Source organism: Mesorhizobium sp. WSM4808 (genome assembly GCF_055811675.1).
This window is the reverse complement of record NZ_JBVVQX010000004.1, coordinates 285,051-382,422: the sequence shown is the minus strand read 5'-3', so window position 1 is coordinate 382,422 and position 97,372 is coordinate 285,051. Positions and strand designations below refer to the sequence as shown.

The following is a 97,372-nucleotide window of genomic DNA, read 5'->3' as shown; positions in this document are numbered from 1 at the left end:
TTTATTAATCCAGGCCCCAAAATTGGGGCCCTTTTTGGGGCTAGCTACATCAATCCAAAAAACCCCTTACGTGCGGCGGGTCAAACCACAAACCCGCCCCGCACTTCAGAACTTTTCCCGAAAAGTGGTTTCCCTTTACCGGGGCATGCGGTAGACCGCGCTCCCCAGCCAAATGGCAGACACAAACAATTCGGTTCGGCAGCGCAGCCCGTCCCCGGGCAGCGCGCGATTTCTCGGCGCCTGTCGGCTCGCCGACGACAAATACAGGAACTTGTCATGCGACCAGCCTTCGGCGGCATCGACTTCGGCACTTCGAACTCCACCGTTGGCGTGGTCCGCAACGGGCAGCCGCGCCTCGTCGCCTTGGAGGACGGCCAGGTGACACTGCCCAGTGCCGTGTTCTTCAACTTCGAGGACAACCGCACCTGCTTTGGCCGTCACGCCATCGCCAACTACACCGACAGCATCGAAGGCCGGCTGATGCGTTCGCTGAAGAGCGTGCTCGGCAGTTCGCTGGCCCATGAAAAGACCCGCATCAAATCGCGGTCGATCGGCTTCATGGACATCGTCGGCATGTTCCTCGGACATCTCAAGATGAGGCTGGAAGCAGATGCCGGCGATACGGTCGAGACCGTCGTTCTTGGCCGGCCGGTGCAATTCGTCGACGACGATGCCGAGGCCGACGCGAAGGCGCAAAGCGAACTCGAGAACGCCGCCCGTGGCCAGGGCTTCAAGCACATCGCTTTCCAGTTCGAGCCGATCGCGGCGGCGCTCGACTACGAACAAAAGGTGACATGCGAGGAACTGGCGCTGATCATCGATATGGGCGGCGGCACGTCGGACTTCTCGATCGTGCGCGTCTCGCCGCAGCGCTCCCGCTCGCTCGACCGCAAGGACGACATCCTGGCCAGCCGAGGCGTCCATATCGGCGGTACGGATTTCGACCGGCTGCTGAGCATCGCCCATGTGATGCCGCAACTCGGCTATTTGACGCCGACCAAGGACGGCAAGCGCAATCTGCCGGCAAGCTACTTCATCGACCTCGCGACATGGCAGCGCATCAACCTGGTCTACACCGCCAAGGCGATGACGCATCTGCGCCAGATCCGCTACGAGGCCGAGCGCGCCGACCTGGTCGACCGTTTCATCCACATCGTCGAACACCGCTATGGACACGCGCTGGCCGCACTTGTCGAAAAAGCCAAGATAGAGCTGACCGACAGGTCATCCGCAGAGGTCGTGGTGAAGCTGCCGGGTGCGGAGTTCGCCGCCGAAATCACGCGCAACGGGCTGGATGCCACGATCGCCAGGGACATCGAGCGGGTCACGGCGACGGTAGCGCAGACCATCCGGGACGCTGAGGTGAAGCCATCCGATATCACCGCGGTGTTCCTGACCGGCGGATCGACCGCGATCCCGCTGGCAAGGCGAGAAATCCTGTCGCTGGTGCCGCAGGCATCCGTCATCGAAGGCGACATGTTCGGCTCGGTCGGACTTGGCCTGGCGCTGGATGCGCAGCGAAAGTTCGGTTGACCGGGTCCATTGATATTCAGGATGCCGGCCTGCAAGTGGCTGATACCTGCGCTTCCGGTGCTCACGTACTTTAAGTACGCTCCGCTCCGGTTCTCGGCATCAGCCATTTTCGACTCGGCCTGACCTGAATCTCAGCGAACCCTCACCGTTGATCCGACGTACCCAGATGCGCCTTGAGCGCCATCTGGGCCAGGCTTGCCTGGCGATCGCGATGGGTGATCATGGCGAAGTCGCGTTTCGGCAAGTCGAGCGGCACCGATTTGAGACTGCCTTCGGCGACGGCGCGCGCCACGACAAGTTCGGAAATGATGGTGGCGCCGGCCCCCGCCTCGACGGCCTGGCGAATAGCTTCATTGCTCGGCAGCACCAGGAATATCTGGAGGTCGGCGAGCGAAATCCCTTCGTGGCGCGCCAGATCCTCCAGCACCTCGCGCGTACCCGAACCACCCTCGCGGATGATCCAGCGCAGGCCCGTGATGTCAGGGCGGCCGGGCGCGATTTCGGGGATCTCCGGATGCGCGCTGGCAACCACCAGCATCAGCCTGTCGACGTCGACCTTGGTGCGGCGCAATATGTCGGACTCGGTGCGCCCCTCCACCAGGCCGAGATCCGCCGCGCCATCGAGGACATTGGCCTCGACCTGCCTGGTGTTGCCGATGGAGACGCTCAGCCTGACGGCCGGATAGGCTTCGTGGAAGGAAGCCAGCCGGCGCGGCAGCCAGTAGCTGGCGATGGTCTGGCTGGCGGCGATCGAGAGGCTGCCGGTGACGGTCTGCGAGACATGCTCCAGCACATTGCGCGCGGCGGCGGCCCGCTCGAGCACGGCCTTGGCCTCCGGCAGGAACCGGTGGCCGGTCTGGGCAAGCTCGATGTTGCGGCCGACGCGGTTGAACAGATGGACGCCGTGCTGTTCTTCAAGCGCCCGGATGGCGGCCGATGCGGCCGACTGCGAAATGCCCAGCAATTCCGCCGCCTTGGTCATATGGCCGCGCTCGGCGACGGCGACGAAAATGCGCAACTGGTCCAGGGTCATGTCTGTATTAAGAATCAATATCGATCGAATTTACAAGAACAACTGATTAGACGGATCGATAGCTTTATTCTAAGTTTCCTCGTGAAGTTAGAAAAAATTCGCCGAGAGATCGCAGAGAGCAGAATGATCGGGCGGTTCAGATCCCTGCTTGCGCATTGGACCCGCGGCATAAGACGGCGGCTGGCCGGTGATCGCTACCACCCGGAAGAGCATTACATGCGCGGCCCCGGACCGAAGACGCGGGCCAAATCCATGGGCCGTACAGGCGCCACCGGATCATGATGCAGGGACCGCCGCGCGGCGCGAATTCGGCACCATCGCAACGCCCGCTTGCCGACACGCGGGCGCCTGACGAAGGCGACGGCGTCGACACCTCGCCTGATGTTTCCGACAGCATCGCCAAGACGACCTGCTACATGTGCGCCTGCCGCTGCGGCATCGACGTGCACATCAAGGATGGCAAGGTCCGCTACATCAACGGCAACAAGGACCATCCGGTCAATCGCGGCGTGATCTGCGGCAAGGGCAGCTCCGGCATCATGCAGCACTACAGCCCGGCAAGGCTGAAGAAGCCCTTGCTGCGCAGCGGGCCGCGCGGCTCCGGCGAGTTCCGCGAGATCGAGTGGGAAGAGGCGTTTTCGATCGCGACGGAACGGCTCTCGGCCATCCACCGGACCGATCCCAGGAAGCTGGCCTTCTTCACCGGCCGCGATCAATCCCAATCCTTGACCGGCTGGTGGGCGAGCCAGTTCGGCACGCCGAACTTTGCCGCCCATGGCGGCTTCTGTTCGGTCAACATGGCGGCCGGTGGTCTCTATACGATCGGCGGTTCGTTCTGGGAGTTCGGTGAGCCCGACTGGGACAACACCCGGTATTTCATGCTGTTCGGCGTCGCCGAGGATCACGATTCCAACCCGATCAAGATCGGCCTCGGCAAACTCAAGGCGCGCGGCGCCAAGGTCGTCTCGATCAACCCGTGCCGCACCGGCTACAATGCCATTGCAGACGACTGGATCAGCATTCGGCCCGGCACCGATGGGCTGTTCGTGTTCGCGCTCATCCACGAATTGCTCAAGGCGGGCCGCGTCGATCTCGATTATCTGCTGCGCTACACCAATGCCCATGTTCTCGTCGTGCAGGAGCCGGGTGCCGCCGATGACGGGCTGTTCGTGCGCGACGCCGACGGAAATCCGCTGGCGTGGGACAGGGTTGCGAAGACGCCTGTCGGCGCCACCGATGCCGGTGCGAAGCCGGCACTGACGGGCAGCTTCACGATCGGCGGGCGCCACAGCGTCCCGGTGTTCCAGCTCATCGCCGACCGCTACCTCGATGAGAGCTATGCGCCGGACGCGGTCGCCGAGCGCTGCGGCATTGCCGCCGATACGATCCGCAGGATCGCCGCCGAACTTGCGCATGTCGCCTTCGAACAGACGATCGAGTTGCCGATCGCGTGGACCGATTGGGCCGGGCGCCGGCACGAGACGATCAAGGGGCGGCCTGTCTCGATGCACGCCATGCGCGGCATCTCGGCCCATTCGAACGGCTTTCACACCTGCCGCGCCATCCATCTCCTCCAGGTGTTGCTGGGCACGGTGGATGTCCCTGGCGGCTTCCGTTTCAAGCCGCCCTACCCCCGCTCCGCTCCGCCCGGTCCCAAGCCAGCCGGCAAGACCGTCAAGCCGATGACGCCGCTTGACGGCATGCCGCTCGGTTTCGTCTGTGGGCCGGACGATCTTTTGGTCGATGAGGCCGGCACGCCGCTTCGCATCGACAAGGCCTATTCCTGGGACGCACCGCTGGCGGCACACGGCCTGATGCACACCGTCATCCGCAATGCCTGGGACGGCGACCCGTACCCGATCGATACACTGATGATGTATATGTCGAACATGGCGTGGAATTCCTCGATGAACACCGTCGAGACAATCGCCATGCTGACCGACCATGACGATGCGGGCAACTACAAGATCCCCTTCATCATCTATTCCGATGCCTATTATTCCGAGACCGTGCCGTTCGCCGACCTCGTGCTGCCCGACACCACCTATCTTGAGCGGCATGACTGCATCAGCCTGCTCGACCGGCCGATCAGCCATGCCGACGGACCCGGCGACGCCATCCGCCATCCCGTCGTCGAACCTGATCGCGACGTCCGGCCGTTCCAGTCGGTGCTGATCGAACTCGGCGCGCGGCTCGGCCTGCCCGGTTTCATCAATGAGGACGGCGCGGCCCAGTACCGCGATTATGCCGACTACATCGTCAACCATGAGCGCACGCCCGGCATCGGCCCGCTCGCCGGCTGGCGCGGCAAGGATGGGACCTCGACCGGCAGGGGCGAGGCCAACCCGGACCAGCTGCAGCGCTACATCGACAATGGCGGCTTCTGGCACCACGATTTCGCCGACGACCAGCGCTACTACAAGATGGCCAACCGCTCTTATCTCGATTTTGCGGTGCAGATGGGCTTTATCCCCAAGGCCGAGCCGATCGTCTTCCAGCTCTATTCCGAGCCGCTGCAGCGTTTCCGTCTGGCCGCGCGTGGGCACGGTCGCGTCTTGCCGCCGGCGGCTGATCGCCAGCGCATCGAGACCTATATGGACCCGCTGCCGTTCTGGTACATGCCCTTCGAGGAAGCGGTCGTCGACCTTGGAAAATATCCGCTGCATGCGCTGACGCAGCGGCCGATGCATATGTACCATTCCTGGGGATCGCAGAATGCGTGGCTGCGGCAAATCACCAGCCAGAATCGGCTGTTCGTGCATCACCGGACGGCAGCTGGCCTCGGCCTGGTCGATGACGACTGGGTGTGGATCGAGAGCATCAACGGCAAAGTGAAGGGGCAGATCAAGCTGATCGACGGGGTGAACGAAAGCACGGTCTGGACCTGGAACGCCATCGGCAAAAGGCGCGGCAGCTGGGGGCTGAAGGACGATGCGGCGGAATCCAACCGCGGCTTCCTGCTCAACCACATCATCGGCGACCAGACCTCGGCCGACGCTCAGGGCAAACGCTATTCGAATTCCGATCCGGTCACCGGCCAGGCGGCGTGGTTCGATTTACGCGTGCGCATCGTCAAATGCGCAGCGGAAGAAGCCGGCTTCACCGAGCCGCAGTTCGAACGTTTCCAGCAGCCGCCGCATTTCGAACCCTCGCCCGACAGACTGACTTCCGGCGCTGAATTCCGCCGGGCAAGAGAGGCGGCAAAATGACATGTCTGCCAAGTCAAAGCGGCAAGAAGCTCGGCCTCGTCATCGATCTCGATACCTGCGTCGGCTGCCAGGCCTGTGTCACCGCCTGCAAGGAATGGAACACCGGCGGCCACATGGCGCCGCTGACCGACATCGACCCCTATGGCGGCCATGTCGACGGCGTCTGGTTCAACCGCGTGCACGCTTACGAGCACACCACCGAGATGGGCGGACGGACGGTGAACTTCCCGCGCTCCTGCCTGCATTGCGAGACGCCGGCCTGCGTCACCGTCTGCCCGACCGGCGCCTCCTACAAGCGGGCCTCGGACGGCATCGTGCTGATCGACGAGGACAAGTGCATCGGCTGCAAATTGTGCAGCTGGGCCTGTCCTTACGGTGCACGCGAATTCGACACCGATGTCAGGGTGATGAAGAAGTGCACGCTGTGCGTCGACCGCATCTACAATGACAATCTGGCCGAGGAAGACCGCGTGCCGGCCTGCGTCGCCGCTTGCCCGACCAGCGCCCGGCATTTCGGCGACCTAGGCGATCCCCTGTCGGCTGTCTCGCAACTGGTGGCGGAGCGTGGCGGCGTCGACCTGATGCCTGAGCTCGGCTATCGCCCAACCAACAAATATCTGCCGCCGCGCGCCCACAGCAAGCGCGCCGCATCGGTGGCCGCGCCGGCATTGGAACCGGTGCGGGCCGAAGGCGGTTTCCTCGGCTGGGTCGACCGCATGCTTTCGAACTAGCCCATGCATCCGGCCTTCTCCGTCGTGTTCTTCACCACCGCCACCGGTGCGGGCTACGGCCTGCTCGCGCTGCTGGGCGTGCTCGGAGGCTTCCAGTTCATCCCCCCCGATTTCTGGCTGGGCTTCATCGGCATGGGGCTGGCACTCGGCCTGATCGTGGCCGGCCTGTTGTCCTCAACGGGTCATCTCGGCCGCCCCGAACGCGCCTGGCGGGCGTTCTCGCAGTGGCGCAGCTCATGGCTGTCGCGCGAAGGCGTCGCCTCGGTCATCACTTTCATTCCGGCGGGACTGTTCGGCATCGGTTGGATATTCTTCGGCAAGACCGATGGCTGGGCCGGCATCGCCGGATCTCTGGCCGCCATCGGCGCAATCATCACCGTCTGCACCACCGGCATGATCTATGCGTCGCTGAAGCCGATCGCCCAATGGCACAGCCACTTCACCCTGCCCGGCTACCTCATCTTTTCGGCGATGACCGGCAGCGTGCTGCTGAACGCGCTGCTGCAGGGCTTTGCGCTTGGTTCGAAGGTGCAGCTGGCGGCTTGCCTGCTGCTGACCTTGTTCGGCTGGGGCTGGAAGCTGGCGACCTGGCGCCACAACGACCAACTGGAAATCCCGACCACCGCCAACACCGCGACGGGGCTGGTCGGCGGCACGGTGCGGTCGCTGGAATGGCCGCATACCGAGGAGAATTATCTGCTCAAGGAAATGGGCTTTCGCATCGCGCGCAAGCACGGCGCGCGGCTGCGCCAGATCACGCAGCTTCTGGCCTTCGCGTTGCCCTTGGGGGTGCTCGCCATTGTGTTCGCCCTGCCATGGCCGCTGGCAGCGTTGCTGTCGGTACTTGCTGCTGCAATCCAGTTCGCCGGCATGCTGGTCGAACGTTGGCTGTTCTTCGCCGAGGCGAAGCACACGGTTACGCTCTACTATGGCAGGTAAGGCTGTTTAGCCCGGCCGCAGCATCGAGCCGGAAATGGCAAAGATGCGTTGGGCGCCCAGCATATAAGCCATCAGCGTGTCCAGCCGGAACAGCCCGGCATAGGCGCGGTCGAGCACGTTGAGCGAACCGGTATAGGCGCCGAAGGCCGGCATGATCATGCGGCCGCCATCGCCGGCAAAGCAGCGCCGCCTCACCGAGCGTCCCTGCTGGACTATGCGGGCGCAGGGATGCAGATGGCCCGCTATTTCGCCTTCGACACGCTGCTTCGACGGCTCATGCCGGAACAGCAGCGAGCCTATAGCAAGTTCACGCACCGTTTCGCCGGGGAGATCGGCTGGCGCTTCCGGGTCATGGTTGCCGGCGACCCAGAACCAGTCTCGGCCTGATATCAGCGCTTCCAGCCGCTCGCGGAAGCTTGCATGCATACGCTGGGCGCCGCCGCCATCGTGAAAGCTGTCGCCCAGGCTGATGACGATCGACGGCTGGTAGTCTGATATCACGGCCTGAAGCCGCAACAAGGTCGCGCCGGTGTCGTAGGGCGGGATCAGCGTGCCGCGGCGTGCCAGCGACGAACCCTTTTCCAGATGCAGGTCGGACACGGCCAGAAGCCGCAGATCCGGAAAATAAAGCACGCCGCGCGGGTCGCAGACGGCGCGCTCGCCTGATATGCCGACAAGGTCGGCCTCGGCAATCAGCGATGTGCGCGCCAGCGAAAAATTCATTCCTCAGCCATTTCCGGCCCCATGGCCTCCTCGACCAAAGTCGCCGCATCCATCAAAAGCGTTTCATCGGCTTCGCCATGGACCGGCATCTTGCCGATCTCGAGCATGATCGGCACGGCGAGCGGCGATATCTGTTCGAGTGCCTTATGCACGATTCGACCCTGGATGCGCGAGAGCATGTCGGCAAGTCTGCTGACATCGAGCAGGCCGGTGGCCGCATCGGCACGTGTCGCCTGAAGCAGGATGTGGTCCGGTTCATGGCTGCGCAGCACGTCGTAGATCAGGTCGGTCGAGACCGTGACCTGGCGACCACTCTTTTCCTGGCCCGGATGGCGTTTCTCGATCAACCCCGAAATCAGCGCGCAATTGCGGAAGGTGCGTTTGAGAAGCCAGCTGTCGGCCAGCCAGGCTTCGAGGTCATCGCCCAGCATATCCTGGTCGAAAAGGGCGCCAAGCGAGGGCTTCCTTGCTTTGAACATCGCGCCCATGTCGCCCAATGACCATATCGCCAGCGCATAGTCGGTGGCGACAAAGCCGAGCGGCCTGGCTCCTGCCCTGTCGAGACGGCGGGTGAGCAGCATGCCGAGCGTCTGGTGCGCCAGCCTGCCCTCGAACGGATAAGCCACCAGATAATGGCGGTTGCCTCGTGGAAAGGTCTCGATCAGCAGGTCATCGCGTTTGGGCAGCACCGATTTGTCGGCCTGGAATCGCAGCCAGTCGGCGACCTGCTCGGGCAGCTTCTTCCATCGCTGCGGGTCGTCCAGCATGATGCGGACCTGTTCGGCGAGATAGGTCGAAAGCGGGAACTTGCCGCCACCATAGTAAGGCACCTTGGCATCGCTGCCGGGCGCGTTCGAGACGAAGCATTCATTCTCGCGGATGCCTTCGAAGCGGAGAACCTTGCCGGCGAACATGAAGGTGTCGCCATGCGTTAGCGTTTCGAGGAAGGCCTCCTCGATCTTGCCGAGAACCCTGCCGCCGCGCGACGCCGCGCCCTTGCTGCCCGCTTGCACATAGCGCACGTTAAGCGCCGGCACCTCGATGATGGTGCCGACATTCAGCCGGTATTGCTGGGCGATACGAGGATTGGACACCCGCCAGAACCCATCCTTGTTCAGGCGTATGCGGGCGTAGCGCTCGTAATTCTTGAGCGCATAGCCGCCGGTGGCGACGAAATCGATGACGCGGTCGAATGTCGTCCGGTCGAGGCTGACATAGGGCGCAGCCGTACGCACTTCCTCGAACAGGTCATCGGCACGGAATGGCGCGCCGCAGGCGCAGCCGAGCACATGCTGGGCCAGCACATCGAGCCCGCCATCGATCAAGGGAGGCGTGTCCTGCGCGCCGAGATAGTTGGCGTCGAGGGCGGCCCGGCATTCCAGCACCTCGAAGCGATTGGCGGGAATGAGGATCGCCTTGGACGGCTCGTCCATGCGGTGGTTGGCGCGGCCGATGCGCTGCGCCAGCCGGCTCGCCCCCTTCGGCGCACCGACATGCACAACCAGATCGACATCGCCCCAGTCGATGCCGAGGTCGAGCGTCGAGGTGGCGACGATGGCGCGCAGTGCGTTTTCCCCCATCGCCTTTTCGACGCGCCGGCGCTGGGCGACGTCGAGCGAACCGTGGTGCAGCGCGATCGGCAAAGTGTCCTCGTTGACCCGCCACAATTCCTGGAACAGCAACTCCGCCTGGCTGCGCGTGTTCACGAACAGCAGGGTCGTCTTGTGGCGCTTGATCTCGCGATAGATTTCCGGCGTGGCGTAGCGCGCGGAATGTCCCGCCCAAGGCACGCGCTCTTCGGAATCGAGGATGGAAATCTCCGGTTTAGCTCCCCCGGTGACGACGATCAGTTCGGCCATGCTATGGCCGGTCGGACCCTTGGGCGGATTCTGGCTGACCAGCCAGCGCCGCAACTCGTCCGGTTCGGCCACCGTCGCTGACAGGCCGATCGTCTGCAGGCCGGGGACAAAGCTGCGCAGCCGCGCCAGGCCGAGCGCCAGCAGATGCCCGCGTTTCGACGTCACCAGCGAGTGCAACTCGTCGAGCACGACGTAGCGCAGATCCTCGAAGAAGCGTCTTGCATCGCCTGCCGCAATCAGCAGCGCCAGTTGCTCGGGCGTGGTCAGCAGGATGTCGGGCGGCACCAGCTTCTGGCGCTGGCGCTTGTGGGCGGGAGTGTCGCCGGTGCGCGTCTCGATGGTGACGGGAAGGCCGATTTCCTCCACCGGCTTGCCGAGATTGCGCTCAATATCGACGGCAAGCGCCTTCAGCGGCGAGATGTAGAGCGTGTGGATACCGCGACGCGCCTGGCCCGGCTTTCTCTTGGGCCGGTTGGCCAGTTCAGTGAGCGAAGGCAGGAACCCGGCCAGCGTCTTGCCGGCACCGGTCGGCGCAATCAGCAGGACTGATTGCCCGGCCTGGGCTTTCGCCAGAAGTTCGATCTGATGGGCGCGCGGCGACCAGCCTTTCTCGCCAAACCATCTGAGGAATGGTTCGGGCAGGGCCACGGCGGCATTCTGTTCGGCAAGGCGCGGCTGCTCTGTCACCCGCCAGAGGTAGCGCGACGGCACGCGAACGCCAAGGAAAATCGGAACAAAAGGTGATCGAGGTGAGCTTTCCTCGCCCCGTTTACGGGGAGAGGATGCCGGCAGGCAGGTGAGGGGCAGCGCGAACCTTCAAATGCTGGCACTGCCCCTCATCCGCCCTTCGGGCACCTTCTCCCCGTGAACGGGGCGAAGGAAGAAAGGCTACGGCCTCCTGAACCCGGTCGGACCGCCGTAAAGATATCCGATGCGGGCGACGGCGTCCTTCAGTCCTTCGCGCGACACCAGCATGGTGTGGCCGTTGGCGTGGATCATCGTGTCGGCGTCGGTCATGACGGCGACATGGCCCTTCCAGAACACCAGATCGCCGCGTCGCAACCCGGAGAAATCAGGTCCCGGTTCGAGCGGCTCGCCAAGTGTCGCCGCCTGCATGTCGGAATCGCGCAGCACGTCTCTGCCGGCCATGCACATCGCCAATTGCACCAGACCCGAACAGTCGATGCCGAAACCGGAAGTGCCACCCCAGAGATAGGGCGTGCCGAGAAACGCTTCGGCAACTGCGACATAGTCGGAGGCAGCTTCACTGAGCGGCCGCAGATGACCTGCAATCAGCGTCTCCCCGGAAGGCAGGACCGCATAGTGCGTACCGCGTGTCTCGGCGGCCTCCGTCACCGTCACCGTCGATCCCATCGACAATTGTCCGGCGATTGGAAAGCGCAGATCCGGCCCGGGGTAGAGGAAGGTGCGCGGCACGCAGACGATGTGCGTCGGCGCATGGTCCCGTTTGCCCAGCATCGTGTCGGCGACGTAGCCGACATAGCCGTCGCGTTCGGCCTGGACCCACGCCCAGCCCTCAGCGACATCGAAGACCAGGACATCGTCGCCGAACAGCGCTTGCGTGTTGACGCCGGCGTCCGGCCGCGGCGCCTTGCGCATATCGGCCACTGACGCGGTGACCCGCGCCGGCCGGCCGGCGACGAAGCGCTCGGCGGTGACCTCGCCCTTCAGCCTTGCATCGGCGAGGTCGGAGCGAAAAGCGTGAAGGCGGGCATCCCTGGCAGTCAAATCGAACACTCTGTTGAAAAGGTAATGCGCTCACATCGGCAGTTCGAGCGCCTTGGCGATGATACCATCGCCGAAGCGCTCGACAAAGAGCGCGCCCTCGACCGTGCGCCTGATCAGAACATTGCGCTTGTCGAGTTCGTCGCGATGGCGCGACACAAGTTTCAAAGCGCCCATCGTGTCGAGGGCGCGGGTGATCACCGGCTTGGTGACATTGAGGCGCGCGGCGAGCCCGCGCACGGTGTGTGGCGGCGGATCGAGATAGATGGTGAACAGGATTGCCGTCTGGCGCATGGTCAGATCGGGCGCGTCGTCGCGCACCTGTGACAGCATCACTTGCTGCCACAGTCGCAAGGCCTGGCTCGGGCGCATAGCAATCGACATCGCGCCAGCATGACGGCAAATTGTTTCGGTTCCGTTTCAGTCGAGGCAATTTTGCCGGCTCCGCCTGCAACCGTCAGCCGTAGCGTTTCGCGATGATCCGCTCCAAGGCGCGGATGCCTTGTGCCTCGCCGCCGGCGGGGCCATGCGGACGATCGGCCGGGTTCCAGGCGAAGATGTCGAAATGCGCCCAGCCCTCGGTCTTTTCGACGAAGCGTTTCAGGAACAGCGCCGCCGTGATCGAGCCGGCGAAACCGTCTGATGTGACATTGTTGATGTCGGCAATTTTCGACGACAGTTTTGCATCATAGGGCCGCCACAGCGGCATGCGCCACAGAGGGTCCTCGGCCGCGACGGAAGCCGCCGCAAGATCGGATGCCAGCGCTTCGTCACTTGTGTAGAACGGCGGCAGATCGGGGCCGAGCGCGACGCGGGCAGCCCCGGTCAGCGTCGCCATGTCGACCAGAAGCTGCGGCTCCTCCTCGTCGGCCAGCGCCAGCGCATCGGCCAGCACCAGCCGCCCCTCGGCATCCGTATTGCCGATCTCGACAGTGATGCCCTTGCGGCTCGCAAGCACATCTCCGGGCCGGAAGGCGTTGCCGGCAATCGAATTCTCAACCGCGGGAATGAGCACGCGCAGCCGCACATTCAGCCCGGCAGCCATGATCATCGAGGCAAGGCCAAGGACATTGGCAGCACCGCCCATGTCCTTTTTCATCAACAGCATGCCGGACGATGGCTTGATGTCGAGACCGCCCGTGTCGAAGCAGACGCCCTTGCCGACCAGGGTCACCTTCGGCGCCCCTTGCTGCCCCCATCGCATATCGATCAGGCGCGGCGCGCCGGCCGACGCACGGCCGACAGCATGGATCATCGGGAAATTCCGTTCGAGGAGATCGTCACCCTTGACCACCGAGACTTCGGCCTTGTGCCTGGCGGCCAGGGCCCGCACCGCCTGCTCCAAATCTTCCGGACCCATATCGCTGGTCGGCGTGTTGACCAGATCGCGTGTCAGGAAGACGCCATCCGCAATGCGGCGAACGCGCCCGGCATCGACGCCTGCCGGCAGGCCGAAGCGCAGCGCCCTGCCTGACTTCTTGCCGTAACGGGTGAAGACATAGCCGCCGAGCAGCAGCGCGGTCGCCGCGAGGTCCGGCTCGGCCGGCGCCGAGGCGAAATGCCAGTCGCCTTCCGGCAAGGCTTTCGACAGCGCGCCAAAGGCGAGCGCGCCTTCGCCATCGCCGATACCAAACAAGGCGCCGCCGAGCGCCCCGTTTTCGCCGGGCACGACCAGCGTCCTGCCTGCCTCGCCGGAAAAGCCGTTGGCCCTGGCCCAGACGACAGCGGCCGGCGCAAGGCCGGCCGCGTCCAGACCGTCCCTGGCGACCAGATGGACCGGCAGCGCGCCCGGCAATGTCTTCCCGACGAGTTCGACAGGCATGCGATGTTCTCCGTGTGAGTCGCCGTTCTTAACCGTCCGTTAGGGTTAACAGAATATTTCTGCGGGAGGGAAGACGGCCACGCAATGGCCGCGCATGAATGGAGGCTTAGGTGGCCATGCCGACCAACCGCAGGATCAACGCCAGGGGAAAACGGCTCATCACCACGGCCCTTGTGCTGGCGCTGGCGGCGGGCGTCGCCGGCTGCGGAACCGACAAGATCTCCACCGGCTCTATCGCACGCACCAGCGGCAAACCGCTGGAAAGCATGTCGGCCGGGGAACTGCACAATGCCACCGGCGCACTCGGCCAATCCTACGCGAAGAACCCCAACGACAAGCGGATCGCGACGAATTATGCGGCGGCATTGCAGATGGATGGCGACGCCGATCAGTCGCTGGCCGTGATGCGCAAGCTCGCCATCGCTTTGCCCAAGGATCGTGACGTTCTTGCCTCCTACGGCAAGGCGCTGGCCGCCAATGGCCAGTTCGAGGCGGCACTCGACGCCGTGCGCCGCGCTCAAACACCGGAATATCCCGACTGGAAGCTGGTGTCGGCCGAAGCGGCCATCCTCGACCAGACCGGCCAGAAGGACGATGCGCGCCAGCTTTACCGCAAGGCGCTCGACCTCAAGCCGAACGAGCCTTCCGTGCTCTCCAATCTTGGCATGTCGTATGTGCTGGAAGGTGACCTGCGCACCGCCGAAACCTATATGCGCTCGGCCGCGCAGCAGCCGAATGCGGACAGCCGCGTCCGCCAGAACCTGGCACTGGTCGTCGGCCTGCAAGGCCGTTTCGACGAGGCCGAGAAGATCGCCTCGCAGGAACTGTCGCCCGAACAGGCGCAGGCAAATGTCGCCTATCTCAGGCAGATGCTGGCCCAGCAGAATGCCTGGAGCCAGCTCAAGGACCAGGACAAGCCGAAATCCGCGACCAACTGAGACCACAATCCCACCAACCTCAAACGAAGAAGCCGCGCTGCATGCGCGGCTTCTTCGTTTGAGGGAATGCAGGAATTTGCCTTACCGCTACTGGGCGTTTGTTGCCGGCGCCGCATGATCGCCGAAGATACCGCGCTGGCTGACCTGAATGCCGGCGGGACCCAGGATGATGGCGAAGAGCACCGGCAGGAAAAACAGGATCATCGGCACTGTGAGCTTTGGCGGCAGGGCGGCCGCCTTCTTCTCGGCCGCATTCATGCGCATGTCGCGGCTTTCGGCGGCAAGCACGCGCAGTGCATGCGCCACCGGCGTGCCGTAACGCTCGGCCTGGACGAGCGCCTGCGACACCGACTTGACCGAATCCAGCCCGGTGCGGCTTGCCAGGTTCTCGTAGGCCTGCTTGCGCTCCGGCAGATAGGAAAGCTCGGCGTTGGTGAGGATGAACTCTTCCGCCAGCGCCACCGATTGCGCGCCGATCTCGTCGGCGACCTTGCGCAGTGCCGCTTCCACCGACATGCCCGATTCGACGCAGATCAGCATCAGATCGAGCCCATCCGGCCATGCCATCTGGATCGACTGCTTGCGCTTGGTGGCGCGGTTGTTGACGTAGATGACCGGTGCGTAGAAGCCGCCGTAAGCAACGAGGACGCAGACGAACAGCCTGATGACCAATGGCTTGTCGGGCAGTCCTCCGAGCGCGAAGATGTAGATTGCGGCCAGCGCGAAACCGACGAAAGGAAGTACGAGACGGAAGAAAAGAAACCGCGTCAGCGGATTCTGTCCACGAAAGCCGGCCACCTTGAGTTTCTGCAAGGTGCCTTCATCGGCGAGCGCGCGTCTCAGATCCAGCCGGTCGACAATGTTGCGCATGCCGACCGACTGTTCCTCGCGCAAGCCCTTGCGACGGCGGTCGGCCTCGACCGCAAGCCGGGCGCGCTGTTGCGCACGCAGTTCGTCGCGTTCCAGCGCAACGGATTTCATGCGTGATTTGAGCTGGTTTCCGCCAAACGCCGGAAGCAAGGTGAAGACGGTCGCAAACACCGCTATCGCGACCAGCATCGCGATCAGGAAGCTCGGATCCGTCAGGGTCTTGATGACTTGCTCGGTCATGCCAGCATCCTAGACTTCGAAGTTCATCATCTTGCGCATCACCAGGATGCCGATCGACATCCAGACCGCAGAGCAACCAAGGATCAGGTTTCCGACGCTGGTGTTGAAGAGCGGCATCAGGTAGGCCGGGCTCGACAGGTAGACGAGAAAGGCGACGATGAAGGGCAGCGCACCGATGATCGCGGCGGACGCCTTCGCTTCCATCGACAGCGCCGCGACCTTGGCTTTCATCTTCTTGCGATCGCGAAGCACGCGCGAAAGATTGCCCAGCGCCTCGGAGAGATTGCCGCCGGCCTGCGACTGTATCTGGATAACGATGCCGAAGAAGCTTGCCTCGGTGCAAGGCATGGTTTCAGGCATGCGCAAGGTCGCGTCGGGGATAGAGAGGCCCATCTGCTGTGAATCGACGATGCGGCGAAACTCGGTCTTCACGGGTTCGGGCGATTCGTTGGCGATCAGGCGCACGGCGTCGTTCAGCGGCAGGCCGGATTTGACCGCGCGCACGATGATGTCGAGCGCGTTTGGAAATTCGTTGAGGAATGCCTTGACCCGGCGGGCGCGACGAAACGTGACGAACCAGCGCGGCAGGCCCAGCCCCCCGGCCAACAGCACGCCCGGCAAGGCGATCAGCGGGGCTCCGGCCACAAAGGCGACAATCGTCAAAACGATGCCGCATACGGCGGAGTATATATAGAAACGCTCGATGGTGGTCTTGAGGCCGGCTTGGCGAAGCTGGGCTTTCAGCGGCGGTTTCTTGACGCGGCTGTCCTTGGTTTTCTGCTTGGCGTCGAGTTCGTTGAGCGAATCCTGAACCGATTTGCGCCGCTTGACGGCTTCCGCCACGCGGTCACGCGAGGCCTTGACGACGGAGCGATCCGTCTCGGCGGTCCTGATCGTTTCGAGCCGCTTGCCGACCTGTTTTTCATTGCTGATCCGGGTGAACAGACATGCATAGGCGACGGCGCCGGCGCTGAAGCCGGCGAGCACGACAAACGCCAGTACTGTGCCGTCAATTCCAAACATTGGCCCGAACCCTTACACCCCAGCATGCGTCAGTCAGCGCGTTTCTCCATCGCCTCGAGCGCAATGGCGAGACGCTGCTCCTCGCCGTAATAGCGTGCGCGCTCCCAGAAATGCGGACGGCCGATGCCCGTCGATACGTGCTCACCCAACAGCCTGCCGTTGGCGTCCTCACCCTTGATGTTGTAAAGGACGATATCCTGCGTGATGATGACGTCGCCTTCCATCCCGATCACCTCGGTGATGTGGGTGATGCGGCGCGATCCGTCGCGCAGGCGCGCCGCCTGGATGATCACGTCGATGGAACCGACGACGATTTCGCGCACTGTCTTCTGCGGCAGCGAATAGCCGCCCATGGCAATCATGGATTCGATACGGTTCAGGCATTCGCGCGGGCTGTTCGAGTGGATCGTGCCCATCGAGCCGTCATGGCCGGTGTTCATCGCCTGCAGAAGATCGAACACCTCGGGTCCGCGCACTTCGCCGACGATGATGCGCTCTGGCCGCATGCGCAGACAGTTCTTGACCAGGTCGCGCATCGTCACCTCACCCTCGCCCTCCAGATTGGGCGGGCGGGTTTCGAGGCGCACCACATGCGGCTGCTGCAATTGCAGCTCGGCCGAGTCTTCGCAGGTGATGACGCGCTCCTCGCGGTCGATATAGTTGGTCAGGCAATTGAGCAGCGTGGTCTTGCCCGAACCGGTGCCGCCCGAGATCACGATGTTGCAGCGAACACGACTGATGATCTTGAGAACTTCGGCGCCCTGCGGCGAGATGGCGCCGAACTTGACCAGCTGATCGAGCGTCAGCTTGTCCTTCTTGAATTTGCGGATGGTGAGCGTGGCGCCATCGATGGAGAGTGGCGGCGCGATGACGTTGACGCGGGAGCCGTCGGGAAGGCGCGCGTCGCAGATCGGGCTGGATTCGTCGACGCGGCGGCCAACCTGGCTGACGATACGCTGGCAGATGTTGAGGAGCTGCTGATTGTCACGAAAGCGGATACCGGTCTGTTCGACCTTGCCGTTGACTTCGATGTAGACGTTCCTGGAGCCGTTGACCATGATGTCGGCGATGTCGTCACGGGCGAGCAGCGGCTCGAGCGGCCCATAGCCGAGCACGTCGTTGCAGATGTCCTCGAGCAGCTCTTCCTGCTCGGCGATCGTCATTGCGAAGTTCTTGATCGCGATGATGTCGTTGACGATATCGCGGATTTCCTCGCGCGCACTTTCAGGATCAAGCTTGGAAAGCTGCGACAGATCGATGGTGTCGATGAGCGCGGAGAAGACCTGACTCTTGGTATCGTAATAAGTTTCGCTCTTTTCGCGCTGTGCCCGCTTCGGCTCAGGCGCCAATGGCGGTGCCTCGACGGCACGGCGCGCCGGCGGCGCGACAGGCGCGCTTGGCGCCGCCGCGGGCCGGGTCAGAACCGCCGTGTCCATGGAACTTGCAGCCGGCGGCGCAACCGGCGCCGGTGCTGGCTGGCGAAATTCCGGCGTGAACCGGTTGCCGTCGTCGCTGCCTCTTTTACCAAACATGATCGACTACCGGTTCCACTGCTGAAGCGTCACTTCTTGTTGCGCGAGAGCTTGCCGAGCAGGCTGCCGAGCCCGGCCTTCTTCTTGGCCTTGATTTCGCTGCGCCCGGTCAGCACATGCGCCATTTCGTTGATCATCGCGACAACCGGGTTTTTGGCATCCATTTCGCCAAGCATGCGACCGTTGTTGGCGGCATTGCCGAACAGCAACGGATCAAAAGCAATGATCGACATCGGTGACAGGCCGAGCGGCTCGGCGAAATCTGACGGCGAAATCTCCGGGCGCTTCGGCACGCCGGCCTGGTTGATGATCAGCTTGGGCGGCGGATCATTGGGACGAAGCCGCTTGAGCATATCGACCAGGTTCTTGGTGTTGCGCAGATTGGCGAGTTCCGGTGTCGCGGTGATGACGATCTCATCGGCCTTGACCAGGGTGTTCTTGGTCCAGCCCGTCCAGGCATGGGGGACGTCGAGCACCAGAAGCGGCACGCTGCGCTGGGCGGTGTCGATCAGCTGAACGAAGGCCTCGGGATCGAAATCATAGACCCGTTCGAGCGTCGAAGGCGCTGCCAACAGCGACAGATGCTCGGCGCACTGGGTCAGCAGCCGGTCGAGATAGACTTCATCGATGCGTTCCGGAGAAAACACCGCCTCGGCGATGCCTTGCGCCGGATCCTGGTCGAAATTGATGTTGGCGGTGCCGAAAGCCAGATCGAGATCGGCGACGACCACTTCGGATTTGAACAGCGAGGACATCGCCCAAGCCACATTGTGGGCGATCGTCGAGGAGCCGACACCGCCCTTGGCGCCGACAAAGGCGATCGAGCGGCCGAGCGGCTCGGCTTCCGGATCGATGAAAATCGACGACACCACGCTGACGATGTCGGCCATCGAGACCGGAGCGATCACATATTCGGAAATGCCGTTGCGGATGAGCTCGCGGTAGAGGCCGACATCATTGTAGTGGCCGATCACCACCACCTTCGACGTCGGATCGCAATATTCCGAGAGCTGGGCGAGTTGTTCCAGCAATTGCTTGGGCTCGCTGCGCGATTCCAGCAGGATCAGGTTGGGCGTCGGCGCCGATTGGTAGAATTCGATGGCGGTGGGAACGCCGCCCATATGGACCTTGAGATGCGCCTTTGTCATACGGCGGTCCTCGCCGGCGCGCTCGACCGGATTGGCAACACCCTCGGTCTCGCAGAATGCCTGGATCGAGATGCGCGGGATCGGCCGCAACGCCTGCATCGCGGCGATGTCCTGCTGCGAGGTATCGCTGCCGTCTACAGGAGTGTCATAGGCCAGATTGTTCATGTTCGTGTACTCCGAACTGCGATCGTTAGTAGCTAACTTCGCCTTCTGCTTCCCAATCAAAGAAGGGTTGATTTCGGTACCCATCGATGACTTTCCCACGCTGCTCGGCGTCGATAGGTGCCTGCTTGCGCGGTCCGAGCAGGTCGGCCGGATTGGCCATCTGGGCGGCGAGGTTGTTCTGATACGAGCAGCCGAAATCGGCGTAGTGCTTGTTTTCCGAGGTCTCCACCAGATCTTCGGGCCAACGCCCGCATTTGTCGGTCTGAGCTTTCACCGAGATATAGGCGACGCGAATCGGGGCCGAGGCTTCGGCGGAAGCGGACTGATAAGAGGTCATGACAATCCGGTTGCGCTTGATGCCGCTGGCAACCGCCAGCCTGACAAAATCGCGGCTGGCAGCGGCCGCCGCGATCTCGTTGGCCGAGCCGACAGGGATAGCGATCGTCACCGCCGGAGCGGCGCTCCTGTCGTAGCCGTCGAGAAAGCCCGAAAGCGTGTCACGCTGAGAGCCCGTCATGCCACGGTCACCGGCGCCCACCGGCAGGTCTATCTTCTGGTTCTTCTCCGCGATCACGATCGGATGGTTGGTGCGATAATCGTCCGGGATGGCGCCGACCGTGATGCTGTCGCGCTGGGCGCAGCCGGTGAGCAGCGCCGCCACCGCAACCGCCAGGACAGGAACGAACCGCCGGCAGACCTGCGAGCGGCCAAAGCGCATCGGTGCGGCGATGGTGCTTGCCTTCAATGCTGACTGAGACATGTCCGCTTCCCCGCTCACTTGTAGATGAAGCCGACGACGCCGTGGTAGCGGCCGTTGGGCTTGTCGGTCTGCATGGTGCCGTAGACGCGATTGACTCGGCCAAGGAACATGGCAGCGCCATCGCTGGCGGCGTTGAAATTGTCGTCCGGCTTGGCAAGGTCGTTGCGCGCCACCGGCTTCACCAGATAGGGCGTGATGATGATGACGAGTTCGGTCTCGTTGCGCACGAAATCTCTGCTGCGGAAGAGCGCGCCGAGCACCGGGATCTTTGTCAGCCCGGGCAACCCGTTGACGGCTTGCCTGACATCGTCGCGAACCAGGCCGGCGATCATCATGGAGCCGCCCGAGGGGAGTTCAACGGTCGTATCGGCAAGACGTTTGCGCAGCGACAGGGCATTCATGCCGGGGCTCGTCACGCCTGAGGAGAGCGATACGGACCCCTCGGTTGTCGGCTCGGAAACCGACGTCCTAACTTTCAGGCTTATGCGACCGGGAGACAACACCACCGGCTGGAATTCCAGGCCGATGCCGTACTCGATCTTTTCGATGGTGTAGGTCTTCAGGCCGGTCTGGTTGTCCTGCGATACGTTTGCTGAGACACCTGAAACCATATTGTATTCACCGCCGACCTTGAAGGTCGCCTTCTCCCCGGATACGGCGGTCAAGGTCGGCTCGGCCAGGGTTTTCATGACCCCGGACTGCTCCATGGCGTTGACATAGGCCTGCAGCGCCGACGAGCCGATCTGAAAGCCTGAATTCGACAGCTGCTTGCCGAGACCGGTGAAATTGTCGCTGAGCGCACCGTAGCTGATGCCGTTGCTGCCGCCGCTGCCGACCATGTTGACGCCGAGCTGCTTCATCACGGAGCGGCTGACTTCGGCGACCGTGACCTTCAGCGTGACCTGGTCGTCGCCAATGATCTGCAGCAGGTTGACGATCTTGCTGGTGCGGCGCTCCTGGTCCGGGTTGTCGATGTCGACACCGCTCTGGGCCGAACCGCCGGCTGCGGTCTGCGAATATTGTCCTGTCGTCGCTTCACCACCCGAAACGAAGATCGTCGCCAGGTCGACCGCGCGCTTTGCGTCCAGCGGCGTGTCGACCGTTCCAGTCAGGACGACGTTGTCATTCAGAAGTTCCACCTTGATGGCCGACGTCGGCAGGAAGCGTCTGATATAATCCTCAAGACCGGCAACGTCGCGTTCGACCGCCAGGTCCAGGCTGACGATCTGCTCGCCATTCGGGCCGAAGACAAAGATGTTCGTCTCGCCGACCGACTTGCCGAACAGATAGATGCGCCTTGCAGTGCGGGTCACCGCATCGGCAACCGCCGGGTTGGCCACGAGAATGTCGTAGGCATCGCTCGGCAGGTCGATGACCACCGACTTGTTGAGGCCGAGTTTGACACGCTGGGTGGCCGTCGATGCCGTGACCTGCGCGTTCTTTGCCTCGACAACGCTGCCTTGCACATTCGTTCCGACGAGCAGCAGGCCGAATGCCGCGGCTACGATTGCCGGCAGTTTGCCACCTAGCTTCATTTCCTTGCTCCCACTTCGGAAACTTCACCCGATTTGATCAGCCTCACCGTTCCTCTGCGGCCATTGCCGGAAACGAGATAGTCCGCCTCACCCAGATTTTTTTCCTGCGTGTCCGCGACCGCCCGCAACGCCAGGGTCAGGCGATCCGCCATCTGCTGGGCGACGGTGATGATCTCCGCCTGCTTGGGCGTCAGTTCCAGCGTGGCGGTCTGGCCTACCCTGGTCTTCTTGCCTTCCTCGTCCTCCTGAATGGTCTGGTCGATGGCCAGGACACGGATGTTCTTGAGGATGGTCTCGGTGTTGAAGCCGGCGGCGCCGCCGGCGGCATCGGCCCTGCGGGTCATGATGACGTCGACGAAATCGTTGGGAAGAATGAAGCCCCCGGCCGACGTATCGGCCGAGATGGCCGTGGCGACCGCCCGCATACCGGAAGGCAGGATCGACGACATGAAGCTCTGGCCCTCGCCGATCAGCTTGGACCGCCGCAGCGGTTCTCCGGCATACATCGCCACACGGGCAACGGAACTCTTCAGCTTGTCCAGTGCCTCGGGCTCGGCGGTGCGGGTGATGAAATTCGCGTTGACGCCGTCGGCGGGCCAGGATTGCCAGGCGATGTTGTTTTGGATCGGGCTGCCCATCGGAACGTCGCCTGAAAGCACAAGCACATCCTGGAGTGCCACCGCCGGGGCCTGAGGGCCGGAATCGACGACGACCTGGGGCGGCGGTGCCACCATGTTCTTCGCGACATATCCAGCGCCACCCGCCGCGGCCACCGCCACGCTCAGAATTATCAATCGCGATGCTGGCATTTGTCCGAACCCTTGCCCTGGCAAACCACGTAGCCAGGCCGGACTTTGCAGCGGCAATCGTCAAAACAAGGTTAATGTAATGCTTACGATCGTGATTAATTTAAGGTTTACATAAATTAGCCGGAATGTGGCCTGACCGGCCAAAATGGCCGGGCCAGCCCTGTTCAGAACGGGGTTTCGGCAATGCTGACAGACAATAAAATAAAATAAGATCGCGCTCAGGCCGCCAGCCTGGCAACCGCCCATGCCATCAAGGGCGAATCCGGATAGGTCAGCAAGCCGCCAAGGCCGAGCGCGACACCGTATGGAACACCTTTTGCCTCGTCGGCGAAATGGCGCAGAAACGGATTTTGGCCGGTAACGGCCGCAAGCAGCGACTTCCGGTAGAGGATGATCGCCAGCGTCAGCAGGCCGCCGATGATTGTCGAGGCGACAAGATACTCCACGAGATTGACATTGAGGCCCATCCACATCGCGGTGGCGGCCAGAAGCTTGGCGTCGCCGCCGCCCATGCCGCCCATCGCAAACAGGCCGAACGTCACGGCCAGGACCAGGGCGCCGGCGGCGAAATGTCCGCCATAGGCCGCCCAGTCCATGCCTGTCAGGGGCGCGACCAGCGCAAAAACGGCGACAAGCAGCACCGGCACGCGATTGGCGATCGTCATCGACAGCATGTCGGAGATCGCGGCAAACAGCATGCAGAACGGAAAAACGACGAAGATCAGGGCTTCAAGCATCGGCGCCACGCCTATTGTCCGATTTCATGGGGCTCAATCTAAGCATGTTCGATTAACGATTGATGAGGCTAGGAACGAAAGACGACCTATATCGCCAGCGGCATAGAAAAAGGGCCGCCACGCGGCGGCCCTTTTCCAGAACGCAATCTAAATGCTCGGCGATAAGCCGATCAGCTGCCGCTCGGCGTGCCGTTCAGGGTGCTGCCGATGTTGGTGAACTTGGCGTTCAGCGCATTGCCGAGCGTGCCGGCGCCAGTGATGATGGCGAGCGCGATGAGAGCGGCGATCAGACCATATTCGATCGCGGTCGCGCCGGATTCGTCCTTCACAAAACGTGCGATGAGATTAGACATTCGAGAGCTCCTACTCCACGTGTTACAGCACTTCCGTCAACTTCTGTGATGGTTGATCGGATGCTGCCAATCTAGGGAGAAGCTCTTTCGATCGGCTTAAGAAACAGCCTTACCGATTCCTTTCCCGGTTCGAACATATTGCGTGGTTAACCTCGGGCTAATGTATCGCTGAGCCTTCCAGACCGGATTTGGTAGGCTTGCGACCCGACCGGACCGCGCGTCGCGGGCGCCCTTGGCGGCCATTGCACGATTGGCAACATCGCATGCTTAACCGTTGGTTCACCAATCTCGTTCATGTTCCGTTGATCAGTCCGCCTGCGTGGAGCGCCTCAATGGCCCAGCCGAGATCGTCAATCCTGATTGCCGCGCTTCTTGCCGTCTCGAGCTTCGTCGCGCCCGCCATGGCCGGCGCCGGCATCGAGGTCACGATGAACCAGGCCAAGATCGTCAAACTGTCGCGTCCCGCAGACACCATCGTGGTCGGCAACCCGGCAATCGCCGACGCTTCGGTGCAGGACGCTTCGACGATCGTGCTCACCGGCAAAGGCTTCGGGGTCACCAATCTGGTCGTGCTCGATACGGACGGCAGCCCCATCGTGGACGAGCAGGTTACCGTGGTGCGGCAAGCCGCCTCGTCCGTGCGCATTTACCGGCGCGCCGAAATCCAGACGATGTCGTGCACACCCTATTGCGAAAGCTCATACAAGAGCGAGGCGGAAAAGTCTTCGGAAGCGGAGATGAGCGTCAGCCGATAGGTGGCGTTGCCGACTGCCGTTCCGGTTATTGTCTGGTTAAGAGGCCTGCGCCGACTTTAACGATCATCCAAACCGGACCTCAATCGGTTTGCGCTAGTGCTCCTTCCGAGACCGCATAGAGATCGGCAGGATCGGACATGAGCAAGGAATTCGGCCGCGCAGGCGACCACAGGGTGAGACGCCCAAGGTTTTTCGCCCGCTTCCTTCGTGACCGGCGCGGCGCCACGGCAATCGAATTCGCGATCCTTTCAGTCCCCTTCGCGCTGCTTGTCTTTGCCATTCTGGAAAGCTGCATCTCGTTTGCCGGCCAGGAGGTGATGGCCAACGTCACCGACGATGTAGCGCGCAAACTGCGCACCGGCCAGTTGAGGGCGGCTGACGTTGCCGGAACCAATTTGCGGGACATGATCTGCACGAAACTGCAGATCATCGTCTCCCAGGATTGTCCCAATCAACTGCTGGTGGATCTTCGCCAATATACATCGTTCGCCGATGCGGCCACGGCAGGCTTCAAGATCCAGAACGGCGATGTCGTACTGACGAAAGGCACCGCAACCCAATCGTTCTCAGTGACAGCGGGTGCGGCGGAGTCGAGGAACATGCTGCGGGTCTTCTACAAGTGGCCGATCATGACCGACCTCATGGCGCAGTCGATGGGCGGCAACAAGACGCTGCATTTCGCATCGGTGACCTGGCAGAACGAGCCGTTCGACAACTGAGCGGAATGCACGAGCAGTATAAGAAAAGGGTAATGGGCATGATGCGTGCGGGGGCACATCTTATGATTACGGGAGTTTGGCGGAAAGCAAGTCGATTCTGGTCCGATCGGCGTGGCATCGCGGCGGTTGAATTCGCGTTGATCATGCCGATTCTGCTGATCATGTACTTCCTCACGATGGAAGCGTCGCAAGCCATCGAGACCAGCAAGAAGGTCAGCCGTATCGGCAGCATGGTGGCCGATCTCGTCACCCAGCAGACGAACGTCGCCAAGGCGGATGTCGACGCCATCATGCAGATCGGCAGCGTCACCCTTCAGCCCTACAACCGCTCAGACCCGACCATTACCATCACGGCAATCCAGGTCTCGGCCGATGCGACGCAGGCACTGGTGGTCTGGTCTCGCAAATTGGTCGCTGGTGTCGCCAGCGCGGGCGCCGCCGCGACCACCGAGACAACGGTCCCAGCGTCGCTCAAGGTCGCCAACACGTTTCTCATTCGCGTCGAAAGCAACCTCGGCTACACGCCGGTCATCGCGTGGAGCGCGAGCAGTCAACAGAAGCTTGGGCTGACCTCGGCTTTCAGCAACATAACCATGGGCGAAACCTATTACCTGCGCCCCCGCAGAAGCATGGCGATCCCTTGCAGCGACTGTTGAACACAGAAGCAGCCAGGCGCTGGGCAGGCCGCTCCAGCTACTGCTGCGGCCCACGGTCCGAAACGAAGCGCACGATAGCAGCGGCCATCTCGTAATCTTTTGGCGCCACGCGAGCGAAGCCGCCGGAATGTCTCGATTCCAGGAGGTCGTAGATATCGGGCGTGGTCGACTTGAGGTTGGTGAGGAACACGGCAAGCCGGCGCTTGGCTTCCGGGTCGAGATCACTGCGGACCGCATGGGGGCCGTATCTCAACAGGCCCGACGTCCATACGATCCGAAGCGCCGTCACTGAGACCCCTGCCGCCTCCAACCTCGCCTGCGTGCCCGACGGTTCTCGCAGGCCGTCGGCAGCGGCCGTCACCCAGCCGAACAGGCCATCGGCCTTGCCGTCGACCAGCATCGTCTCGGCCGCCGCGGCCGAATCGGCATGGACCAGAAACGGTGCATCTTCCGCGATCTTGCGGCCCTCCGCGGCCAACGCCGCCAATGGCAGGAGAGAACCGCCGACGCTGTCCGAAGGCGCCATGGCGATACGATGGCGGTCCATCGCCCCCAGGGCAGGCAGCTTGCCGTCTCGCGTCAGCAGAACGGAGCGGATGCCGATCGCGCCGTCTGAATCGACCGGAGCGACAAGCGGCTCGATACATAAGCAGCGCTGCGAAGCCGTCGCATAGGCGGTGGCCGAATAGATTGCATATTCGATGCGGGCATTGGCCTGCGCCTCGATCAGCGCGGCATAGTTGCGGGCAACGACAAACTCGACCTTCATGCCCAAGGCCTTGGTGTAGGCGTCGGTCAACAGTGCCAGCCCCGGAACGGAGTTGCCGGCGCCTGGCTCGGCAACGATGCCGATGCGAAACGTGCCGATATCATCGCGCCAGTCGGCATGCGCCGGATTGGACCAGAGCCCGACCTGCGCCAGCATGAGAGCGGCATAAATCTTCAGCGCAACCCTCATGACAGGAACCACGGGTCTGTTGTCCTCGATCCATGCCCATGCCTGGGGGCATTTGTGCATGCCGTTGCCCGAAACCGCTGCGCACCTTTGGGCGACATGCAACTCTGCTTGTGCATGTCGTTGTCCCAAAACCGCTACGCACTTTTGGGCGACATGCATCTCTGCTTGTGCATGTCGTTGTCCCAAAACCGCTACGCACTTTTGGGCGACATGCACCAGACTATCACGCCAAGCCGTTGCCGTTTGGTTTCCGAATTGCCAATGAAGTCGCGGAACCCTATGTCTGGTCGGTCAAACTGGCAACAACTCGATGGCGCGAGCCTTTCTCTTCGTCCTGGACTCATTCGGCATCGGTGGAGCGGCCGACGCCGACCGCTACGGCGACGCCGGCGCCAACACATTCGCGCACATCGCAGAAGCCTGTGCAGAGGGCCGCGCGGATCGCGAAGGGCTTCGCAGTGGACCGCTGTTTGTCCCCCACATGGCCTCGCTCGGGCTTGGCAAGGCTGCCGAAACCGCGACGGGGCTAGGCTTTGCCAGCAGCGGGGCGGATCTGCTCGCCACGGCCTTCCACGGCGCCGCGCAGGAGGTTTCGAGCGGCAAGGATACACCATCGGGCCATTGGGAAATCGCCGGCCTGCCGGTGCGTCTCGACTGGGGATATTTCCCGGATACGGTTCCCGCCTTTCCGGCCGAACTGACCGAGGCTATCATTCGCGAAGGCCAGGTGCCGGGCATTCTCGGCAATTGCCATGCGCCGGGCACCGAGATCATCGAGCGCTTCGGCGAGGAGCACATCCGGACCGGCAAGCCGATCTGCTACACGTCGGTCGACTCGGTCCTGCAAATCGCCGCGCATGAAGTCCATTTCGGCCTCGACCGGCTTTATGAATTCTGCCAGGTGGTGCGCAGGCTGGTTGACCCGCTGAGGATCGGACGGGTGATCGCGCGGCCATTCGTCGGCGAAACCACCGCCACTTTCGAACGGACATACAACCGTCATGACTACGCCGTGCCCCCGCCGGAACCGACCCTGCTCGACCGGCTGACGGCGCGTGGCAGCCGTGTCATCGCCGTTGGCAAGATCGGCGACATCTTCGCCCATCGCGGAATTTCGCAAGTGCGCAAGGCGGCAGGCAACATGGCGATGTTCGACGAGGCTCTGGGTGCGATGGATAATGCCGGCGACGGTGACCTCGTCTTCGCCAATTTCGTCGACTTCGACACCGAATTCGGTCACCGCCGCGATGTCGCGGGCTATGCTGCCGCGCTCGAGGCCTTCGACCTGCGGCTGCCGGAGGCATTTGCGAGGCTGCGGCAGGGCGATCTTCTCATCCTGACGGCCGACCACGGCAACGACCCGACCTGGGGCGGGACCGATCACACGCGCGAGCGCATTCCGGTGATCGGCACTGGACCGGGTCTCAAGGGCGGCGACATCGGACTGAGAACGACATTCGCCGACATTGGCGAGACCGTGGCCGAGCATCTCGGGCTGGCGCCCGGACGCTACGGCACGTCTTTCTATACGGCGATCGGCGGTCATGCCTGAATTGCCGGAGGTCGAAACCGTCCGGCGCGGGCTGCAGCCGGTTCTGGAAGGCGCTACCATCGCCCGCGTCGAGGCGCGCCGACCGGATCTGCGCTTTCCATTTCCCGAGAAATTCGCGCAGCGGCTGACCGGCAAGACGATCACGGCACTCGGCCGCCGGGCCAAGTATCTGACGATGGACCTGGAAGGCGGCCCCATGCTGATCTGCCATCTCGGCATGTCGGGCTCATTCCGCATAGAGACGGCCGATGGCAGCGACATGCCCGGCATCTTCCGGCACGACCGCTCGAAGAGCTCCAATCACGACCACGTCGTCTTCCATATCGTGTCTCCGGCCGGTGCCCGGTCCCGCGTGATCTTCAATGATCCGCGCCGCTTCGGCTTCATGCTGTTTGCGGAAGGGCTGCCGGACGTTCATCCGATGCTGGCTGGACTTGGCGTCGAGCCAACCGGCAACACATTGGACGGTGCGCTGCTCGCCTCATTGATGAAGGGGCGGCGATCACCACTGAAGGCAGCGCTTCTCGACCAGAGGCTGATCGCCGGGCTCGGCAACATCTATGTGTCGGAGGCGTTGTGGCGTGCCGGCCTGTCGCCGCTGCGCGAGGCGGGCACGATCGCCAGGCCCGGAAAGAAAGCCCAGGCCCAAAGCGAACACCTCGCGCAAGCCATTCGTTCGGTGATATCGGATGCGATCGCAGCCGGCGGCTCCTCACTGCGGGACTATATGCAGACCGATGGGTCGCTGGGCTATTTCCAGCACGCCTTCGCCGTCTACGACCGCGAGGGGGAGGCCTGTTCCAAACCCGGCTGCGGCGGCCACATCGAACGTGTCGTGCAGAGCGGCCGATCGACCTTTTATTGCCGGACATGTCAGCGATGAGTCAGAGTAATTCCAGGAAAAGTGGGAACGGTTTCCCGTTCGGAATTGCGTCAAGACAGAGAGATGGAGCGGTTCTGCGTTTCCGTGAAACGATGAACCGCTCTAGGCGAGCGTGAGCAAGGAGAAGCAGCCATGGCCTATGAGACGATCATCACCGAGACGCACGGCAAGGTCGGGCTGATCACGCTGAACAGGCCGCAGGCGCTCAACGCGCTGAATTCGCAGATTCTGACCGAGGTGGTGGCGGCCGTGAACGGGTTCAGCGCCGATCCCGGTGTCGGCGCCATGGTCATCACCGGTTCCGAAAAGGCTTTCGCCGCCGGCGCCGATATCAAGGAGATGCAGTCCATCTCCTACGCGGACGCCTACGCCCAAGACTTCTTCGTCGGCTGGGAGGAACTGACGCGGGCGCGAAAGCCTATTATCGCGGCGGTGGCGGGCTATGCACTCGGCGGCGGCTGCGAGTTGGCGATGATGTGCGATTTCATTATCGCCGCCGACACGGCCAAATTCGGCCAACCCGAGATCACCCTCGGCGTCATTCCAGGCATGGGCGGGTCACAAAGGCTGACCCGCTTCGTCGGCAAGTCGAAAGCGATGGACATGTGCCTGACCGGGCGGATGATGGATGCCGCCGAGGCCGAGCGGTCTGGCCTGGTGTCGCGGGTCGTGCCTGCCGGCGAGCTTGTCGAGGAGGCGCTGAAGGCCGCGGCCAAGATCGCCGCTTTCTCGCTACCATCGGTGATGATGGCGAAGGAGGCTGTCAACCGCGCCTTCGAGACGACGCTTGCCGAGGGATTGCGGTTCGAGCGCCGGCTGTTTCACTCGCTGTTTGCACTGGACGATCAGAAGGAAGGCATGGCGGCCTTTGCCGAGAAGCGGAAGCCGAATTTCACCGACCGCTGACGCCAATCCCTTGGCCGCGAAGAAGATGGCTGCTGGCCGCCAAAAAGAAGGCCGGGCAGCGTTGACGCGCCGGAAAAGCTGAACTATAAGCCGCACCAACCGAGGCGGCCCCGTGGCTGCCCGTTTGTTTTTTGCGCCCTGCGGCATCCCGCATGCGCCGACCAGATCAGAAGAGAGGCATCATGGCCAATACATCCTCGGCCAAAAAGGCAACGCGCAAGATCGTCCGCCGCGCAGCGATCAACAAGAACCGCCGCTCGCGCGTCCGCACCTATATCCGCCAGGTCGAAGAGGCCCTTGCCTCCGGTGACAAGGCTGCCGCACAGGCTGCCTTCAAGATCGCGGAGCCGGAATTGATGCGTGCCGCGACCAAGGGCGTGATCCACAAGAACACGGCGTCCCGCAAGGTGTCGCGACTGGCTCAGCGGGTCAAGGTACTGTCGGCCTGACATTACTTGCCTAGACTGACGTTCTTCGAACCCGGCCGTTTGTGCCGGGTTTTTTCGTTTGCCGGCAAGCACTTAAAAAGAATGTCCGGAAACGGCGTCTTATGCGGCATTTCACAATTAGGAATAGTTTGCCGGCATATGCATGCCTGCTGGTGATCGGCATGCTTGAAACGGCCGACCTAAAGATTCTTAACTGTCAGAAATAGCTTATACCTTTCAGTGACTTACAGATGGTGATCCACAGCTTGTCCACACCGGACCGGCCCGATCGGGGAGAAGTCGCTGTCAAGCGAATTATTTCAGAATATTTCTGTCAGCGCCCGGTTTTTCATATTCGCCGGAAAAGGGTTTGAATCACAATGGCTTTGTTAAAATGTGCCGTCGCGGCACGCCACTCGAACCCGCCTCCACTAACCAGATTCCTTAAAAATCCGTTAGACGTGGCCTTGCCCTATCCACAGCGATTTCGGTAGTGTCGATCTATCGAAAGGGACGGGCTCTGGCTCTTAGCCTAAGCCTGAATCGGCCAGCTTAAATTGGCGGGATTTGCAACGCGGATTAAGTCCGCGGACGGCTTTGGTTTGTCGATACGGTAGGGGACTGGCGTAACTAGACATGGCAGGTAGACGGCGCGCCGGCGCTCTTTTCGCCGGGCGGTGTTGTATTGCCCTGACATACCCAACGCGGACTGGCTTCCATGGGCCGGCACCGGTTCCCACGGATAATGGGCGACGTTCATCTGCCGGCGGCGGCAGCGGACATCGTAGCAAAGACTTAGGTCGCCGGAACCGGATGCAGGAGGCGCATCCCCGGTGGAAAACAGGTACGGAAGGACAAGGAAAAGATCATGCAGAGCGGCATTGAAAGGGAACTTACGGGCGACCTCCCATTTCCTGGAACTTTGATCGGAGCAAACGACATGGCGGTGTCCAGCGACGCGGAACAGAAATTCGACCGGGTCAAGACCCAGTTGAAGGCGCGCCTGGGAACCGAAGTCTATTCGAGCTGGTTTGGCCGCATGAAGGTCGCCGAGGCTTCCAAGGGCATCGTCCGCATCTCCGTGCCTACCGCCTTCCTACGTTCATGGATCAACGGCCACTATCTCGACCTCATTTCCGAGCTGTGGAAGCAGGAGGATGCCGATCTCCTCAAGATCGACATCGTCGTGCGCACGGCAACCCGTCAGGGACGCAGCCAGGCCGAGCCAGAGGTAACGCCAGCACGCAGCAAGATGACACGGCAGACGCAGACGGCACTTGCCGCCGGCACAGTCAGCCCCAGCCGGGTGGAGCGCGCACCGGCTCCGCGTCCGGGCACACCGATCGAGAGCGAATTTCGCCACAACGTGCTGGGGTCGCCGCTCGATCCGCGTTACACGTTCGGCTCCTTCATCGAGGGACCGTCGAACCGGGTGGCCTTCGCCGCCGCCAAGGCGGTAGCGGAATCGCAATCGAGCGCAGTGCGCTTCAATCCGCTTTTCCTTCACGCAACCGTCGGGCTCGGCAAGACACATTTGCTGCAGGCCATCGCTGCGGAATCGCTGAAGCAAAACCCCAAGTCGCGCGTCGTCTATCTCACGGCCGAGTATTTCATGTGGCGCTTTGCCACCGCGATCCGCGACAACAACGCGCTGACGCTCAAGGAACAGCTGCGCGACATCGACCTGCTCATCATCGACGACATGCAGTTTCTGCAGGGCAAGTCGATCCAGCATGAATTCTGCCACCTCATCAACATGCTGCTCGACAGCGCCAAGCAGGTCGTCGTCGCCGCCGACCGGCCGCCATCGGAACTGGAATCGCTCGAACCGCGGGTCCGTTCGCGCCTCAATGGCGGTGTCGCGCTTGAAATGTCGGCGCCCGATTTCGCCATGCGCCTCGGCATGCTCAAATTGCGCCTTGCCACGGCCAGGAGCGACGACGCATCGCTCGACATTTCGGAGGAGATCCTCAATCACGTCGCCCGCACCGTGACCGGCAGCGGACGCGAGCTGGAAGGCGCCTTCAATCAGCTTTTGTTCCGTCAATCCTTCGAGCCGCAGATCACCATCGACCGGATCGACGAAATCCTCGGCCACATCTATCGCACCGGCGAGCCGAAGCGTGTCCGTATCGAGGACATCCAGCGCATCGTGGCGCGTCACTACAATGTGTCGAAGACCGAATTGCTGTCCAACCGGCGCACGCGCACCATCGTCAAGCCGCGGCAGGTCGCCATGTACCTGTCGAAGGTGATGACGCCGCGCTCGCTACCCGAGATCGGACGGCGTTTCGGCGGCCGCGATCACACCACGGTGCTGCATGCCGTGCGCAAGATCGAGGACCTTTCCGGCAACGACAACACGCTGGCGCAGGAACTTGAGCTTCTGAGGCGGTTGATCAACGACCAGGCCTGATCCTCCGGGGATGGCCGAGCCGGAACAATACCGGAATTCAATGGCTTGCCAGTGCGGCGCTGGGCCTGGATCGGGCTCGTGGCGCCGCCTGGAAGCGATCTGGATTTCGGTTTTACGACACTGGCTCGCGGACTTCGGGCGCGTTATCCCCAGAAAGCCCGCGTAGCCGGCCTGAACCGGTGGCGCGGGCTTGCGTTTGCTGGTTTTTTCCTGTCAGTTTACGCAGATTCTGAACCTGTTCAGACCTTTCGCGGGACGCCGCTCACTGGTGACCCGTCATTCATTCAAGCGAGCCTGTTTCGTCATGCGTGTTATCCTGGAACGGTCAAATCTCCTGAAGTCGCTCAACCACGTCCATCGTGTGGTCGAGCGGCGAAACACCATACCGATCCTGTCCAACGTGCTGCTCAGCGCCGAAGGCGCCAGCCTTGAAATGAAGGCGACCGATCTCGACCTCGAGGTGACCGAAGCCACGCCCGCCAAGGTGGAGCGCGGCGGGGCGACGACAGTCCCGGCACATCTGCTCTACGACATCGTGCGCAAGCTTGCCGATGGCGCCGAGGTGATGCTGAAGACGGACGAGGACGGCAACGCCATGACGGTGACGTCTGGCCGCTCGAGCTTCCGCCTTCAGTGCCTGCCGCAATCCGACTTCCCGGAGCTCTCGGCCGGATCGTTCTCGCATATCTTCCGTCTCGACTCGGTTGCCCTGAAAGGCCTGATCGAGAAGACCCAATTCGCCATCTCCACCGAGGAGACGCGTTATTACCTGAACGGCATCTATCTGCACACGCATGAGGTCGGCGGCAAGTTGAAGCTGCGCTCGGTAGCGACCGACGGCCACCGCCTGGCGCGCGCCGAGATCGATGCGCCAGCGGGTTCCGAAGGCATGCCGGGCATCATCATTCCGCGCAAGACGGTGAGCGAGTTGCAGAAGCTCGTCGACGATCCGGATGTCGCGGTCACCACCGAACTGTCGGACACCAAGATCCGCTTCACGATCGGCAGCGTGGTTTTGACCTCGAAGCTGATCGACGGCACCTTCCCCGACTATCAGCGGGTCATTCCGACCGGCAACGACAAGAAGCTGATCATCGACCGCCAGAGTTTTGCCGCCGCTGTCGATCGCGTCTCGACCATCTCTTCCGAACGCGGCCGCGCGGTGAAGCTGTCGATCAGCGAGGGTCAGGTGACGCTTGCGGTCAACAATCCCGATTCAGGCAGCGCCACCGAAGAGCTGTCCGCCGACTATTCATCCGATCCGATCGAGATCGGCTTCAACGCCAAGTACCTGCTCGACGTTGCCGCGCAACTGACCGGCACGGAAGCCAAGTTCATGCTGGCCGACGCCGGCTCGCCGACGCTGATCCACGACATGGCCGACGAGACCGCACTCTATGTGCTGATGCCGATGCGGGTGTAGCGGCGCGGTGTCAGCACTTCGGTCCTGTTGTGGACCGGCAAGCGCGATATTTACGGCAACTTCTAGAGCAATTCCAGGAAAAGTGTGAAGCGGTTTTCCCGGGAAAGGCGCATAGCGCTTTCCCTTGGGAATTGCGTTAAAACAAAGAGATAGATTGGTTTTGCGTTTCCGTGAAACGATGGAACGCTCTATAGGCGGATAGCGGTTGCCGGCACAGAACCACATAAGTAAGCTTACACTTACCAATTTCCGAAACTACGCGGCGCTGACGATCGATCTGGCGCCAGGTGCCGTGGTTTTTTCCGGCGACAACGGCGCCGGCAAGACCAATCTCCTCGAAGCAATCTCCCTTTTGACACCGGGGCGTGGTTTGCGCCGCGCCCCTTACGTGGATGTCGCACGCGAGGGCGGCGACGGCGGCTTTGCATTGCATGCCCGGCTCGACGGACCTGACGGCCAGGTCGAGATCGGAACAGGCATTTCCGGCGGCGACACCGCCGGCGAAGGCGGCAGGCGGGTGCGCATCAACGGAGCGTCGGCGCGTTCGGCCGAAGACATGCTGGAATGGCTGCGCGTGGTGTGGCTGACGCCAGCCATGGACGCGTTGTTCACCGGACCGGCCGCGGATCGCCGGCGATTTCTCGATCGGCTCGTGCTGGCGATCGATCCCGGGCACGGGCAACGTGCGATCGACTACGAGAAGGCTATGCGCGGTCGTAACCGGCTGCTTACCGAAAACTCCCGGGACGACCGCTGGTTCGACGCTATCGAGACGCAGATGGCCGAAACCGGTGTGGCGATAGCCGCGGCGCGGGCCGAAATGGTGCGGCTGCTCGCCACCATGATCGACAGGCTGCCCGACACGGGACCATTTCCGCGGGCCGATATCGGCCTTTCGGGCGATCTGGAAGCCGAAATCGCCGCCGCGCCGGCGGTCGATGTCGAGGAGCGCTTCCGTCGGACGCTTGCCGGGGGCCGTGAGCGCGATCGCGCCGCCGGGCGCACCCTCGACGGCCCGCACCGTTCGGATCTGGTGGTTCGACACCGCCCCAAGGCGATGCCGGCCGAACTCTGCTCGACCGGCGAGCAGAAGGCACTGCTGGTCGGCATCGTGCTGTCGCACGCAAGGCTGACCGGCGAAATGTCGGGCATGACGCCGATCCTGTTGCTCGACGAGATCGCCGCGCATCTCGACAGCCGGCGGCGCGCGGCGCTGTTCTCCATCCTGGAGGAACTGAACTGCCAGGCGTTCATGACAGGAACCGATGCAGCGCTGTTTTCCAGTCTCCAGGGGCGCGCGCAATTCCTGACTGTCGACCATGGGACGGTTGGGCCAACGATCTAGACCATTGTGCCTCGTGTTCCTGGGCGACATCAACAGGTGCGTTGGCCCCTGACAAGGTTTTTCAGTCCCTGTATGATCAGGCAATGACCACTGCCGCCCTGACCGCAGACGAGATCGAACGCTATGCCCGCCACATCGTGCTGCCGGAGATCGGCGGCGCCGGCCAGCAAAGGCTGAAACAGGCCCGGGTGCTGGTCATCGGCGCTGGCGGACTGGGCGCGCCGGTGCTTGAATATCTTGCCGCCGCCGGCGTCGGCACACTCGGCGTGATCGATGACGACACCGTTTCGCTGTCCAACCTGCAGCGCCAGGTCATTCACGGTACCGACACTGTCGGCCTGCTGAAGACCGATAGCGCCAAGCCGGCAATCGCTCGCATCAATCCCAACACCACAGTCGAACCGCATACGTTCCGGCTGACCACGGACAATGCGCCCGCCCTCGTCGCCCGCTATGACATCGTCGTCGACGGTTCCGACAATTTCGAAACGCGCTATGCCGTGGCCGATGCCTGCGCGAGCGAAGGCAAGCCGCTGGTGCATGCCGCCGTCGGACGCTTCGATGGTTCGGTAACGGTGCTGAAGCCATTCGAAGACGGCAAGGACGGCAAGCCCAACCCAAGCTATCGCGATCTGTTTCCCGAGGCGCCACCGCCGGGCCTGGTGCCGTCCTGTGCCGAAGCCGGCGTGCTTGGCGCGCTGACCGGCGTCGTCGGTACGCTGCAGGCGATGGAGGCGATCAAGCTGATCACCGGCATTGGCGAGCCGCTGGTCGGCCGGCTGCTGCTCTATGATGCGCTGGCGGCGCGCTTCGACACCATCCGCTACAAGAGAAGCTGAATTCTTGGACCGGAACGAAGCTGTCTCCATCACGCGGATCCCGACCGATTTCGACCGTTGGGACGATGTGCTCGCATTGATCATGCGCGCTTTCGCTTCGATGGACGGCGTTGTCGACCCGCCCTCCTCGGCCCACCATCTGACCGCCGACACCCTGAGCGACAAGGCGCGGCTGGAGACCGGCTTCGTGGCGGTGCAGGGCGACAGGATCGTCGGCTGCGTCTTTGCCCTTGAGAGGGCGGCGGACCTTTATGTCGGCAAGTTCGCGGTCGCGCCGGACCGCCAGGGACAAGGCATTGGCCGGCGGCTGATGCAGGCAGTCGAAGACCTTGCCCGTAGCCGCGGCAAGGCCGCCGTCGCGCTTCAGACGCGGATCGAGCTGACCGGGAATCATGAGGCCTTTGCTCGCCTCGGCTTTCGCGAAACTGAACGGACGGCGCATGAGGGCTATGCCAGGCCGACCTCGATCACCATGCGCAAAGCTATCTAGTAAGGTTTATCTTAGGGTTTGTGGGCCGCGACAGCGTCAGGTCCTGAGCGGCAGCACCCGATCCGGCGGGCGGTGGCCGTCGACGAAGGCACGGATATTGATGATGACCTTCTCGCCCATATCGATGCGGCCCTCGAGCGTCGCCGAGCCCATATGCGGCAAAAGCACGACCTTGTTCTTGGCGGCGAGCTTCAGCAGCTTGCTGTTCAAAGCCGGCTCATGCTCGTAGACGTCGAGGCCGGCCCCGGCGATCTTGCCGTCCTGAATCAGCTTGACCAGCGCTTCCTCGTCGATGATGTCGCCGCGCGCGGTGTTGACGACATATGCGGTGGGCTGCAGCAGCGCCAGCCGCCGCGCTGAAAGCAGATGGAAGGTTGCCGGCGTCGAGGGACAGTTGACCGAGATGATATCCATGCGGGCCAGCATCTGGTCGAGGCTTTCCCAATACGTCGCCTCCAGCCCGTCCTCCACGGCCGGCAGCACGCGGTGGCGGTTGTGATAGTGGATCGACAGGCCGAAGGCCTTGGCCCGTCTGGCGACGGCGGTGCCGATTCGCCCCATGCCGACAATGCCGAGCCGCTTGCCCCAGATGCGCCGGCCCAGCATCCAGGTCGGAGACCAGCCGGCCCATTTCTTGTCACCGGTGAGCACATTAGCGCCTTCCGCCAGCCGCCGCGGCACCGCCAGCATCAGCGCCATGGTCATGTCGGCGGTGTCCTCGGTCAGGACATTCGGCGTGTTGGTGACGGTGATGCCCCTCTTGGCCGCGGCCGCGACATCGATCTTGTCGACGCCATTGCCAAAATTCGCGATCAGTTTGAGGTTGTCGCCGGCCTGGGCGATCAGTGCGGCGTCGATATGGTCGGTTACCGTCGGCACCAGCACGTCGGCCTCCTTGACCGCCGCGACCAGTTCCGGCTGCGTCATCGGCCTGTCCTCGACATTCAGCCTGGCGTCGAACAACTCGCGCATGCGGGTCTCGACCGGGTCGGGCAGCTTTCGCGTGATGACCACGAGAGGCTTCTTTTTGCCTGCCATTGTTTCCCTCGTTGAGACCTCTTTAACCAAGACCGGCGAAACTGAAAGCCGGTCGCGGTGCCGATTACTCCCTGTAACAAGCGGTGCCGCCGAAGACAAAGAAAAAGGGGCGCCGAGGCCGATGGGCAAGCGCCGAAAGGAATGAAAGTGTCTGGTTTCGCGTCGCTTCGCCTGACCCTCAGCGCAGCATTTCTCGGCGCTCTGCTTTATTCTCCGCTTGCCGTGGCGCAGAGTGCCGCTGCACCTGCCCAGGGCGTCGTCACGCTTGGTCCGAGTGGCCTGCCGCTGCCGCGCTTCGTCAGCCTGAAATCCGGCCGTGTCAACTCGCGCGTCGGTCCCGGGGCCAACTACTCGGTCGACTGGATGTATATGAAGGCCGGCCTGCCGATGGAGATCATCCAGGAATTCGACACATGGCGCCGCGTGCGCGATGCCGATGGTTCGGAAGGCTGGATCAACCAGTCGCTGCTTTCCGGCCGGCGCACTGCAATCGTTGCCCCGTGGCAGCGCGGCAAGGGTGCCCAGATCAACCTTCTCAACAGCCCCAACAAGGACGCAAGGGTGGTCGCGATGGTCGAGCCGGGCGTCATGGGCACGATCAAATCCTGCGACGGCCAGTGGTGCGAAATGACATTCGATGGCCACACAGGCTGGCTTGCCCAGTCGATCGTCTGGGGCGCCTATCCCGGCGAACGGGTCAAGGACTGATTCTTGACCCAGAATCTTAACCCCGATCCCTCACGGCCCGGTTTGGGTGTGTTGAAATTCAGGTCAGCCTAGCGCCCGATACGGCCGAGATGGGTGTCCTGAAAGCCGGTTGGCAGCTTCAGGCCATGGGCCAGCGCACGGTCGATGGCGATGTGCGCGATCCAGATCAGCGCAACCGCCATCGCGGCCGCATTGCCCCACATGTGCCCGCCGAGCAGCAACAGCACGGGCACGGTAAGGGGGCCTCGCCGGTCATTCTCGGCGTTTGGGGCGCAGCCTCACCACGATATCGACATTGGCGATCTCCATCCCTTCCGGCGGCTCCGGCAGGTTGGCGACCGTCACCGGACCACTGTCGATGTCGAATATGCGGTTTTCGCCTTCGATGTAGAAATGGTGGTGGTCGGAGGTGTTGGTGTCGAAATAGGTTTTCGCGCCCTCGACGGCGAGGATGCGCAAAAGTCCCGCCTGGGTGAACTGGTGAAGGGCATTGTAGACGGTGGCCAGCGACACCGGCACGCCGGCGGCAACCGCCTCCTCGTGCAGTTCCTCGGCCGACAGATGCCGGTCGCCCTTGGCGAAAAGCAGATCGGCCAGCGCAATGCGCTGACGCGTCGGCCTCAGGCCAGCTTCACGGACCCGCTTGTCCACAGCGACATTTTCCTTCCGGCCGTCCAGGTCCATCTTCTCGTCGAACCCCACAGTTCCGCCCCAAGACACGCCCAGAATGGCAAAAAAATGAACGTCTGCCGAAACCGGACCTCTCAGGACATATATTCTGTCGTCCGAATGCGATCAATAGCGCGCATTGACCCAGGCAGACGAGCAGGTTAAGCGCAAACGCCGGTTTCCGGCCTGAAACAGATTGTGTTAGGAAACCAACGACAAGGGCACCCGATAGCCCGGAACGATATGGGGATGAGATTGATGGCGGGTAAATCCAGCTACGAGTACGACGAATTGCTGGCCTGCGCCCGCGGCGAACTGTTCGGACCGGGCAACGCCCAGCTTCCCTATCCGCCGATGCTGATGTTCGACCGCATCACCGAGATCAGCGAGACGGGCGGCGCCTTCGAGAAGGGTTTCATCCGCGCGGAGTTCGACATCAAGCCGGACCTGTGGTTCTTTGCCTGCCATTTCATCGGCAATCCGATCATGCCGGGGTGCCTCGGCCTCGACGCCATGTGGCAATTGACGGGCTTCTATCTTGGCTGGCTGGGCGAACCCGGCAAGGGGATGGCGCTGTCGACCGGTGAAGTGAAATTCAAGGGCATGGTCACGCCCTCGGTGAAGAAGGTCGAATATGGCATCGACTTCAAGCGCGTGATGCGGGGCCGGCTGGTGCTCGGCATCGCCGATGGCTGGCTGAAGGCGGATGGCGAACCCATATACGCGGCAACGGATTTGAAAGTCGGTCTGTCCAAGCAGTCGGCGGTTGGCTGACCGGCATCCCTGGCCAGCTCTCTGGCCAGCACCCCTGGAAGGAGTTGCGAATGAGACGTGTCGTAGTCACAGGCATCGGCATTGTGTCGTCGATCGGCAACAATGCCAACGAGGTGCAGACCTCTCTGCATGACGCCAGATCCGGCATCAGCTTCTCCGATTCCTTCGCCGAACACGGCTTCCGCTGCCAGGTCTGGGGAGCGCCGACGCTCGATCCATCGGCCATGATCGACCGCCGTGCGATGCGCTTCCTGAGCCAGGGGGCTGCCTGGAACCATGTCGCCATGGATCAGGCGATCGCGGATGCGGGCCTCGGCGAGAGCGACATCACCAATGAGCGCACCGGCATCGTCATGGGATCGGGCGGGCCATCCACCCGCACCATCGTCGAAGCTGCCGAAACGACGCTGAAGAACGGCAGTCCCAAGCGCATCGGTCCGTTCGCGGTGCCGAAGGCAATGTCGTCGACTGCATCGGCGACGCTTGCCACCTGGTTCAAGATCCACGGCGTCAACTACTCGATCTCGTCGGCCTGTTCGACCTCGGCGCATTGCATCGGCAATGGCTATGAATTGATCCAGTGGGGCAAGCAGGACATCATCTTTGCCGGCGGCCACGAGGATCTCGACTGGACGATGTCGGACCTGTTCGACGCCATGGGCGCGATGTCGTCGAAATTCAACGACAAGGCATCGACCGCTTCCCGCGCCTATGACGCCAATCGGGACGGCTTCGTCATCGCCGGGGGCGCCGGGGTGCTGGTGCTGGAAGAGCTTGAGCATGCCAAAGCGCGCGGCGCGAAAATCTATGCCGAGATCGTTGGCTATGGCGCGACGTCGGATGGTCACGACATGGTTGCCCCTTCAGGCGAGGGCGCGGTCCGCTGCATGCGCCAGGCGCTGGCCACGGTTTCCACACCGGTCGACTACATCAACACCCATGGTACCTCGACGCCGGTGGGAGATTCCAAGGAAATGGGCGCGATCCGCGAGGTGTTCGGCTCAGAGATGCCGTATATCACCTCGACGAAGTCGCTGACCGGCCATTCGCTGGGCGCGGCTGGCGTGCAGGAATCCATCTATTCGATCCTGATGATGCAGGGCGGCTTCATCGGCGAAAGCGCCCATATCGAGACCCTCGACCCCGAATTCGAGGGCATGCCGATCGTGCGAAAGCGCATCGACGACGCCAGGATCGACACTGTCTTGTCCAATTCGTTCGGCTTCGGCGGCACCAACGCCACGCTCGTTTTCCAGCGCTATTCCGCATAAGGATTTGCCGGCCATGGACGGATTGATGAAGGGCAAGCGCGGGCTTGTCATGGGTGTCGCCAACGATCATTCGATCGCCTGGGGCATCGCCCGGAAATTATCCGAACATGGGGCGGAACTCGCCTTCACCTATCAGGGTGATGCCTTCGGACGCCGGGTCAGGCCGCTGGCCGACAAGCTCGGCGCCTCGCTGGTCGTGCCGTGCGACGTCGAGGACAGCGATTCTGTCGCGGCCACGTTCGAGACTCTGGGCAAGGAATGGGGCGGGCTGGATTTCGTCGTCCACGCCATTGGCTTTTCCGACAAGAACGAGCTGAAAGGCCTCTACGCCGACACCAGCCGGGACAATTTCGTCCGCACCATGGTGATCTCCTGCTACTCCTTCACCGAGGTCGCCCGCCATGCGGCCACCTTGATGAAGGACGGCGGATCGATGATCACGCTGACCTATGCGGGGTCGGTCCGCGTCATGCCGAACTACAATGTCATGGGCGTCGCCAAGGCAGGGCTTGAGGCGAGTGTCCGGTATCTTGCGAACGACTACGGTCCGCGCGCCATCAGGGTGAACGGCATATCGGCTGGACCGGTGCGCACGCTTGCCGGCGCCGGCATTTCCGATGCGCGCCACATGTTTTCCTACCAGCAGCGAAACTCGCCGCTGCGCCGCACGGTGACCATCGACGAGGTCGGCGGCTCGGCGCTTTATCTGTTGTCGGATCTGTCTTCCGGGGTTACCGGCGAAATCCACTATGTCGATTCCGGCTATCATATCGTTTCCATGCCGACGCTCGACGAATTGAAGCAGACCGACGGCGGACGAGACTAACGCCTTCCGCCAAAGGTGCGCGACGGTTTTGAAATGGCGGACATTTGAAGACACGAAGCTTAAAGCGCGCCAACTGAATCGTTTCAGCGCCAGGCGCATTGATCCGCTCAAGAAATACTTTCGGTCCAATAAAATTGGATTCATTCGCGGAAACTCATTTTAAGGAGATATCCGCTAGAAAGCCCCGTACTCAGGGGAACTTTCAATGCTCGCCGTCAGCAACCCGAAGCGAACACCGGTGTTCCGACTGCTCACCATAGCGAGTTCGGGTCTCGGCAGTTTCGTCCTCGGGCTCTGGGGCCTGAAGCTCGGTCTCGGCGATGGTTTTGCCGGCATCTCCGCGGACTTGATGGTCCCGGTGATGGCCGCTCTTTGCGCACTGGCGGCGTCGGTCGCCGCGATGTCCTTCTTCGCCGGCGTCGATGAATCGGCGGATTTCGTCTTCACGGAAACCCATTTCGACAAGCTGACCGGCCTGGTGGCACGCCCGGCGATGGTCGGCAAGATTGCCGAGGCGGCATGCGCGACCAGCCGGACCGGCGAGCCGATGTTCCTCATCGATATCGACATCGACCGCTTCAAGCAGATCAATGACGCCATCGGCTACAGCCAGGGCGACGAGTTGATCCGCGCCTTCACCAAGCGCTTGAAGACGTGCGTGCCACCGCGCGCGCTGATCGGACGCATCGGCGCCGGTGAATTCGCGATCCTGCTGCCCGACAATCAAGTCTCAGGGTCCTTGGAAAGCACCATAGAGAGACTCATCGACGAGATGATGGAGCCCTATGATCTCGGTACGCACCTGCAATCGGTCAGCCTGTCGGTCGGCATCGTGGCGATGCCAAAGGACGGCGTCGATCCGGTCCTCATCCTGCGCCGCTCCAATCTGGCGCTGCAGAACGCGCGCGCCAGCGGCGTCGGCAACTGGTCGGTCTTCCATGCCGAAATGGGCAGGGTCGCCGACCATCGCCAATGGATCGAATCCGAACTGCACATAGCCTTCGAGCGTGGTGACTTCGACCTTCATTACCAGCCGCAGCTCGATCTCCCGACCGGCCGCATCGTCGGGTATGAAGCGCTTATCCGCTGGCGGCATCCGGAACGCGGCATGATCCCGCCGATGGAGTTCATTCCGATCGCCGAGGAAACCGGCATGATCGGCCCGATCGGCGAATGGGTGCTGCGCAAAGCCTGCAGCGACGCCCGGCATCTGCCCGACGATTGCTTCGTCGCCGTCAACATCTCGCCCGTGCAGTTCATGACCAAGGACTTCGTCGGCATCGTGCGCGACGCCATGACGAGCACCGGCATCAAGCCGTCGCGGCTGGAGCTGGAAGTGACCGAGACGGCGATGATGCAGGACCGCGACCGCGCCGCCGCCATCCTGAAGGAGCTTGCGGATATGGGCATCTCGGTCGCCGTCGACGATTTCGGTACCGGCTATTCCAATTTGAGCTACCTGATCGATTTCTCGTTCGGCAAGCTGAAGATCGACCGGTCCTTCGTCAGCCGCCTCGACACCGATTCCAGCTCGGGTGCGGTCGTCTCGACCATCGTCGGGCTGTCGCGCGCGCTCGGCGTCAGCATCATTGCCGAAGGTGTCGAGACCGAAAGCCAGGCGACGCTGCTCAGGGCGGCCGGCTGCGAGGTGGTGCAAGGCTATCTTTACGGCAGGCCGGCCCCCCTCAAGATCAGGGTCGGCGACGTGCATGTCACCGATGAGGTCCGACGCGTCGCCAATCTGCATTGAACGCGGTGCATTGTATCAACGACGAGCGACAAGCACCTTGAACATGCCATCGCGGGCGAGTTCGGCATGGCTCGAAAAGGCGGCCGCCAGGATCGGCTCATAGGGAAGCTGGCGGTTGGCGACCATGAACAGCCGCCCACCCGGCTTCAAGGCCTTGGCCGCCGCGCGGATCATGCCGGCGCCGATCTCCGGCTCGGCCGCCCGACTACGGTGAAAGGGCGGGTTCATGGCAATCGCGTCGTAGCGCTTCTCGACAGGTTCCTTCAGCAGATCGATCCAGAAGAAGTTTCTGGCGATCGACTGGGTGACCCCTGCCAGATTGAGCTTCGCGGCTTCGAGCGAGGCGAAATCGGCCTCATAGAGGTCGAGCGCCGAAATGCCCGGTGAGCGGACGGCGATCTCGGCAGCCAGATACCCCCAGCCGGCGCAGAAATCGGCAATGTTGCCACGCAGATCATTGGGCAGGTTCTCGACCAGCAATTTGGAGCCGGTATCGATCCGGTCGAAGGAAAACATGCCGGGCCCGGTGGGGAACCGGTTTTCAACCAGCAGAGCGGGATTGGCGGCGCGCAGTTCTTCCGCGGCGGCGAGGTCCGCGGGACGGCGTAACCAGAAGGCGATGCCGTGATATTTTGGCAGATGGCCCTCCAGCGGCACAAGTTCGCCGACGCGCTTGCGCAGGCTGGCAATGCCATCATCCTTGCCGCCGCCAACGACGACCAAGCCGCCCGGCGCCACACGCTCAAGCGCCTGCGCGAGGTGCACTTCGTTCAGACCCCGATGTCGCCCGGCCAGCACAAGTGCCATATCGAAGCCATCGCCTTCCACTTGCGCGGTGACGACGCAGCCAGACGCCTGCAGCGCGCTAAAATGCGGCCGAAAGCCCTGCACGAGGTGAAGCGTCGCCTCGAAGCCTTCAGGCAGGCGAAAACCCGGCTCAGCGCCGAGAAACAGCACGCGCTCGCCCTTTCCCGGCAAAGCAACAGCCTCGGCCTCGAAGGGATGGAAAAGCGTCTTCAACGGCTCGGCGGACATTGTTCGATCTCGACTTGTCTGGGCGATTTGAGAGTGCAAACCGGGGCTGAAATGAAACGGGCGCGACATAAGCCGCGCCCGCTTCAATTCATGAACTCAAGACGTTCAGGCGGCGTTTTCTTCGCCTTCGGTCTTCTTGTCGCGGGCGAGTTCCTTGCCGGTGGCCTGGTCGACGACCTTCATCGACAGGCGGACCTTGCCGCGCTCGTCGAAGCCCATCAGCTTGACCCAGACCTTGTCGCCTTCCTTGACCACGTCCGAGGTCTTGGCGACCCGGTCGTTGGCAAGCTGCGAGATGTGGACGAGGCCGTCACGCGGACCGAAGAAGTTGACGAAAGCGCCGAAGTCGGCGGTCTTGACGACCGTGCCTTCGTAGATCTCGCCGACTTCCGGCTCAGCGACGATGGTGTGGATCCACTTCTTCGCCGCCTCGATCTCCTTGGCGTTGGACGAAGCGATCTTGACCGTGCCGTCGTCCTCGATGTTGATCTTGGCGCCGGTCTTTTCGACGATCTCGCGGATCACCTTGCCGCCCGAGCCGATCACGTCACGGATCTTGTCGGTCGGGATGTGCATCACTTCGATGCGCGGTGCGAACTCACCCAGTTCCGAACGCGCGCCGGTCAGAGCATGCGCCATTTCGCCGAGGATGTGCTGGCGGCCATCCTTGGCCTGGTCCAGCGCGATCTTCATGATCTCCTCGGTGATGCCTTCGATCTTGATATCCATCTGCAGCGAGGTGATGCCGTTCGCGGTGCCGGCGACCTTGAAGTCCATGTCGCCGAGGTGATCCTCATCACCAAGGATGTCGGACAGAACGGCGAAACGCTCGCCTTCCTTGATCAGGCCCATGGCGATACCGGCGACCGGCTTTGCCAGCGGCACGCCGGCATCCATCAGCGCCAGCGAGGTGCCGCAGACGGTGGCCATCGACGACGAACCGTTGGACTCGGTGATCTCCGAGACGACGCGCAGAGTGTAGGGGAACTGGTCGGCACTCGGCAGCATCGGGCGAATGGCGCGCCAGGCGAGCTTGCCATGGCCGATTTCGCGGCGGCCCGGCGAACCCATGCGGCCGGTCTCTCCGACGGAGTAGGGAGGGAAGTTGTAGTGAAGAAGGAACTTCTCCTTGTACATGCCGGTCAGCGAATCGACATACTGCTCGTCCTCGCCGGTGCCGAGCGTGGCAACGACCAGCGCCTGGGTCTCGCCGCGGGTGAACAGCGCCGAACCGTGGGTGCGTGGCAGGACGCCGACTTCAGAGACGATCTTGCGGACTGTCTTCAGGTCACGGCCATCGATGCGCGAACCGGTGTCGAGGATGTTCCAGCGCACGACCTTGGCCTGGAGTTCCTTGAATACCGAACCGATCTGCTCGGAGGTGTACTTGGCATCTTCGCCTTCGGCCGGGGCAAACGCTGCCTTGACCTTCGCCTTGACGGCATCGACGGCGGCGTAACGCTTCTGCTTGTCGACGTTCTTGTAGGCATTGCTGAGTTCGTCACCGACGATCTTCAGCATCTCGGCTTCAAGGGCGGAATAATCCGGCGCGGTGAAGTCGCGCGGCTCCTTGGCGGCGACTTCGGCCAGCTTGATGATGGCGTCGATGACCGGCTGGAAGCCCTTGTGGCCGAACATGACGGCGCCGAGCATCAGCTCTTCGCCCAATTCCTTGGCCTCGGACTCAACCATCAGCACGGCGTCGGTGGTGCCGGCGACGATCAGGTCGAGCTTCGATTCCTGCATCGCGTCGACATGCGGGTTGAGCACGTATTCGCCGTTGATATAGCCGACGCGGGCGCCGCCGATCGGGCCCATGAAGGGCACGCCCGAGAGCGTCAGGGCAGCCGAGGTGGCCACGATCGACAGGATGTCGGGATCGTTCTCGAGGTCATGCTGGACGACGGTGACGACGATCTGCGTGTCGTTCTTGTAGCCGGAGGCGAAGAGCGGGCGGATCGGGCGGTCGATGAGGCGGGAAACCAGCGTTTCCTTCTCGCTCGGACGGCCTTCACGCTTGAAATAGCCACCCGGGATCTTGCCGGCGGCGTAGGTCTTTTCCTGGTAGTTGACGGTCAGCGGGAAGAAATCGAGGCCGGGCTTCGGCTCCTTCATCGAAACGACGGTGGCGAGAACCTTGGTCTCGCCGTAGGTGGCGAGCACCGCGCCGTCAGCCTGGCGTGCGATCTTGCCGGTTTCGAGGATGAGCGGACGGCCGCCCCATTCGATTTCCACTTTGTGGTGATTGAACATGTCTTGTCCTTAATATGAGGAAAGGGCCGCGCCGTTTCACGGTGCGCGGATGCCCTTTCCCTGGCTTCCTTTCTCGGGCAGCCACGGGCAAGACAACGGGAAGCTCGGGTGATTTCGGCGCACTGCGCGCGCGAGCGTCCTGCAATCCTGCCCCATGACCGTCCATGGGCGGTTTCGAGTGCCCTCTGCACGATCGAAACCGGGTCTGGCCAGTCGATACGACTGGCAGAATGCGCGACCGGCGGGCTCTCCTTCGAAAGCCCGCCGGTCAATTCGTCAACGACGCAGACCGAGCTTCTCGATCAGCGTCTGGTAGCGCGCGTCGTCCTTGCGCTTGAGATAATCAAGCAGGCTGCGGCGCTGGGAGACGAGAGCAAGCAGACCACGGCGGGAATGGTTATCCTTCTTGTGGTCCTTGAAATGGTCGGTCAGGTTCTTGATGCGCTCGGAAAGGATGGCCACCTGGACTTCCGGAGACCCGGTATCGCCCTTGGCGGTTGCGAATTCACCCATCAATTCCTGTTTGCGCTCGGCAGTAATCGACATCGTGTTTTTCCTTATCTGTTTGAGGAAACGGGTCGCCCTCAGCCGGGATGTCGTCCAGCAGGGGCCGGTGCAAGCAAAGCGTCACAGCGCTATGCTGCGGCGCATATAGTGCAATTCCCCGGAAAACACCAGCCCAATTCACCAGCCGGCTTTTCAGGCCCAAAATGGCAGGTTTATCCTTGTCAAAGCCATTTCTTCCATTTGAAGAAGGCGATCAGCCCGAACGCGACAAGCGCCATGAACAGCAGCGACAAGGGATAGCCATAATAGGCCTTCAGTTCCGGCATGTTCCAGGGCGAAGACTCCGGGTCGAAATTCATGCCCCAGATGCCGACCAGGAAGGTGAGCGGCATGAAGATGACCGATACGATGGTGAGATAGCTGATGACGTCGTTGGTGCGCGCCTGGCTCAGCGACAGGTGCATTTCGATCAGGCCGGTCAGCATGTCGCGCTGGGTTTCGACCAGTTCGATCAGCCGCAGCGCATGGTCGAGCGTGTCGTTGAGGAAGATCTTGGTCTCGGCCTTCACATAGGGCACATCGTTGCGGATCAGCGTCGCCAGCGCATCGCGCATCGGCCAAAGCACGCCTTTCAGCACGTTGGCGTCGCGCCGCAATTCATGCAGTTGCCGCATCTGATGCTTGTGCGGCGAATGCAGCATCTCGTCCTCGATGCTGTCGACCGTATCGCCGGCGGCCTCGATCGGCGGAAAGTAGCTATCGACGATGGCATCGATCAGCGCATAGGCGAGGTAATCGGCACCGCGGGCGCGCAGCCGGTTGGGCGCCGAACTTTCGATGCGCTTGCGCACCGGATCGAACGGATCGCCTTCCCGCTCCTGGAAGGTGACGACGAAGTTGCTGCCGAAGAAGACGGCGATCTGCTCATAGCGATGCGAGGTGACGTCGTCGATCATCCTGACGACGACGAAGGCATGGTCCTCGAAGAAGTCGACCTTCGGCCGCTGGCCGGTGTTGACGACGTCCTCCAGCGCCAGCGGATGCAGGCTGAAAATGCGGCCGATTTCCTCGATCAGCGGGATGTTGGCGAGGCCGGTGCAGTCGAGCCAGAGGACCGGCCATTTGTCGCAATGGGTGTTGAGGTCGTCGATGCTGGCATTTTCGATGGTCTTGAATTTTTCGGGCGAGATCAGCGTCAGCCTGAGTTCGCTGCGACGCGCCGAGGGGTCGGCGATCAGCGTGCCAGGCGACGCACCGACCGGCGGCCGGCGCGTTTTCACCGGCGCCCGTTTGTTCACCGCTTCGGCCTTTGCCATGTACCCCTCGAGCGTAGAGTCGAACTGAAGTTAGACGAGAGCCGTCACCCGGCAAAGACCCGCTTGGGCTTGAACATGCCTTGCTCGATGGCACCGATGGCGACCAGCTTGCCGCGCGCCGTGGCGCAGGCTTCCTCGGCTTCCACCGGTGCATCGCGGCCGCGGATGATGACTGGGTTGCCAAGGCGGATCTTGGTCGCCGCATCGTCGCTGATGGCGATCTGCGGCAGGCAATCGAGGGCAGCCGATGTGTCGACCAGGAGCGCATCGATGGCATCGAAGTCGATTGGCACTTCCACCTTGTCGGCAGCCTCTGCCGTGTCGGCGGCTACCGTAGCGTCGGCGATATCAGTCGCGTCCGCGTTTCCCTCCACCACGCCGAAACGGGCAGCTTCCAACTCGGCGATGGTAACGAAGTCCTCCGAGGTGAACGGTTCGACCTCGACCCGGCGCAATTCGCTGATATGGCCGAAACAGCCCATGTCGCGGCCCATGTCGCGGGCCAGCGAGCGCACATAGGTGCCCTTGCCGCATTCGACCTCGAAAACAGTGTGGTCGGCGCCATGCTCGACAACGTCCAGACGGCCGATCTCGATCTCTCGCGCGGGTATGTCGACCGTCGCACCGTCGCGGGCCAGATCATAGGCGCGCTCGCCGGCGATCTTGATGGCCGAGAATTGCGGCGGCGTCTGCATGATGACGCCGGTGTATTTCGGCAGCAGGGCGAGCACCTCGGCTTCCGACGGACGCAGATCGGACTCCTTCGTCACCGGACCTTCGAGGTCATCGGTGGAGCGCTCCTGCCCCCATGCGACGGTGAAGCGATAGATCTTGGCGCCGTCCTGCACGTAGGGAACGGTCTTGGTGGCCTCGCCAAGCGCGATCGGCAGCATGCCGGACGCCAGCGGGTCGAGCGTGCCGGCATGGCCGGCCTTTTCGGCCTGGAACAGCCATTTGATCTTGGAGACGGCTTCGGTCGAGCCCATGCCGACCGGCTTGTCCAGGATCAGCCAGCCCGAGATCGGCCGGCCCTTCTTCTTGCCGCGGCGCGCCACTATTCGGTGTCCTTGTTGTCGTCTTTGTCCTGGTCCGCGTTTTGCTGGTCCTCAGGATCCAGATCGCGCGCCACTTCCGGCGATTTCAAGAGGTCGTTGATCCTGGCGAAATTGTCGAAGGAGGTGTCGAGCTTGAAGCGAAACTCCGGCATGAATTTCATCTGCCGCAGCGCGCCGGAGACACGGCCACGGATGAATTTCGCATGCTTGTTCAGCGCCTCGACCACCGCATCGGTATCCTTGGCGCCGAGTGGCGAAACGAAAGCGGTAGCGACCTTCAAATCGGGCGACATGCGCACTTCCGAGACCGACACCACGGTGTTCTCGATCAGCGGATCGATGATCTCGCCGCGCTGCAGGGTTTCGGACAGCGCATGGCGCACCTGTTCGGCGACGCGCAGCATGCGCTGGGATGGGCTGGATGTGGTTGGACGGGGCATTTTTCTCTATCCTGAAGCGTGAGGCGCGGGATGGGACCGTGCCGCATGTCTCATATGGGTCGTTCTCAATAGACCTCGGGCGGCGGCCTTTCGGCCACCGCCCGGTATGGACAAGTCACTCGAACTCAGAGTGTCCGGGTCACCATCTCGACGCGGAAGCACTCGATGACGTCGCCGACGCGCATGTCTTCGTAGTTCTGGAAGGCCATGCCGCACTCCTGGCCGCCGGGGACTTCCGAAACTTCGTCCTTGAAGCGCTTCAGGGTCTTCAGCGTCCCTTCGTGGATGACGACGTTGTCACGGATCAGGCGCACACCCGCGCCACGCTCGACCTTGCCTTCGGTGACACGGCAGCCGGCGATCTTGCCGACCTTGGTGATGTCGAAGATCTCGAGGATCTGCGCGTTGCCGATGAAGGTCTCGCGACGCTCCGGCGACAGCAGGCCCGACAGAGCCGCCTTCACGTCATCCACGAGGTTGTAGATGATCGAGTAGTAGCGGATCTCGATGCCAGCCGCCGCTGCGGCGGCACGCGCCTGGACGTTGGCGCGGACGTTGAAGCCGATGATCGCGGCACCCGAAGTCTCCGCCAGCGACACGTCGCTTTCGGTGATGGCGCCGGCGCCGGCATGGACGATGCGCGCACGCACTTCGTCGGTGCCGAGTTTGTCGAGTGCGGCGTTGATCGCCTCGATCGAGCCCTGCACGTCGCCCTTGATGACCAGCGGAAATTCCTTCAGCCCGCTTGTCTGCAATTGCGACATCATCTGCTCGAGCGAACCGCGCTGGCCGGCATGCTTGGCAACCGCCTTCTCGCGCGCCAGCCGCTGGCGGTATTCGGTGATCTCGCGGGCACGGGCCTCGTTGTTGACCACGGCGAAGCGGTCGCCGGCCTGCGGTGTGCCCTGCAAGCCAAGCACTTCCACCGGCATCGCCGGCGGCGCTTCCTTGATCTGCACACCACGATCGTTGACCAGCGCACGCACCCGGCCCCATTCGTTGCCGGCAACGAGGATGTCGCCCGGCATCAGCGTGCCGGTCTGCACCAGCACGGTGGCGACGGGGCCACGGCCCTTGTCGAGCTGGGCTTCAATGACGACGCCTTCGGCGGTACGATCCGGATTGGCCTTCAGGTCGAGAATTTCGGCCTGCAGCAGGATCGCCTCGAGCAGCTTGTCGAGGTTGGTGCCCTTGGTCGCCGACACTTCGACGTCCAGAACTTCACCGCCCATGGATTCGACGAAAACCTCGTGGCGCAGCAGTTCGGAGCGCACTTTCTGCGGATCGGCATCATGCTTGTCGATCTTGTTGATCGCTACGATGATCGGAACGCCGGCCGCCTTGGCATGGCTGATCGATTCGATCGTCTGCGGCATGACGCTGTCGTCGGCGGCAACCACCAGGATGGCAATGTCGGTCGCCTGGGCGCCACGAGCACGCATCGCCGTGAAGGCGGCGTGGCCGGGCGTGTCGATGAAGGTGATCTTGTGACCGTTCTTCTCGACCTGGTAGGCGCCGATATGCTGGGTGATGCCGCCGGCTTCGCCGGAGACGACATTGGCGTTGCGGATCGCGTCGAGCAGCGAGGTCTTGCCATGATCGACGTGACCCATGATCGTCACGACCGGCGGACGCGAAACCAGGTCCTCGGCATTGTCGGCGATGTTGAACAGGCCTTCCTCGATGTCGGACTCGGCGACGCGGCGGACCGTGTGGCCGAATTCGGTAGCAACCAGCTCGGCCGTGTCGGCGTCGATGACGTCGCCCGGCTTCAGGATCTGGCCCTGCTTCATGAAGAACTTGACCAGGTCGACCGCGCGCTCGGACATGCGTTGCGCCAGTTCCTGGATGGTGATGGTCTCTGGCAGGATCACTTCGCGCATGACTTTCTCGCGCGGCTCATTGTGCATCGCGCGCTTGAATTTTTCCTGGCGGCGACGCATCGACGACAGCGAACGGGCTCGCGCGTCTTCGTCGGACAATGCTGAATTCAGCGTCAGCTTGCCGCGGCGGCGGTCTTCCTCGGCCTTGGTCGGCTTGGCCGGACGCGCCACTTCGGGCGTGACCGGACGGCGCACCGGTGCGCCGGCACCAACACGCTTCGGCTTGGCCACTTCCTCGTCATCGACCGTTGCCAGTTCGGCAGCCAATGGCGCGCGTCGACGGGCCTCTTCCTCAGCCCGACGGCGGGATTCGGCCTCGGTCTGCAACCGCGCCTCTTCCTCGGCCTGGCGGCGTGCGGATTCATCGCGTTCGCGCTTGCGGCGCTCTTCGTCCTCAGCGCGACGCTTGGCATCCTCGGCGGCGCGCTGGCGGTCCTCGACCTCGCGAACCTTCGAGCCCTCGAGCGCCCTGCGGCGCGCTTCCATTTCACTGCGCGACAGTTCGTTCAGCACCATGCCGCTGCGTTCGACCGGGGCCGGCGGCGGTGGTGGCGCCTTCGGTGCTTCCGGCACGACGACGGGTGCGGCCACGACCGCCGGCTTCGGTGTGAAGACCGGGGCGGCAACAGGCTCCGGCTTGTCGCCGGGCATCGAGAACTTGCGCTTCTTGGTTTCGACGACGACCTGCTTGGTGCGGCCGTGCGAGAAGTTCTGGCGCACAGTGCCCTGTTCCATACCGGGGCGCTTCAGCGTCAAGGTCTTCTTCGGCGTCACACTCAGCGTATTGTCGTCACCCGATTTCGTATCGCTCATTCCATATCCTCTGCGGCATCATCTTCGTCAGCAACAGCCGCAAGCATTGCCAGATCGTCCGGGGAACCGCCCCGATACCGGTCGAGCGCAACCATGCGCTTCTGGACCGCCCTGCCCGCGTCTCCCGCGAGAACGGCAGCATGTATCACATTTGTACCCCCCAATGCCAAGCTCAACTCGGCCTCGGAGAAAAGTTTGTAGGCAAGGATAGCGGGCCCGCCGAGATGGACTGTCGCCCGCCGCGCCTGGCTGATCTTGCGCACGCCGTCATCGGACGCCTCGGTCGCGTGGAGCACGAAAAGCGCCAATCCGCCGCGAACAGCACTTTCGACCTTGGTAGCACCAAGCGAAATTGCGCCTGCCTTACGGGCAAGACCAAGCATGCCCAGAGCGTGCCTGGAAAGCAGCCCGTCGATCATGCCGCCAAGATCGGGCGGCACGACCACCTGTGCCTTGAAGGCGCGGGCAAAGAGGTTCTTCGCCGCAGCCTTGTCGATATGTAGGCGGTCGGCGCTCACCCAGCAACCGCGGCCGGGCAGATTTCTCTTGATGTCGGGAACGACGGCCGAATCCGGGCCGACGACGAACCGGATCAGTTCATCCGGTTCGGCTTGTTTGCGCGTAACGATGCAGGTGCGATCGTTCATCTCGTCCAGGGGCGGGTTCGGTGCGATGCGGTTTCACCTCACGCACCAACGGCTTCGTCAGCCGAGACTTCTTCGGCTGCAAGCTCGTCTTCGGTGATCCAGCCGGCCTTGAGGCGGGCGGCCAGAACCATCTGTTCGGCGTCCGCGCGGGTCACGCCATGATTGGCCAGCACGCCCGGATAGACCTTTGTCTCGCCGTCCTTGCGTTCCTTCCAGCCGGTCAGGTCGTCGGCGGCATAGCCGGCGAAATCCTCGATCGTCTTCACGCCGTCCTCGCCAAGCGTCACCATCATGGCGGTGGTGACGCCGGGAATTTCGCGCAACTCGTCCGAAACACCGAGCGCCTTGCGCTTGTCATCGTGCTCGGCCTCGATCTTCTCCAGATATTCGCGGGCGCGGGTCTGGATTTCCGAAGCGGTGTCCTCGTCGAAACCGTCGATCGAGGCGATCTCGCCGGAATCGACATACGCGACTTCCTCGACGCTGGTGAAGCCTTCGGAGGCCAGCACCTGGCCGACCATCTCGTCGACGTCGAGGGCTTCCATGAACAGCGACGAACGCTCTACGAATTCCTTCTGGCGACGCTCGGATTCTTCGGCCTCGGTGAGGATGTCGATATCCCAACCGGTCAGCTGCGAAGCCAGACGCACGTTCTGGCCGCGGCGGCCGATGGCCAGCGACAGCTGGTCGTCGGGAACCACGACTTCGATGCGTTCGGCATCCTCGTCGAGCACGACTTTGGCGACTTCCGCCGGCTGCAGCGCGTTGACGATGAAGGACGCCGCCGAAGGCGACCACGGAATGATGTCGATCTTCTCGCCCTGCAATTCGCCGACGACGGCCTGGACGCGGCTGCCGCGCATGCCGACGCAGGCGCCGACCGGATCGATCGAGCTGTCGCGCGAGATGACGGCGATCTTGGCGCGCGAACCTGGGTCGCGGGCGACCGATTTTATCTCGATGATGCCGTCATAGATTTCCGGCACTTCCATGGTGAACAGCTTGGCCATGAACTGCGGGTGGGTACGCGACAGGAATATCTGCGGGCCGCGCTGCTCGCGGCGCACATCGTAGACATAGGCGCGGACGCGGTCGCCATATTTGTAGTTCTCGCGCGGGATCAGCTCATCGCGACGGATGATCGCTTCGCCACGGCCGAGATCGACGATGACGTTGCCGTATTCGACGCGCTTGACGGTACCGTTGACGATCTCGCCGATGCGGTCCTTGTACTCGTCATACTGGCGGTCGCGTTCGGCCTCGCGGACCTTCTGCACGATGACCTGCTTGGCCGACTGGGCAGCGATGCGGCCGAAATCCATGGGCGGCAGCTGTTCGGCGATGAAGTCGCCGAGCTGGGCGTCGGGATTGCGCTCGCGAGCCGAGGAAATGGCGATCTGCGTGGCGTAGTCATCGACCTTCTCGACCACTTCCATCAGCCGCTGCAGCTTCATCTCACCGGTGTTCGGGTTGATGTCGGCGCGGATGTTGGTCTCCTGACCGTAACGCGAGCGCGCCGCCTTCTGGATCGCATCGGCCATGGCGGCGATGACGATCGACTTGTCGATCGACTTTTCACGCGCGACCGCGTCGGCGATCTGCAGCAATTCAAGTCTGTTGGCGCTTACAACCATCGTTTTTCTCCGGAGCTTGTTTGCCGGGCCTTTGCGCCCGGCAGCTCAATCATAGTTCCTGTTCGTGGTCTTCCGTGGCGTCCGCTTCCGCACCCGACTCGTCGTCGTCCGGTTCGCCGCGGCGCTTCTTGGCTTCCTTGCGCGCCCTGTTGTCCTTCGACAGGGCATCGCGGATGAGATCGTCGGTCAGGATCAGGCGCACGTCGGCAATCGCATCGTAGGGGACACGCACCGTCGGCTCCTCGCCATAGGCTGCCTTGTCGCGCTCGATCAGCACATCGTCTTCGCCGGCTTCGGCGATCTTACCCTTGAAGCGCTTGCGGTCGGCGACGACCATCGATGTTTCCATCTTCACCAGATGACCCGTCCAGGTCGTGAAATCCGATTTACGGACCAGTGGCCGGTCGATGCCGGGCGACGAGACTTCGAGGTGATAGGCCTTTTCGATCGGATCATCGACGTCGAGCGCCGGCGACACAGCGCGGCTGACCTCTTCGCAATCTTCGACGGTCATGGTGCCGTCCTCGCGTTCGGCCATGATCTGCAGCGTCAGCCCGTTCTGGCCCGACAGATGCACCCGCACGAGGCGGAAGCCGATGCCGCGCAGAACCGGCTGGACGATCAGCGCGATGCGCGCATCGATGCCGCTTTCGCGGATGATGCGATCGTCGCCCTCGCTTGCCGTTGCAGTCATTGAAGCCCTGTCGTTCTCTACCAAGTTATCGGCAGGTAATAAAAAAGAGCGGGACCGGGTGGACCCACTCTTCGTCATACCGACCAAGAATTTGAGGCTGATATAGACGATGACGGCCTGTGTTTCAAGCCCTGTGCTGGTCGGGCAACGCCGCCATCGAGGCGGCCCGCGCCAGCGTTGCATGGGGCGCATGGCGCCTATGCGGCGATACCCATGGGATTGGCGCTGAAACGCACCTATTTATGTTGCGCTGCACAAATGTGGCCGTGCGCCATACGTGCGCGAAAGGACATGATCATGAGCAATCGCAAGATATTTTCTGCAATAGGCGACTTCTTCACCGTATTCGGCAGCGCCGTGGCCGCTTCGCGGGCCGTGGAAGCCGGCCGCAGGCCACGCGCCAACGACCTGCGCAATCTCGGCGTCGAGCCTGCCGCCTTCGATCGCATCGGCCGCCGCTTCTAGCTCTGACGCAATTCCGGACGGAAAACCGTTTCACACTTTTCCTGGAATTTCTCTAAGACCGCGAGCTTATTTCCGAATGAAGGTCAGATAGGCCGGCCGCCGGCCCTCACGAATGGCCTTGGCCTCGTAACGGGTGCCCGGCCAACCTTCATAGGAAAGGTGCCAGTCCGCCGCCTCGCAAGCCTGCCATGCGAACGCGCCATGCGCGCGGCAATGCAGCAGGGTCCAGTTGACATAGGTGTCGATGTCGGACGCGAAGCGGAATTTTGAACCAGGCTTCAGCACACGCGCGAACCGCTCGAGATTGACCGGGCTGACGAAGCGCCGCTTCCAGTGTTTCTTCTTCGGCCAAGGGTCGGGATAGAGCAGATCGATGCCGTCGAGCGAGGCTTGCGGCAGCCAGTCGAGCAGCCTTGTGGCGTCGTCGTCATAGACCCGCAGATTGGCGAGTGGTTTCTCGCGCACCGCCATCATCATCTTGGCCATGCCGTTGACGAAGGGCTCGACGCCGATAAAGCCGATCGAAGGCGCCTCGATCGCACGATGCAGGAGATGCTCGCCACCGCCGAAGCCAATCTCGAGGCGAACCGCGCTGACATCCGTCTCAAACAGAGCGCTGAGCTCGGTCGGCGGTTCAGCCGTCAGATCGAGCCGATATGTACCGAAGCCGCTTTCCAGTGCGGCCGCCTGCTGCGGACGCATGGTTTTGCCGCGCCGGCGACCGAAAAAGGCTTCGGCCGCGCGGCTTGGTCTGTCCTTCGGATCCATGGTGGGACTTTGCGGCGCCGCTGTCAGGCGGCGACCGCGTCCTTGAGCGCCTTGGCGAGATCGGTCTTTTCCCAGGAGAAAGACCCATCACGGCCGGCCTTGCGGCCGAAATGGCCGTAGGACGACGTCTTGGCGTAGATCGGTTTGTTGAGATCGAGGTGACGGCGGATACCCGACGGCGACAGATCCATCACCGTGCGCAGCGCGTCCTCGAGCTTTGCCTCGTCGACCTTGCCGGTACCGTGCAAGTCGACATAGACCGACAGCGGCTGAGCAACGCCGATGGCGTAGGAAAGCTGGATGGTGCAGCGGTCGGCGAGTTTCGCCGCCACGACGTTCTTGGCCAGGTAGCGCGCCGCATAGGCCGCCGAACGATCCACCTTGGTGGTGTCCTTGCCGGAGAAGGCACCGCCGCCATGGGGTGCGGCACCGCCATAGGTGTCGACGATGATCTTGCGGCCGGTCAGCCCGGCGTCGCCGTCCGGCCCGCCGATGACGAACTTGCCGGTCGGATTGATGTACCACATGCAGTTGTCGGCGATCTTCAGCTCGCCCAGCGCCTCCCGGATATAGGGTTCGACGACCTTGCGGACCTTCTTCGAATCCCAGCTCGCATCGAGATGCTGCGTGGACAGCACGATCTGCGTCGCCTCGGCGGCCTTGCCGTCGACATAGCGAACGGTGACCTGGCTCTTGGCATCCGGTCCGAGCCTGCCGGCTTCACCGCTGCCCTCGTGGCGGGCGGCCGCCAGCAATTCGAGTATCTTGTGGCTGTAGTAGATCGGCGCCGGCATCAGATCCGGCGTCTCGCGGCAGGCGTAGCCGAACATGATGCCCTGGTCGCCGGCACCCTCTTCGCCCTGACGGTCGGAGGCATTGTCGACGCCCTGGCCGATGTCAGGCGACTGGCCGTGCAGCAGAACCTCGATCTTCGCGGTTTTCCAGTGAAAGCCGGCCTGCTCGTAGCCGATTTCGCGGATCGCCTTGCGGGCGACCGACTTGAACTTGGCCGGATTGACGACCGAATGCCCAGCGGCATCCTTGAGAATATTGCCCGCCTTGTCCCTCTTGAGCAGCGTGTCGGGAACACGCACTTCGCCGGCGATGACGACACGGTTGGTGGTGGCCAGCGTCTCGCAGGCGACACGGACTTTCCACGGGTCCATGCCGGTCTTCTTGGCTTCGCGATACACCAGATCGACGATCTCGTCGGAAATCCGGTCACAGACTTTGTCGGGATGGCCCTCGGCAACGGATTCCGAGGTAAAGAAGTAGTTCTGCCGCGTCACGGGTGTCCCCTCTTGAAAAACGATCGGCAGGCTGCCGATTTTGGCGCGCCACGTGTTAGCGGGGCGAAGCGCCGCTCGTCAAGCGGTGCTTCGGCTCTGGCATGAATGTCGATGCAGTTATCTTGTGCCACCAGCGGCAAGACGCCGCCGGTGCTGGCGTGGTTGAGGATCAGTCGGGATCGTCGGCGGAGAGGGACTTGACCAGGTCTATAATCCTGCGGCGCACCTTGGCATCAGCGATCTTGACAAAGGCCCGGTTGAGCTGAAGGCCTTCAGGGCTGCCGCAGAATTCGACAGCGAAAGCCATCGACGCGTCCTCGGCAAATCCACGGCCCGCCACGGGCTCCTGGCCGGGCGCATCCTCGAAAAAGAAGGCGACCGGCACGCCGAGTATGGACGCTATCGCCTGCAATCGGCTGGCGCCGACGCGGTTGGTGCCTTTTTCATATTTCTGAATCTGTTGAAATGTGATGCCGAGGTTTTCTCCCAGCTTTTCCTGGCTCATTCCCAGCATGTTGCGGCGAAGCCGGATGCGACTGCCAACATGGATGTCGATCGGATTCGGTTTCTTCTTGTTGTCTTCTGTCATTTTTTCCTCGCCGAATTTTTTCGGCTTTCTCTATTTTTTCTTGCCCAAACAAAGCCGGAGGCAACTGCCCCAACAGAACGATCCACCGGCTTCGAGAAATTTTCAGGCACTTACAGTATGAGTTTCTAATGTGTTGGCTGTCAATTCACCCGTAGCCTTTGCCTTACGTTCAACAGCGCTGCCCCAACGGCAAACAGCAACATGATCAGCATTCCGTTAATGCGCCGTTGGCCGGGAGATATGAGCGCCTGTCCGGAAATCGGTATGTGGGCATCGATGGCGCCGCGTGCGTCGATCGCAAGCGCATCGACGATGCGCCCGCGCGGATCGACGACGGCCGAGATGCCGTTGTTGGCAGCACGTACCAATGGCAATCCATTTTCCACCGCGCGGATCTGGGCCTGCCTGAAATGCTGATACGGACCCGGCGTGTCGCCGAACCACGCATCGTTGGTAACGTTCACAATAAGCTGCGCTGACGCAGCGTCAACTGCCACAAGATCGGGAAAGATCACCTCATAACAGATAAATGGCAGCGCACGGATGCCATCGGGCAGCGTGATGGCGTGCCGCTCATTGCCGGCCGCGAAACTCATCGGCCCGGCAACCAGTTGCTCGATGCCGAAACGCTGGAGCAGATCGGCGAAAGGCAGGTATTCGCCGAACGGCACCAGGTGAACCTTGTCGACGGCGTCAGCGATTTCACCCTTGTCGTCGATCGCCACCACGGAGTTGTAGTAACGGCTGTCGGCATTCGCGGCCGAACCGCCTTCCTCGCGAACGACGCCGGCAATCAGCATCTGGCCGGATCCGAGCATGTCTCCCAGCGCCGTCAATGCGTCCGGACGCTCGGTGAAGAGGAAAGGCACCGAGGTTTCGGGCCACAGGATCAGCTGCGGCTTTTGATGGCCTGGGTCCGGCGCCTTGGCCGAGAGCCCCATCAGGACCGCGAAGATGCGGTCGCGCACCGAGGCATCCCATTTTTCCGACAGGTCCACGGCCGGCTGAACGATGCGGACATCCAGGCTGCGTGAAGCTGGCGGTTCGGGAGCGCCAAGCCTGACATAGCCGAAGCCGACATGGGCGGCGGCGAGCATGACAAACAGTGCCGCGCCGAGGCGCAGGTGCCCACGTGCCGCCAGCAGGGCCGGCAGTGCGAAGACGAACACGGCGAGCGCGTTCATGCCGATCATGCCCGTCACCGAGACGCTCTGCATCAGCAGCGGCACGGGCATGGCCGCGTAGCCGACGGCATTCCAGGGAAAACCGGTGAACAGGAAATCGCGCAGCCATTCCGCCAACCCGAAGCCGAAGGCAAGGGCGGCGATGCGGCCAATGTCGTTGCTCCACAGCAGCCGGGCTACGATTGCAGCAAAGCCGTAGAAAAAGGCGAGCATGAAAGGAATGCCGACCACCGCGAAGGGGAGCGCCCAGGCAAAACTGTCGGCCTCGACCAGCAGCGCCGAGCCGATCCACCAGAGGCCGGCGAGGAAATAGCCGAAACCGAACCACCAACCGACGGCAAAAGCCGGCCGCAGACGCCGGAACAGGCTGCCGGAAGCTTCGCCGGTGGCGCCGTCGAGCAGCCAGACCAGCAGCGGAAACGAGACGAAACAGGCGGCGAAGAAATCGTAAGGCGCCTGCCCAAGCACGGCAAAAGCGCCCGCGAGAAACGCCACGAGCGCACGCCGCCAACCCCAAAGCAGAATTATCCGGCCGGTGAGGCGCTCCATGCATACTTCCGAGTCGCGAATCAGGACACAAGATTTAACAGGCTGCGCTCCGCGCTCCAAACGGGCGGATGGCTGGCTGAGATGCACAGCTCCGGCCCTGCCCTACCGGTGCCAACCCTCGATTTGAACGCCGCCCAGCCGCTCGGCCTCCTCGCGCGGAACCGAACGGATGGTCTGCGTGAAGGTCCAGACATGGCCCTCGGGGTCGCGGGCACGATACTGGCGCTCGCCGTAGAACTGATCCGTCGGCTCCTGGATTATCTCAGCGTCGGTCGCCCGCGCCTGCTCGCAATGCGCATCCAGGCCGCCCTTCAGCCTGACATAGATCGACTGCGTGTTCCTGCCCGAGACCGAAGCCGGGCTGGCGACATAATCGCTCCATTCGGAATCGACGATGATGTAGCTGTCGCCGAATCGCATCTCTGCATGGACGAGTTTTCCCTCGGCATCGCTGACCACCATGCTGCGCTCGAAGCCAAATGCTGCTTCAAGCCAGTCCAGCGCGGCACGAGGGTCCTTGTAGAAGACACCGGACCCCAGACTTGGATGCTTGAACGGGTCGTCGACAGTCATCGGGCGAGCGTGAGGCTCACGCCTGTTCGGTGCGCGCGGTGGCGCGCCGGCGGCGCTCGCCCTTCTGGCTCTGCACGATGCGCACGCGCTTGACGCGGCGCGGATCAGCATCGAGGACGTGGAATTCGAAGCCGGGTATGGCCTGCACCACCTCGCCGCGGGCCGGAACACGGCCAAGCGTGTTGAAAATCATGCCGCCGATCGTGTCGACATATTCGCCATGTTCACCGGCGGCGAAATCCCCGCCGATCATCTTGGCGACGTCGTCGATCTCGGCCTTGCCGTCGACGATGAACACGCCGTCGCCGCTCTGGGTGATCATCGGCTCGTCGTCGTCATGCTCGTCCTCGATGTCGCCGACCACCATCTCGACGATGTCTTCCAGCGAGGCGAGGCCGTCGGTGCCGCCATATTCGTCGATGACCAGCGCCATCTGGGTGCGCGTCGTCTGCATGCGGCCCATCAGGTCGGAGGCAAGCATCGACGGCGGCACGAACAGCACCGGGCGGATCAGATTGAGGTCGCCAATGGTGCGTGCGAGGTCGACCTGGGCAAGATCGAGAACCGTGGCAGCGGGGGTTTTCCTGGTCGTGCGGCCCTTCTTGACGCGCGCGATCTTGGTGATGTGGGCCAGCACGTCACGGATATGGACCATGCCGCGCGGATCATCGAGCGTCTCGGAATAGACCGGCATGCGGGAATGGCCGGATTGTTCGAAAGTGCCCAGGAGATCGCCGAGCGTCGTCGTGATTTCGACCCCCTGAATGTCGGCGCGCGGTACCATGACGTCCTCGACGCGCACTTCGCGCAGCCGCAGGATGTTGTTGAGCATGGCGCGTTCGCCGGGCGAGAAGGCGCCGGCATCGCTCGTCGTCTCGGCAAGCGCGCCGGCAATTTCCTCACGCAGGCTGGTTCCGTTGCGTTGCCGAAAGAGGCCCAGAACGCGGTCGAACAGGGAGGGACCGGCAGGCAACGTCTCGCTGGCAACGCTGCCAGCACCGGCAGCAGCAGAGGTACCGCTAGCGCCAGAGGTACTGTTAGCACCAGAGGTAACGGTACTCGGACTTGATCCCTCTTCCGACGTATCGGAAGCCTTGGTCGCACTGCCGGCGTCGGGGCGGGCGGCAGTTTCTGGTTTGTCGTTCATCGTCGTCCGGTCAATTGATCAGATGTAGTTACGCGTAGGGGTCGGGAATGGCAAGCCTTGCAAGCGCCGCGCGTTCGACGGTTTCCATCGCCTCGGCTTCAGTGTCGGTCTCGTGATCGTAACCCAGCAAATGCAGCAGGCCGTGGATGACGAGATGGGTGATATGGTTCTCGACAGGCTTGTCTTCCAGTGCCGCTTCACGCGCGACCGTCTCGGCGGCGAGCACGATGTCGCCCAGCATCGGCGGCAACGGTCCGCCTTGCACAAACGGAAAAGCCGGGAAAGACAAGACATTGGTCGGCTTGTCCTTGCCGCGCCAGCCGGCGTTGAGAACCCGGACATGGGCGTCGTCGGTAAAAACGAGGCTGAGTTCGGAACGGCCCGCCACGCCGGTTTCGGCAAAAGCCGCCTTGACGGCGCGATCGACCAGCCGCGTCAGGCTTGCCTCGTCGGGCCAGTTGCCCGCCTCAACCGATATGTCGATGTCGACGGGAACATTCCCGTCGCCGGATGTTATGTCCTCAGGCATGAAGCCGCATCGTCAACATCAATTCTCGGCGCCGAGGCCGCGCGCCAGCTTGGCGTCCCGGTCGTAGGCCCTGACGATTTCCGCCACCAGCGGATGGCGGACCACATCGCCGTCGTTGAAGCGCACGGTGACCGCGCCCGCCACGCCGTCCAGCACCCGCAAGGCTTCGACCAGTCCCGATTTGGTGTTCGAAGGAAGGTCGATCTGGGTCGGATCGCCGGTGACAATCATGCGCGAATTTTCGCCCAGACGCGTCAGGAACATCTTCATCTGCATCGGCGTGGTGTTCTGCGCCTCGTCGAGGATGACGGCGGCATGCGCCAGCGTGCGGCCGCGCATGAAGGCGAGCGGCGCGATCTCGATCACTTCGGCGGCAATGGCGCGCTCGACCTTGTCGGCGGGCATCATGTCGTAGAGCGCGTCATAGAGCGGCCGCAGATAGGGATCGACCTTCTCCTTCATGTCGCCGGGCAGGAAGCCCAGCCGTTCGCCGGCCTCGACCGCAGGCCGCGAGAGAATGATGCGCTCGACCATGCCGCGCTCGAGCAGCATCGCCGCATGGGCCACCGCCAGATAGGTCTTGCCGGTGCCGGCCGGGCCGATGCCGAACACCAGTTCCGACCGTTCCAGCGCCCGCATATAGGCGTCCTGGTTGAGTGAACGGGCATAGATCGTCTTCTTGCGGGTGGCGATCTGGGCAGCGGAGACCTTGCCCTTGCGTTCCAGCGTCGGCAGCGTCAGCTGATCGTCGGCGGCGATCGCCATGCGCACGGCGCCGTCGACATCGGACTGGCCGATATCGACGCCCTTCTGGAGAATGCCGTAGAGATTGTCCAATGCCCGGCGCGCCTGCTCGGCAGCCGAAGCAGACCCTTTGATGGTCAGCTGGTTGCCGCGCGAGCGGATGTCGACACCGAGCTTTTGCTCGAGCCGCGCGAGATTTTCGTCGAACTGACCGTAAAGGGCGCTGGCAAGCTTGTTGTTGTCGAAAGTCAGAACGATGTGCGCCATGTCAGAAGCCCCAGATGCCGGTACCGGGGGCAGGTTCTTCAGCTCTGCTGCGCTCAACCGTCTCTCCTCATCTGCCGAGACCCTCAGGCCAATTCGGCGAACAGGCTGTTGTAGCCCGTCTTCGTGATTCGCACCTGGATAATGTCACCGATTTCGCCGGCCTTTTCATCAACAATAACCGGCTGCAGCCAAGGCGAGCGGCCAACCTTCTGGCCGGCCTGACGGCCGGGCTTCTCGATCAGCGTGTCGATGGCGCTTCCGACGAGGCTCAAACCGAAATCCTGCTGCTGCTTCACAAGCAGAGCCTGCAGTCTCTGCAAGCGCTCGTCCTTGACCGTTTCCGGCACGTGATCGGACATTTCGGCGCCCGGCGTGCCGGGGCGCGGCGAATATTTGAACGAAAAGGCCGAGGCGTAATTCACCTGACGCACCAGCTCCATGGTCGCCTCGAAATCCGCCTCGGTCTCGCCGGGAAAGCCGACGATGAAGTCGCCGGAGAGCGCAATGTCAGGCCGCGCGGTACGGATACGGTCGAGCAGCGCCAGATAATCCCTCGCCGTGTGCCGGCGATTCATCGCCTTGAGGATGCGGTCGGAGCCGGATTGCACCGGCAGATGCAGATAGGGCATCAATGCCGGCAGATCGCGATGGGCCGCTATCAGTTCGTCATCCATGTCGCGCGGGTGGCTGGTGGTGTAGCGCAAACGCGCCAGCCCGGGGATTTCGGCCAGCCTGAACAGCAGGCGGCCAAGCCCCCACTCCTGACCGCTCCCGCCCTGGCCATGCCAGGCATTGACGTTCTGGCCGAGCAGCGTCACTTCGCGCACGCCGGCTTCGGCCAGGCGCTCAGCCTCCGCGACAATCTGCGCCACCGGCCGGGAGACCTCGGAGCCCCTTGTATAGGGCACAACGCAGAAGGTGCAGAACTTGTCGCAGCCTTCCTGCACGGTGAGGAAGGCGGTGACGCCGCGCTTGATGACCTCGGCGCGCTTGGGCTGCGGCAGGTGCTCGAATTTGTCCTCGAGGGCGTAGTCGGTCTCGACGATCTTTTCGCCGCCGCGCACCCGCGCCAGCACGTCCGGGAGCCGGTGATAGGTCTGCGGACCGATGACCAGGTCGACTGCCGGCGAACGGCGGATGATCTCGGCGCCTTCGGCCTGCGCCACGCAGCCGGCGACGCCGACCAGCATCTCACGGCCGGCCAGGGCACGCTCGGCTTTCATATCGCGGATACGGCCGAGCTCGGAATAGACCTTTTCGGCCGCCTTCTCCCTGATATGACAGGTGTTCAGCAGCACCAGGTCGGCCTCGCCAATGGCATCGGTCGCGGAATAGCCGTCGGCAGCCAGCGCATCGGCCATACGCTGTGAATCATAGACATTCATCTGGCAGCCATAGGTCTTGATGAAGACTTTTCTCGCTGCCGCGGGAAGCACCGCCGGCTGTCCAGCCGTAGTGCCGATGTCGTCGCTTTCTATCGTGTTCAAGTCCATAAGGCGGCTTCTAACGCCTTTCCGTGACAAAAAACAGACGATTCTCGGCCCGCGCCAGCAAGAGCGTGCCGGAGCTACCGGCTCGGCCGCGGGTCGGCAAGCGCCGCCTGCATCATCTCACGCACCTGGCTTTCCATCAGTTTCGACGTCTCCTTGCGGTTCGAACCCTTGGAAAAGGCGATTGCCTCGCCGAAATGCACCTCGACGTCGAGCGCGCCCTCCGCCAGCAGAACCTTGAGATGCGGCATCAAATCCTCATCGCCGATCCAGGCGGCAAGCGGGCGATGCCGGCGGCCGAGCGTCACGCCGTGCAGACGCGTATAGGCGATCGCCACCGGCTGGATGAACACCTGTTCCGCCGCGCCTTCGGAAATCGCCATCGAGGCGGCGCCGAACAGCGTGCTCTTGAACGGCAGGACCATATTGCCGTCGCCGGTCGAGCCCTCGGCAAACAGCACCATCGCATCGCCCTTGGCCATGCGGCTGGCAATCTCGCTTGCCTGGTCGCCCGACGAACGCTTGCGCTCGCGCTCGATGAAGACGGTGCGCTGCAGCTTCGACAGCATGCCGATCAGCGGCCAGCCTTCCATATCCGCCCTGGCGATGAACTTTACGTCGGCAAAAGAGCCGAGCACCATGATGTCGGTCCAGGAGATGTGATTGGACGCAACCAGCAGCGGGCGCTTGTCGGACAGCGCTCCCTTGACATGGATGCGCATGCCGAGCGCCCTGACGATCAGCCTGTGCCAGACCTTGAGGATGAAGGTTTCCGGCCACCAGCCAGTCTTCATCGACAGAATCTGTAGCGGCACAAGGACCAACGAACCGGCGACAACGAGGCCCAGCGCCAGGAAAATCCTGATTTTCTTGATCATCGCCCCATCCCGGCCGTCTCGCTAGCGAAGATCGCGGCGCATGACAAGCGCGCCGGTCGGTCCGTGTTCGACCGATCTGTAGTAATTCGGCCGCTTGCCGACCTCGCGGAAGCCCAGCCGACGATAAAGCGCGATCGCCGCGACATTGGTCTCGTCGACCTCGAGGAACAGCGCTTCGGCGCGCTGCGCGTGCAGTTCGCGCAACACCGCGTCCATCAATTGCCAGCCCAGCCCCTGGCGACGATGCGATCGCGCCACCGCGACGGTCAGGATCTCGCCCTCGCCTGCCGCAAGCCTCGCCAGCACGAAGCCAACGGGCGGCTTGGAGCCCTGTCCGGTTTCGCGCGCGGCATAGCCGAACACGGTGTCCTGTTCGAGCAGGGCGGCGAATTCGCCATCGGTCCAGGGGCGGACAAAGTCCTCGCGATGCAGCAGCGAGACCGCCGGACTGTCGGCGATCCTCAGCGGCTCGAGCGCGTAGTCCCGGCGGCGTGGTTGGAGAAAAGGTATGCGCATTTATCTTTCTTGCCTTGATAGAATAAAGCCAACCTGCGGCTTGGCGTCGGCGCCGCGCATATAGAGTGGTTTCGGCCGTTCGCCCGCGCCCTTGGCGGCAGCCAGGCGGGCGTAGGTGACAATGTCGGCGGTGGCTGTCCGAGGGCCGACATCAAATTCGCGCCCGGCCGATGCGCTGATGAGCGCTGCCGCGGTGCCGGCAAGCACCGGAGACGTTTCCTTCGCCATAGTCACCACGTCAGCCAGCGTGGCCGCGGCCGGACCGTAAGTCAAGACTAACCTTTCGTCGTAAAAGGCCGCGTGGATCTCTTCACGGCCGGCATGGAGCGCCGCCAGCACGGCGCGACCGGGAAATGCCGCTGCTGCTTCGGCGGCCAGCGCCTCCAGTGTCGTCACCCCTATCGCCGGTATCTTCAGCGCCAGCGCCAGGCCACGCGCGGTCGAGACGCCGACGCGCAGACCGGTGAAAGAACCGGGGCCGACAGAGACGGCGATGGCGCCAAGACCTGCATAGTCGGTTGCGCTTGCCTCCAGCGCTTCGGCGATGACCGCCATCAGTTGCTCGGCATGGCCCTTGCCGAGATCGAGCACCTGATGGCCAAGCTCCTGCTTCGCCGTCGCGTCATAGACGCAAGCGGCGCAGAGGTTGGCGGCACAGTCGATGGCAAGCAATTTCATGAGGCAACCGGTTCGAAAAACAATTCCCTGTGCCCGCCACGGCCCGCCACCGCAAGGGGATAGTGCATAATTCGTTAAGCGGCTTCGCTTGTAGCCTATGCGGCCTGTTCGATACGCAGCATGTGGTTGTCCCAGACATAGTCCGGTTCGGAGCGTGTCGCACCGCTGCCCTCGACGATCTCACCGGCGCCGGTGGTGGCCATGAAGCCGGTTCCATCGGGCGCCACGCCGCAGACCTCGACCAATGCGCTGTTCGCAACGACCCGGCCGCTGGCCGCATCGATCACGACGAGCGAGTTGCCTTCCGGCGAGGAAACGGCGACGGTTCCGGCAGCCCGATTGGCGGCCACCGAGCCTATGTAGTTGCGGAAGCCGGACAAAACGTCCTGCGGCATGTCCAGCAACTGCAGCTCCTTGCCGCGGGCGGCGCGACCGACCAGCAACGGTCGATCGGTGCCCGGCCCCCTGTACTGGCAGCCGAACCAGACGCTTCCGGACCGATCGGTGTCCATGTGGCGGATCGACAGCTGATGCAGTGCGGCCGGCAATTCGTGCTTCTCGATAAGATCGCCGGTGACGCGGTCTATCAGCACATAGGACGGCTTCATGGTTGCAATGTTGAGCTCGGCGCGGCCGTAATCCGGATGGGTCTCGATGCCGCCATTGGCAACCGCGATCGTCCTGCCATCGCCCAGGAGCAGAAGCTCGTGCGGACCCACGCCATAGGTCGGGAATTCGCCGACACGGCTGAATTTGGCCCGCGCATCGTAGACGCCGACGACGCCGGCGGCGTTGTCGAAGTCGTTTTCGGTGGCATAGAGCAGCGCACCGTCGGCCGAGAACACGCCATGGCCGAAGAAATGCCGGCCGGCGATGCTGGCGATGGTCAGCGGCGCGTCACGGCCCGAGTGATCGAAAACCACGGCGAAGGTGCCGGGCTGACGCGCGAAGACCACCGAGCGTTTCGATATGGGATCGAAGGTGACATCGTGGCCGCGATCGGACAGGTCGATCGCATGCAGGACCTTGCCGGCCTCGGACAGGACGGCAGCGCCAAAGCTGCCGTCGCGTTTGACGAAAGCCGTGGCGAAGACGGCGTCGGCCACAAGCGTGGTTGCCCAGGCCGAGGGCGTCATCGTCGCCATGAAGCCAACGCCTGCAGCTCTCAGGAAGTCGCGGCGATCTATCAGAGGGGTTTTCAATTCAGTCCCCATCCAGCGAGGAGAAGCCTGCGGTCAGTCCGAATTCGGAGGTCAACCTCGTGCCGATCAAGGCCGACAGGCTGGAGGTGATCAGCGCGAAATGATCGAGCTTGTCACGAAGCGCCGGATCGGCAAGCGCCTTGTCGATTGGACCGCTGACCGCCTTGGCGGTGGCGACACCGTTGACCAGCTGGATGTGGATCGACTCGGCCATCCAGCGCGCATCGGCCGGCAGAGCATCGCCAAGTTTCGAGGCCTGGAACAGCGTATCGATGCCGGAGAGATTGCCGGCCAGTGACGCGGTGGTGTTTTGCGAGCGCCAATAGATTGCCTGTTTCGGCTTGTCCGCATCCGGCTTGCCGCCGAAAAACCCTTTCAGGCGCACGTCGCGGACCATTTCCAGTTCGTTGATGAAGACGCCGACCAGTTCCGTCACCGCTTCGTTGCCGTCGCGGTAGAGCGGGTTCTGCGCCCCCGGATTGGCCCAAAGCGCGGCAAAGCCGTCCGGCTTGTTCCAGGCGGCGCTGACCTCGCCGGCCATGGTTTCGATGTTGCCGGCAACGGCAGTGCCATAAGCGCAGCGGTAGGGATCATCCTTGCCGGCAAGTGCATCGGCGCCGTCGCCGTAAAGAACGAATTCGAGCGCGCCCAGCCCCTGCATGGCAACGCTCTTGCCGGCCAGTTGTGCCGGATCGGTCGCGGTCGGATCCTTGTCGGACAGCGCCGCCTGTACCTGTTTCAGGCCGATGCTCTTGCGATCCGGCCAGAACAGCATGCGCTCCAGCCGGTTGTTCTCCTTGATCGGTCCGAAGCCGATGATTTCGGCTAACGACCAGGCATAGACGGTGGCGGAGAATTCGGCGCGCGCGGCATCGAGTTTTCCTTGCGAGGGCGTGACGCACAGCTTGCGCATGGATCCGGTCAAGGCTTCCGCATGCTCGTGCAGGCCGGCATAGGCCGGGCGGACGAAGCCATCGATCGCGCGCTGGATGATATCGGAGGCTTTGACCGCCGCAGACGCAGGGGCAACGCCCAGCAATGCCAGCGCAAGAACGAGAAACAATGCAGAACGCTTGAACATCACAGTGACTCCAGGAATTTGAGCAGCGCGTCACGCTCAGTCGCACTGGCGGCGGCAAAGCGGTCGCGCGCTTTCTGCGCCTCGCCGCCATGCCACAGGATCGCCTCGGTCAGGCTGCGCGCGCGCCCGTCATGCAGGAAGAAGGAATTGCCGTTGACCGTCCCGGTCAGGCCGATGCCCCACAGCGGCGGCGTGCGCCATTCATTGCCCGTCGCATCTCCCACAGCCTGGCCATCGGCCAGATCTGGCCCCATGTCGTGCAGCAGGAAGTCGGAATAAGGCCAGATCAACTGGAACGCCTGCGCCTTGTTGGGCGTATCGCGGCGCGTGACGAATTTCGGCGTGTGGCAGGCAATGCAGCCGATCTCGTAGAATGTTTTTTTGCCCGCGAGCACGTCGGGCCGGTCGAGGTCGCGGCGCGGCGGCACGGCCAGGTTCTGCGAATAGAAGGTGACGAGATCCATCACCGGCGGCGGCGCCTCGATCGGGCCAAGACGCTGCTGCACGCCGTTCGGCATGTCGAGGCATTTTGCCTCCGCAGCAGTGCAATCGCCCCAATGCTTCGGCTCTTCGGGCGTCGAGATGCCGATGTCGCCGGCAAAGGCGTCCGCCGCCTGCTGGCGGATCGACGCGGTCTGTGCCTTCCAGCCGAAACGGCCAAGCGTCAGTTTTCCGTTCAGGCTATCGCGCACGATGTTCGGCCTGCCGGAAATGCCGTCGCGGTCCCTGTCGTCCGGATCGGCGTGGGCGAGAATATCAGCCGGCGCGATCTGTTCGATCAGGCCCAAGCCGATCATCGGCGGGGTCAGGCGCGGCGACAGCGTGGTGCGTGGGTCAAGCGGCCCGTAGCCAAGGCCGTCAACCGAATAGCTCGGCTTGCGCAAGGAGATCACAGTGCGGTCCGTCAGCTCTACCTTACGTTCTTGGTAGTCGACATGCATCCTGCCTTCACCGGGCAGGCCGGGTACGGCGAGCTCCTGCAATTGCCTGCCGTAGACCGGGTCGGGGAAGTTGAGCACCTCGTGGTCGGCAAGCGCCGCCTTCTCTTCCGCGCTGCTGGCGTCACGGGCCAGCCGCAGGAACATCGACGTGGTGCCGACGTCGCCTTGCGGCGGGCGGCCGCGGCCATCCTTCAGATGGCAGTTCTGGCAGGCACGTTCGTTGAACAGCGGGCCGAGCCCGTCCGACGCCTGCGTCGAGGATGGCGACGAGACCCAGTTCTTGCGGAAAAGGGCATTGCCGAGTTTGAAGTCGCCCTCTTCCTCGAAGGTGATGTTGGCCGAGGATTGCGAGAAGGAATCGCGGCTGACGTCCTTCCGGGACGTGCCGGCGCCACCTTGCATCAGTTCGAACTGCTCTGGCCTGGAAAAATCCGCGGTCGGCCTCGTGACGGCGATGACGCGCGCCTGGTCCTTCGCATTGAGGTCGGTGCGCGTGGTGGCGAGCCCGGCAGGCTGAAGATCACCGGCCATCGCCGAGGAGGCAAGCGCCAACACGAGCACGACATAGCGCCGACGCGCCAATCCGGCCGGCGTCTTGCGAAGGAGCGGCGAGCCATTGGCCCGCCGCGAGCGGCGCACGAATTCTAGCAGGCGCCGCATTCCCGCATGCCCTTACTCCGCCTCGTCCGCCGATGCGGCGTTGAGCTGGCCGTATTTTTCCTCGCCGATCGAGGCAAGCAGGTCGAGCTGCGTCTCGAGAAAGTCGATGTGACCCTCCTCGTCGGCGAGCAATTCCTCGAACAGCTTCATCGTCACGTAGTCGCCGGCGTCGTTGCAGATTTCGCGCGACCGCTTGTAGGCGGTACGTGCGTCATATTCGCCGGCAAGATCGGATTCGAGCACTTCCTTGACGTTCTGCCCGATGCGCAGTGGCGCCACGGACTGCAGGTTCGGATGGCCTTCGAGGAAGATGATACGGGCGACGAGCTTGTCGGCATGGTGCATCTCCTCGATCGATTCCGCCCGCTCCTTCTTTGCCAGCTTGGCGTATCCCCAGTCCTCAAGCAGACGGAAATGCACCCAGTACTGATTGACGGCCCCAAGCTCCAGAAAAAGAGCCTCGTTAAGCCGCTCGATGATCTGCGGATCGCCTTTCATGAATTCTGCTCCCGTATTGGACGCGCAGGCCTCTGACGCGATCCAGGTGTGAAACGACATCCACGCCGCTCGCCTCCGAGCGGGCGTGGTAATTTTCGGTGACCCGAATGATCGTTTCCACCACATTTGGGAAGCAGCCGCAACAGCGACCGCGCTTTTGCATGGCATGATAGATCTTCGCCGGCACGATCAGCTGCCAGGGATCCTGGTCCAGCAGCGCGACGATCGTCTGCTCGATCTCCTTCTCGGTGATGATATTGCAATGACAAATCAGCATTGGCTTGCTCGGCTGGCTGACGGCGTCTCCCGCGCCGTGTGGCTTGATTTTCTAGCGGAGGCCGTTCCAGAGCCGGTTGTCCGGCTCCGGATCAGTCTCCTGTCTTTCGGCCCTTAATTGAACACCTTGTCCGGCGCGTCGAGGCTGTCGGACCCTTCGAAGGCGATGGTGCTGAGCTTCAGGGAGCCGACGGCGCGCTCAATCGACTTGGTCTGATCGACCAGCGCATCGATCGCCGCCTGCACGGTGGCGTTGCCCTCAACGTTGCCCTCGGCGATCTGCTGGTCATAGGCCTCGCCGGCCAGTGCACGCGCCTTGATCGCCTCCATCTTGGCGACGGTGAGATCGAGCTTGTCAGACAGTTCCTTGTCGATCGCCGGATCGGCCGCCTTCACCATATCGGCCACCGAGGGACCCGAAACGACGGTGCCGTCGAGACGCGTGTAGCTCGCACGATAGGCCGCGCGAATGCCGATGGCGTCGTAGAGATGCGAATTGTAGGTGTTGTCGGAGAAGCAATCGTGCTCCTCTTCCGGATCATGCAGCAGCAGGCCGAGCTTCATGCGCTCGCCGGCCAGTTCGCCGTAGGACAGCGAGCCCATGCCGGTGAAGATGGTCGAGATCGCCGTGTTCGGCTCGCCATCGACGAGAGCCTTGCGGGCGGCGCCGTCTTCCTTCCAGTTGCCGACCATCTCCTGAATATCCGAAACCAGAAGGTCGCTGGCCGATTTCAGATACTCGGCGCGGCGATCGCAATTGCCGCCGGTGCAGTTCTTGAGGTCGTAGTCGGTATAGGGGCGCTCGCCGGCACCCGGGCCGGTGCCATGCAGGTCCTGGCCCCAGAGCAGGAATTCGATGGCGTGGTAGCCGGTGGCGACATTGGCCTCGATGCCGCCGGCTCCCTGCAGTGTGCCGGAGAGGAACTCCGGCGAAAGCTTCGATGCATCGACCTTCTTGCCGTTGATCTCGATCTCCTTGTTGGCGATCACATTGGCCGTGTAGAGCGCGTTCGCGTCCGATTCGGTGCCGTAGCTCTTGGCAACGTAGTCGATCAAGCCTTCATCCAGCGGCCAGGAGTTCACCTTGCCTTCCCAGTCGTCGACGCTCTTGTTGCCGAAGCGGTAGACCTCGGTCTGCTGGTAGGGAACGCGCGATGCCTTCCAGGCGTCACGGGCAGCGTTGAGGGTTTCCACCGATGGCGCGGCGAGCAGCGCGTCGACCGCCTTGTCGAGCGCCTGCGCGGTGGTCAGCGAATCCTCGTATTTGGCGAGTGCGATGTCGGAATAGGTCTTGATGACCGCCTTTGCATCGGTTTCCGCCTTTGCCGGCAACACGAATACCGCCGCCGTCAGCAGGGCAGTGGCGCCGATCGCCGCAAGCCTGCTGCCATATCGTGCTGTCATAATCACTCTCCAGTTTCTCGGAAATTCTGTAAACGGCGCGCGCAACAACCGGCGCCAGGCCATCTGTGGGCCATTGGGCGCAAGAGATGCCGCGCCATCGCGCGGTTCGCGGAAGAAAGACACCAAATGCCTCCAATCGAAAGGGTTCAAGGCCCAGACATTAAAGGGATGCGCTGACGCGCGAGCCTCCATAAAGCTGCGACATCGGCGGATGTCAATGACAATCCGTAGGAAAAGTCAATTGAAACAACAGTTTAGAATTATTCTAAACTACGACTGTCAACTTTATGCATCTTCTGCACCGGTCTTGCCACTGAACTGTACGATTGACAGCCGCCATTCCGGGTGCGACCCGCAAAAGCTCTCTTGCGGCGGCACCAGACAATTGCCACTTGGCGAGACATCCTAGGATAGAAGTGGGATTGGAATGCGATGAAGAACGGTGTGGTCATTGTCGGCGCGGGTCATGCGGGCGTGCAAGCGGCCGCCAGTCTGCGCGAAGACGGCTATGACGGGCCGGTGATCCTCGTCGGGGATGAGGACGAACTTCCCTATCACAAGCCGCCGCTGTCGAAGACTTTCATCAAGGATGCCGAGGCCAAGCCGCAACCCTTGCGCGGCGAGGCCTTTTACACCGGCAGCGCCATCGATTACCGGCCTGGCGTCAGGATCGATCGGATCGATGCCGGACGCCGCAGTTTGGATATTGCCGGCGGTGGTGCGCTGGCCTTTGACCACCTGATCCTGGCGACAGGCTCGCGCCCGCGCACGCTGCCGCTGCCCGGTGCCGACCTGTCCGGTGTGCTGTCGCTGCGCTCGCTGGCCGATGCGCGGCTGATCCGCGACCTCAGCGCGCAAAGCGACGAAGTCGTCATCCTCGGCGGCGGTTTCATCGGGCTGGAGATCGCAGCCACGTTGAGGGCCGCCGGTCGCACGGTGACAGTGGTGGAGGCCGTGGACCGGCTGCTCGGCCGCGCCGTGGCGCCGGTCGTGGCGAGCCACGTCCGGCAACGGCTGGAGGCGACAGGCGTGCGCATCCTCACCGGCACCTCGATCGCCAGGCTCGATGGCGAAAACGGTCATGTCACGGCTGCCATCACCTCATCAGGCGAAAGGCTGCCGGCGCGCATGGTCATCGTCGGCATTGGTGCCGTGCCGAATGTCGAACTGGCGCAGGCGGCCGGCCTCAGCATCGCCAACGGCATTCGCGTCGATCATCAGATGCGCACGTCGATGCCGGAGATTCTCGCTATTGGCGATGCTGCCTCTTACCGTCACTGGCTCACCGGCGGCGACGTGCGGCTGGAATCGGTGCAGAATGCCACCGACCAGGCGCGGCTTGCCGCGCGCACGATATCGGGCCACACCGACGCCTATTCGGCGGTGCCATGGTTCTGGTCTGACATCGGCGACATGAAATTGCAGATGGTCGGCCTGACCGCCGGCGGCGACAGCCATGTCGTGCTGGGCGACCTGCCCGACAACAAATTCTCGATCTACCACTATGCCGGCGACCGGCTGCTCGGTATCGAATCGGTCAACCGTCCCGGCGACCACATGCTTGGCCGCAAGATGCTCGGCGCCGGCTTCTCGCCGACGCCGGAAACGGTGGCCATGGGTCCCGAAGGGCTCAAGGCGGCGCTGGCCGCGTTTCAGCAGGATGAGCCCGCCAGGGCTGCGGGCTAGCCCCCGCTTACCCTCCCCCTTGTGGGGAGGGTCGCTGCGAAGCAGCGGGGTGGGGGTGGGCGCCAAGCCCCCACCCGGACCTTCGGTCCGACCTCCCCACAAGGGGAGGGTAGAAGTTCAGGCGGCGCAGACTTCGCGGATCGAGCTTTCCAGGATGTCGAGTGCTTCGTTCATGACTTCGTCCTGGATGGTGATCGGCGCCAGGAAGCGGATGACGTTGCCGTAGACGCCGCAGGTCAGCAGGATCAGGCCCTTGTCGAGCGCCTTCAACCGGATCGCATTGGCGATCTCGGCCGACGGCAGGCCCTTCTTGACGTCGTTGAACTCGACCGCATTCATGAAGCCGAGGCCTCTGATGTCAACGATTTCGGGCACGTCGTCGCGGATCGACTGCAGCCGCTGCTTCAGCCTTGCGCCCAGCGTGTTGGCGCGGTCGCACAGGTTTTCGTCCTCGATCACGTCGAGCACGGCGTGCGCGGCGGCAACACCGATCGGGCTGCCGCCATAGGTGCCGCCGAGCCCGCCGGGGCCGGGCGCATCCATGATTTCGGCGCGGCCAGTGACCGCGGCCAGCGGGAAACCGCCGGCCAGGCTCTTGGCCATGGTGGTGATGTCTGCGGCCACCTCATGGTGATCCATCGCAAACATCTTGCCGGTGCGGGCAAAGCCGGTCTGCACTTCGTCGGCGATCAGCAGCATGCCGTGCTGGTCGCAAAGCTTGCGCAGCGCAACCAGGAAGTCACGCGGCGCGTCGTAGAAACCGCCTTCGCCCTGAACCGGCTCGATGATGATGGCTGCGACGCGGGCCGGATCGACATCGGCCTTGAACAGCCGGTCGAGCGCGGCCAGCGAGTCGGCGACCGAGACACCGTGCAGCGGCACCGGGAACGGCGCATGATAGACGTCGCCCGGCATGGCGCCGAAGCCGACCTTGTAGGGCACGACCTTGCCGGTCAGCGCCATGCCCATGAAGGTGCGGCCATGGAAGCCGCCGGCGAAGGCGATGACCGCCTGACGGCCGGTGGCATTGCGGGCGATCTTGATGGCGTTCTCTACCGCCTCGGCCCCGGTGGTGACGAAGATCGTCTTCTTCTCGAACTTGCCGGGCAGCATGCCGTTCAGCCGTTCGGCCAGGCGCACATAGCTCTCATAGGGCACCACCTGGTGGCAGGTGTGGGTGAAGCGGTCGAGCTGTGCCTTGACCGCCTCGATCACCCTGGGATGGCGATGCCCGGTGTTGACCACGGCGATGCCCGACGAGAAATCGATATAGCGACGTCCCTCGACATCCCAGATTTCCGAATTTTCAGCCCGGTCGGCATAGATCTGCGTGGTCATGCCGACGCCGCGGGAAATCGATTGGTTCTTGCGTTCGGAAATGGCTGAATTCTTCATCGTATCCCTCACCGGGCCGGCGCCCGTCCTGTTTGATGCCGTTGAGACGTCTTCTGACCTTATTTCACGTTTTCCTCAAGTCGGCACCACCGGCAGGCGATTGGGCCTGCGGTGGGCAGATCCGGCGCTTAACCAGTCAGGCGATACACGTACGAGACCGGTTTCCTTTTCCCGGGGATCGACTATCCTCTGGATGTCCACGAGGCATCGCGATCAGCGGGCGGCCCGCGGCCGGGGGAGCCCATGAGCAGGAACGTGACTTCGCCCGTCTCGCAGCCATCGGTCCCAGCTCCCGGTCTTTTGTCTTTTCCAGCCGCCCCGGCGCTTTTCGCCTGCACGGCTGCGCTGCTTTTGGTCGGCTGCCAGAAGCAGGAAGCGGTGGACAAGAAACTGCAGATCATGGTGCGCACCGAAACGGTGGCGATGGCCGACTATGCGCCAAGGACCTCACTGACCGGGGTGATCGCGGCGCGTACGCTGAACAATCTGTCGTTCCGGGTCGGCGGTCGCGTCGCCGAACGGTTTGTCGATGTCGGCCAGCATGTCGATCAAGGCACGGTGCTCGCCCGGATCGATCCGCAGGAGCAGGAATCCGATTTGCGCTCGGCGCAGGCCGATCTCGACGCGGCGCAGGCGCAATTGACCCAGTCCGCCGCCGCCTTCGAACGGCAGAAGACGCTGCTCGCCCAGGGTTTTACCACCAGGCGCGATTATGACGCCGCGGACCACGCCCTGAAGGTGGCACAAGGCAGCGTCGATGCCGCGCAGAGCGCTTTCTCCAACGCCCAGCAAAACCTGTCCTTCACCGAGCTCAAGGCCGGCGCCGCCGGCGTGATCACCGCCCGCCAAGTCGAAACCGGCCAAGTGGTGCAAGCCGCGCAAACCGTCTTCACCGTCGCCGAGGACGGTGACCGCGACGCCGTGTTCAACGTGCAGGAGACGCTGATCGCCAAGACACCGGCGTCGCCTGCGGTGACGATCACGCTGTTGTCCGATCCGCAGGTCAGGGCGACGGGCAAGGTCCGCGAAATCTCGCCTGCGGTCGACCCGGGTTCGGGCTCGATCCGGGTCAAAATCGCCATTCCCGACACGCCCGCCGGCATGCCGCTTGGGGCAGCCGTCATCGGCACGGTAAGCGCCAAGCCGGCGAAGGCGATCCTGCTGCCTTGGCAGGCGCTGACGTCCAGCGGCGGCAAGCCGGCGGTCTGGATCGTCGATCCCTCGACCAAGGCAGTGACGATGGCGCTGGTCGAAGTGCTGGCGTTCAATTCGGGCACGGTCGTGATCGCCAAGGGGCTGGACGCGGGCCAGAGCGTCGTCACCGCTGGAGGACAGCTGCTCAGCCCTGGACAGACGATCGAGATATCGGGAGCGGGCCAATGAGCCGGACGCCACGCATCCTGCTCGGCGTGCTCATGCTCGGCGCGCTGGCATCCTGCTCCAAGTCGGAGGAAAAGCCGCCCGAGATCGTCCGACCGGTGCTGTCGATGGTGATCGAGCCGCGTACCACGCAAATCTTCGGTTTTGTCGGATCCGTCGAACCGCAGGTCAGCGCCGACCTGGCCTTCCGCCTGCTTGGCCGGGTCGTCTCGCGCGACGTCCAGGTCGGCGACATCGTCAGCAAGGGCACGACGATAGCGGCACTGGATCCGACCGCACTGGAGTTGGGCCTCCAGGCGGCCAAGGCGGAACTGTCCAATGCCGAGGCGCAGCTCGCCAACGCCGCCGCCAGCGAGGAACGGCAGCGCCAGTTGCTCGCCTCGGCCAACGCCACGCAAGCTGTCTTCGATGCCGCGCAGCAGGCGCGCAAAGCTGCGGAGGCAGGTGTCGAGCGGGCCAAGGCTTCGCTTGCCAAATCGCAGGAACAGCTCGGCTATGCCAGGCTGTTCTCTGATTTCGACGGTGTCGTCACCGCGGTCGGCGCCGAAGTTGGCCAGACGGTCTCGCCCGGCCAGACCGTCGTCACCGTGGCGCGTTCGGACCTGCGCGAGGCGGTGGTCGACATTCCCGATCAATTGACCGGTGATCTTGAGGCCGGCACGCCCTTCCAGGTGATCCTGCAGTCGCTGCCGACGATCCAGACCGGGGCCAAGCTGCGCGAGATCGCACCGCAATCCGAAGGCTCGACCCGCACGCGGCGCGTCAAGCTGACGCTCACGGATCCGCCACAGGCCTTCCGGCTCGGCTCGACGGTGACGGCGACCCGCGTGACCAAGGTGGCACCGACGATAGAACTGCCCATGTCGGCGCTGTTCGAAAAGAATGGTGCCGCGAAAGTGTGGATCGTCGACCCGCAGACATCCAGCGTGAACGCACGCGACATAAAGGTCGCGTCGAAGAATGGCGGCACCTTCACGGTGGCCGAGGGGCTGGAGGCCGGCATGCGTGTTGTCACGGCGGGCGTCCACAGCCTGAGCGAAGGCCAGAAGGTGACAGTGCCCGAGGGAGGGGCCTCATGAAAGGCTTCAATCTCTCCGACTGGGCGCTCAACCACCGCTCCATGGTCTGGTATTTCATGCTTGTCTTCGTCGTGGCTGGCGTGTTCTCCTACCTCAATCTCGGCCGTGAAGAAGACCCCAATTTCACCATCAAGACGATGATCATCCAGGCCAACTGGCCGGGCGCCTCGGTCAGGGAAACCGTGCAGCAGGTGACCGACCGTATCGAGAAGAAACTCGAGGAACTCGACAGCCTCGACTACACCAAGTCCGTCACCACGGCCGGCCAGACCGTCATCTTCGTCAACCTGAAGGACACCACCAAGGCACGCGATGTCGTGCCGAACTGGATTCAGGTGCGCAACATGGTCAACGACATCGCGGCGCAGTTTCCGCAGGGGGTGCAGGGACCCTTCTTCAACGACCGCTTCGGCGACGTCTATGGCAACATCTACGCCTTCACATCGGACGGGCTGACGCCGCGCCAGTTGCGCGACTATGTCGAGGACGCCAGAACAAAAATCCTGACCGTGCCCAACGCCGGCAAGGTCGACCTCGTCGGCGCCCAGGACGAGGCGATCTATCTCGAATTCTCGACCCGCCAGATCGCCGCCCTCGGCCTCAACCAGCAAGCGATCGTGGCGAGCCTGCAGGCGCAGAACGCGATCACGCCGTCCGGCGTCATCCAGTCCGGGCCGGAGCGCATCAGCGTGCGTGTCGGCGGGCAGTTCACCTCCGAAGACAGCCTGCGCGCCATCAATCTGCGGGTCGATGACCGTTTCTTCCGCCTCAGCGACGTGGCGACGATCACGCGCGGCTATGTCGATCCGCCTACGGCGCTATTCCGCTTCAACGGCCAGGACGCGATCGGGCTCGCCATCGGCATGAAACCCAACGCCAACCTGCTCGAATTCGGCGAGGCGCTGCACAAGGAGATGGACAAGGTGCTGGCCGACCTGCCGGTCGGTGTCGGCGTGCATCTGGTGGCCGACCAGCCGGTCATCGTCGAGGAGGCCGTCTCGGGCTTTACGCGCGCGCTGTTCGAGGCGGTCGCCATCGTGCTCGCCGTGTCGTTCATCAGCCTCGGCATGCGCGCGGGCTTCGTCGTGGCGCTGTCGATCCCGCTGGTGCTGGCCATCACCTTCACGGTCATGGCTTATCTCGGCATTTCGCTGCAGCGTATTTCCCTGGGGGCGCTGATCATCTCGCTCGGGCTTCTGGTCGACGACGCGATGATCGCGGTCGAGATGATGGTGGCGCGGCTGGAGGTCGGCGACAATCTGCGCAAGGCGGCGACCTATGTCTACACATCGACCGCCTTTCCGATGCTGACCGGTACGCTGGTGACGGTCGCCGGCTTCATCCCGATCGGCCTCAACAACAGCGCCGCCGGCGAATATACCTTCACCCTGTTCGTGGTCATCGCCGTTTCGCTGCTGGTGTCATGGATCGTTGCGGTGCTGTTTGCGCCACTGCTCGGCGTCACCATCCTGCCGGCGACGATGAAAGCCAAGCATCACGACCAGCCTGGCCGCTTCACCTCGCTTTTCCGGCGCGTGCTTGTCGGCTCGGTGCGCCATCACTGGCTGACTATCATCGTCACCGTGCTTTTGTTTGCCGGCTCGATCGCCGGCTTCGGGCTGGTGCAGCAGCAGTTCTTTCCGCCATCGGACCGGCCGGAGCTGATCGTCGACTGGAACCTGCCGCAGAATGCCTCGATCGCCGATACGCGCGACCAGATGGAGCGGTTCGAGCAGCGGGCGCTGGTCGGCAATCCCGACATCGACCATTTTTCGTCCTATATCGGCCAGGGCGCGGTGCGTTTCGTGCTCGCCTATGACGTGCAGCCGGCCAACCCCTATTTCGGCCAGACCGTCATCGTCACCAAAAGCATCGCGGCCCGCAACCGGGTCAAGCCGGCGCTTGAAAAACTGCTACGCGAGGAGTTCGTCGGCACCGACGCCTTCGTCAAGCCGCTCGAACTCGGACCGCCGGTCGGCCGCCCGGTGCAATATCGCGTCGGCGGTCCCGACATCCAGACGGTGCGCGAACTGGCGCAGCAATTCGCCGGTGTCATCTCCGCCAATCCAAAGCTAGCAGCGCCGACCTTCGACTGGAACGAGCCGCAGCGTGTGCTGAGGGTCGACGTGCTGCAGGACAAGGCACGCCAGCTCGGTATCACCTCCTCCGACATCGCCAGCGCGCTGAACAGTACGGTCGGCGGCGCCACCATCACGCAGGTGCGCGACGCCACCTATCTGATCAATGTCGTGGCGCGCTCGCGTGGGTCCGAACGCGGCTCGATCGAAACCTTGCAGAACATGCAGCTGCCGACCAGTACCGGCGAGGCGATCCCGCTCGCGGCCGTCGCCAACTTCCGCTACGATCTGGAGCAGCCAACGGTGTGGCGACGCGACCGCATCCCGACCATCACCGTGCGCGCCGGACTGGTCGGCGACGTGCTGCCGGCCACCGTCGTCAACGAGTTGAAGCCGTCGGTCGATGCCTTCATCACCAAGCTGCCGCCGGGCTATTCGATCGCCACCGCCGGCTCGGTCGAGGAGAGTGCCAAAAGCCAGGGACCAATCGCCGCCGTCGTGCCGTTGATGCTGTTCGTCATGGCGACGATCCTGATGGTGCAGTTGCAGAGTTTCCAGCGCCTGTTCCTGGTGGTGGCCGTGGCGCCGCTCGGCCTGATCGGCGTGGTGGCGGCCCTGGTGCCGAGCGGAGCACCGCTCGGCTTCGTCGCCATCCTCGGCGTGCTGGCGCTGATCGGCATCCTGATCCGCAATTCGGTCATCCTGATCGTGCAGATCGAGGATCTCGTCCGGGAAGGCAAGGACCGCTGGGCCGCTGTCATCGAAGCGACGGAACACCGCATGCGGCCGATCGCGCTGACGGCCGCCGCCGCCAGCCTGGCGCTGATCCCGATCGCACGTGAAGTGTTCTGGGGGCCGATGGCCTATGCCATGATGGGCGGCATCATTGCCGGCACGGCGATTACGCTGCTGTTCCTGCCGGCGCTTTATGTGACGTGGTTCAGGATCAAGGAGCCGAAAGCCCAGGAAGAGCCACCCGTGGAGAGCGGCGAACCGGTGCAAGCCCAGACTTAAGGCTTTGGCGGGTCACTCGTTGTCGTTGGAGGGTACGGGGCGTGACTTGGCGCGCCGCCATGGCGACGATTTCGAGGCGCGCCAAGCACGCCAACGTTTCGGCAAATCGGCCAACTCCAGGATGGTTTCATCCAGTTGAACCACCTCTTGCAGGCCTACGAGCATTATTTCGCGTTCATCCCAATCTCGAATGTCGCTACTGTAGAATTGCCAACTGCCACCTTCGTCGTTGTAGCTGTCGTCGTCGTCATCTTCATGCACAACGTATGCGATCCAGTCGCCACGTTTTAATAGGCTCTTGTCCGACAACACCGCGAGATTGGGCGGATCCGCAAATTTCCATTCCTCCACGGGCAGTCCCCAAGATGGTTGTTCGGCGCAAAAGAGAAAACGAATTCAGGCGGTTCTCACAAACCCATCGCTGGCCCGCAAAAGATTGCGCGTATAATCCTTGGTCACGCGGCGTTCGACAAGTTCAGCCGCCGCCAGATTCTCCACCGCCTCGCCGCTTTGCATCACCATCAGCCGCTCGCACATATGGGTGATGATGGCGAGGTCGTGGCTGACCATCAGGAAGGTCAGCTTGCGCCGCTTGCGTACCTCTTCCAACAGGTTGAGCACTTCCGCCTGCACCGAGGCATCGAGCGCCGAGGTCGGCTCGTCGAGCAGCAGGATCGACGGTTCGAGAATGAGTGCACGCGCAATCGCCACGCGCTGGCGCTGGCCGCCGGAGAGCTGGTGCGAATAGCGGAACCGAAAACCGTTGCCGAGGCCGACCTCGTCGAGCGCCCGCTGGATGCGCTTTTCGCCGTCGGCAAACCCATGGATGGCAAGCGGCTCCTGCAGCAGACGGTCGACGGTCTGGCGCGGGTGCAGCGAGCCGTACGGATCCTGGAAGACCATCTGCACTTCGCGGTAGAAGGCCTTGTCGCGGCGTGCGCCGAGCGTCTTGCCGTTGACGGCGATGCCGCCCGAAGCGACCGGTGCAAGGCCGGCGATGGCCCGCAGCAGCGTCGATTTGCCAGAGCCGGATTCACCGACCAGGCCGAAGGATTCGCCCGGCTGCACGTCGAGGCTGACGCCCTTCAGTGCGCGAAAACGGTCGAAGATCACTTCCAGCCTGTCGACGGCAATCGCGGAAGTCATACCGCCCACTCCGGCTTGCGGTCGAGCACCGGCAGCGGGTGGCGGTCGGCGCCGATCTTGGGCATGCAATTGAGCAAGCCGCGCGTGTAGGGATGCTGGGCATGGCCGAGTTCGGACGCCTTGAGCTGCTCTACCACCTTGCCGGCATACATGACGATGACGCGGTCGCAGAAGGACGAGACCAGGCGCAGATCGTGCGAGATGAAGATCAGCCCCATGCCGCGCTCACTGACCAGCCGGTCGAGAATGCCGAGCACATCAAGCTGCACGGTGACGTCGAGCGCCGAGGTCGGCTCGTCGGCGATCATCATTTCCGGACCGGCGATCAGCATCATGGCGATCATGGCGCGCTGGCCCATGCCGCCCGAAACTTCATGCGGATGCAGGTTGAAGACGCGAGAGGGATCACGGATCTGCACCGCCTCCAGCATGGCCAATGCGCGGTCGCGTGCCTCGGCCTTGCCGACCTTTTCATGGGTGCGCAGGGTCTCGACGATCTGGCGGCCGATGCTCATGACAGGGTCGAGCGAATATTTCGGGTCCTGCAGGATCATGGCGATGCGTTTGCCGCGCAGCTTCCGACGTTCGCGCGCCGAGACGCTGAGCAGGTCGATGCCGTCGAAGGCGAGCTTGTTGGCCGATATCCAGGCCTGCGGCGGCGTCAGCCCCATGATGGCGCGGCCGGTTTGCGATTTTCCCGAGCCCGACTCGCCGACGATGCCGAGCCGTTCGCGGCCGAGCGAAAAGGAAACGCCGCGCACCGCCTCGATTAGACCGGTGCGGGTCGGGAAGGTGACGCGCAGGTCGTCGACGTCGAGAAGCGTCTTCGTTTCCCTGCTCATTGGTCACCACTGCGAGGATCGAGCGCGTCGCGCAGGCCGTCGCCGAGCAGGTTGAAGCCGAGGCTGACGATGAGGATGGCGAAGCCCGGCGCACCGGCCACCCACCACTGGTCGAGCACGAAGCGGCGACCCGACGCGATCATCGTGCCCCATTCGGGCAGCGGCGGTTGCGCGCCGAGGCCGAGGAAACCGAGCCCGGCGGCGGTCAGGATGATGCCGGCCATGTCGAGCGTCACCCTGACGATCAGGGACGAAATGCAAAGCGGCATGATATGGCGCAGCACGATGCGGAAGGGCGAGGCGCCCATCAGCTGCACCGCCTTGATGTAATCGGAATTGCGCACCGTCAGCGTCTCTGCCCGCGCGATGCGGGCGTAGGGCGGCCATGAGGTGATGGCGATGGCCAGCACCGCATTCTCGATGCCGGGGCCAAGTGCTGCGACAAAGGCCAGCGCCAGGATCAGCTTGGGAAAGGCGAGGAAGATGTCCGTGATGCGCATCAGGATGGCATCGGTCCAGCCGCCGGCATAGCCGGCCACCGTGCCGACCAGAAGGCCGATCGGTGCCGCGATGATGGCGACCAGGATGACCACATAAAGGGTCCAGCGCGAGCCGTAGAGGATGCGCGACAGGATATCGCGGCCGAGATCATCGGTGCCGAACCAGTGCTCGGCGCTCGGCGCCAGCAGGCGCGCGTTCTTCAGGTCGCCGAACGTCGGAGAATAAGGTGCCAGCACGCCGGCAAGGGCGGCAACGACCAGCAGGGCAACGATGATGAGCAGGCCGAGAAAGGCCAGACGGTTGGCGGAAAAGCGCCGCCACGCCACATAGGCGCGACCGAGCCTTGCCTGCATGCGCGAGGCCGGCCGCTCGCTGAGCAGCCAGTCGCGACGGGAGAGAGGGCGGGCGTCGGAGGCGGTCATGACGATGCCTCTTGGTACTGTCGACCCCCACTCCGGCCCGCTTCGCAGACCACCTCTCCCCCGCTCGACGGGGGAGATGAAAGGCGCCGGGCGTGCGACCGGCTTTTCCTCTCCCCCGGGCAGGGGGAGAGGTGGCCCGAAGGGCCGGAGTGGGGGTGATTGGCCGCAGCAATTCCAGGAAAAGTGTGAAACGGTTTTCCGTCCGGAATTGCGTAAAAATAAGGAGTTAGAGCGGGTCGCCGTTTCCGTGAAACGGTGAACTGCTCTAGGCCCGAAAGTGGAATACCTCTGCTCATTGAACCTTCGTCCTCGGATCGAGCACCCGATACAGCAGGTCGGAGAGGAGATTGATGGCGATGAACACCGAGCCGATGACGATGGTGCCGCCGAGCACCGCATTCATGTCTGCGTTCTGCAGCGAGTTGGTGATGTAGAGGCCGATGCCCGGCCACGAGAACACGGTTTCGGTGAGCACCGAGCCTTCGAGCAGCCCGGCATAGGAGAGCGCGATCACCGTCACCATCGGCACCGCCGCATTGCGCAGCGCGTGGCCCCAGATGATGCGGGTTTCCGACAGGCCCTTGGCGCGCGCCGCGACGATGTATTCCTGCGACAGTTCGTTGAGCATGAACGAGCGCGTCATGCGGCTGATATAGGCGAGCGAGAAGTAGCCGAGCAGCGATGCCGGCAGGATGATGTGGCGGAAGGCGTCGTAAAACACGTCCCACTGCCCCTGCATCGCGGAGTCGAGGAGATAGAAGCCGGTGATCGGCGTAAAAGTGTATTCGTAGACGACGTCGAGCCGCGCCGGGAAGGCAACCCATTGCAGCTTGGCGTAAAACAGCACCAGCGCCAGCAGGCCGAGCCAGAAGATCGGCACGGAATAACCGATCAGGCCGATGACGCGCACGATCTGGTCGATGAGGCTGCCGCGCTTGACCGCCGCCAGCACGCCGAGCGGCACGCCGAACAGCGCCCCGATAAGCGTTCCCAGCGTCGCCAGTTCGGTGGTTGCCGGAAGCGCCCGGCGAATGTCGGTCATGACCGGATTGGTGGTCAGCACGGAGACGCCGAAATTACCGTTCAGGGCATTTTTCACATAGATGTAGAACTGCTCGATCAACGGCAGATCGAGGCCCATCTCGCGGCGCGTGCGCTCGACGACATTGGCCGGCGCCCGGTCGCCGAGCACCGCCAGCACCGGGTCGATCGGAATGACGCGGCCGATGAAGAAGGTGACTGCGAGCAGACCAAGATAGGTCGTGATCGCAATGACCAGGAAACGGCCAAGCGATGACGCAATAGCGACGGCGCGGGCGCTGCCACGCCCCGCCGCCACTTCCTTTTCAACCGTGCTCATGCGGCGTGTCCGCGAGCACTATTCCTTGGACACCGGCCCGACGAAATTGCTGTCGAAGCTCGGGCCGAGCGCAAAGCCCTTGAGGTTCTTGCGCAGGCCGGCCACTTCCAGCTGCTGGTGGATGACGACGAAGGGGCTGGTGTCGAGGATTTTCTTCTCGAGATCCTTGTACATGTCAGCGCGTTTACCGGCGTCCTTCTCGAGCAGTGCTGCTTCCGTTTCCTTGGTCAGGTCCGGAATGTCCCAGGCGTTGCGCCAGGCGAGCGTCTTGGACTTGCCCGCATCCGAATTGTCCGGGTTCGAGGCAAAGGTCTGGGCGTTGGAATTCGGGTCGAAATAGTCCTGGCCCCACTGGCCGATATAGATGTCGTGGTTGCGGGCGCGATATTTGGTCAGCGTCTGCTTGCCGTCGCCCGGGATGATCTCGAGCTTGATGCCGGCCTGGCCAAGCGTCTGCTGGATCGATTCCGCCATGCCGGTCGTCGGCTGGCCGGTGCGTACGTCCATGGTTACGCTGAAGCCGTCGGGCAGACCGGCCTTGGCCAGCAACTCCTTGGCCTTGGCGACATCGAGCTTGAACGGATTCTCATCCAATTCGCCGAGCACGCCCTTGGGCAGGAAGGTCTGGTGGATTTCGCCGATGCCCTTGAGGATCGTCGAGCTCAGCGCATCGTAGTCTACCAGGTATTTGAACGCTTGGCGTACCTCCGGCTTGGCAAGGTTGGCATTCTTCTGGTTGAGGCTGATGTAATAGACCGTGCCCTTCGGCGCGCTGGTCGAGGTCAGATCAGCATTCTTGGCGATGGCGTCGAGATCGTTCGGCTCGAGATTGCGGGCAACGTCGATGTCGCCGGCTTCGAGCGCCAGGCGCTGGCCCGAGCTTTCCTTCATGTTGCGGTAGATGACGCGGGCAAGTTTGGCCTTCTCGCCGTAGTAATTGTCGTTGCGCTCGAGAACGACTGCCTCATTGGCGCGCCATTCGCGCAGCTTGAAGACGCCGGAGCCGGCATAGCCGGTCTTCAGCCAGGCATTGCCGAAATCATTGTCCCATTTGTAGTCGGCGCTCGGCGTGACCGCCGCGACATGTTCCTTGACCAGCTTGGCGTCGACCACCGAAGCGACCGTTGCCGACAGGCAGTTCAGGACGAAGCTCGGGGCATAAGCCTTGTCGACGGTGAACTGGAAGGTGGTCTCGTCGACCGCCTTGGCCTTCTCGGCGACGTTGTCGCCGCTGATGCCGAATTGGCCGATGATGAAGGCCGGGCTCTTGTCGAGCTTGACGGCGCGTTCGAACGACCAGGCGACGTCGGCCGCGGTGATCGGGTTGCCGGAAGCGAATTTCAGGCCGGGCTTGAGTTTGAACGTGTAGGTCAGGCCGTCATCGGAGACGGTCCAGCTTTCGGCGAGGTCGCCCTTGACCTTGGAGGTGTCGCTGAGGTCGAGACGGACAAGCAGATCATAGGTGTTGCCGGTGACCTCGGCGGTCGACAGCTCGAACGCCTCGCCCGGATCCATGGAGATGATGTCGTCGATCGCGAAACCTTCGACCAGCGTGTCGGCGGGCGTGACCGCACCGGCGGGCGCGCCGGCCAGAAGCAGCGCGGACATGGCTGCACCCGCCAGCAGGAAGCGAGAGCGTAGAGCAAACTTTTCCATCATCATCGTGATCGTTCCCTGTTTTGTTGTTTGTTGACCTGAGTTCCCGGCTCAGGGTTGTGGAATTCTTTTCGGGCCTTGAGACGGCCCCACTGACCTCTTACCGTTGCGGTTTTTGTCCAGTTGGTCAACACCATATCCGGCGGCCTCGTGGCGGGCAACGAGCATTTATACGACGGCTCAATGGGCCAGAAAGGCCGGTGGATGTCGACGCATAAGCCAGCCAATAGAGGCTGCCGATCGGGGAAAATCTGGCGAATGTCGCGGCTACTTCAGCGCCGCGACCAAGCCGGCGTCAGGGAAGCAGGTGGCGGCGCGGCCGTTCTTGGCTTGCCAAGCGCCGATCGAACGGCGGGTCTTGAAGCCGGGCAGGCCATCGGCGCTGCCGACATCATAGCCCTGGGCTTCCAGCGCGCGTTGCAGAGCGGCGATGTCCGAACGGTGGAGCCCGCCAACCGCGCCCCAGCTGCCGGCGAAATTGCCATCGCCATGGGCGATGCGGTCGGCGCCGTGGCCGATGAACAGCGCGTAGAGGTCGCTGGTGTTGTATTGCTTCAGCACGTAGAAATTGGGTGTCGCGATAAAGGCCGGGCCGCTGCGCCCTGCCGGCATCAACAGAAAACCCTCGGCCTTCAGCTCACTTGCCGGAAACGGTTTGCCGCCAACGCGCTTGATGCCCATATCAGCCCATTGCGAGATTTTCTTGCCCTGGTCCGGGCCTTCCAGCGAACAGGAAACGCTTTCCGGCACCGTCACCTCGAAACCCCAGCCACGGCCCTTTACCCAACCGTAATGGACGAGATAATTGGCGATCGAGGCCAGCACGTCCGGCGTCGAGTTCCAGATGTCGGCGCGGCCGTCGCCGTCGAAATCGACGGCATGTTTCAGGAACGAGGTCGGCATGAATTGCGGCTGGCCGAGCGCTCCGGCCCAGGACGATTTCATCGCGCCGACCGGAGCCAGCCCGCGCTCGACGATCTCGAGTGCAGCAAGCAACTCGGTGCGGAAGAAGTCCTTCCTGGTCGACATGAACGCCTTGGTGCCCAGCACCTCGAAGGCGTCGTAGGGTATTTTTGCCGCGCCGAATCCGGTCTCGCGGCCCCAGATCGCCAGCAGCACTTCGCCCGGCACGCCGTAGCGCTTTTCGATTGATGCAAGTGTCCTGGCATTGGTGGCTTCGCGCGCCCGCCCGCCCGCCGTCACCGCGCGAACGGTCTTCTCGGCGAAATAGGCGCCGGGTGAGCCGAATTCGGCCTGATGCTGCTTCCGCGGCGTGGTCGCCTTATCGCCCGGCTTGACCAAGTCCGGCAGCTTCAGATTGGGCTTGATGCCGTCAAAGGCGGCATCGAAGGTGGTTTTGGAAATGCCTTTCGCCCTTGCTTGCGGCCAAAGGTCGTTCTGCAGCCAGGCGCGGAACTGGTCGTCGATCTTTGCGGCGGAGGCGGGAGCGGAAATGAAGAGACTGGCCAGCGCGGCCAGAAGAAATGCAGAGATGACATTGCGAAGGTTGTGTTCTGCGGCAGTCATCTCAGCAAGCATCCCCGCCAATTGCGTCAAAACGCCGTCCGCGAGCGCAGCGCCGCGGCCAGCGTGCCCTCGTCGAGATAGTCGAGTTCGCCGCCGACCGGCACGCCATGCGCGAGCCGTGTCACCTTGATGTCGAAGCCGGACAGCTGATCGGTGAGGTAATGCGCGGTCGTCTGGCCCTCCACCGTCGCATTGACGGCGAGGATGATCTCCTTGACCTCGCCACCGGCGACGCGGTCGACCAGCGAGCGCATGTTGAGCTGGTCGGGGCCGATGCCGTCGAGCGGCGACAGCGTGCCGCCGAGTACGTGGTAGCGCACATTCATCGCCGCCGCGCGCTCCAGCGCCCACAGGTCGGAGACGTCCTCGACGACGATGATGGTGCCGGCGTCACGGCGCGGGTCGGTGCAGATCATGCAAGGGTCCGATGTGTCGACATTGCCGCAGGTCGAGCAGATGCGCACCTTGTCGGCCGCTTCGGCCATGGCGGCGGCCAGCGGCGACAAAAGCTGCTCCTTCTTCTTGATCAGATGAAGGGCCGCACGCCTGGCCGACCGGGGACCCAGCCCCGGCACCTTGGCCAGGAGCTGGATCAGACGTTCGATCTCGGGACCGGCGATTCGCTTCGACATCGCTCTGATCTAGGATTTTTCAGAGCGCTTTGGAACATCCGCATACGCATGACCGCCATATTGGCCTTGGCGGACCAAAATGGGCAGGGCCTATGGGGACCATGGAGAGCAGATCAGTTGGTTTCGAGCGGCCGGCCCTGGCTGACGATCATCGCGCCGACAGCGTCGGTGTTCTCAGGCGTCGACTGGAATCCCATAGACGCCTCTTGCGGCGCTTCCTCGACCGAGGAGATGACCCTTGTCCTTGTGTTCAAGGTTCCGCCAAAACGGGCGGCATCCGGTTCCTCCATCGGCTCCTGCATCGCCACCACCGTCGGCTCCGCCGAGACACGCGCGGATTTCGCGGTCGGCGCGGCGGCCGCGGTCAAATAGGTCTGCTGGGCAGGGACGGACCGGACGGTCGCCGGCTTGGCCGGACGCACCGGCTCGGCGGACGCGACCATCGTCACCGGCTCCGCTGGCTTCTGCGGCGCCGCCGAGGCAATGGCGACCTGCGGCTCGTCCGGCAGCGGCTGCCAGTTGCGGCCGCGCTTCTCGTAGAAGGCATTGCCGCCGGCAACCATGGTGTAGTGCATGTTCTTGTAGGGGAAGCGTAAGCCGGCGGTGTGGAAGAACATGGTGTTCTTGAGCTTGGCCTTGCGCTCACCCTTGAGCACCGCCTCGGCAGCCTCTTCGACATCGGGCATTGCGCGTGAATTCATCGGCCTTGTCATGACGCCGGGGGCGAACTGCCCGCGCTCGCCCACCACCTGGCAGATGGTGCTGCCGTGCTTGCCGGAGCGCAGCCGGTTCATCACCACCGTGCCGACCGCGATCATGCCGTCGCGGCTCGATCGGTTGGATTCAAAGAACATCGCCCGTTCCAGGCATTCCTTGTCCTTCGGCGTGTGGCTGTAGGCCCGTGAGCTGAGGAAACCCGGCGTGATGGCGTCGGTCAGGCTGGCGACGGACATGCCGTGTGACGTGGTCTGGCTGCAGGCAGCCAAAAACAGGGGTGAAATGACGGCGCAGAGCAACAGCGGCGTCTTCCATCGCGTGGCAATCAACAGGTAACCCTCTCACTTCCATGCCCGCCCCCAGGCTGCGGCAAGAATGAGACACTTTCGGGCAAAATGATGGCCAAAACGTTATTGATGAGGCTCTGTTGCCAAATTGGTACAGCTGCATGGCCTAAAAGTGAATTAGTGCCCCACTGTAATGGCCGCCGGCTGGCCGGGCTCAAGCTCCTCGACCTTCTCCGAAAACAGGCCGCGCCGGAGGAACAGCGTCCGCGCCTCCCTGGCCGTCGGCGCGATCTTTGCCGGCCAGTCGCTGTCTATGAACTCAGCCTTGGTGAAGTCCGGATTTGTCTCGCTTGCCGCCTCCAGGAATTCGGCGATCTCCAGCACGATCGCGCGCTCGTCCTTTGAAAGCGCCGATGTGCCGGCTTCGATCGACGGGCGATGGACGAAATCCTCGAACAGATAGAAATAACCCTTGATGCCGACGAGATCGACGCCGTCGTCACAATCGGCCAGGATTTCCAGGATCTCGTAGATCCTGTTGCGGATACGCTGCTCGATCAGTCTTTCGGAGGGCTCTTCGGTCATGGCGATCATGGGCGCGCGCGCCGAATGCTAGAAGGGCAGTTTCATTCCCGGCGGGATCGGCAGACCTGCGGTCAGCGCCTTGGTCTTTTCCTGCATGATCTGCTCGACCTTGGTCTTGGCGTCGTTGTGAGCGGCCAGCACCAGGTCTTCCAGGATTTCGACATCGTCTTCCTTGAACAGAGACGGATCGATCTTCAGCGACTTCATCTCGAATTTTCCGGTCAGCGTCACATTGACCAGGCCGCCGCCGGCCTGGCCGGACGCTTCCAGCGTGGCGATCTCGTCCTGCATGGCCTGGAACTTGGCCTGCATTTCCTTCGCCTTGCCCATCAGGCCGAGAAGATCTTTCATGGTCGGGTCCTTTGCGGATTCGTGGCTGGATCAGGTTTCATCGTCGTCAGCCGGCGGCTCTACCGGCACTTCAGCCTCTGTCGTTTCGGCTTCCGGCGCGTCTGGAATGCGCACGTCGATGATCTTGGCACCGGGAAAGCGCGCCAGGATGGCGGCCACGGTGGGATCGCTCTTGGCATCGAGAAATGCCGTCTCGCGTTTGGCCGATTCCATTTCGGCGAGCGTCTGGCCGCCCTCTTCCTTTGACAGCGAGACCAGCCAGCTGCGGCCGGTCCAGGCGCGAAGCTTCGTCGTCAGGTCGTTGAGCAGCATCTTGGGCGCATCGCTGGTCAGGCCGACGTCGATGCGGCCGGGCTCGATACGCACGAACCGGATGCAGCTCTTGACCAGCACCTTGAAGGCGATGTCGCGTTGCGCATCGGCCAGGGCAATGATGTCGGCCAGCGATTTCAGCGGCGCCGATTCCATGGCAGGCTCCGGCGGAGCGACGTAGGCAATGGGAGCAGGCGAGGCCTCGACCAGCCGCATGCTCTGTGCCCCGCCCGATCCGGATGGCATGCGCGTCTGCGCCACCGCGCCGGCACCACCGCCATTGCCGGAACTTGCCGGCGTCCCATTCGGGCGCGGCGCGCCATTCTGCATGGGCGCAGCGCCCTCGAGCGATCTCAGCGCCTCGTCCAGCGTCGGCAGATCGGCGGCATGCGCCAGCCGGATCAGCACCATTTCGGCGGCACTCACCGGCCGGTTGGAGGACTGCACTTCGGGAATGCCCTTGAGCAGCATCTGCCATGTCCGCGACAGCACCCTGACCGACAGCGTCCTGGCGAAATCGGCGCCGCGCTGCCGCTCGTCCTCAGATAGCGAGGCATCCTCGATGGCCGTCGGCACGAAACGCAGCCGGGTGACGAGATGGTTGAATTCGGCAAGATCGGTCAGCACGGCGGCTGGATCGGCGCCGGTGTCATATTGCGCACGGAATTCGCCAAGGGCTGCCGCCACATCGCCCTTCATCACATGTTCGAACAGGTCGACGATGCGGGCGCGGTCGGCGAGCCCGAGCATCGCCCGAACCGCATCGGCGCCGACAGAGCCGGCGCCATGGGCAATCGCCTGGTCGAGGATGGAAAGCGAATCACGGGCCGAGCCTTCGGCGGCGCGCGCGATCATCGCCAGCGCGTCGTCGTCGACAGAAATGCCTTCCTGGGCCGAGATCGAGGACAGATGCGCGACCAGCGCGCCGGCGTCGATGCGCCTCAGGTCGAAGCGCTGGCAGCGCGACAGGACGGTGATCGGGACCTTGCGGATTTCGGTGGTGGCGAAGATGAATTTGACGTGCGGCGGCGGCTCTTCCAGCGTCTTCAGCAGGCCGTTGAAGGCCTGCGTCGACAGCATGTGCACTTCGTCGATGATGTAGACCTTGTAGCGGGCCGAGACCGGCGCATAGCGCACGCGCTCGATGATATCCCTGATGTCGTCGATGCCGGTGTGCGAGGCGGCGTCCATCTCGATGACGTCGACATGGCGGCCTTCCATGATCGCCTGGCAATGTTCGCCGAGGACGGCGAGGTCGACCGAAGGCTGGTCGATATCGGCGGTTTTATAATTCAGGGCCCGCGCGAGTATGCGCGCCGTCGTGGTCTTGCCGACGCCGCGCACGCCGGTCAGCATCCAGGCCTGGGCGATGCGGCCGGTGGCAAAGGCGTTGGTGAGGGTGCGCACCATCGGCTCCTGGCCGACCAACCCGGAAAAATTCGAAGGACGGTACTTGCGCGCCAGCACGCGATAGGCGGCGGCCTTGCCTATCTCCAGGCTTTTTGGTCCCGAATTTCCGGCTTCGCTCATACGCCCGTAAAGCTCCAAATGGCCGCGCCCGAAGGCGGCCGATTCCTGCGCATAGTCTCGCCCGCGCTGCAATGCGTCGTCAATGTCGCGAGAGGGGCCGATGAGGTGGGAGGCTGGAACAATGACCCGTTCCGGGCTCGTTAGGGCTGCTTCCTTCCGGACCTGACCCGGTTGGCGAGTGGATCGTCCACCACCAACCTCCCGCTTTCCATATCGGCAATTGCGCGACGAAATGCAAGTCCGCCGAAGAAATCGTTAAATGTCGAATCGGCGCACCAAACCGTGAGGGCGCAATGATTCGCTTGCAGCCCCCTTGCCGCCGCTCTAGCCTTCATGTGTTGAGCAAACCAAGAAAAGCAAGGGAAACGCCGATGTTGCCGGGCCTGGAGGCCGGATTTACGCTGGACGCACGGCTGGAGGCGGACAGCGAACAGTTGATGTGGCTTGGGCTGTGCGAATTGCGGGTGATGAACGACCGCCGCTGGCCATGGCTGCTGCTGGTGCCGCAGCGGCCCGGCGCGGAGGAAATCCATGACATGACGCCGCTCGACCAGGCGATGCTGACCTTCGAGACCAATATGGTGGCGCAGGCGCTGAAGAAGGCGACCGGCTGCGCCAAGATCAACACCGGCGCGCTCGGCAACATCGTGCGCCAGCTGCACATCCATGTCATCGCGCGTTCGGAAGGCGATCCCGGCTGGCCAGGCCCTGTGTGGGGACATGGCCTGCGAGAGCCCTATCAACGTTCCGACTTGCGACGGTTTGCCGAAACGATCAAGGCGGCGCTATAAGCGTTCCCAGTGTCCATCCCTCAACATATTCCAGAGTCCCCATGAGCTTCCGCCTGTTTGACGCGCCTTTGCGCGAGCCGAGCCAGTTCGTCGGCTTCGCCGGCAACACGATCGACCGGCAGTCCGAGAACCGGGCCGACGACTCGGTCGACAAGGCGCTGGCCGATCCGGCGACGCGGCTGCTTCTGATGCATGGCGGCCGGCTCTATCTGAAGCTCGGCGATGGCGGCGCTCTCGATCCCTGGTTCGGCGCCACCGAGAGCGAGCCCTTCAAGGTTTCCCTGGCGCAAGGCATCCTGCTCGGCTTTTCCGAACGAGGACCGGTGCTGGCCGTGCCCGCCGGCGTCGAACCCGAACAGCTTCCGGAAACAGTCAAGGCCATCGACTACCGCTCGGTCTACATGCAAGGGCTGATCGACGAGGCGGCGGCTGGCGCGATGGCGCAAGGGGCGGCCCTGCTTGCCTGGCATGCCAGCCATCGCTTCTGCAGCAAATGCGGTACAGAATCGCAGATGCGGGCGGGCGGCTACAAGCGCCATTGCCCGAATTGCGGCACCGAGCATTTTCCGCGCACCGACCCGGTGGCGATCATGCTGACGGCAACGCGGGAGAAGTGCCTGCTCGGGCGCGGCCGGCATTTCGCGCCGGGCATGTACTCGGCCCTTGCCGGCTTCATCGAGCCGGGCGAGACGATCGAGGCGGCGGTGCGCCGCGAGACGCTGGAAGAGGCCGGCATCCGGCTTGGCCGCGTCGTCTACCACGCCAGCCAGCCCTGGCCGTTTCCCTATTCGCTGATGATCGGCTGCTTCGGCGAGCCGCTCAACGACGACATCCAGGCCGATCTCAACGAGCTTGAGGACTGCCGCTGGTTTTTTCGCGACGAGGTGCGCCTGATGCTGGAAAGGACGCACAAGGACAATCTGGTCACGCCGCCGAAAGGCGCCATTGCGCATCACCTTATCCGCGCTTGGGTCGACTCGGAATGATGGCAGCGAACACCGAAAGACATTGCAGGAGCAGGACATGATCCGTCACACCGTCGTTTTCACGCTGAAGCATCCGCCGCATTCGCTGGAGGAAAAGCGGTTCCTGGTCGACGCCAAGAAAATCCTCACCGCGATCAGAGGCGTTACGCATTTCGAGCAATTGCGGCAGATCAGCCCCAAGAACGACTATCGTTTCGGCTTCTCGATGGAGTTCGCCAACCAGGCCGCCTACAACAGGTACAACGACCATCCCGACCATGTCGCCTTCGTGCGCGACCGCTGGGTGCCGGAGGTCGAGACCTTCATGGAGATCGACTATGTGCCGCTAGGCGCGGTGATCTAGGGGATGGTCCCGAAAAGTGGAAACCGGTTTTCTAGGACAAACGGTTCGTTTGTCCGGAGATCATGCCCAGTAGCGATCAGTCCGCCACCTTCCACTGCTCACGCGACTCACTGGCCGGATAGACGCCCAGAATCCGCACTTCGCGCGAGAAGAAACGAAGCTCGTCCAGCGCCAGCTTGACCAGCGGGTCGTCGGGATGGCCCTCAATGTCGGCGTAAAACAGCGTCGCCGTGAAAGCGCCCAGCTGGTAGCTCTCCAGCTTGGTCATGTTGATGCCGTTGGTGGCGAAGCCGCCCATCGCCTTGTAGAGCGCGGCCGGCACGTTGCGGACGCGGAAGATGAAGGTCGTCATCATCTTGACGTCGGGCGAAGGGCGCTCGGCCCATTGCTTGTTCTTGGTCAGGACGACAAAGCGGGTGACGTTTGAGTCGGTGTCCTCGACATTTTGCTCGATGATATCGAGCCCGTAGAGGGTCGCTGCCAGGGCCGGCGACAGCGCCGCCATGGTGCGGTCCTTGACCTCGGAGACCATCTTGGCGGCGCCAGCCGTGTCGCCGGCGACGATCGCCTTCCAGCCGTTCTTGCGGATGTATTTGCGGCACTGGCCAAGCGCGTGGATGTGGCTGTGCACCGTCT

Annotated in this window: 90 protein-coding genes, 1 other RNA gene and 2 pseudogenes (1 of these 93 running past the window's edge); 30 read left to right on the top strand and 63 right to left on the bottom strand. The window is 63.0% G+C overall.

Annotated elements, in window-relative coordinates; genetic code table 11:
• The first annotated feature begins 276 nt into the window (after positions 1–276).
• Positions 277–1,533, top strand: coding sequence for an Hsp70 family protein (locus AC0L2U_RS09525; protein ID WP_127267782.1), 1,257 nt, complete (start codon positions 277–279; stop codon positions 1,531–1,533).
• A 142-nt stretch (positions 1,534–1,675) separates the two neighbouring features.
• Here AC0L2U_RS09525 and AC0L2U_RS09520 read toward each other — a convergent pair whose 3' ends face one another.
• Positions 1,676–2,566: a LysR substrate-binding domain-containing protein gene (locus AC0L2U_RS09520; protein WP_473601781.1), complete on the bottom strand. Its 891-nt coding sequence runs from the start codon at positions 2,564–2,566 to the stop codon at positions 1,676–1,678.
• Positions 2,567–2,844: 278 nt separating this feature from the next.
• Between AC0L2U_RS09520 and AC0L2U_RS09515 the strand changes: the two genes are divergently transcribed.
• Genes AC0L2U_RS09515 through AC0L2U_RS09505 form a run of 3 tightly spaced genes read left to right on the top strand, consistent with a single transcriptional unit; the run spans position 2,845 to position 7,445 of the window.
• Entirely contained in the window at positions 2,845–5,775 is a 2,931-nt protein-coding gene (locus AC0L2U_RS09515; protein ID WP_473601780.1) for a molybdopterin oxidoreductase family protein, read from the top strand.
• On the top strand, positions 5,772–6,506 hold the full coding sequence (locus AC0L2U_RS09510) for a 4Fe-4S dicluster domain-containing protein (RefSeq protein ID WP_127807947.1): 735 nt from the start codon (positions 5,772–5,774) through the stop codon (positions 6,504–6,506). Before AC0L2U_RS09515 ends, AC0L2U_RS09510 begins: the two co-directional genes overlap by 4 nt.
• Before the next feature lie 3 nt (positions 6,507–6,509).
• The gene (locus tag AC0L2U_RS09505) at positions 6,510–7,445 is read left to right on the top strand and encodes a dimethyl sulfoxide reductase anchor subunit family protein (RefSeq protein WP_128287807.1); all 936 of its coding nucleotides are present in this window, start codon (positions 6,510–6,512) and stop codon (positions 7,443–7,445) included.
• Between the two features lie 6 nt (positions 7,446–7,451).
• On the opposite strand, the gene pdeM is transcribed toward AC0L2U_RS09505, so the two are convergent.
• From pdeM to AC0L2U_RS09480, 5 genes are all read right to left on the bottom strand, one after another.
• Positions 7,452–8,168, bottom strand: a complete 717-nt coding sequence (gene pdeM / locus AC0L2U_RS09500) for a ligase-associated DNA damage response endonuclease PdeM (protein ID WP_127399107.1) — start codon at positions 8,166–8,168, stop codon at positions 7,452–7,454.
• Entirely contained in the window at positions 8,165–10,714 is a 2,550-nt protein-coding gene (locus AC0L2U_RS09495) for a ligase-associated DNA damage response DEXH box helicase (RefSeq protein ID WP_127811262.1), read from the bottom strand. The genes pdeM and AC0L2U_RS09495 overlap by 4 nt, the downstream gene beginning before the upstream one ends.
• A 201-nt stretch (positions 10,715–10,915) precedes the next feature.
• Entirely contained in the window at positions 10,916–11,776 is an 861-nt protein-coding gene (locus tag AC0L2U_RS09490; protein WP_473601779.1) for a C40 family peptidase, read from the bottom strand.
• 30 nt (positions 11,777–11,806) lie between these two features.
• Complete coding sequence (locus AC0L2U_RS09485) at positions 11,807–12,157, bottom strand: MarR family winged helix-turn-helix transcriptional regulator (RefSeq protein WP_013533675.1); 351 nt, start codon at positions 12,155–12,157, stop codon at positions 11,807–11,809.
• A 73-nt stretch (positions 12,158–12,230) separates the two neighbouring features.
• A complete protein-coding gene (locus AC0L2U_RS09480; RefSeq protein WP_473601778.1) occupies positions 12,231–13,595 on the bottom strand; it encodes a leucyl aminopeptidase family protein in 1,365 nt (454 codons plus the stop codon).
• Between the two features lie 116 nt (positions 13,596–13,711).
• Here AC0L2U_RS09480 and AC0L2U_RS09475 point away from each other — a divergent pair, with 116 nt between their 5' ends.
• A complete protein-coding gene (locus AC0L2U_RS09475) occupies positions 13,712–14,533 on the top strand; it encodes a tetratricopeptide repeat protein (protein WP_127327785.1) in 822 nt (273 codons plus the stop codon).
• Positions 14,534–14,620: 87 nt separating this feature from the next.
• Here the strand turns inward: AC0L2U_RS09475 and AC0L2U_RS09470 are convergent, their stop codons facing one another.
• The 9 genes from AC0L2U_RS09470 to AC0L2U_RS09430 all read right to left on the bottom strand — a co-directional run bounded on the left by AC0L2U_RS09470 (position 14,621) and on the right by AC0L2U_RS09430 (position 23,705).
• Positions 14,621–15,643 (bottom strand): type II secretion system F family protein, encoded by a 1,023-nt coding sequence (locus tag AC0L2U_RS09470; RefSeq protein ID WP_127807951.1) that lies wholly within the window; start codon positions 15,641–15,643, stop codon positions 14,621–14,623.
• Positions 15,644–15,652: 9 nt separating this feature from the next.
• Positions 15,653–16,666 carry a type II secretion system F family protein gene (locus tag AC0L2U_RS09465; RefSeq protein WP_473601776.1) on the bottom strand — a complete coding sequence of 338 codons (1,014 nt, stop codon included), beginning with the start codon at positions 16,664–16,666 and terminating at the stop codon, positions 15,653–15,655.
• A gap of 29 nt (positions 16,667–16,695) precedes the next feature.
• The gene (locus tag AC0L2U_RS09460; protein ID WP_127327689.1) at positions 16,696–18,198 is read right to left on the bottom strand and encodes a CpaF family protein; all 1,503 of its coding nucleotides are present in this window, start codon (positions 18,196–18,198) and stop codon (positions 16,696–16,698) included.
• A 29-nt stretch (positions 18,199–18,227) separates the two neighbouring features.
• Positions 18,228–19,511: a CpaE/TadZ family protein gene (locus AC0L2U_RS09455; RefSeq protein ID WP_292632050.1), complete on the bottom strand. Its 1,284-nt coding sequence runs from the start codon at positions 19,509–19,511 to the stop codon at positions 18,228–18,230.
• A 25-nt stretch (positions 19,512–19,536) separates the two neighbouring features.
• Positions 19,537–20,271 carry a CpaD family pilus assembly protein gene (locus tag AC0L2U_RS09450; protein ID WP_256745944.1) on the bottom strand — a complete coding sequence of 245 codons (735 nt, stop codon included), beginning with the start codon at positions 20,269–20,271 and terminating at the stop codon, positions 19,537–19,539.
• Between the two features lie 14 nt (positions 20,272–20,285).
• Entirely contained in the window at positions 20,286–21,806 is a 1,521-nt protein-coding gene (locus AC0L2U_RS09445; protein WP_292336156.1) for a type II and III secretion system protein family protein, read from the bottom strand.
• Positions 21,803–22,615 carry a Flp pilus assembly protein CpaB gene (gene cpaB, locus AC0L2U_RS09440; RefSeq protein WP_292336155.1) on the bottom strand — a complete coding sequence of 271 codons (813 nt, stop codon included), beginning with the start codon at positions 22,613–22,615 and terminating at the stop codon, positions 21,803–21,805. Before cpaB ends, AC0L2U_RS09445 begins: the two co-directional genes overlap by 4 nt.
• A gap of 218 nt (positions 22,616–22,833) precedes the next feature.
• Positions 22,834–23,352, bottom strand: a complete 519-nt coding sequence (locus AC0L2U_RS09435; RefSeq protein WP_256745943.1) for an A24 family peptidase — start codon at positions 23,350–23,352, stop codon at positions 22,834–22,836.
• Between the two features lie 170 nt (positions 23,353–23,522).
• A complete protein-coding gene (locus AC0L2U_RS09430) occupies positions 23,523–23,705 on the bottom strand; it encodes a Flp family type IVb pilin (protein WP_063171181.1) in 183 nt (60 codons plus the stop codon).
• 332 nt (positions 23,706–24,037) lie between these two features.
• Between AC0L2U_RS09430 and AC0L2U_RS09425 the strand changes: the two genes are divergently transcribed.
• From AC0L2U_RS09425 to AC0L2U_RS09415, 3 genes are all read left to right on the top strand, one after another.
• Entirely contained in the window at positions 24,038–24,460 is a 423-nt protein-coding gene (locus AC0L2U_RS09425) for a pilus assembly protein N-terminal domain-containing protein (protein WP_013533687.1), read from the top strand.
• A 137-nt stretch (positions 24,461–24,597) separates the two neighbouring features.
• On the top strand, positions 24,598–25,179 hold the full coding sequence (locus AC0L2U_RS09420; RefSeq protein ID WP_127268810.1) for a TadE/TadG family type IV pilus assembly protein: 582 nt from the start codon (positions 24,598–24,600) through the stop codon (positions 25,177–25,179).
• A gap of 38 nt (positions 25,180–25,217) precedes the next feature.
• A complete protein-coding gene (locus AC0L2U_RS09415; RefSeq protein WP_128287833.1) occupies positions 25,218–25,835 on the top strand; it encodes a TadE/TadG family type IV pilus assembly protein in 618 nt (205 codons plus the stop codon).
• Positions 25,836–25,872: 37 nt separating this feature from the next.
• Here AC0L2U_RS09415 and AC0L2U_RS09410 read toward each other — a convergent pair whose 3' ends face one another.
• The gene (locus AC0L2U_RS09410) at positions 25,873–26,793 is read right to left on the bottom strand and encodes a phosphate/phosphite/phosphonate ABC transporter substrate-binding protein (RefSeq protein WP_189367735.1); all 921 of its coding nucleotides are present in this window, start codon (positions 26,791–26,793) and stop codon (positions 25,873–25,875) included.
• Between the two features lie 310 nt (positions 26,794–27,103).
• Between AC0L2U_RS09410 and AC0L2U_RS09405 the strand changes: the two genes are divergently transcribed.
• From AC0L2U_RS09405 to AC0L2U_RS09365, 9 genes are all read left to right on the top strand, one after another.
• Entirely contained in the window at positions 27,104–28,345 is a 1,242-nt protein-coding gene (locus tag AC0L2U_RS09405) for a phosphopentomutase (RefSeq protein WP_128287817.1), read from the top strand.
• Positions 28,338–29,228 (top strand): bifunctional DNA-formamidopyrimidine glycosylase/DNA-(apurinic or apyrimidinic site) lyase, encoded by an 891-nt coding sequence (gene mutM / locus AC0L2U_RS09400; protein ID WP_128363863.1) that lies wholly within the window; start codon positions 28,338–28,340, stop codon positions 29,226–29,228. Before AC0L2U_RS09405 ends, mutM begins: the two co-directional genes overlap by 8 nt.
• 132 nt (positions 29,229–29,360) lie before the next feature.
• Positions 29,361–30,134: an enoyl-CoA hydratase gene (locus AC0L2U_RS09395; RefSeq protein WP_473601775.1), complete on the top strand. Its 774-nt coding sequence runs from the start codon at positions 29,361–29,363 to the stop codon at positions 30,132–30,134.
• A 182-nt stretch (positions 30,135–30,316) separates the two neighbouring features.
• Positions 30,317–30,583: a 30S ribosomal protein S20 gene (gene rpsT, locus AC0L2U_RS09390; RefSeq protein ID WP_013533694.1), complete on the top strand. Its 267-nt coding sequence runs from the start codon at positions 30,317–30,319 to the stop codon at positions 30,581–30,583.
• A 919-nt stretch (positions 30,584–31,502) separates the two neighbouring features.
• On the top strand, positions 31,503–32,978 hold the full coding sequence (gene dnaA, locus AC0L2U_RS09385) for a chromosomal replication initiator protein DnaA (protein WP_236383352.1): 1,476 nt from the start codon (positions 31,503–31,505) through the stop codon (positions 32,976–32,978).
• A gap of 304 nt (positions 32,979–33,282) precedes the next feature.
• Positions 33,283–34,401 (top strand): DNA polymerase III subunit beta, encoded by a 1,119-nt coding sequence (gene dnaN / locus AC0L2U_RS09380; protein ID WP_023811387.1) that lies wholly within the window; start codon positions 33,283–33,285, stop codon positions 34,399–34,401.
• Between the two features lie 205 nt (positions 34,402–34,606).
• Positions 34,607–35,746 carry a DNA replication/repair protein RecF gene (gene recF, locus AC0L2U_RS09375; RefSeq protein ID WP_127268057.1) on the top strand — a complete coding sequence of 380 codons (1,140 nt, stop codon included), beginning with the start codon at positions 34,607–34,609 and terminating at the stop codon, positions 35,744–35,746.
• Between the two features lie 83 nt (positions 35,747–35,829).
• The gene (locus AC0L2U_RS09370; protein WP_127807961.1) at positions 35,830–36,585 is read left to right on the top strand and encodes a molybdopterin-synthase adenylyltransferase MoeB; all 756 of its coding nucleotides are present in this window, start codon (positions 35,830–35,832) and stop codon (positions 36,583–36,585) included.
• A 4-nt stretch (positions 36,586–36,589) separates the two neighbouring features.
• Positions 36,590–37,075, top strand: a complete 486-nt coding sequence (locus tag AC0L2U_RS09365; RefSeq protein ID WP_127396806.1) for a GNAT family N-acetyltransferase — start codon at positions 36,590–36,592, stop codon at positions 37,073–37,075.
• Between the two features lie 36 nt (positions 37,076–37,111).
• Here the strand turns inward: AC0L2U_RS09365 and AC0L2U_RS09360 are convergent, their stop codons facing one another.
• Entirely contained in the window at positions 37,112–38,113 is a 1,002-nt protein-coding gene (locus tag AC0L2U_RS09360) for a 2-hydroxyacid dehydrogenase (protein WP_127396805.1), read from the bottom strand.
• 147 nt (positions 38,114–38,260) lie between these two features.
• Here AC0L2U_RS09360 and AC0L2U_RS09355 point away from each other — a divergent pair, with 147 nt between their 5' ends.
• Positions 38,261–38,821 carry an SH3 domain-containing protein gene (locus tag AC0L2U_RS09355; RefSeq protein WP_127267923.1) on the top strand — a complete coding sequence of 187 codons (561 nt, stop codon included), beginning with the start codon at positions 38,261–38,263 and terminating at the stop codon, positions 38,819–38,821.
• A 68-nt stretch (positions 38,822–38,889) separates the two neighbouring features.
• Here AC0L2U_RS09355 and AC0L2U_RS09350 read toward each other — a convergent pair whose 3' ends face one another.
• Together AC0L2U_RS09350 and irrA are read right to left on the bottom strand one after the other, a co-directional pair.
• Positions 38,890–39,054 (bottom strand): DUF4260 family protein, encoded by a 165-nt coding sequence (locus tag AC0L2U_RS09350; protein ID WP_473563778.1) that lies wholly within the window; start codon positions 39,052–39,054, stop codon positions 38,890–38,892.
• A 19-nt stretch (positions 39,055–39,073) separates the two neighbouring features.
• Positions 39,074–39,505 carry an iron response transcriptional regulator IrrA gene (gene irrA, locus AC0L2U_RS09345; protein WP_024503471.1) on the bottom strand — a complete coding sequence of 144 codons (432 nt, stop codon included), beginning with the start codon at positions 39,503–39,505 and terminating at the stop codon, positions 39,074–39,076.
• A 243-nt stretch (positions 39,506–39,748) separates the two neighbouring features.
• On the opposite strand from irrA, the gene fabA reads away from it, so the two are divergent.
• From fabA to AC0L2U_RS09325, 4 genes are all read left to right on the top strand, one after another.
• Positions 39,749–40,264: a 3-hydroxyacyl-[acyl-carrier-protein] dehydratase FabA gene (gene fabA, locus AC0L2U_RS09340; protein ID WP_013527885.1), complete on the top strand. Its 516-nt coding sequence runs from the start codon at positions 39,749–39,751 to the stop codon at positions 40,262–40,264.
• A gap of 50 nt (positions 40,265–40,314) precedes the next feature.
• On the top strand, positions 40,315–41,535 hold the full coding sequence (gene fabB / locus AC0L2U_RS09335; protein ID WP_127318969.1) for a beta-ketoacyl-ACP synthase I: 1,221 nt from the start codon (positions 40,315–40,317) through the stop codon (positions 41,533–41,535).
• Positions 41,536–41,548: 13 nt separating this feature from the next.
• Positions 41,549–42,361, top strand: coding sequence for an enoyl-ACP reductase FabI (fabI, locus tag AC0L2U_RS09330; protein ID WP_127398611.1), 813 nt, complete (start codon positions 41,549–41,551; stop codon positions 42,359–42,361).
• A gap of 205 nt (positions 42,362–42,566) precedes the next feature.
• Positions 42,567–44,111 carry a putative bifunctional diguanylate cyclase/phosphodiesterase gene (locus AC0L2U_RS09325; protein WP_127807962.1) on the top strand — a complete coding sequence of 515 codons (1,545 nt, stop codon included), beginning with the start codon at positions 42,567–42,569 and terminating at the stop codon, positions 44,109–44,111.
• A 15-nt stretch (positions 44,112–44,126) separates the two neighbouring features.
• Here the strand turns inward: AC0L2U_RS09325 and AC0L2U_RS09320 are convergent, their stop codons facing one another.
• The 11 genes and pseudogenes from AC0L2U_RS09320 to rimP all read right to left on the bottom strand — a co-directional run bounded on the left by AC0L2U_RS09320 (position 44,127) and on the right by rimP (position 56,388).
• Entirely contained in the window at positions 44,127–45,146 is a 1,020-nt protein-coding gene (locus AC0L2U_RS09320; RefSeq protein ID WP_473601774.1) for a class I SAM-dependent methyltransferase, read from the bottom strand.
• A gap of 105 nt (positions 45,147–45,251) precedes the next feature.
• Complete coding sequence (pnp, locus tag AC0L2U_RS09315; protein WP_473601773.1) at positions 45,252–47,399, bottom strand: polyribonucleotide nucleotidyltransferase; 2,148 nt, start codon at positions 47,397–47,399, stop codon at positions 45,252–45,254.
• 276 nt (positions 47,400–47,675) lie between these two features.
• Positions 47,676–47,987, bottom strand: a complete 312-nt coding sequence (rpsO, locus tag AC0L2U_RS09310; RefSeq protein ID WP_269470859.1) for a 30S ribosomal protein S15 — start codon at positions 47,985–47,987, stop codon at positions 47,676–47,678.
• Positions 47,988–48,127: 140 nt separating this feature from the next.
• Positions 48,128–49,222 carry a magnesium/cobalt transporter CorA gene (corA, locus tag AC0L2U_RS09305; RefSeq protein WP_127270701.1) on the bottom strand — a complete coding sequence of 365 codons (1,095 nt, stop codon included), beginning with the start codon at positions 49,220–49,222 and terminating at the stop codon, positions 48,128–48,130.
• A gap of 44 nt (positions 49,223–49,266) precedes the next feature.
• Positions 49,267–49,506 (bottom strand): annotated as a pseudogene (gene truB / locus AC0L2U_RS09300) (tRNA pseudouridine(55) synthase TruB); the annotation flags it as partial.
• A gap of 101 nt (positions 49,507–49,607) precedes the next feature.
• A pseudogene (truB, locus tag AC0L2U_RS09295) lies at positions 49,608–50,277 on the bottom strand (tRNA pseudouridine(55) synthase TruB); the annotation flags it as partial.
• Positions 50,277–50,717 (bottom strand): 30S ribosome-binding factor RbfA, encoded by a 441-nt coding sequence (gene rbfA / locus AC0L2U_RS09290; RefSeq protein ID WP_292564426.1) that lies wholly within the window; start codon positions 50,715–50,717, stop codon positions 50,277–50,279. The pseudogene truB (AC0L2U_RS09295) and the gene rbfA, both read right to left, overlap by 1 nt.
• A gap of 125 nt (positions 50,718–50,842) precedes the next feature.
• Entirely contained in the window at positions 50,843–53,413 is a 2,571-nt protein-coding gene (gene infB / locus AC0L2U_RS09285) for a translation initiation factor IF-2 (RefSeq protein ID WP_127294040.1), read from the bottom strand.
• Positions 53,410–54,060: an RNA-binding protein gene (locus tag AC0L2U_RS09280; RefSeq protein WP_473601772.1), complete on the bottom strand. Its 651-nt coding sequence runs from the start codon at positions 54,058–54,060 to the stop codon at positions 53,410–53,412. The genes infB and AC0L2U_RS09280 overlap by 4 nt, the downstream gene beginning before the upstream one ends.
• A 38-nt stretch (positions 54,061–54,098) precedes the next feature.
• Positions 54,099–55,694 (bottom strand): transcription termination factor NusA, encoded by a 1,596-nt coding sequence (gene nusA / locus AC0L2U_RS09275; protein ID WP_013527896.1) that lies wholly within the window; start codon positions 55,692–55,694, stop codon positions 54,099–54,101.
• 49 nt (positions 55,695–55,743) lie between these two features.
• A complete protein-coding gene (rimP, locus tag AC0L2U_RS09270; protein WP_127270712.1) occupies positions 55,744–56,388 on the bottom strand; it encodes a ribosome maturation factor RimP in 645 nt (214 codons plus the stop codon).
• 297 nt (positions 56,389–56,685) lie between these two features.
• Between rimP and AC0L2U_RS09265 the strand changes: the two genes are divergently transcribed.
• Positions 56,686–56,853: a hypothetical protein gene (locus AC0L2U_RS09265; protein WP_127381317.1), complete on the top strand. Its 168-nt coding sequence runs from the start codon at positions 56,686–56,688 to the stop codon at positions 56,851–56,853.
• A gap of 66 nt (positions 56,854–56,919) precedes the next feature.
• On the opposite strand, the gene trmB is transcribed toward AC0L2U_RS09265, so the two are convergent.
• From trmB to AC0L2U_RS09175, 18 genes are all read right to left on the bottom strand, one after another.
• Positions 56,920–57,621 (bottom strand): tRNA (guanine(46)-N(7))-methyltransferase TrmB, encoded by a 702-nt coding sequence (gene trmB / locus AC0L2U_RS09260; RefSeq protein WP_292135435.1) that lies wholly within the window; start codon positions 57,619–57,621, stop codon positions 56,920–56,922.
• 23 nt (positions 57,622–57,644) lie between these two features.
• Positions 57,645–58,910 carry a methionine adenosyltransferase gene (metK, locus tag AC0L2U_RS09255; protein WP_127266944.1) on the bottom strand — a complete coding sequence of 422 codons (1,266 nt, stop codon included), beginning with the start codon at positions 58,908–58,910 and terminating at the stop codon, positions 57,645–57,647.
• Between the two features lie 169 nt (positions 58,911–59,079).
• Positions 59,080–59,499 (bottom strand): helix-turn-helix domain-containing protein, encoded by a 420-nt coding sequence (locus AC0L2U_RS09250; RefSeq protein ID WP_013527901.1) that lies wholly within the window; start codon positions 59,497–59,499, stop codon positions 59,080–59,082.
• Between the two features lie 140 nt (positions 59,500–59,639).
• Positions 59,640–61,232 carry an apolipoprotein N-acyltransferase gene (lnt, locus tag AC0L2U_RS09245; RefSeq protein ID WP_473601771.1) on the bottom strand — a complete coding sequence of 531 codons (1,593 nt, stop codon included), beginning with the start codon at positions 61,230–61,232 and terminating at the stop codon, positions 59,640–59,642.
• Positions 61,233–61,334: 102 nt separating this feature from the next.
• Entirely contained in the window at positions 61,335–61,805 is a 471-nt protein-coding gene (locus AC0L2U_RS09240) for a VOC family protein (RefSeq protein ID WP_292135422.1), read from the bottom strand.
• Positions 61,806–61,821: 16 nt separating this feature from the next.
• Positions 61,822–62,952 carry a hemolysin family protein gene (locus AC0L2U_RS09235; protein WP_128363210.1) on the bottom strand — a complete coding sequence of 377 codons (1,131 nt, stop codon included), beginning with the start codon at positions 62,950–62,952 and terminating at the stop codon, positions 61,822–61,824.
• Between the two features lie 28 nt (positions 62,953–62,980).
• Entirely contained in the window at positions 62,981–63,481 is a 501-nt protein-coding gene (gene ybeY / locus AC0L2U_RS09230; protein ID WP_127327723.1) for an rRNA maturation RNase YbeY, read from the bottom strand.
• A gap of 18 nt (positions 63,482–63,499) precedes the next feature.
• Positions 63,500–64,492, bottom strand: a complete 993-nt coding sequence (locus AC0L2U_RS09225) for a PhoH family protein (RefSeq protein WP_023758127.1) — start codon at positions 64,490–64,492, stop codon at positions 63,500–63,502.
• 83 nt (positions 64,493–64,575) lie between these two features.
• Positions 64,576–65,985 carry a tRNA (N6-isopentenyl adenosine(37)-C2)-methylthiotransferase MiaB gene (gene miaB / locus AC0L2U_RS09220; RefSeq protein ID WP_128363211.1) on the bottom strand — a complete coding sequence of 470 codons (1,410 nt, stop codon included), beginning with the start codon at positions 65,983–65,985 and terminating at the stop codon, positions 64,576–64,578.
• Between the two features lie 74 nt (positions 65,986–66,059).
• Positions 66,060–66,860: a lyso-ornithine lipid O-acyltransferase gene (gene olsA, locus AC0L2U_RS09215; protein ID WP_128363212.1), complete on the bottom strand. Its 801-nt coding sequence runs from the start codon at positions 66,858–66,860 to the stop codon at positions 66,060–66,062.
• Positions 66,861–66,881: 21 nt separating this feature from the next.
• Complete coding sequence (gene rimI, locus AC0L2U_RS09210; RefSeq protein WP_473601769.1) at positions 66,882–67,376, bottom strand: ribosomal protein S18-alanine N-acetyltransferase; 495 nt, start codon at positions 67,374–67,376, stop codon at positions 66,882–66,884.
• Positions 67,377–68,054 carry a tRNA (adenosine(37)-N6)-threonylcarbamoyltransferase complex dimerization subunit type 1 TsaB gene (gene tsaB, locus AC0L2U_RS09205; protein ID WP_473601768.1) on the bottom strand — a complete coding sequence of 226 codons (678 nt, stop codon included), beginning with the start codon at positions 68,052–68,054 and terminating at the stop codon, positions 67,377–67,379.
• A 95-nt stretch (positions 68,055–68,149) separates the two neighbouring features.
• Positions 68,150–69,256, bottom strand: coding sequence for a DUF1513 domain-containing protein (locus AC0L2U_RS09200; protein ID WP_473601767.1), 1,107 nt, complete (start codon positions 69,254–69,256; stop codon positions 68,150–68,152).
• 1 nt (position 69,257) lies between these two features.
• Positions 69,258–70,337: an imelysin family protein gene (locus AC0L2U_RS09195; protein ID WP_292701099.1), complete on the bottom strand. Its 1,080-nt coding sequence runs from the start codon at positions 70,335–70,337 to the stop codon at positions 69,258–69,260.
• On the bottom strand, positions 70,337–71,938 hold the full coding sequence (locus AC0L2U_RS09190; protein WP_128287828.1) for a di-heme oxidoreductase family protein: 1,602 nt from the start codon (positions 71,936–71,938) through the stop codon (positions 70,337–70,339). The genes AC0L2U_RS09195 and AC0L2U_RS09190 overlap by 1 nt, the downstream gene beginning before the upstream one ends.
• 12 nt (positions 71,939–71,950) lie before the next feature.
• A complete protein-coding gene (bfr, locus tag AC0L2U_RS09185) occupies positions 71,951–72,436 on the bottom strand; it encodes a bacterioferritin (RefSeq protein WP_013527914.1) in 486 nt (161 codons plus the stop codon).
• Positions 72,402–72,713, bottom strand: a complete 312-nt coding sequence (locus AC0L2U_RS09180; RefSeq protein WP_127395538.1) for a (2Fe-2S)-binding protein — start codon at positions 72,711–72,713, stop codon at positions 72,402–72,404. The genes bfr and AC0L2U_RS09180 overlap by 35 nt, the downstream gene beginning before the upstream one ends.
• Positions 72,714–72,826: 113 nt before the next feature.
• On the bottom strand, positions 72,827–74,116 hold the full coding sequence (locus AC0L2U_RS09175; protein WP_127807970.1) for an imelysin family protein: 1,290 nt from the start codon (positions 74,114–74,116) through the stop codon (positions 72,827–72,829).
• Between the two features lie 432 nt (positions 74,117–74,548).
• Here AC0L2U_RS09175 and AC0L2U_RS09170 point away from each other — a divergent pair, with 432 nt between their 5' ends.
• Positions 74,549–75,802, top strand: coding sequence for an NAD(P)/FAD-dependent oxidoreductase (locus tag AC0L2U_RS09170; protein ID WP_128287829.1), 1,254 nt, complete (start codon positions 74,549–74,551; stop codon positions 75,800–75,802).
• Between the two features lie 117 nt (positions 75,803–75,919).
• On the opposite strand, the gene AC0L2U_RS09165 is transcribed toward AC0L2U_RS09170, so the two are convergent.
• Complete coding sequence (locus tag AC0L2U_RS09165; protein ID WP_023811424.1) at positions 75,920–77,197, bottom strand: 4-aminobutyrate--2-oxoglutarate transaminase; 1,278 nt, start codon at positions 77,195–77,197, stop codon at positions 75,920–75,922.
• A gap of 243 nt (positions 77,198–77,440) precedes the next feature.
• On the opposite strand from AC0L2U_RS09165, the gene AC0L2U_RS09160 reads away from it, so the two are divergent.
• Genes AC0L2U_RS09160 through AC0L2U_RS09150 form a run of 3 tightly spaced genes read left to right on the top strand, consistent with a single transcriptional unit; the run spans position 77,441 to position 82,748 of the window.
• The gene (locus AC0L2U_RS09160) at positions 77,441–78,580 is read left to right on the top strand and encodes an efflux RND transporter periplasmic adaptor subunit (protein WP_473601766.1); all 1,140 of its coding nucleotides are present in this window, start codon (positions 77,441–77,443) and stop codon (positions 78,578–78,580) included.
• Positions 78,577–79,656: an efflux RND transporter periplasmic adaptor subunit gene (locus AC0L2U_RS09155; protein WP_127807974.1), complete on the top strand. Its 1,080-nt coding sequence runs from the start codon at positions 78,577–78,579 to the stop codon at positions 79,654–79,656. The genes AC0L2U_RS09160 and AC0L2U_RS09155 overlap by 4 nt, the downstream gene beginning before the upstream one ends.
• Positions 79,653–82,748 carry an efflux RND transporter permease subunit gene (locus AC0L2U_RS09150; RefSeq protein WP_473601765.1) on the top strand — a complete coding sequence of 1,032 codons (3,096 nt, stop codon included), beginning with the start codon at positions 79,653–79,655 and terminating at the stop codon, positions 82,746–82,748. Before AC0L2U_RS09155 ends, AC0L2U_RS09150 begins: the two co-directional genes overlap by 4 nt.
• A gap of 12 nt (positions 82,749–82,760) precedes the next feature.
• On the opposite strand, the gene AC0L2U_RS09145 is transcribed toward AC0L2U_RS09150, so the two are convergent.
• From AC0L2U_RS09145 to ffs, 13 genes are all read right to left on the bottom strand, one after another.
• Entirely contained in the window at positions 82,761–83,099 is a 339-nt protein-coding gene (locus AC0L2U_RS09145) for a hypothetical protein (protein WP_128362716.1), read from the bottom strand.
• A 45-nt stretch (positions 83,100–83,144) separates the two neighbouring features.
• Positions 83,145–83,894 carry an ABC transporter ATP-binding protein gene (locus tag AC0L2U_RS09140; protein WP_027161778.1) on the bottom strand — a complete coding sequence of 250 codons (750 nt, stop codon included), beginning with the start codon at positions 83,892–83,894 and terminating at the stop codon, positions 83,145–83,147.
• Positions 83,891–84,736, bottom strand: coding sequence for an ABC transporter ATP-binding protein (locus tag AC0L2U_RS09135; protein ID WP_127807977.1), 846 nt, complete (start codon positions 84,734–84,736; stop codon positions 83,891–83,893). Before AC0L2U_RS09135 ends, AC0L2U_RS09140 begins: the two co-directional genes overlap by 4 nt.
• Positions 84,733–85,659: a nickel transporter permease gene (gene nikC / locus AC0L2U_RS09130; RefSeq protein ID WP_127326259.1), complete on the bottom strand. Its 927-nt coding sequence runs from the start codon at positions 85,657–85,659 to the stop codon at positions 84,733–84,735. The genes AC0L2U_RS09135 and nikC overlap by 4 nt, the downstream gene beginning before the upstream one ends.
• 292 nt (positions 85,660–85,951) lie before the next feature.
• Entirely contained in the window at positions 85,952–87,019 is a 1,068-nt protein-coding gene (locus AC0L2U_RS09125; protein ID WP_292139281.1) for an ABC transporter permease, read from the bottom strand.
• A gap of 18 nt (positions 87,020–87,037) precedes the next feature.
• A complete protein-coding gene (locus AC0L2U_RS09120; protein ID WP_473601764.1) occupies positions 87,038–88,681 on the bottom strand; it encodes an ABC transporter substrate-binding protein in 1,644 nt (547 codons plus the stop codon).
• Positions 88,682–88,942: 261 nt separating this feature from the next.
• Entirely contained in the window at positions 88,943–90,202 is a 1,260-nt protein-coding gene (locus AC0L2U_RS09115; RefSeq protein ID WP_127326257.1) for a lytic murein transglycosylase, read from the bottom strand.
• 26 nt (positions 90,203–90,228) lie between these two features.
• Complete coding sequence (gene recR / locus AC0L2U_RS09110) at positions 90,229–90,834, bottom strand: recombination mediator RecR (RefSeq protein ID WP_027039603.1); 606 nt, start codon at positions 90,832–90,834, stop codon at positions 90,229–90,231.
• Positions 90,835–90,947: 113 nt separating this feature from the next.
• Positions 90,948–91,880 (bottom strand): cell wall hydrolase, encoded by a 933-nt coding sequence (locus AC0L2U_RS09105; protein ID WP_128287548.1) that lies wholly within the window; start codon positions 91,878–91,880, stop codon positions 90,948–90,950.
• Positions 91,881–92,015: 135 nt separating this feature from the next.
• On the bottom strand, positions 92,016–92,423 hold the full coding sequence (locus AC0L2U_RS09100; RefSeq protein WP_128287557.1) for a hypothetical protein: 408 nt from the start codon (positions 92,421–92,423) through the stop codon (positions 92,016–92,018).
• A gap of 27 nt (positions 92,424–92,450) precedes the next feature.
• On the bottom strand, positions 92,451–92,774 hold the full coding sequence (locus AC0L2U_RS09095) for a YbaB/EbfC family nucleoid-associated protein (RefSeq protein WP_013527931.1): 324 nt from the start codon (positions 92,772–92,774) through the stop codon (positions 92,451–92,453).
• Between the two features lie 30 nt (positions 92,775–92,804).
• Positions 92,805–94,616, bottom strand: a complete 1,812-nt coding sequence (locus tag AC0L2U_RS09090) for a DNA polymerase III subunit gamma/tau (protein WP_473601762.1) — start codon at positions 94,614–94,616, stop codon at positions 92,805–92,807.
• A gap of 105 nt (positions 94,617–94,721) precedes the next feature.
• Positions 94,722–94,818, bottom strand: an RNA gene (gene ffs, locus AC0L2U_RS09085) — signal recognition particle sRNA small type.
• A 169-nt stretch (positions 94,819–94,987) separates the two neighbouring features.
• Here ffs and AC0L2U_RS09080 point away from each other — a divergent pair.
• From AC0L2U_RS09080 to AC0L2U_RS09070, 3 genes are read left to right on the top strand one after another with little or no spacing between them, the layout of a single operon-like run.
• A complete protein-coding gene (locus tag AC0L2U_RS09080; protein ID WP_127807981.1) occupies positions 94,988–95,407 on the top strand; it encodes an HIT domain-containing protein in 420 nt (139 codons plus the stop codon).
• 41 nt (positions 95,408–95,448) lie between these two features.
• Positions 95,449–96,393, top strand: coding sequence for an NAD(+) diphosphatase (gene nudC, locus AC0L2U_RS09075; RefSeq protein WP_128362713.1), 945 nt, complete (start codon positions 95,449–95,451; stop codon positions 96,391–96,393).
• A gap of 37 nt (positions 96,394–96,430) precedes the next feature.
• On the top strand, positions 96,431–96,736 hold the full coding sequence (locus AC0L2U_RS09070; RefSeq protein WP_473601761.1) for a Dabb family protein: 306 nt from the start codon (positions 96,431–96,433) through the stop codon (positions 96,734–96,736).
• A gap of 76 nt (positions 96,737–96,812) precedes the next feature.
• Here the strand turns inward: AC0L2U_RS09070 and AC0L2U_RS09065 are convergent, their stop codons facing one another.
• On the bottom strand, positions 96,813–97,372 hold the 3' portion of the coding sequence (locus tag AC0L2U_RS09065) for a prephenate dehydratase (RefSeq protein WP_473601760.1). 304 nt of this gene lie beyond the right edge of the window; the window shows 560 of its 864 coding nt (coding positions 305–864); its start codon lies beyond the right edge, outside the window; the stop codon is at positions 96,813–96,815.

What these genes read in the sequence shown, in the direction of transcription:
- AC0L2U_RS09525 (WP_127267782.1), top strand. Translation starts at nt 277, where the DNA reads ATGCGACCAGCCTTCGGCGGCATCGACTTCGGCACTTCGAACTCCACC.
- AC0L2U_RS09520 (WP_473601781.1), bottom strand. Translation starts at nt 2,566, where the DNA reads ATGACCCTGGACCAGTTGCGCATTTTCGTCGCCGTCGCCGAGCGCGGC.
- AC0L2U_RS09515 (WP_473601780.1), top strand. Translation starts at nt 2,845, where the DNA reads ATGATGCAGGGACCGCCGCGCGGCGCGAATTCGGCACCATCGCAACGC.
- AC0L2U_RS09510 (WP_127807947.1), top strand. Translation starts at nt 5,772, where the DNA reads ATGACATGTCTGCCAAGTCAAAGCGGCAAGAAGCTCGGCCTCGTCATC.
- AC0L2U_RS09505 (WP_128287807.1), top strand. Translation starts at nt 6,510, where the DNA reads ATGCATCCGGCCTTCTCCGTCGTGTTCTTCACCACCGCCACCGGTGCG.
- pdeM (WP_127399107.1), bottom strand. Translation starts at nt 8,168, where the DNA reads ATGAATTTTTCGCTGGCGCGCACATCGCTGATTGCCGAGGCCGACCTT.
- AC0L2U_RS09485 (WP_013533675.1), bottom strand. Translation starts at nt 12,157, where the DNA reads ATGTCGATTGCTATGCGCCCGAGCCAGGCCTTGCGACTGTGGCAGCAA.
- AC0L2U_RS09480 (WP_473601778.1), bottom strand. Translation starts at nt 13,595, where the DNA reads ATGCCTGTCGAACTCGTCGGGAAGACATTGCCGGGCGCGCTGCCGGTC.
- AC0L2U_RS09475 (WP_127327785.1), top strand. Translation starts at nt 13,712, where the DNA reads ATGCCGACCAACCGCAGGATCAACGCCAGGGGAAAACGGCTCATCACC.
- AC0L2U_RS09470 (WP_127807951.1), bottom strand. Translation starts at nt 15,643, where the DNA reads ATGACCGAGCAAGTCATCAAGACCCTGACGGATCCGAGCTTCCTGATC.
- AC0L2U_RS09465 (WP_473601776.1), bottom strand. Translation starts at nt 16,666, where the DNA reads ATGTTTGGAATTGACGGCACAGTACTGGCGTTTGTCGTGCTCGCCGGC.
- AC0L2U_RS09460 (WP_127327689.1), bottom strand. Translation starts at nt 18,198, where the DNA reads ATGTTTGGTAAAAGAGGCAGCGACGACGGCAACCGGTTCACGCCGGAA.
- AC0L2U_RS09455 (WP_292632050.1), bottom strand. Translation starts at nt 19,511, where the DNA reads ATGAACAATCTGGCCTATGACACTCCTGTAGACGGCAGCGATACCTCG.
- AC0L2U_RS09450 (WP_256745944.1), bottom strand. Translation starts at nt 20,271, where the DNA reads ATGTCTCAGTCAGCATTGAAGGCAAGCACCATCGCCGCACCGATGCGC.
- AC0L2U_RS09445 (WP_292336156.1), bottom strand. Translation starts at nt 21,806, where the DNA reads ATGAAGCTAGGTGGCAAACTGCCGGCAATCGTAGCCGCGGCATTCGGC.
- cpaB (WP_292336155.1), bottom strand. Translation starts at nt 22,615, where the DNA reads ATGCCAGCATCGCGATTGATAATTCTGAGCGTGGCGGTGGCCGCGGCG.
- AC0L2U_RS09435 (WP_256745943.1), bottom strand. Translation starts at nt 23,352, where the DNA reads ATGCTTGAAGCCCTGATCTTCGTCGTTTTTCCGTTCTGCATGCTGTTT.
- AC0L2U_RS09430 (WP_063171181.1), bottom strand. Translation starts at nt 23,705, where the DNA reads ATGTCTAATCTCATCGCACGTTTTGTGAAGGACGAATCCGGCGCGACC.
- AC0L2U_RS09425 (WP_013533687.1), top strand. Translation starts at nt 24,038, where the DNA reads ATGGCCCAGCCGAGATCGTCAATCCTGATTGCCGCGCTTCTTGCCGTC.
- AC0L2U_RS09420 (WP_127268810.1), top strand. Translation starts at nt 24,598, where the DNA reads ATGAGCAAGGAATTCGGCCGCGCAGGCGACCACAGGGTGAGACGCCCA.
- AC0L2U_RS09415 (WP_128287833.1), top strand. Translation starts at nt 25,218, where the DNA reads ATGATGCGTGCGGGGGCACATCTTATGATTACGGGAGTTTGGCGGAAA.
- AC0L2U_RS09410 (WP_189367735.1), bottom strand. Translation starts at nt 26,793, where the DNA reads ATGAGGGTTGCGCTGAAGATTTATGCCGCTCTCATGCTGGCGCAGGTC.
- AC0L2U_RS09405 (WP_128287817.1), top strand. Translation starts at nt 27,104, where the DNA reads ATGGCGCGAGCCTTTCTCTTCGTCCTGGACTCATTCGGCATCGGTGGA.
- mutM (WP_128363863.1), top strand. Translation starts at nt 28,338, where the DNA reads ATGCCTGAATTGCCGGAGGTCGAAACCGTCCGGCGCGGGCTGCAGCCG.
- AC0L2U_RS09395 (WP_473601775.1), top strand. Translation starts at nt 29,361, where the DNA reads ATGGCCTATGAGACGATCATCACCGAGACGCACGGCAAGGTCGGGCTG.
- rpsT (WP_013533694.1), top strand. Translation starts at nt 30,317, where the DNA reads ATGGCCAATACATCCTCGGCCAAAAAGGCAACGCGCAAGATCGTCCGC.
- dnaA (WP_236383352.1), top strand. Translation starts at nt 31,503, where the DNA reads ATGGCGGTGTCCAGCGACGCGGAACAGAAATTCGACCGGGTCAAGACC.
- dnaN (WP_023811387.1), top strand. Translation starts at nt 33,283, where the DNA reads ATGCGTGTTATCCTGGAACGGTCAAATCTCCTGAAGTCGCTCAACCAC.
- AC0L2U_RS09370 (WP_127807961.1), top strand. Translation starts at nt 35,830, where the DNA reads ATGACCACTGCCGCCCTGACCGCAGACGAGATCGAACGCTATGCCCGC.
- AC0L2U_RS09360 (WP_127396805.1), bottom strand. Translation starts at nt 38,113, where the DNA reads ATGGCAGGCAAAAAGAAGCCTCTCGTGGTCATCACGCGAAAGCTGCCC.
- irrA (WP_024503471.1), bottom strand. Translation starts at nt 39,505, where the DNA reads ATGGACCTGGACGGCCGGAAGGAAAATGTCGCTGTGGACAAGCGGGTC.
- fabA (WP_013527885.1), top strand. Translation starts at nt 39,749, where the DNA reads ATGGCGGGTAAATCCAGCTACGAGTACGACGAATTGCTGGCCTGCGCC.
- fabB (WP_127318969.1), top strand. Translation starts at nt 40,315, where the DNA reads ATGAGACGTGTCGTAGTCACAGGCATCGGCATTGTGTCGTCGATCGGC.
- fabI (WP_127398611.1), top strand. Translation starts at nt 41,549, where the DNA reads ATGGACGGATTGATGAAGGGCAAGCGCGGGCTTGTCATGGGTGTCGCC.
- AC0L2U_RS09325 (WP_127807962.1), top strand. Translation starts at nt 42,567, where the DNA reads ATGCTCGCCGTCAGCAACCCGAAGCGAACACCGGTGTTCCGACTGCTC.
- AC0L2U_RS09320 (WP_473601774.1), bottom strand. Translation starts at nt 45,146, where the DNA reads ATGTCCGCCGAGCCGTTGAAGACGCTTTTCCATCCCTTCGAGGCCGAG.
- pnp (WP_473601773.1), bottom strand. Translation starts at nt 47,399, where the DNA reads ATGTTCAATCACCACAAAGTGGAAATCGAATGGGGCGGCCGTCCGCTC.
- corA (WP_127270701.1), bottom strand. Translation starts at nt 49,222, where the DNA reads ATGGCAAAGGCCGAAGCGGTGAACAAACGGGCGCCGGTGAAAACGCGC.
- rbfA (WP_292564426.1), bottom strand. Translation starts at nt 50,717, where the DNA reads ATGCCCCGTCCAACCACATCCAGCCCATCCCAGCGCATGCTGCGCGTC.
- infB (WP_127294040.1), bottom strand. Translation starts at nt 53,413, where the DNA reads ATGAGCGATACGAAATCGGGTGACGACAATACGCTGAGTGTGACGCCG.
- AC0L2U_RS09280 (WP_473601772.1), bottom strand. Translation starts at nt 54,060, where the DNA reads ATGAACGATCGCACCTGCATCGTTACGCGCAAACAAGCCGAACCGGAT.
- nusA (WP_013527896.1), bottom strand. Translation starts at nt 55,694, where the DNA reads ATGGTTGTAAGCGCCAACAGACTTGAATTGCTGCAGATCGCCGACGCG.
- rimP (WP_127270712.1), bottom strand. Translation starts at nt 56,388, where the DNA reads ATGACTGCAACGGCAAGCGAGGGCGACGATCGCATCATCCGCGAAAGC.
- AC0L2U_RS09265 (WP_127381317.1), top strand. Translation starts at nt 56,686, where the DNA reads ATGAGCAATCGCAAGATATTTTCTGCAATAGGCGACTTCTTCACCGTA.
- trmB (WP_292135435.1), bottom strand. Translation starts at nt 57,621, where the DNA reads ATGGATCCGAAGGACAGACCAAGCCGCGCGGCCGAAGCCTTTTTCGGT.
- AC0L2U_RS09250 (WP_013527901.1), bottom strand. Translation starts at nt 59,499, where the DNA reads ATGACAGAAGACAACAAGAAGAAACCGAATCCGATCGACATCCATGTT.
- lnt (WP_473601771.1), bottom strand. Translation starts at nt 61,232, where the DNA reads ATGGAGCGCCTCACCGGCCGGATAATTCTGCTTTGGGGTTGGCGGCGT.
- AC0L2U_RS09240 (WP_292135422.1), bottom strand. Translation starts at nt 61,805, where the DNA reads ATGACTGTCGACGACCCGTTCAAGCATCCAAGTCTGGGGTCCGGTGTC.
- AC0L2U_RS09235 (WP_128363210.1), bottom strand. Translation starts at nt 62,952, where the DNA reads ATGAACGACAAACCAGAAACTGCCGCCCGCCCCGACGCCGGCAGTGCG.
- ybeY (WP_127327723.1), bottom strand. Translation starts at nt 63,481, where the DNA reads ATGCCTGAGGACATAACATCCGGCGACGGGAATGTTCCCGTCGACATC.
- AC0L2U_RS09225 (WP_023758127.1), bottom strand. Translation starts at nt 64,492, where the DNA reads ATGGCGCACATCGTTCTGACTTTCGACAACAACAAGCTTGCCAGCGCC.
- miaB (WP_128363211.1), bottom strand. Translation starts at nt 65,985, where the DNA reads ATGGACTTGAACACGATAGAAAGCGACGACATCGGCACTACGGCTGGA.
- olsA (WP_128363212.1), bottom strand. Translation starts at nt 66,860, where the DNA reads ATGATCAAGAAAATCAGGATTTTCCTGGCGCTGGGCCTCGTTGTCGCC.
- rimI (WP_473601769.1), bottom strand. Translation starts at nt 67,376, where the DNA reads ATGCGCATACCTTTTCTCCAACCACGCCGCCGGGACTACGCGCTCGAG.
- tsaB (WP_473601768.1), bottom strand. Translation starts at nt 68,054, where the DNA reads ATGAAATTGCTTGCCATCGACTGTGCCGCCAACCTCTGCGCCGCTTGC.
- AC0L2U_RS09195 (WP_292701099.1), bottom strand. Translation starts at nt 70,337, where the DNA reads ATGTTCAAGCGTTCTGCATTGTTTCTCGTTCTTGCGCTGGCATTGCTG.
- AC0L2U_RS09190 (WP_128287828.1), bottom strand. Translation starts at nt 71,938, where the DNA reads ATGCGGCGCCTGCTAGAATTCGTGCGCCGCTCGCGGCGGGCCAATGGC.
- bfr (WP_013527914.1), bottom strand. Translation starts at nt 72,436, where the DNA reads ATGAAAGGCGATCCGCAGATCATCGAGCGGCTTAACGAGGCTCTTTTT.
- AC0L2U_RS09180 (WP_127395538.1), bottom strand. Translation starts at nt 72,713, where the DNA reads ATGCTGATTTGTCATTGCAATATCATCACCGAGAAGGAGATCGAGCAG.
- AC0L2U_RS09175 (WP_127807970.1), bottom strand. Translation starts at nt 74,116, where the DNA reads ATGACAGCACGATATGGCAGCAGGCTTGCGGCGATCGGCGCCACTGCC.
- AC0L2U_RS09170 (WP_128287829.1), top strand. Translation starts at nt 74,549, where the DNA reads ATGAAGAACGGTGTGGTCATTGTCGGCGCGGGTCATGCGGGCGTGCAA.
- AC0L2U_RS09165 (WP_023811424.1), bottom strand. Translation starts at nt 77,197, where the DNA reads ATGAAGAATTCAGCCATTTCCGAACGCAAGAACCAATCGATTTCCCGC.
- AC0L2U_RS09160 (WP_473601766.1), top strand. Translation starts at nt 77,441, where the DNA reads ATGAGCAGGAACGTGACTTCGCCCGTCTCGCAGCCATCGGTCCCAGCT.
- AC0L2U_RS09155 (WP_127807974.1), top strand. Translation starts at nt 78,577, where the DNA reads ATGAGCCGGACGCCACGCATCCTGCTCGGCGTGCTCATGCTCGGCGCG.
- AC0L2U_RS09150 (WP_473601765.1), top strand. Translation starts at nt 79,653, where the DNA reads ATGAAAGGCTTCAATCTCTCCGACTGGGCGCTCAACCACCGCTCCATG.
- AC0L2U_RS09140 (WP_027161778.1), bottom strand. Translation starts at nt 83,894, where the DNA reads ATGACTTCCGCGATTGCCGTCGACAGGCTGGAAGTGATCTTCGACCGT.
- AC0L2U_RS09135 (WP_127807977.1), bottom strand. Translation starts at nt 84,736, where the DNA reads ATGAGCAGGGAAACGAAGACGCTTCTCGACGTCGACGACCTGCGCGTC.
- nikC (WP_127326259.1), bottom strand. Translation starts at nt 85,659, where the DNA reads ATGACCGCCTCCGACGCCCGCCCTCTCTCCCGTCGCGACTGGCTGCTC.
- AC0L2U_RS09125 (WP_292139281.1), bottom strand. Translation starts at nt 87,019, where the DNA reads ATGAGCACGGTTGAAAAGGAAGTGGCGGCGGGGCGTGGCAGCGCCCGC.
- AC0L2U_RS09120 (WP_473601764.1), bottom strand. Translation starts at nt 88,681, where the DNA reads ATGATGATGGAAAAGTTTGCTCTACGCTCTCGCTTCCTGCTGGCGGGT.
- AC0L2U_RS09115 (WP_127326257.1), bottom strand. Translation starts at nt 90,202, where the DNA reads ATGACTGCCGCAGAACACAACCTTCGCAATGTCATCTCTGCATTTCTT.
- recR (WP_027039603.1), bottom strand. Translation starts at nt 90,834, where the DNA reads ATGTCGAAGCGAATCGCCGGTCCCGAGATCGAACGTCTGATCCAGCTC.
- AC0L2U_RS09100 (WP_128287557.1), bottom strand. Translation starts at nt 92,423, where the DNA reads ATGACCGAAGAGCCCTCCGAAAGACTGATCGAGCAGCGTATCCGCAAC.
- AC0L2U_RS09095 (WP_013527931.1), bottom strand. Translation starts at nt 92,774, where the DNA reads ATGAAAGATCTTCTCGGCCTGATGGGCAAGGCGAAGGAAATGCAGGCC.
- AC0L2U_RS09090 (WP_473601762.1), bottom strand. Translation starts at nt 94,616, where the DNA reads ATGAGCGAAGCCGGAAATTCGGGACCAAAAAGCCTGGAGATAGGCAAG.
- AC0L2U_RS09080 (WP_127807981.1), top strand. Translation starts at nt 94,988, where the DNA reads ATGTTGCCGGGCCTGGAGGCCGGATTTACGCTGGACGCACGGCTGGAG.
- nudC (WP_128362713.1), top strand. Translation starts at nt 95,449, where the DNA reads ATGAGCTTCCGCCTGTTTGACGCGCCTTTGCGCGAGCCGAGCCAGTTC.
- AC0L2U_RS09070 (WP_473601761.1), top strand. Translation starts at nt 96,431, where the DNA reads ATGATCCGTCACACCGTCGTTTTCACGCTGAAGCATCCGCCGCATTCG.